The sequence below is a fragment of the Burkholderia sp. BCC0405 genome (assembly GCF_902833075.1).
Lineage (GTDB): Bacteria > Pseudomonadota > Gammaproteobacteria > Burkholderiales > Burkholderiaceae > Burkholderia.
Genome location: NZ_CADFEO010000021.1, coordinates 1 through 112,435, shown reverse-complemented (window position 1 = coordinate 112,435; position 112,435 = coordinate 1). Strand labels below are relative to the sequence as shown.

The following is a 112,435-nucleotide window of genomic DNA, read 5'->3' as shown; positions in this document are numbered from 1 at the left end:
TGGCCGAACGTGGACGCGTTCAACCTCACCACCGGCAACCTCGATACCACGCTGGTCAACGCGAGCCCCGCCACCGTGGACACCAGCAGCGCGATCGATGCGATGTACAGCATCCGCGCGTACCGTCGATCGAACGGCGAGTACGTGGTGATGAAGAACAACGTGAAAGGGAACAGCATCACTGTGTACCGGTGGATGCCCTGACTTTGACGAGGCGCGCGCGGCCGCCTCGACCTCGGTCGGCGGCCGGGCCCGCGAAGCAATGACGGTATTCGTCGCGACTTCGCGGGATTTCCATGCCGTTTCCACCGAATTTCCACATCACGCGTCCGTAATGACCGGCGTGCGCAACGCGCGCCTCACCGGCCGCCGGGCGGCCGCCCCCAACCATACGACGCGGAAAATCGGTTCCGGGCACAATGACAGCGGCACCGGCAGGCACTGCGTGTGCCCGCGACGATGAACCGAATCGACCGACTGGTTGCGCCGGCGCATTGCAGCGCCGGTGAATGTGCGCGGCAACCCCATGCCGTGTTTTTTGAGCCGAAGTGACGAAACGATGAAGATGAAAACCACACCGAACCGCCTGTTGCTGATCGCCATGCTGGCCGGCGCGCTGAGCGGAACTGCCCATGCAGAGACCACGGCGACCGTTGCGACGGTCAACGGCACACCGATCACGCAGGCCGACGTCGATACGTTGCTGCGCGCGTCCGGTCAACCCGATTCGCCGCAGATCCGCCAGGCGATCAAGAACCAGCTGATCACGCGCGTGCTGGTTCAGCAGGCCGCCGAGAAGGCGAACTACGCCGACAAGCCCGAGGTCAAGGCGGCGGTGCAGCAGGCGAAAGCGAATGCCGAAGTGCAGCTTTACCTGCGCGACAACGTGAAGCCCGAGCCGGTGACCGAGGAACAGGTCAAGGCGCGCTACGACGAACTCGTGGCCGCGCTCGGCAAGAACGAGTACAAGCCGCGCCTGATCATCGTCCAGGACCCGGTGACGGCCGCGACGGTGCTGAGCGAGCTGAAGGCGGGCAAGTCGTTCGAAGGGCTGGCGCGTCAGTACAGCATGGCGCCGAGCCGCGATACCGGCGGCGAGCTGCCGTGGGTGAGCTTCCACACGCCGGCGACGGAAGGCAAGACGTCCGGCTTGCCGTTGCCGGTCGCGCAGGCGCTCGAGAAACTGAAGGTCGGGGCCGCGACGAGCGATTCGATCCCGGTCGATGGCGTGCGGGCGATCGTGAAGCTGGATGCGAAGCGGCCGACGCAGGTGCCGAGCTTCGCGACCGCGAAGCCGGCGCTTCAGCAGCAACTGCAGGCGGCCGCCGTGGAGAAGGCGAGTGCGCAGATGATCGGCAACTTGCTGAAGGACGCGAAGATCACGCAGTAATGCGGCGACGTCGGCACGCCGGACGTCACGCGCGCCAGACCATGCTCGCGCTCGTTTCGGTTTCCGATTCGCTGTGGAAGCCGAGCCGTTCGTAGAGCCGCCGCGCCGGGTTGCCATGCAGCACGCTGAGCGACACCGGCACGTGCGCGCGTGCGGCGTCGCTCAGTAGGGCGTTCAGCACCGCTTCGCCGATGCCCCGGCCCTGGCGCGCGGGAAGGATCTGGATCTGGTGAACGTGCCACTCGTCGGGCGCGCGTGTCACCTTCAGCAAGCCGATGGCGTCATCGCCTTCGCAGACGATCATCGCATCGTCGAAATTCGCGCGAATGCGCCGGTCGTGCGCTTCGTCATCGGTCGGCGCGCCAACGCGTTGCAGGTGCTCGGTCATCGTGAGGCGACGCAGGTCCAACAGGAACGGCAGGTCGGCGGCAGACGCCGGGCGCAGGCGGATTGCGTGTGTCATCGTGCGGACTCGTTCGTTCGGGCATTCGGGATCGTCGATGGGAAGGTTACCCCCGCGGCGGATCATTCCCGATGTCGGGCAGCCGGTCAAAGGGCGCGGCGCCGAATCCGGCGCGCATGCGCGGCCGATCATGCGGCGCGCCGGCCGGACGCCTTTTACACATCGCCGAGATTGGCGGTCAGCGTGTCGACCACGACGCGTTTCAGGCTCACGAGCGCGGAAGGCGCGTCGCCTCCCCCCGCGTGGACGCACACGTCGACCGACGGCAGCGGCGGCAGGCCGTCGCGCTCGCCGAGCGGCCGCAGCGTCGGCGGCACCCCCGCCATCGTTCTCGCCGTGATGCCCAGTCCGCCCGCGACGCCGGCCCACAGGCTCTGCAGGCTGCCGGTCGTGTAAGCGAGCCGCCACGGGATGCCGGCCTGGTCGAGCGCATCGGTGCCCGCCTTGCGGAACAGGCATGGCGGCTGGTACAACGCCAGATCCAGCGGCGCGCCGGCGCGCGGACGCACGTCGATGCGTTGCGGCCCGATCCATGCCATCGGCAGCGTGACCAGGTGTTCGGCGTCGGCGCGATGCCCGCGGCCCATCGCGAGCACGATGTCGAGTTCGCCGCCATCGAGCCGGTCGAGCAACGCGCCGTTGCCGTCGACGACGATGTCGACGCGCACGCCCGGGTGCGTGCGCTTGAACTGGCCGAGCGCGACGGGTAGCCACGATTCGGCGAAGTCGCCGGGCAGCCCGAATCGCACGGCCCCCTCGATCGCCGCGCCGCGGATCGCGCCGACCGCCTCGTCGTTCAGTTCGAGAATGCGGCGCGCATAGGACAGCATCAGTTCGCCGGCCTCGGTCGGCACGAGGCCGCGCCCCTGGCGGCGAAACAGCGGCTGGCCGATCTGCGTCTCGAGCTTGCGCATCTGCTGGCTGACCGCCGACTGCGAGCGGCCGATCCGGTCGGCGGCGCGGTTGAGGCTGCCGAGCCGATCCGCGGCGAGCAGCGTGCGCAGCGCATCCATGTCGAGATTCGGAAGCGTCATGATTCGGTTTTGCTTATAGGTCGATTTCGAATTATCGTATTTATTGCACATTCTCGTCGCTACCATCAAGTGAACCGGTCGTTCCGGTTCACGGGGATGCGCGCGATACGCGGCTGCGGATGTCCGTGAGGTGGCTTCCCTTCTTTTTGACGAGGACAGTGAATGAACATCCGCTCGATATTCCGCCAAGGCTTTCCCGGCATGCTGCTGGCCGCATCGATGATTCCGGGCGGCGCATCGGCCGCGCCGTCGCTCGCGGGGGCGTGGACGCTGGTCGCAGCGGACGTGCAACATCCCGACGGTACGATCGGACGCGACTTTGGTGCCGATCCGAAGGGGCTGCTGCTGATCGACGCGCACGGCAACTATTCGCTGCAGATCTTCAGGTCGGAACGCCCGCGCTTTGCGTCGAACGACAAGGCGACCGGCACGCCGGACGAATTCCGGGAAGCCGTGCTCGGCTCGAGCACCCACTACGGCACGCTGACCGTCGATCCCGCGAACCACAAGCTCGCGTTTCACATCAGCAATGCGTCGTACCCGAACTGGGCCGGGCAAACGCAGACGCGACGCTATCAATTGAAGGACGGCGAACTGAGCTACCGCGTGCCGCCGCGTGCCAACGGCGACATACCGATCTCGGTGTGGCGGCGAGTGGATTGACGCGAGAGGGCGTCACAGCCCCGGCAACCGAATCTGCAGGCCGGCCGGGCGATGGTCGAGGCCATCCGTGACTGTGTATTCGGTTCTTGCTCCGTCCGAGGTGTGCCACTGCGGCATGCGGACTTGGCAGACGAGCACGTCGCCCTTCCCGAAGCTGATCTGACTGCTGTTCACGCACGACAGGAAGCCGGCGTACGTGAGCGCCGCGTGAATCGTCGACGTGCCGTCGTACAGCCGCCGCGGATGCCGGGTGCGATCCACCGGCCGCGGGCGATTTTGGCCGTCCGGCCAAAGCGACGTTCCGACGTGCCCCTGACGTACCGGGCACACACCGAACTTTTCCGATATTTTCCCGGTCACAACCGCCGGCGTGCGGGCGCGCCGGCGCCCGCACGCGCGTCCGGCTCCCGGTATTCCCCGGCCTGCCCCGTCCGATATCATTCGCACATCGCGCGCCCGCCGACCGCAGGCGCAGCACACAGGGATTCTCGATGGACACCAAACGATCGCGGCCGGGCCTCGCCGCCGCGCTGCTCTGGGCGGCGCTGTATCTCGCGACCGGCTACATCTCGCACCAGTTCAACGGCCCCGTCCGGCTGACAGGCTATATCTGGCTGCCGGTCGGCGTGACGGTCGGCGCGTTCATGCTGCGGCCGATGCGCGAATGGCTGACCCTGGCCGGCGCATTCCTGGCCGGGCAACTCGCGCTGAGCGTCATCGAACAGGGCAATCTGGTCAACGCGGTGCTGTTCACGGTCGACGAGGTCGGCGCGGCCGCGCTCGCGGTGTGGCTCGTCCAGCGCGTGCGCTTCTCGCTCGAAGGGCTGTACTTCCTGCGCTCGGTGATCCTCGCCGGCCTGATCGCGGGCGTGGTCGGCGCGCTCGGCGGCGCGGCCTGGTACACGGTGGTCAAGGGCGCGCCGTTCTTCGACGTGTGGTCGGTGTGGGGCGCGTCGGATTTCGTCGGCGTGCTGCTGGTCACGCCGGTGCTCGCGTCATGGTCGCGCTTTCGCGCGCACCGCTCGGGCGACCACGAACGCTTCGACCTGGTGCTCGGCATGGTCTCGTTCGTGCTGGTCGTGGCCGTCGCGCTCGTGATCTTCGACGGCGACACGTCGCGGAAATTCGGCACCGGCGCCGGCTTCGCGCTGACGTACATCCCGCTGTTCCTCACCGTCGCGGTGACGCTGCTGCTCGGCGGCCGCGCGGGCTCGTCGTCGGTGCTGGCGCTCGCGCTGATCGTGATCGAGCAGACCGCGCAGGGTGACGGCCCGTTCTCGTCGTTTCACGAGCACTACGGGAGTGCGCTGCTCGAGGCGCAGCTTTATCTGGCGGTCGCGTCGCTGCTGGTGCTGACGGTGAGCACGCTGAAGACGACGCGCGAACGCGTGCACGAGCATGCGGCGGTCCTGCAGAACAACATGGAGCTCGCGCTCGCGAGCGCCGGCCAGATCGCGTACGTGCTCGATCCGGATTCGGGGCGGATCGAGTGGAGCGGTGACGTCGAGCGCGTGTTCGGCGTCGGCGTCGATACGTCGCAGATCGCGAGCGTGCCGCTCGTGCTCGAACGCGTGCAGCCGGGCGACCGCGAGGCGCTGCGCGACTACTGGGATGCGGAGATTGCCGGCGAGGATCGCGCGTCGCTGTCGCTGCGTATCGTGCAGCGCGACGGCGGCACGCAGACGATCACCGATCACGGCGCGCCGCTGCTCGATTCGAATGTCGACGTGACGGTGGTGGCGGGCGTCTGGCAGCTCGAGCGCGTGTGGCCGGCGGCGGACGAATGAGCGGACGCGCGTCATGAGCGGCCGCACGGGCGTCCTGCTGATCCACGGGCTCGGCGGCACGCAATACGATCTCGGTTCGCTGCACAAGGCGATGCGGCGCGCGGGCGGCGATACGCACATGATCACGCTGCCGGGGCACGGCACCCGCCCGGAGGATCTGGTCGGCGTGCGCGCGGAGGCATGGCTCGACGCGGTGACCGAGCAGTATCGCGCGCTGGAAAACGACTACGACACGCTGCATGTCGCGGGCATGTGCATGGGCGCGCTGGTTGCGCTGCTGCTGTGCCACCGCGTGCAGCACGCGCGCGGCCGGCTTGCGCTGCTGGCCACGCCGGTGTTCATCGACGGCTGGTCGACGCCGTGGTACCGGGCGTTGCGGCATGTGCTGTACCGCGTGCCGGGTGTGGCGGAACGGATGCGTGTCGAGGAAGGCGATCCGTTCGGCATCAAGAACGCGACGATCCGCGCGATCGTGAAGAAGAAGTTCGAGCGCGAGGACAGTTTCCACTATGCATGGGTGCCGCTCGCATGCGTGCGGCAGGTCGACCGGATGCGCGACTGGGCGCTCGAGGCCGCGGCCGGCACGCCGTGCCCGACGCTCGTGCTGCATGCGCGCGAGGACGAACTCACGAGCCTGCGCTCGGCCGATTTCCTGCTGGAAAAGATGCCCGATGCGCGCGGGATCGTGCTGGAGAACAGCTATCACATGATCTGCGCGGACAACGATCGCGACGACGTCGCGCGCCACGTGCTCGAATTCTTCGGGTTCGATCCGGTGCACGCGGTGAGTCCGGCGATGGCGCGCAGGATGGGGCGGCTGGAGTCGTGACGGCCTGACGGCGGCTCACGCCGCTTCAGGCCGGCGTGCGATCCGCTCCCGGATTTCAGGCGACGCCAGGCACGTGGCCACGGCTTCGTAGCCGGGCGCACCGGGGTAAGGCGCCACGCGCGAAGGCGGGCTGTGATTGGCCGGGCACAGCAGCAGGGTTTCGTCAGGACCGACCGCCGACAGATCGAGGATCGCCGACGAGCGCGTCAGCAGGAACAGCGGCCGCATGCCGGCGGCGGCATGTTCACGCAGACGGGCAATCAGTGCCTGTTGCGTGGGCCGGTCGAGATCCTGTTCGATCATGTCGACGACCAGCGCGCGCGGGCCTTCGGCTTCGAGACTGGCGAGCAGCGCGGTCAGCGCTGCCGATGGCGTCGCGCCCCTTTCGGCGAGCCACGCCGATGCGTGCTCGACACGCGACTTCAATGAAGGATCGGCGTGCAGCGCGGCAATCGCATCCGCGCCGTCGTTTTCCAGCCGATCGAGGCCGACGAACACGGCGCCGGGCAGTGAGTCGGCGAGCCGGCGCGCCAGCCGCGTCTTGCCGCTGCCGAGCGAACCGATGATGTAGTTCAACGGGCGGATGTCACGACACTCGAACCATTCGCCGCCCCACGGCCACGGCAGGCTGAATGCCACGCCGGCACTGTTGGCGTCGACGATCCGCGTCAGCTCGCCGTCGGCCGGCATCCGGCCGCGTGCGAGGCCGGCGCGGATCGCGCGCACGCGGTCGACCTTGCGCACGAGATCCTGAATGCCGTGATCGAGCGCCGCTTCGTGAGCGGCCAGCGCGTCGTCCAGGCAGCGCGCGTCACCGTCGAGCACGCTTGCCACCTGCGCGAGACCGAGGCCGAGCGCACGCAGCGCCGCGATGTCGGCCGCGCGGGCGAGCGCGTCCGGGCCATACGCGCGGTAGCCGGCCGGCGTGCGCTCCGGCGTGACGAGGCCGTGCCGCTCGTACAGCCGCAGCGCCTTGATCGATACGCCGAGCCGCGCGGCGGCGGCCGATGCGTTCAAACGGGGCGTGGACGTGCTCATCCGTCACCTCTCTCTGCGGTCGATTCGTTGCGCTCAGCATAAAGGCGATCCCAAGGGCCGGGTCAAGCGCGACGGCACGCGAATCGATGAAACGCGGCCGCACCGACGTCGATCCGGTACACCCGTAGCGCGTTGTCATGCCAGATGGCGCGGCGCTCGGCGTCGGCGAGGTGCGTCATCGCCCGAGCGAACGTGCGCAGCAGCGCGGGATACGACACACGCAGCCCGGCCACGGGAAAGTTGCTGGCGAACAGGCAGCGCTGCGCGCCGAATATCGCGATCGTGTCGCGGATGATCCGCGCGTTGTCCGCGTCGTTCCACACGGCGTCGCGCAAGCCGAGTTCGGAAATCTTCACGGTCACGCGCGGCGACGCGGCAAGCGCCTCCATGCCGCGCCGCCAGTGCGCGAGCCCTGCATCCGAGCGATCCCACGGCAGCCCCGCATGTTCGAGCACGACGTCGACCTCAGGTGCATCGGCCAGCAGCGCAGCCGCCTCCTCGAGATGCCAGAACGGCACGCGCAGGTCCCAGCACAGGCGATGCGCGACAAGGCGTTCCAGCGCGGCGGGCCAGCGCGGATCGCGCAGCGTGCCCGACCCATCGACCGATGCATCCGGCGTGGCCGCGGTGCGCGGCTTGAAGCGCACGCCGCGCACGCGCGGCCATGCGGCCTGCTCGGCGAGCCGTTCATCCGCATCGCCAGCGAGCAGGTCGACCCACGCGACGACCGCCGACGGCAGCCCGTGCGACGCCGCGACCTCGTGCAGCCAGCGCGTTTCCGCCAGTGCCTCGTCGCGCGCCCGTTCGGCCTCGACGTGCACGCTGGCGACGATTGGCGCACCCTGCGCCGCGTGCCGCAGATCGTCCACCCCGAAATCGCGGCACAGCGCCGCGTAGTCGCCGAACATGAAGCGCGCCGGATCGTAGTCCTCCTGTAGCCACGGATAGTGCGCGCCCGCATCGAGCCGCCACAGGTGGTGATGCGCATCGACGAGCGCCTCCGGCATGCCGTCGCGCGGCGACGTGTCGCGCATGTCAGCGTGCCCCGGCGAGCACGTACGACGCATCGGGCTCGCGCAGCGTCGCCAGTGCGCCGACGAAACGCCACGTATCGAGATCGAGCTCGCGCACGTAGTCGTCCTGGAACGACACGTACGCGACGCGTCGCGACGGATGGAACGACAGCGCGGTCGGGTTCGCGGGCAGCGCGATGCGCTCGATTTCCTCGAGCTGCCGTGCATCGAACACGGAGATCGACCGCTCGCCCGAGTTGGTGAGCAGCAGGAGGTCGCGGCCGTCCGGCGCGGTCGTGCGGTAGATGCGGTTCGGATCGCTGCGCGTCTTCACGCGGCGGCCGCAGGTCATCGTTTCGGTATCGATCTCGACCAGCGTGTCGTCGCCGCGATTCGCGACGAACAGCGTGCGCTCGTCGCTCGACAGCGCATTGCCTTCGGGGCGCGGGCCGGGCATGACCGCACGCGGCGCGACCGTCGCGTCGCGCGGATGGAACTGCGTGACGGTATTCGACAGCAGGTGCACGCCGTACGCACGGCTCGCATCGCGCGTGAGCGTGACGAGGTGCGTCTTCACGCCGCCGGACGGCACGGCCATGTTCGGCACGGGCTGTTGGGTCGGCTCGTCGAACACGAGCAGCATGTCGTGCGCCTCGCTCATCGCGTACAGCCGGCCGTCGCGGTCGCTCGCCATCCCGTGCGGCCGGTAGTACGGCCACAGGTCGAGCATGCGCGTGTGCGTGCGTGCGGCGAGATCGATCTCGGCGATCCGGTGGTCGCCTTCATGGCCGCGCGACCACGCGGTCTCGATCCCGAAGATGCCGACGTACGCAAAGCGTTCGTTCACGTCGACGGTGAACTCGTGCGGGAAGTTCGGCAGCACGACGTGCTTGAGCGCGGCTTTCGTGTCGAGGTCGTAGAAGCTGAAGGTATGGGCGCATTTCTGCACCAGCAACAGGATGTCGTTCATGGTGAGTCTCCGTAATTTCGTTCGGTATCCCGCGTATCCGGTCTCAGTCCTCGCAGCGTTTCGGCAGCGTCAGCGCGAGCAGGCCGGCCACCGCGAGCGTGATTGCGAGGCTGTACACGCCGGCCGCCGCGCTCACGTGCTGGGTCAGCACGCCGACCGCATACGGGCCGCAGAAGCCGCCGAGATTGCCGAGCGCGTTGATCAGGCCGCGCGCGCTGCCGGCCGTCTCGACGCTGCAGAGCTTCGGCGGAATCGCCCAGAACACGCCGGCGGCCGCCTGCAGGAAGAAGCCGCAGCCGATCAGGAACGCGAACGATACGGCCATCGACGCATGCGTGAGCACCGACAGCGCGAGGCACGCGGCGAAGCCGACGAGCGGCAGCAGCACGAACAGGCGCCGCTTGCCGGTTCGATCAGACAAATACGACGTGACGAACATCCCGATCACCATCGCGACATACGGCAGCATCGCGAGCAGGCCGACCTTGCCCATCCCGGTGTGCGTGAGGTTTTTCAGCAGGGTCGGCAGCCACATCGTATAGCCGTAGATGCCGACCTGATAGCAGAAGTTGATCGCGATCAGCAGCCAGATCGTCGGGTTGCGCAGCATCTCGCCGAATGATGCGGCAGCCGGCGTGCCGGCCGCGCGCTTGCGTTCCTGTTCGTCGCGCAGCGCGTCGAGGATGTAGGCCTTTTCGCGCGGCGACACCCAGCGCGCGGTCTCCGGGCCGTCGTCGGCGAACAGCAGCCACACGACGAGGCACAGCAGCGACAGCGCGCCCGCACTGAAGAACAGGTGATGCCAGTCGTACGCGGCGAGGATGAAGCCGGACAGCGGCGCGGTGATCATGCCGGCGAGCGGCACGAACATGATGACCATCGCATTCGCACGGCCGCGTTCGCGGTCGGGAAACCAGTGGCTGACCATCGTCAGCACGACGGGCAGCATCCCGCCCTCGGCCACGCCGAGCAGGAAGCGCAGCGTCAGCAGCTGCCAGGTATGCGTGACGAGCCCGGTCAGCACCGACAGCACGGCCCAGCTCACGAGCGACCACGCGATGAAGGTCTTGCCGCTGCCGAGCGCCGCGCGCCGGCCGCCGGGAATCTGCAGGAACAGGTAGCCGAAGAAGAAGATGCCGCCGGCAAGGCCGGCCATCGTCGCGTCCATGCCGAGATCGGCGTTCATCCCGCCGGGCATCGCGAACGCGATATTCACGCGGTCCATGTAGGAAATGATGCAGGCGAGTAGCAGCGGCGGAATCACGCGCAGCCAGCGGCGGCGCGGAATCGCTTCGCCGGCTTCGTATGCCGGGGTGGCCGGGTTCAACGAATTCATGATGTCTCCAATATTGTCGATCTGCGGCAGCGATCTTCTGATGGACCGCTGTCACGCCGTGACGAATCCGCACGGGGCTAACCGCCGATGCGCAACGCAGGTACGCATTTCCCATCGGCGCGAACGTCTGTCCGGCTGCGCGGCGTGCGCGTCGGGCCGCAGCCGTGAAGCGCACACCGCAGGCGTCCGGACGTCTAATGCCCCCAGCGCAGCACGAGCGGATCGAGCCGCCGCGCCGTGTCGAGCAAGCCGGCGCGCACCTGGGGATGCAGTTCGGGCCACGGCGCGCGCGGTGCGTCGCACGCGATCACGCCGCCTTCGCGCATCAGCGCCTTCGCGGTCAGGAAGCCGGACTGGCGGTTCTCGTAGTTGATCAGCGGCAGCCAGCGCGCGTACTGCTCGACGGCTTCGTCGCGGCGGCCGGCGAAATACGCGTCGGTGATCCGGCGAATCCCGTCCGGATAGCCGCCGCCCGTCATCGCGCCGGTCGCGCCGGCATCGAGATCGGCCAGCAGCGTGATGCCTTCCTCGCCGTCCCACGGCCCCTCGATCGCATCGCCGGCGAGCGCGATCAGCTCGCGCAGCTTCGATGCGGCGCCGGCCGTCTCGATCTTGAAGTACGACACGGCGTCGATCTCGCGGGCGAGCGACGCGAGCAGCGCTGCCGGCAGCGCGACGCCGCTCGCGGGTGCGTCCTGGATCATCAGCGGAATGTCGAGGCCGTCGGCGGCTTCGCGGAAGAACGCGCGCACCTGCGCCTCCGGCACGCGGAACGTCGCGCCGTGGTACGGCGGCATCACCATCACCATCGCCGCGCCGAGCGCCTGCGCGTGCCGGTTGCGTTGTGCGCAGATCCGCGCGCTGAAGTGCGACGTCGTGACGATCACCGGCACGCGGCCCGCGACGTGCTCGAGCGTGGTGCGCGTGATCAGGTCGCGTTCGTTGTCGCCGAGCGCGAATTGCTCCGAATAATTCGCGTGGATGCAGATGCCTTGCGAGCCGGCATCGATCATGAAGTCGAGGCAGCGGCGCTGGCCGTCGAGATCGAGCGCACCGTGCGCGTCGAAGATCGTCGGCGCGACCGGAAAGACGCCCTGGTAGCGTGCGTGCATGGCGGGCCTCACTCGACGATGTCGAACTGGTCGAGGAACGCGGTCTTCAGCGTGAGGCCCAGGCCCGGCACGTCGTCGCGCAGTTGCACGAAGCCGTTCTCGGCCACCGGCTCGCCGTCGAAGATGTAATAGAACAGCTCGTTGCCGACCTCGACGTCGAACATCGGGAAGTACTCGCTCATCGGCGACGCGAGCGTGCTCATCGTCAGGTGATAGTTGTGCATCTGGCCCGCATGCGGAATCACCGGCACGCTGTACGCCTCGCACAGCGCGTTGATCTTGTGCGCCATCGTGATCCCGCCGACGCGGTTCGTGTCGTACTGGACGACCGACACGGCCTTGCGGTCGAGCAGTTGCTTGAAGCCGTACAGCGAGAACTCGTGCTCGCCGCCGGAGATCGGAATGCGCGTCAACTGGTTCAACTCCGCATAGCCGTCGATGTCGTCGGCGATCACCGGTTCTTCCAGCCAGCGCGGCTGGTATTTCTCGAGCTTCGGCAGGATGCGCTTCGCATACTCGAGGTTCCAGCCCATGTAGCACTCGAGCATCAGGTCGTTGTCGTAGCCGATCACCTCGCGGATCGCCGCAACCGACTTCAGGTTCTCGGTCACGCCTTGCTGCCCGTGCGCGGGCCCGTAGCCGAAGCGCATCTTGAACGCGCGGAAGCCTTCCTTCAGGTAGCGCTGCGCCTCGTCCTGCATCTCTCTCAGGTCGGTGCGGTAGAGCTTCGAGTAGTAGCAGGGGATCTTTTCCTTGGTGCGGCCGCCGAGCAGCTTGAACACGGGCTTGCCGACGCTCTTGCCGAGGATGTCCCAGATCGCGATGTCGACCGCCGAGATTGCCGCCATGCCGATGCCCTTGCGGCCCCACGCGTGGGTCGCGCGATACATCTGCTGGTTCAGGTATTCGTAGTCCCACGGGTCCTGGCCGATCACGAGCGGCGCGAGGTACTGGTCGATGATCACCTTCGCGACCTGCGGCGCGAGCGCGACGTTGCCGAGGCCGACGATGCCGTCGTCGGTCTCGACCTCGACGACCGTCCACGCATGGAAGCGGAACGTGCTCATCGTCTCCTGCGGCGCGTACAGCAGATCCATCGCGTTCGAGCAGAAGTTGCCCTGGGGCGGAACGGTTTTGCCTTTCCACTGGAATACGCGTGCGCGCACGGAACGGATTTTCATGATGGTGTCTCCGGTAATTGGTGTTGTCGGGTGCGGGAGGCGCGCGAACGTCACGCCGAAACGGTGGCAGTGCGGCGCGCGGCGCCCATCCGGCACGCGATCTGCAGCGCCTGCCAGGTTGCGCCGACGTCGGCCGTGCCTCGGCCCGCGATGTCGTACGCGGTGCCGTGCGCGGGCGTCGTGATCGGCACGGGCAGCCCGCCCTGCACGGTGACGCCGCGCGAGAAGCCGAGCAGCTTGATCGCGATCTGCCCCTGGTCGTGGTACATCGTGACGATCGCCTGGTAATCGCCGGCCTGCGCCTTCAGGAAGATCGTGTCGGCGGGGAACGGGCCGTGGAACGGCGCGTCGGTCGGCCAGTCGCGCGACTGCAGCTTGCGCACCGCCGGCTCGATGATGTCGACTTCCTCGCGGCCGCAGCTGCCGCCGTCGCCGCCGTGCGGGTTGAACGCGGCGATCGCCACTTTCGGCGCGGCGACTCCGTTCGCGAGCAGCGACCGGTAGATCAGTTCGGAGGCCTGCTCGATCCGCTCGACGCTCAGGTAGCGCGGCGCATCCTTCAGCGGAATGTGCGACGAGATGCGCGCGGTCCACAGCTCGCCGAGCGTGTTGAATTCGCAAAAGTAGCCGGTCACGCCGAGCGCTTCGGCGAAGTGGTGCAGCTCGTCCTCGTGCTTCAGCCCGCCGAGCTTCATCGCGTACTTGTTCAGCGGCGCGAAGCAGATCGCGTCGATGTGGCCGGCGAGCGCCGCGTCGAGGCACAGGTCGAGCACGGTCAGCGTCGAGCGGCCGCCGGCCGCGCCGGGCTGCCCGAGCGTGACGTCGGCCGGGGCGATCGTGTCGACGGCGACGAACGCGGCGCGCGCGGTCGAGCGCCGGCCGCGCGCGGCGGCGAGCGACGCGACGGGCTCGACGTCGACCGTCACGCCGGCCACGCGCTGGCCGGCTTCCCACAGCCAGCGATCGCCGATCAGCACGAGATTCGCGCGGGTAGTGGCGTCGGGGCGGGCGAGCAGTTTCGCGATCAGTTCGGCGCCGATGCCGGCGGGATCGCCGAGCGTCAGCGCAACGACGGGCAGGGGAGCGGTGGGCGAGGGGGTGGTCATGCGTGTCTCCGGTGGCGGCGCGTGGCCGTTTGTCTATGGGGTTGATGCTAGGTAGACGGAATGAGTCGGTAAATTGAAAACTCTTGATGAATCGATAACCTGGAGTAATCAGAGATGGGCTCGATCGACCGACGGGACTCGACCCCGCAGTTGCTGAACCGGCTGCGCATGCGGCAGATCGTGCTGCTGCTGGCCGTGGACGAGTGCTCGACGCTGCGCGCGGCGGCCGAGCAGATGGGCCTCACGCAGCCGGCTGCGACGAAGATGCTGGCCGAGCTGGAGAGCGCGCTCGGCCAGCGGCTGTTCGACCGTGTCGGGCGCGGGCTCGTGCTGAATCCGGCCGGCGAGCGCGTGCTCGGCTATTTCCGCGGCATCCGCGGCAGCATGGAGGCGCTGAACCGCGAGCTCGGCGAGCTGCAGCTCGGCAGCGCGGGGCGGCTGGCGATCGGCAGCATCATGGCGGCGTCGCCGGGGCGGCTCACCGAGGCGCTGGTGCGGTTGAAGGCGCGTTACCCGCTGCTGGCGATCGACATCGCGGTCGATACGAGCGACAGGCTGATGCCGCAACTGCGCGAAGGCGTGCTCGAAGTGGTGATCGGGCGCCACGTCGGGACCGATTGCGACTTCCGTGTGGTCGACGACGAGGCGCTCGCGATCATCGCGGGTCGCGACCATCCGCTCGCGGGCGCGGGGCCGGTGGCATTCGACGCGCTGCTCGATTACGCGTGGATCCTGCAGCCGGCCGGCAGCCCGGCGCGCGAGGTCGTCGAGCGCGAGTTCAACGCGCGGCATCAGCCGATGCCGCGCGGGCTGGTCGAAACGGGGTCGATCCTGACCACGATGAATCTCGTCGACCGCTCGCCGATGCTCGGCGTGATTCCGCTGACGGTGGCGCGGCGCAACGCGGAGCACGGGCTCGTCGCGATCGTCGATTACACGCTCGAACAGAAACTGCCGTCGTACGGCAGCCTCGTGCGGCGCGACCGGCCGCTGAGCATTCCCGCGCAGCAGTTTCTTGCGCTGTTTCACCGCGAAGGGGGCGGGGATGACGGCGGCGTGTAATGGCGCGGTTTGCCAGCCGAGGCGGCCGAGCCAGCCGCGCCGGCCGAGGTGGCCGAACCAGCCGCGGCAGCCGGGTAGGCCGGACCAGCCGCGGCAGCCACGCCGGCCGAACCAGCCAGGTCAGCCACGCCGGCCGAGTCAGCCGAGTCAGCCGAGTCAGCCGAGTCAGCCGAGTCAGCCGCGCCGGCCGGGTCAGCCGAATCAGCCGAATCAGCCGAATCAGCCGAATCAGCCGAACCAGCCGAACCAGCCGAACCAGCCGAACCAGCCGAACCAGCCGAACCAGCCGAACCAGCCGAACCAGCCGAACCAGCCGAACCAGCCAGGCAAACCGGGTCGCTCGCACGCCGCCGTCGCGGCACACGGTGACGCGAGACGGCGCCGCCGCCCGGACAGCCGACGCAGGCGAACCCGAAGCGACCCGCTTCAGTGTGCCGACGGCGCGGCGGGCGCGTCGGCGAGCGCCGGCATCGACGCCGACAGCGTGCGTTCCGGGCGAATCCGCAGCGCGGCGACGATGCCGATCAACAGCATCGCGACCGAGCCGATGAACGGCACGGTCCAGCTCCCCGTGCGATCGACGAGATAGCCGAACAGGATCGGCGACAGGATCCCCGAGATCGCGGAGCCCGCGTTCATCATCCCGCTCGCGATGCCGGCGTGGGCCGGCGCGATGTCGCTCGGTACGGCCCAGATCGGCCCGATCGTCAGTTCGAGGCACAGGAACGACCCCGACAGGCACAGCGCGACGCCGGCCGTCGAGTGCACGACCGCGAGCGGCAGCAGGCACACGAGCGCGCCGACGAAGCTCGCGACGATCACGCTCTGGCGCGACAGCGCGAGGTTGCCGGTCTTCCGGTAGATCCGGTCGCACAGCCAGCCGCCGAGCGTGTCGCCGGCCACGCCCGCGAAGAACACGCCGGACGCGAACAGCGCGGTCGACTTCAGGTTCAGGCCCTGGCCGTTCAGGAAGAACGTCGGCAGCCACGTGAAGAACAGCCAAGCGGTCCAGCCGTAGCAGAAGTAGACGAAGATGGTCGGCGCCATCCGGCGGAACAGCGGCCCCCACGGCGTCGGGCCGGCGGGCGGCGCGGGGCGCGGGCGGCCATGGCCGGCTTCGTCGCCGAGCGGATATTCGCGGAAGCCGACGATCCACCACGCGAGCCACACCAGCGTCACCGCGCCGATCACGAAGAACGCCGCGCGCCATGACAGCCAGGTCATCAGCGCGGCGACGATCGGCGGCGTGACTGCGTTGCCGAGCCGCGAGAACGAATGCGTGAAGCCCTGCACGACGCCGCGCCGCTCGCGCGGGAACCAGTATGTGATCGCGCGGGCCTGTGCGGGCAGCGTCGCGCCTTCGCCGATGCCGAGCAGCAGACGCGCGGCGAACAGCAGCCCGAGGCTGTGCACGAACCCGGTGGTGACGGTCGACACGACCCAGATCAGCCCGCAGCCGATCAGCGTGATGCGGGCGCCGAACCGGTCGGCGATCCAGCCGCCGCCGATCTGGCAGATGGCATACGAATACGCGAACGCGGAGAATGCGACGCCAAGTTCGGTATTCGACAGGCCGAGTTCGGCCTTGATCGCGCCGGCCGCGGTCGCGAGGTTCACGCGGTCGACGTAGAGGATGAATGACAGCGCGCACAGCAGCCACAGCGTGTGGCGCCGTTGACGGTGATCGTTAGGCATGTGTCTCGCTCCGGTGTCGTGCGCGGCGTTACACGGACCCCGCGTCGATTGGCGTAGCCAGCATCGCGCGCCGGGGAGGGGCCGTCTAATGAATCTTTTGGATAGGTTGATAACCTGAGGCATTCATTTCCGCCCGGGCGCATTGACTCGATCCGTGGCGGCGCGGTTGACTGCAGGTTCCGTGCAGTAGCGCTTTCCTCGCCCTTCGATGCGCTGACGCGGCGCATGCTCCGCGCGGCACACGCGTCATCCCGAACACCCCGTTCCATGCGCGTGGATGCGCTTGCCCGGCACACAAGCCGTCTCGCCGCGCGACAGCCGCTGCCTGCCGCGGCCGGCGTCGTGCCGATCGACGCCTGAGCGCGGCAACCACGCGCGCTCGATCCGCTGCGAAAAGCGTCCTGCTTGCCTCGTCCCGAACAATTCATTAAATCAACGTAACAATATTGGACTTAAGGTGACAGTTTTCTATTTTTTTGGAACTTGAACTAGTCATTTTGTTTCGTCATTAAGAACTTGTCTCATTTCCAGATGGCGGCTATGTCCATAGACTTGCAGCGGTGGGATCTATTTCTCACGAATCGAATTTCCATCGATTATTTATTCAATGCGATTCGATCTAAGAAGCTCATTCTTTAATAGGAATTACTCGATGAAACTCAGCAAACTCGTTCTGGCAATGGGCGTCACCACGGCGCTGTTCGGTATGGCGCATACGGCGCAGGCCGATACGGTGTCGAAGAAGATCACGCTGACCGCCCAGATCAACGACGGCATGTTCGTGTCGAAGCCGGACGGCTCGACCTGGTACGGCACGGAAGCACTGCAGGCCACCGACCACACGCAAGCCAAGTTCGAGAAGACGCTGCCGGTTCGCGTCTGGACGAAGAACGCCGACTTCAATGTGTCGCTCGCGCAGCCGCTGAAGCTGTCGAGCGGCGCGTACGAAATGAAGAACGCGAAGGTGACGCTGTCCGGCAACGGCGGCGATGCCGAAGTGAAGTTTGGCGCGGTCCAGAAGATCACGCAGGTGACGGCCGGCAACGGCGGCTACGACGAAATCCACAACCTGAAGATCAACGTCGACGCGCCGATCCAGGTTGGCACGAACAGCACGAACGGCAGCTACAGCGGCGATCTCGTGATGGTGTTCGAGCCGGTCGCGGCAGCAGCGCCGTAACCGTCCCGGACGGAGCCCCGATTCGATCGGGGCTCTCCCTGAAGAACTCCGATGCCAGCCCGTCCCAACCCTCCCTAGAAGAAATCAGCGTGGTCGCCTATCAAGCTCCTTTCCGTTTCAACAAGCTGTGGTTGGGTACATTTCTTTTTGTTTCGTCGTACTCATTCGCAGAACTAAAGGTCACGTATGGTGTACCTAAAGGATTCAGTGCGGCCGAACTGGACGATAGCGCGAACTATGTTGCGACCTTCAACGGGCGGACGCTGCCGGGATTCATCAGTTATTCGTCAAAGGACGCGTCGCTTGAATTCGACGCGGCCAAGTATGCGGCAAACGGTATCTCGCCCGAGAACGTCGACACGATCCGGGACGTGATCTCGCAGCTCGACTACAAGCGCTGCAGCAAGGGCTGCGACGAATCGATAGCCGGGTACCACGTTACCGTCGACAAGCTGAAGCGGTCGATCTCGATCCGCGATTCGCGCGAGGACTATATCGCGCCGGAAACGGGTTTCGGGCTGGTCAACAACCAGGCGCTCGACTTGCGGGCGGCGTCCGACGGTTACCGCGCGGTCAACGTGAACGGCAACACGTATGTCGGGCTTCCGTTCCAGAGCTTCGGCTACATGAGCTGGTACGCGAACCGTACTGAAACCCGCCATTCCAGCGCCAGCCAGCAGGGGTTGTCTTCGTACTACCTGCAGAAGAATTTCGCCCAAACGTACGTGCGGGCGGGCAAGCAGAACAATATCGATTATGCGGCCGGCACGGTCAACACGCTGCTGTCGCCGAGCTTCGACCAGTTCGTGACGGTTGGCAGCCAGACCCACCTGCAGGTCGACAGCAAGGCCGGTTCGCTGATTCTCTACGCGTCGGCCGAAGGCAACTACGAGTTCTACCGGAACGGCCGACAGATCCTGAAACGGCCGGCCGTGCTCGGCCGCAACGAGATCAGCTTCGCCGATCTGCCGGGCGGTTACTACTCGGTCGAGGTCCGCCTCGTCGACCGCAACGGTAACGTGGTCAACCGCGAAACCCGCGAGGTCAACAACCTCAATTTCGGCGCGAACAGCGGCAACGCATGGCACGTGACGGCCGGCAAGGAAATGGGCACCGGCGGCTATCTGCTCGAAGCCGCGGTCAGCCGGAACTTCAAGCAGTTCTATCTCAACGGGGCGATGCTCGCCGGAAAGGGCGGAAAATGGGCGGCTGAAGTCAACATCACGCGGCCGATGCACCTGGGCGGCGTTGACATCGCACCCACACTCGGTCTGTTGAGCGGAGAGCGCAGCACGGGCGGCTACGTCAACCTGTCGATGGCGAGCGAGGCGCTCGGCAGCCTGATGGTCAGCCGCTACCAGAATACCGCCGTGTCGCGCTTCTACATCGGTCAGCCGAGCACGGCGGTGTCGTATAGCCGCGCGTTCCGCGGCGTGACGTTCGGCTACAACTACCAGCGCTCGACGTTCAGCGAATCGCAGCAGGCCGAGGCGCGCTGGAACTACCGGCCGAACGGCCTGTGGGGCACGTTCGCGCTCGGCGTGCAGAAGGGCGGCTATCAGGGCCGCGGCGGCTACGGCGTGTATTTCAACATGACGATGATGCTGGACAAGGCGCAGGCGAGCTTCAGCGCCGCGCATTCCGGCGGCCAGACGCAGATCAGCGGCGACGTCCGCAAGGATTTCCAGGACGGCTTCGGCACGACAACCGTCGGGCTGTCGGCGAACCGGATCGGCACCCATTACGGCGTGAACGTTTACGGCACGCGCTCCGGCACGCGCGGTGACGCATCGCTGAACCTCGGCCAGAGCAGCGGCGGCGGCAACGTCGATTTCAACTACCGCGGCACGGTCGCGGCCAGCAAGGACGGCGTGGCGTTCGGCCGTTACAGCTCGAGCGGCAGCGCGATGCTGTTGAAAACGCCGGACCTCCAGGGCATGAAGTACGGGTTCAACGTCGAGGGCAGCCCGGTGGCCGGCAACAGCACGTATGCGGTGCCGCTCAATGCATATCGCGACGTGCCGTTCGCACGCGTGATGAGCAACAGTGAGCAGTTCGACATGAACGTCGAGGTGCCGGCGAACATCGTCCGCGCTCACCCGGGCCAGGTCTACGCGGCATTGGCGAAGGTCGACATCAACATGGTGTACAGCGGCTTCCTGAAGGATACGAACGGCAAACCGGTGAGCGGCAAGGTGATCGAAACCGGCGACACGGTGCATCCGAACGGGCTGTTCTCGATCGTCAGCAAAACCTTGTTGTCGCAGATTGCGGTCGATCAAAACGGGCATCGCTATACATGCAGCTTGAAGGACGCCAGCGGAAACGACTTCCGTTGCCAATGACGGCGCATTCAACCATTGACAGGAATTGACGATATGAAACTGAACTTGCGAACCGCACTTCCGCTAGCGTGTGCTCTGCTGTTTGCCGCCGCTCAACCGGCGCATGCCGAAGGTGAGCTGATGGTGATGCCGGCCACGACCAAGGTATTCAACAACCACGACCAGACCGTTACGGTGAAGAACATGGGCGACGCGCCGCTCTACTTGTCGATCTCGGCGCAGAAAGTGATGAATCCGGGCAAGACGCCTGAAGAGAAACAGAACCTCGGCGAGCTGCGGCATCCGGGCATGCTCGCGAGCCCGGACAAGCTGACGCTCGGCCCGAACCAGTCGCGCTTGATCACGCTCAGGTCGCTCGCGGAGCCCGAGAGCGAAGAACTGTACCGGCTGTATATCGTGCCGGTCAGGTCGCTGAAGGTGGACGATGCGCCGCAGGACAAGATCACTGCGCCGATGTCGGTATCCGTCGGCTATGGCGTGCTGGTGCGGCACATGCCCCCACCCGGCAAGCAGCGCGTGAGCTGGGCGCACCGTTGCGAGAGCGGCGGGCTGACGCTTGAGAATACAGGCAACGTGCGCCAGGTCTTCACCGATGTGACGTATGACGGCGCGCCGTCCGCACAGACGATCGCCGTATTTCCGGGCACGCCTCAGCACTTCGCGACGAAGCGAATGACGTTGCGTGTCGACGACAAGCCGAAAACGCTGGCGTGCCCGTGATGATGCGCGCATCGCGCGTCGCAATCGGGATGTTGGCCGCACTGGCATGCACCTGCAGCATGGCCGCCGGCGCGCTGAAGCTGTCGCGCATGGAGCTGACGTTCGAGCCGGAAAAGCCGGCGCCCGAACTGTACGTCGAAAACGCCGGCGATACGCCGCTTTACCTGGACATCGAGCAGTACCTGCTGACCAATCCGGGCGAATCCCCCGAGCATCGGGTGCCGGTAGCCGACGTGCCGCGGCCCACGTTGCTGGTAGGGCCCGGGCGCCTGACGCTGGCGCCGGGACAGAAATACCGAATCGGGCTGAAGCAACTGGCTGTGCCTTCGAAAACGCAGATATGGCGAGTCACGTTCCGGCCGAACGAGCGGATTGCTGTCGATGCCGGGCAGACCGAAGGTGCGCCGGCTCCGCTGTTCGTCAATGTCGGGTATGGCGTGGTGATCTACCAGCGTGCCGCGCCGGCGCAGTGATACGCGCCTGTCGAAGCGATGCGCGTGGGTGCCATCGAGAGGCGAATGGCCGAATGCAATCGTGCGTGCGATGCCGCGTGGATGACGCTGAATCATTACATCGTCGAGCCTGCAACGCAGGCCGCAGGGGGCATTTTCGGCGAGACCGGCTTGATGTATTGACCTAATCGGGATGAAAAAATCGATGAAAAAATTCGGAATGATTCGACGATGGCGGGATTGCGTATTAGGCGCATGTCTGATGGCGATTTCGTTCAGTGTATTTGCCCAGTTCGCTACCCAGTTCTCTATTCAGTACGCTAGTGTAGTTAACAGCTACGGCGGCTGCCTGTGGAGAAACAACGGGGATGGAACCAGTACGATCCAGGTGGTCATTAATTATCGAACCATCACGGATAACCTTGGGAGACGGCCGGACGGGAGCCTCAGACCCGATCATGTCTTTAATTCGAGAGGCATCCTGGTCTACACGTATGACGCCAGAGGGAACATGCGGCCAAGCAGCGATGCGGCGAAGTATGTCGTGATGAATGGCACGAAAAACTCGAATTCCTATTTTGGCAAAGGCTACGTAATGTATTACGGGCTCAACAAGGACAATGCTGGTCTGCCGGGATGGAATAACCGAGGGGCGCACTCGGTCATAGTCGAGATACTGATCGACAATGACGTAATCAGGGATTGGCCCGGCGTTGCCATCCGAGCCGGCAACTTCACGCAGGGCGACGATGTCGGCGAGATCACCGGTGGGGCCTATGTCAGCGGCATGGGTAGCAACAGCGCATGCCGGGTGGTTGACCCGGAGGTCCCGCCGCCGAAGCCGCCACCCGCCATCATGATAGATGTGGCGGCGCCCGACTGGAATCTTGGGGAGTTGGCGCGAGGCGAAGACGAGAAGACGCTCGCCGGTGCGGCACAGCAGCTGTGCTTTACGTACACCGGCGTCGACAGCTATCGCAATTTCGTGATCAATGCGACGAGCGAGAATGGGATTTTGGGTAACCGGTATTTGCTCAGGAATACCAGCAAGCCGTCGCAGACGGTTCCGTACGACATGACGCTGGACAGCGGTAGCGCAACCTTCCGGTTGCCGAATGCGAATGCAAGCCCGGTGACGTTGAACAACGCCAATCGCACCTGCTTCGTTCCGACGTTCAGGACTTCGGTGGACATGACTGTCGATCCCGGCGACTACAACGATGTGCTGTCGTTCACGATCGTCACGAAATCATAGGAGACGAAATGCGCAAAACCATCCTGAACGGATTACTGGTGGTGCTGGCGTTTCTGCCGGCGTTCGTATCGGCGCAAATCCTGTTGGTCAACGGCAAGACGCAGAGCAAGATTACGGCCAAGGTCGTCCGCCCGAACAATCTGATTATCACGAATGATAAAGGCGGCTGGTTCGGTCAGGGCCTGACGATGCAGCAGCTCGGCGGGTGGGAAACCGCGTACGAAGTGGACGCGCGGCTGCGCGTAGTCTCGACGACGGGCAGATTTCAGGTCCGCATGGATCAGCCGCTGGATATCCGGAACCAGGCCAAACCGACGCTCGCGTTCCGCAAGCCGGCGGTCAGCATCGGCGCCGAAGGTGCCGACCCGAAGCCGCTCGTCGTCGGGCAGGTGGTCGAGTTCAACAACCCGGCGCCGCCGTCGCCCAACGTCGATTCCGAAGGCTATTACCGTCTCGCCGTTTCCGCGTACCCGCCGGAAGGCGACTTCAGGAGTACGGTCGGCACCTATACGGGCACGCTGTCGCTTGTGTTCGAGCCGGTCGTCGTGAAACAGCAGTAGCGGGGGGCGTCTCCCCGTCGCGGAGACGTTCCGGCTCCTCACCGCCCGCCGCGTCGCGGGCGGTGTACTTTGGATTTTCCGTTTCCGATTGTCGTCTGCGTCAAAGCTTGCATGCACGCATGCGAATGGCAAATCGGGCCCGTCGGCAGCACCGGCATGCCATCCCGCGGTGCCGATTCAACTGGACCCCAACATGAGATTGCGTTCATTCCTTCTTTCGATTGCGACAACGCTCGCCGGGCTGATTCCGGGCGTCGCGGTTGCGACGATCGACGTGTTTCCGAAGGAAATCTCGGTCGATTCGGGCACGGCAAGCGTGCAGATCGTCAACAACGGCGATCGCCCCGAGTACGTGACCATTTCGTTGTCGCGCCTGCTCAATCCCGGCGTGCCGCTGAAAGACGAGACACTCGAGCCGGTCGGCACCGAAGCGAATCCGGCGCTCTATGCCTTCCCGTTCAAGCTGACGCTCGCACCCGGGCAGACCAAGAACATTGCGTTGAAACCGTTGCGGGCGGTTCAGGACGAGACGGTGTACCGGCTGGACGTCAAACCCGAGATCAAAGTGATGCCGCAGGGGCAGCAGAAGGCGACCGGGAGCATCGTCGTCAATCTGGGATTCAGTGCGCTTGTCCGGCAGATGCCGGAGAGCTGGAAAGAGGCCTTGTCCGTTGCGTGCGACGCGCACGGCGCGCGGCTCTCGGCGACGGGAACCGTACGTTATGCGGTGAAGGACGCCAAGGTGGACGGGCAGGCCGTCGAACCGTTCAATGTGTACCCGGGCGTGCCGCGGCCGCTGCAAGGGCGCGTCGTCGAGATCCCGGGGCAGCCGACGTGTCGCGGTGGGGCCGCTCCGGCAGATGCGAGCGCAAGCGGAGCGGACGCCCTCTGACCGCGTTGACAGGCGAGCCCGGCATCGCCCGTAGGCGACGGGGTGAATGAATCTTCCGGATCATTTGATAACCTGACGCATTCGTTTGCCTGTCGGGCCGCCTCTCGCGCCGGATCGGGCGGGCGACGCAACGCGATGCCCGGACGGAACGGGATCGCACAGGCAGGTGAGAGCGTGAACGATATCGAAGAACTTTCGCTCCACCGGGACAGCCGCTTCTGGGAGCTGCCGCCGGTGAAATGGTGGATCCGCGGGCACGGCCGCGACGGCTATTCGTTTCGTCTGCTGCTGTGGCCGCCGGTGATCGTGTTCGTGCTCGAATTCCTCTGCATGCTGTTCGACGCGCTGTACACCAGCATCGGCATCAGCGCCGTCGCGACGCTGTTCCTCGGCTTCGCCGGTTACCACGGCGCGCAGCGCGAATGGCTGGTGCCCTCCGCGACCACGCGCGCGCTCGTGAAAGCACGCATGAAGAAGGCGGCCGAGCGGTTTTCGTCGCTCGGCGTGGGCGCGACCGTGCTCGCGATCTTCGTCGCGGCGACGTCGCTGTCGCTCATGATGTCGGGGCAGCCGGTGCTGGACAGCGTCTCGAAGGAGGCGGTGTCGATCTTCATCGCGCTGGTGTTCCTGCCGGTGTACGTGTCCGGCGCGGTGCGCAAGCTGGCGATCGCGCGGATCGAGGAGCTGGAGGCGCTGCGCAACGCGACCGTCGGCACGAAGCTGATATTCGACCGGGCCGGCGCCGTGTGCGCGGTCGTCGTGCAGGGCGCGGCCGGGAAAGGGAAAGTGTCCGTGGCCGAGTACACAGTGCTCGGGTTCAATCCGCCGCTCGAACAGGTCGGGCGCGAACCGCGTGCGTGACGGTAAAAGGCGGCGTAAAGGAGGCGCTGAGGCAGCGTCTCAAGCCGGAAAGCGCGCGTGGTCCGGCGCCGCCACGAGGTTGTCGGGCCACTGCACTTCGAACCGCGTACCGCCCGCGCCGGTCGGCAGGCAGACGGCTTCGCCGTGATGCGCATGCGCGATCGCCGCGACGACGGCAAGCCCGAGGCCGCTGCCGCCGGGCTGCGATTCGTCCATACGCCGGAAGGCCTTGAACACGTGCGGCGCGAAATCGGCCGGGATGCCGGGGCCGTCGTCCTCGACGCGCAGCCGGCACATGCCGTGTTCGATCCGCGTCTGGATCCGGATCGTGCCGGGCACCGCGTGGCGGCGCGCATTTTCCAGCAGCGCGAGCAGTGCCTGACGGATGCGCACCGGGTCGCAGCGCATGCGCCGCGTATCGAGATCGAGCACCGGATGCTGGCCGGCGGCCTGCAGCGCATGGGCGAACACGTCGACCACGGCGCGCACGTCGGCGGCGAGATCGGCGTCGCGGATCTCGATGCTCAGGTGGCCGCCATCCGCGAGGCTGACCACGCGCAGATCCTCGATCAGCCGCGTCAGCCCTTCGACTTGCGCGAGCAGGCTGCGGAACTGCGCTTCGTCGGGCTTGAACACGCCTTCGGCGAGCCCTTGCAGGCGCCCGCGCAGCACCGTGACGGGCGTGCGCAGCTCGTGCGCGATCGCGGCGTTCCAGATCGCCTGCTCGTTGGTCACGCGCTGCAGCTCGTCGGCGAGCGCGTTGAAGTTGTCGGCGAGCAGCGCGGCTTCGTGCAGCGAGCGGTCGCCCGCGACGGCGCGCGCGCCGAGATCGCCGCGCGCGACGCGGCGAATGCTGTCCGTGACCGAGTTCAACGGCACGAGGATGCGGCGCGCGAGATTGACGGCCACCGCGACCGACAGCACGAGGCCGACCGACGTGGTCGCGATCAGCCACAGCCATTCCGGCGCGGTCGGCAGCCAGTTCTTCGTGTTGAAGTGCGCGGGCCAGTAATTGAATGCGACGTAGTAGAAAGCGATGGCGGTGAGCACCATCAGCAGCGTCACGCCGAACACCATCCCGGCCATCGTCAGCGCGATCTGCCGGCTCAGACCATCGAGCTTCACGTGTTCAGCTCCAGAGCTTGTAGCCGACGCCGCGCACGCTGACGGGCACGCCCTGCACGCCGAGGTCGTCGAGCTTCTTGCGCAGCTTGCTGACGTGGCTGTCCACCGTGCGCTCCAGCGCGTCGCCTTCCGGCAGGCAGGAGGCCATCAGCTCGGCGCGGCTGAACACGCGCCGCGGCGCACGCGCGAGCTGCGCGAGCAGCTTGAACTCGGTGAGCGTCAGCACGAGCCGGTGCCGCTCGCTGCCCACTTCGAGCGTGGCTTCGTGGTGTTCGAGGTCGATCTCGAACGGCGCGACCCGCAGCACGCGCTGTTCTTCCTGGCGGGAGCCGGCCATCGAACGGCGCAGCACCGCCTGCGCGCGCGCAACGACTTCGGCGGGATTGAACGGCTTCACCACGTAGTCGTCGGCGCCGATGCGCAGGCCGGTGAGCTTGTCGATGTCCTGGTCGAGCGCGGTGAGCATGATCACCGGCGTGTCGCCGCGATGACGGATTTCGGCGAGCACCTTCCAGCCGTCGACGTGCGGCATCTGCACGTCGAGCAGCACGAGGTCGGGCTTGAGCTGCAGGTGCAGCTCCAGTGCGCGGCGGCCGTCGGCCGCGTGCACGGTGCGCAGGCCGCCGCGCGCGAGATAGGCGGTCAGGATCTCGGCGATTTCGGGTTCGTCCTCGGCGATGAGGACGAGCGCCTGGGTGTCCTGGCCGGCGCTGGAAGGGGGCGGGAGATCAGGCAGGGCCATTCGAGTGAGTCCATCGGGTTTCCATCGAGCCGCCATACTACCGTATGGGAAACGCCGTCGAACGGAGGCGGGGCGGCGGTGCGCGGTGGCGCGTGCCGGCGTGTTCACGAACGGCATGACGACGATGGCCGCGCCCGACGAGGCCGGCTCGCGTCAGCGGCCGATTGCCTTCAGCAGCGCAACGGCGGCGAGCGTGCCGATGCCGTTCGACGCGAGCGGGCTGTCGCCTGTGATCAGTTTGCGGTCCTGATGGCAGCGGCCGGTCATGCCCCCGGGGCGACGGCCGGCCATCCCGGCGTCGGGATGGGCGCTTCGGGGATGGCCGGCAGGGCGGCCGCCCTTGTTTCATACGGGACGCGGCCTGCCCGACCGGCGCGCTGCGGCATCAGATGCGATCCAGCAGCACCAGTATGACGACGATGATGACGATCAGCCCGACGGTGCTCGAGGGCCAATAGCCCCAGCTTCGGCTGTGGGGCCATGCAGGAAATGCACCGATGAGTATCAGAATCAGTATGACGATAAGGATCGTACCGAGCATCGCACCCCTCCTGGAACGGATTGGACATCGCGGTTCTCCCGCCGAATGCGACTGGAGCAATGTGTGTGCCGCGATGGCGCCCGCCGGACAACGGCAGGATCCGGAAAGGAGGTGAATTCACGAGATGAATACCCCCGGATTCAGAAAATAAAGTTTAAAAATACGCCCCTGCCCCCTATGCTGAATCCTTCTGATCCGGCGGGCATGCGATGGCTGAACTTTTTCTGGTACGGCACGGGCAGGCGTCCTTCGGCGCGGACGACTACGACCGGTTGTCCGCGGCGGGCGAGCAGCAGGGCGTCTGGCTCGGCGAATACTTCGCGCAGCAAGCGCTCACATTCGACCGCGTGATCTGCGGCACGCTGAACCGCCACGCGCAGACGGTCGACGCGATCCTGCGCGGGATGGGCCGCGAAGGCGCGCCGGTCGAGCGCCACCCGGGCCTGAACGAGTACGACTTCCACGGGCTGTTCGCCGCCGCCGCGCACGACTACCCGGACATCGCCCGCCTTGCGGCCGGCTCGATGAAAGAGCATTTCCGCGCGCTGCGGCAGGTGCTGCAGCTCTGGTCGGAAGACAAGCTCGGCGATTCGGCCCCCGAGACCTGGGCGCACTTCCAGCAGCGCGTGGCCGACGCCCGCGCGGCCATCCGCCAAGGCAGCGGCCAGCGCGTGCTGGCGGTGAGTTCCGGCGGCCCGATCGCGGTCACCGTGCAGCAGGTGCTGGCCGCCCCGCCCGCGAGCGCGATCGCGCTGAACCTGCAGATCCGCAACAGCAGTCTTTCGCAGTTTTTCTTCAACGCCGATGCGTTCCACCTCGCGTCGTTCAACGGCATCCCGCATCTGGAGGATCCCGAACGACACGCGCTGCGAACCTACGGCTGACCCACGAACGATCGCGACGATGACGAACCCTACCCAGCAACTCGACGTAGCCCGCCTCACGCGCTATCTGGAAGCGCACGTGCCGGGCTTCGAAGGCCCGGTCGACACGGAGAAGTTCGCCGGCGGCCAGTCGAATCCGACTTTCCTGCTGCACGCAAAGAGCGGCCGCTACGTGCTGCGCCGCCAGCCGCCCGGCGAACTGCTGAAGTCCGCGCATGCGGTCGACCGCGAATTCCGCGTGCTGAGCGCGCTGTCGGGCACCGCGGTGCCGGTCGCGCGTCCGTATCACCTCTGCGAAGACCGCGACGTGATCGGCAGTATGTTCTACGTGATGAGCTACGAGGACGGCCGGATCTTCTGGGATCCCGCGCTGCCGGAACTGCCGAAGGCCGATCGCGCGGCGTGCTACGACGCCTTGCTGCGGACGATGGCCGCGTTGCACGACGTCGATGTCGATGCGGTGGGCTTGGCCGACTACGGCCGCCCCGGCAACTACTTCGAGCGCCAGATCGGCGTGTGGACGAAGCAGTATCGCGCGGCCGAAACCGAGCGCCTCGACGCGATGGAAACGCTGATCGACTGGCTGCCGAAGGCGTGCCCCGCCGACACGGGCCGGCCGGCGCTGGTGCATGGCGATTTCCGGATCGACAACCTGATGTTCGCGCGCGACAGTTATCGCGTGCAGGCCGTGCTCGACTGGGAACTGTCGACGCTCGGCAACCCGCTCGCCGATCTCGCGTATTTCTGCATGTGCCTGCGGCTGCCGTCCGGCGGGCAGGTGCGCGGGCTCGCGGGCCAGGATCGCGCCGCACTCGGCGTGCCGGACGAAGCGGAGATCGTCGCGCGCTATTGCGAACTGCGCGGCATCGAGCCGATTCGCGACTGGCACTTCTATCTGGCCTTCAGTTTCTTCCGGCTCGCGTCGATCGCGCAGGGCGTGAAGGCGCGCGCGCTGCAGGGCAACGCATCGAGCGAGCAGGCGCTGCGCGTCGGCGCGATGGCCGGGCGGCTCGCCGAACTCGCCGTCGGCGTGATCGACGCGCATCGCTGAAGCCGCCGGGCACGACAACACATCAATGGAGGAGCACAGCAACATGGCAACGAACCTGTTCGACCTGACGGGCAAGATCGCACTGGTGACGGGCGCGAGCCGCGGCATCGGCGAGGAAATCGCGAAACTGCTCGCGGAGCAGGGCGCGCACGTGATCGTGTCGAGCCGCAAGCTCGACGACTGCCAGGCCGTGGCCGACGCGATCGTCGCGGCAGGCGGCCGCGCCGAGGCGCTGGCCTGCCACGTCGGGCGGCTGGAAGATATCGCCGCGACGTTCGAGCACATCCGCGGCAAGCACGGCCGACTCGACATCCTCGTGAACAACGCGGCCGCGAACCCGTATTTCGGGCACATCCTCGATACCGATCTCGCCGCGTACGAGAAGACGGTCGACGTGAACATCCGCGGCTACTTCTTCATGTCGGTCGAGGCCGGCAAGCTGATGAAGACGCACGGCGGCGGCGCGATCGTGAACACGGCGTCGGTGAATGCGCTGCAGCCGGGCGACCGGCAGGGCATCTACTCGATCACGAAGGCCGCGGTCGTCAACATGACGAAGGCGTTCGCGAAGGAATGCGGGCCGCTCGGCATCCGCGTGAACGCGCTGCTGCCGGGTCTCACGAAGACGAAGTTCGCGGGCGCGCTGTTCGCCGACAAGGAGATCTACGAGACCTGGATGGGGAAGATCCCGCTGCGCCGTCATGCGGAGCCGCGCGAAATGGCCGGCACCGTGCTGTATCTCGTGTCGGACGCGGCGAGCTACACGAACGGCGAATGCATCGTCGTCGACGGCGGCCTGACGATCTGAGCGCCCGATGAAGATCGACAGCTACGCAGGGCAAGCCGTGATGATCACCGGCGCCGCGAGCGGCTTCGGCGCGCTGCTCGCGAGCGAGCTGGCCGCGATGGGCGCGCGCGTCGCACTCGGCGACCTGAACGGCGAAGCGCTCGAACGCGTGGCCGCGCCGCTGCGCGCGGCCGGCGCCGACGTGATCGCGCAGCGCTGCGACGTGCGCGTCGAGGCGGAGGTTGCCTCGCTGGTGCACGCGGCGGCCGAGCGTTTCGGCCGGCTCGACGTCGGCATCAACAACGCGGGCATCGCACCGCCGATGAAGGCGCTGATCGACACCGACGAAGCCGATCTCGACCTGAGTTTCGCGGTGAACGCGAAGGGCGTGTTCTTCGGGATGAAGCACCAGATCCGCCAGATGCTCGCGCAGCGCGAAGGCGTGATCCTGAACGTCGCGTCGATGGCCGGGCTCGGCGGCGCGCCGAAGCTGGCGGCCTACGCGGCGTCGAAGCATGCGGTGGTCGGGCTCACGAAGACGGCGGCGATCGAATACGCGCGCCACGGCATTCGCGTGAATGCGGTGTGCCCGTTCTACAGCACGACGCCGATGGTCACCGACAGCGATATCGGCGAGCGCCAGGACTTCCTCGCGCAGGGCTCGCCGATGAAGCGGCTCGGCCGCCCCGAGGAGATCGTCGCGACGATGCTGACGCTGTGCGCGAAGGAAAACACTTATTTGACCGGGCAGGCCGTCGCCGTCGACGGCGGTGTCTCGGCCTTCTGAAGAACGAACGGAACACGGAATCCCGAGGAGTCGATCATGGACTTTGGCTACACCCCGAAAGTGGAAGAACTGCGCAGCCGCGTGCGCGCATTCATGGACGCGCACATCGTGCCGCGCATCCGCCAGTGGAACGAGGAAGTGCACGCGGGCCAGTATCCCGTGTCGTTCATGGAGGAACTGAAGGAGCGCGCGAAGGCGGAAGGGCTGTGGAACCTGTTCCTGCCGCACCTGAAGGACGACGAGCCTGGCACGGGCCTGACGAATCTCGAATACGCACCGCTCGCCGAGATCATGGGGCGGGTGAGCTGGGCGTCGGAAGTGTTCAACTGCAACGCGCCGGACACCGGCAACATGGAATTGCTGCACATGTTCGCGTCGCCGGCGCAGCGCGAACAGTGGCTGAAGCCGCTGCTGCGCGGCGAGATCCGCTCGGCGTTCGCGATGACGGAGCCCGATGTGGCGTCGTCGGATGCGACGAACATCACGACGCGCATCGAGCGCGTCGGCGACGAGTACGTGATCAACGGCCGCAAGTGGTTCATCACGAACGCCGCGCATCCGAACTGCAAGATCTTCATCGTGATGGGCAAGACCGATCCCGAGGCCGAGTCGCACCAGCAGCAGAGCATGATCCTCGTGCCGCGCGACACGCCGGGCGTGACGATCGTGCGCAACATCACGGTGGTCAATCACGTCGCGCCGGAAGGGCACTGCGAAATCACGTTCGACAACGTGCGCGTGCCGGCGAGCAACCTGCTCGGCGAGGAAGGCAGCGGCTTCGCGCTCGCGCAGGCACGCCTCGGGCCGGGCCGCATCCACCACTGCATGCGTTCGATCGGCGCGGCCGAGCTCGCGCTGGAGCTGATGGTCGACCGCGCGCAGTCGCGCGTCGCGTTCGGCAAGCCGCTGAACCGGCACGGCACGGTCGGCGAATGGATCGCGCGTTCGCGCATCGAGATCGAGCAGGCGCGCCTGCTGGTGCTGAAGGCCGCGTGGATGATCGACAAGGTCGGCGCGAAGGCCGCCCGCAAGGAAATCGCGATGATCAAGGCGCTGGTGCCGACCGTGTACACGAACGTGTGCGATCGCGCGATGCAGGTGTTCGGCGCGGCGGGGTTGAGCCCCGATACGCCGCTCGCCGACCTCTGGACCTGGGGCCGCGCGCTGCGCTTTGCCGACGGCCCGGACGAGGTGCACCTGCAGGCGATCGCGCGGATGGAAATCAAGGACGGCGAGCCCGGTTCGACGGCCCCGTACCTGACGCCGCCGCCGCGCGCCTGAGCGTCGCGCCGCGATGCGCAGGGCCGTGGACGAACGGGAGGGGCACGCCGTAAGATGCCGGCAAGGAGATCCGGCGATGCGCCTTTCGAAGATTGACCTGAACCTGTTCGTCGTATTCGATGCGATCTACACCAAGCGCAACCTGACGCGGGCGGCCGAGGTGCTGAACCTCACGCAGCCGGCCGTCAGCAACGCGCTGGCGCGGCTGCGCAAGACCCTGAACGATCCGCTGTTCGTCAGCACGCCGGCCGGGATGATGCCCACGCCGCTGGCCGAGAACATCGTCGGCCGCGTGCGCGAGGCGATGCAACTGCTCGATTCGAGCGCGCACGAAGGCGACGTGTTCGATCCGGCATCGTCGACGCGCGTGTTCCGGATGAGCATGAGCGACCTGACCGAAGCGCTGCTGCTGCCCGCGCTCGGCGAACTGCTGCAGACGCATGCGCCCGGCATGCACGTGCGCAGCTACACGATGGACCGCCGCGAAGTGGCGACCGCGCTCGCGAACGGCTCCGTCGACCTCGCGATCGACGCACCGCTGATCGGCGACCCGCACCTGCACCAGGCGCTGCTCGTGCGCGACCGCTATGCGTGCATGATCCGTGACGGTCACCCGTTCAAGGGCGACACGCTCACCATGGACGACTACCTGTCGATGGGGCACATCCACGTGTCGAGCCGCCGCAAGGGCAGCGGGCACGTCGACGCGGAACTGACGCGCCTCGGCCTGCGCCGCACCATCCAGATGCGCGTGCAGCACTACATGGTCGCGCCGCTGATCGCGATGCGCGGCGATCTCGCATTGACGGCGCCGCTGCGGCTGCTGCAGCGCTATCCGGCGCGCATTCTCGAACTGCCGTTCGAGATGCCGGCTCTCGAATACTTCTGCTACTGGCATCGCAGCGCCGATCAGGATCAGGGCAGCCGGTGGCTGCGCGAGCAACTGATGACGCTGATGGGCGGGAGCGGCGAGGCGGTGTGACGGAGGCGGTTGCGCGTCACGTGCTGCTCGAATGGATCGAGCCGCAGCCGTTGCTCGACGGCACGCGCGTGCTGTATCACACGCTCGTCGCGCTCGATCGTTCGCTCGCGGGCGCGGCGTAACGGCGGCCGGGCCGCTAGACCGCCCGCTGCCCCTCTCTCGGCCCGTGCCCGGTCCACCGCTTGAACGCGCGCCGGAAGTTGTGCGCGTCGCTGAACCCGACTTCGTGCGCGACGTCCTCGATCGACAGCCGCGGGTTGCTCAGCAGCGTGAATGCGCGCTTGCGGCGGATCGTGTCGATCACCGTTTGATACGACACGCCCTGATCGGCAAGCCGTCGCCGGAGGGTGCGCTCGCTCATGCACAGCTGCGCGGCGATCTCGGCGAGCGACGGCGCATGGCGCAGGTCGCGCCGCATGATCCGTTCGATCGATTCGAGAAATTCGGTACCTTCGGGTTCGGGCGGCAGCGCGTCCTGCAGGAATTCGAGCGCCTGGCGATGCGCGAGCGGATCGTGGGTCGCGATCGGGCGGTTGCCGAGTGCGGCGTCGCACGAGAACAGGTTCTGCTCCTGTTCGAACCGCACGGGGCACGGGAACACGTGCGCGTATTGCTCCGCATAGGCCGGCGGCGGGTAGCTGAGATCGACGACCTTCGGCTGGAACGCGGGGCCGACGAGCGAGCGCCCGATCTTCATGAAGCTGCCGAACGCCTCCTCGACGAGGAACGCCTCGATGTCCGGTTCGAGGAAGACGTTGGTCGCGCGGACCGACAGCGTGCGCGCATCCGCGACGACCTCGAAGCGCATCAGCGGCCCCGTGTGGCGCTGCAGCTCGATGCCGACCACGATCGCGTCCTTCAGCGTCGGGCTCGTCAGCATCGCATAGCCGACCAGGCCGATCGACGCGATCGTCTCGCTCGTGCCGAGTTCGAGACCGAGCGCCCGCCCCGGCGCCATGTCGAGCGCGCGGCGGATCATCGTGCTCGCCTGGCGCAAGGAAATCCGGCACGACGGATTCGACAGGTCCGCGACGTCGAAGCCGAGCCCGAGGCACAGCCGCGTGGGGTCGATGCCCAGCTCCTTGCTTGTCTCCGCGAGGCACCGCAACAGATGGACCGGCAGATTCGCCGTCGTATAACGGTCGGGTTCGTCCATGGATGCTCCGTATTTTTTTCCATGGATTGTACGCGTCCCGCCCGGCCGGAGGCCTGGCGCCGCCCCGGCCGCGATTGCCCACATCCCGTGCGGCCCCGCTTCAGAAGTAGTGCCGCAGGCCGACCGTCGCGCCGAGCTGCGTGGTGCTCGTGCTCGGTGCCTGCCCGTTGATGCCGACGAGCTGCGCGCCGATCAGCCCGCCGCGGTAGATCGCGTAGTCGACTTCCGCATAGAGCATGCTGCGCTTCGACAGGCTGTAGCCGGCGATCGCCTGGAACTGGCGCGCGCGGCCGTCGAAGTCCGGCGTGTAGCCCGACTGCGTGGTCCACCATGCGTTGACGGCGGCCGTGAACGCCGACGTGAACCGGTAGGTCAGCCCCGCGAGCGCCATCTTGCGGCGGCGGAACCCGCCGGGCGCCGACGGATCGACCACCTGCGCGGGCGAGATGATGCCGAGCGCCGCGAGATCGGTGGGGCCGAACGGGCCGTTCTCGAACGACGTGAAGTCGTTGTCGCGCGCGTTCTCGATATAGCCGGCGTTGACGGTCGCGTTGCCCAGGGTCACCGAGCCGCCGCCGCCGTAGACGTCGAACTTGCCGTGCGTGACGTCGTCCCAACTGCGCATGAACGATGCGCCGACCGTGAACGGGCCCTTGTCCGGCGCATACGCGATCGCCGCGCCGGTTTGGGCGCCGAGCACGCCGCCGCCCGCATGGCCGCCGGGCGAGTACTGCGCGAGCAGGTACAGGCTGCCGAGCTGCGCGCCGTACTGGATCATGTTGCTGGTGCGCGCGGCCGCGAGCATCGTCTGCTCGGGCTTGAACAGGTTGAAGTACGGATCCTGCGGGCCGGCCCACAGGTTCGAGCCGTAGATCAGCGATACCATCTCGAACGGCACGTTGTACTGGCGGCCGAGCGTGAGCTGGCCGAGCGACGTCGACGTCAGCCCCACGTACGCGACCTGGAAGAAGTTCGGCGAGCCGGCCGGCACGATGCTGCCGCTGTTCGGGCCGAAGTGGCTCTCGACGTTGAACTGCGCGGACAGCCCGCCGCCGAGATCCTCCTGCCCCTTGAGGCCCCAGTAGCTTTCCGTCAGGCCGCCGCCGTCGGCCATCGAGATCCTGCGGCCCGTCGACACCGGCGAGCCGTCGGCGCCGTAGGACACGCCGTGCGTTTCGTAGCGGATGCCCGCATCGATCACGCCGTACAGCGTCACGTTGCCTTGCGCGTGCGCGCCGGTACCGGCCAGGACCATCATCGCGCAGCACGCGGCGCGAACGCTATCGTGACGATTCATTATTCTGGACTCCGCATCGACATGGGGAGACGGCTCGCACCGCCGGAAACGACTGTAGAAAGCCAAATTTGCGCGGGCCAAGGCCGCGGCGGCCAATCTCGTGGTGCGTCGCGGCCACCGCATGACGCAGTGCGCTCAGGGCGATGCGCTCGCCACCGCACCGGGCGCCGCGCGGCGCAGCGCAAGCCGCACGAACGGGGCGGCGGCCAGCACGGCCACGCACAGCACGTGGGCGACGCGCGTGCCGCCGAAGCGGCCGAGCAGCGCGCCCGACAGCGCGGTGCCGATGCCGGCCGCGAAGAACGTGACGACGAGCGTGCGCGCGACCAGCGAGCCGTCCGGGTCGACGTCGGACAGCATCCCCGTGAGGAACGGCACGATCACGAAGAACGCGCTGTTCAGCACGAACTGGCTCAGGAAGTACGCGCTGCCGCCGCGTGCCCTGAAGAACCATTCGATCGACGCGATCATCGCGAGCTGCGCGGCCCAGATCAGCGCGAGCCGGTGCGAGTGGCTGGCCGGATGCGACGGAATCGCCGCGCCGACGAAGCCGAGCAGCGACGATACCGACAGCAGCACGCCGATCGTCGTGGGCGACAGCCCGGCGCGCTCGCCGACGAAGCCGGCGATCGCCCATTGCGACGCCTGCACGCCGTAGACGAGCGCGGTCACGACCCAGATCGCGATCACCGGCCGCCACGGCAGCGTGCCGGCGCGCACGTGGGTTTGCGCGGGCGCGCTCGCGAATGCGTCGATGCCGCGGATCGCGGGCGCCAGCATGGCGACGGCGGCCGCCAGCAGCGTGAACACCCAGTGCCCGAGCCAGCCGGCCAGCAACGCGGAGATCAGCACGAGGATGCCGCCGTTGATGATGCCCGCGAGCAGGTTGATCTGCCCCCACAGGCGGTCGGTCGACGCGCGCTGCGACACGCCGGACGCGACGACGACGAACAGCATCCCTTCGAACAGCCCCGTCATCCCGCGCGCGACTGCCGCGGACACGATCTCGGGCGCGACCGCACTGAGCGCTTGCCCGGCGATCGTGCCGACCAGGCCGGCCAGCGTGAACGGCCGTGCGGCGCGCGCGATCCGGTGCGACAGCAGTGCGCAACTGATCGCGATGCCGAGGATCTCGGCGCTGACGAGCGCGGTCGCGGTGCCTTCGTCGAGCCTGAAGCGCGTCATCACGGCTGCGACGAGGAACGGCGACAGGATCAGGCCGTTGGTGGCCGCCGCGAACGCGAGCGCAAGGCGGACGACGGCGCTGGCCGACGGATCGGGACGCGCCTGCGCGGCCGCGTGCAGCGTGGTTGTGCTCATGAAGCCTCCCGGTTGGATCGCGGCCGATCGTGTGCGACGCCGGCCGTTTCGTGCATCGAGTGTGCCGCTCGGCGGGCCGGTGTGGCGCGAGCGGCTGCGGTCGCGCTTGCGCTTCGCGGCAGCCCGAACAGCGTGCGCAGGTACGGCGTCAGGAAGCGGCCGTGCGGGTCCATCCGTTCGCGCAATGCGAGGAAATCGTCCCAGTGCGGATAGCACGCCGCCAGCTCGGCGGCCTTCATCGCATGCACCTTGCCCCAGTGCGGCCGCCCGCCTTGATTGCGGCAGATCGCCTGCACGCCCGAGAAGTACGCGTCGAACGGCATCCCGCGATACTGGTGCACCGAGATGCGCACGCTGTCGCGCCCGTAGTCGGGGCTCAGCCAGATGTCGTCACCGCGCACCCAGCGGTATTCGATCGGGAACATCAGCGGGAAGCTGCGGCGCGCGATGAACGCGCGGATTTCGCGCAAGGCGTCGGCGCCGCGCTCGGCCGGCACCGACCATTCCATTTCGTTGAAGCGCACGCGGCGCACCGTCGACAGCATCGCGTAGCTCGCATCCACGTGCCGGCCGGCCGACACGGTCGATGCGCACAGCCGGCTCAGCGCCGGGCATAGCGACGGCACGCGTTTGCCGAGCCCGCACAGCGCGCCGAACACCGTGTTCTCGAGGAACGATTCGGATGCGCGGCGCGTCCAGTGCACCGAGTCGGCCGGCTCGTCGGTGATATCCCATGCCTTGGTCAGCACGGTGTCCGTATGCGGGAACCAGTAGAACTCGAACGAGCGATGCTTCGCGATCAGCGCGTCCGCTTGCGCGAGGCAGTCGTCGAGCCGCATGCCGCCGCGCTCGAGGCGCAGCTTGAACGCGGGCACGAGGCGCAGGCCGATCTCGGTCAGCACGCCGAGCGCGCCGAGCCCGATCCGGCCGCCGGCGAACAGGTCGGGATGCGTGTCGGCGCTCGCGCGGATCTCGCTGCCGTCCGCGCACATGAAGGTCAGGCTGTCGATCTGCGTCGACAGGTTGCCGAGCGTGATGCCGGTGCCGTGCGTGCCGGTGCTGGTCGCGCCGGCGATCGACTGCACGTTGATGTCGCCGAGGTTCTCCATCGCGAGGCCGTGCGCGGCGAGCGCCGGGCCCAGCGCCCGCAGCCGCGTGCCGGCATGCACGCGCGCGACGCGCCGGTCGCGGTCGACGTCGATCACGCCCTGCATCGCGTCGAGCGACAGGATCACGTCGTCGGTCTGCACGAGCGGCGAGAACGAATGACCGGCGCCGGCCGCGCGCACGGTGGCGCCGGCGGCCGCCGCGTCGCGCAGCAGCGCCGCGAGCCCGGCGCGCGACGCCGGCGTCGACACGGTTGCATCAGGACTGCAGACATATCCCGACCAGTTGCGCCACATGGCATTGTCTCCGTGGTTGTCGCTTGAATGGGGTGAACGGGTTGACCGGTTGGAACGACGGGCAGCGCGGCCCGCTAGAAAAAGCTCTTGCCTTCGCCGCGATAGGTGGGCGCCTCGCCGACCACGCGGCCGCCGCGGATCAGCAGCAGCGTGTTGAAGCGCTCGCACAGTTCGCCGGCCTTCGCGTGGCGGAACAGGATCGGGTCGCCGATCGCCGGTGCGACGTCGCGCGGCACGCGCACGGGCGTCTGCACCTCGCCCGCGCCTTCATTGTCGATCAGCGTGCAGCCGGCCGGCAGCCACGGCCGCGGCAGGCGGCTCTTGCCGGCCGGGCCCGATGCGATATAGCCGCCGCCCGAACAGGTCACGATGCCCGGCCGCGGAATCCGCACGACCGGCAGCGCGAAGCCGGCGGCCGGCTGCGCATGAAACGCCGCGTAGTGATCGAACAGCGCCGGCGCGTAGAGGCCGGAGCCGGCCGCGAGCTCGGTGACCGATGCGTCGCCGAGCGTGCTTTCGAAGCTGCCGGTGCCGCCGCCGTTCACGAAGCGCAATCGGCGGCCCGCCGCCGCGAGCGCCTGCACGGCCGCCTGGCGGCGCGCGTTGATCTCGCGCGCCGAGCGGCGCTTCAGGTGGCGCACCAGCGCGTTGCGCGCGCCGTTGCCCGGCGCCGTGTCGGCCAGGCCGGCGATCTGTCCTTCGTAGCCCATCAGCCCGTCGAGCCGCACGTGCCGCCGCTCGCCGATGCGGTTCGCGAGCGCGAGTACGCCGGCCACGTCGCGCACCGGCGAGCGGTACATGCCGAAGTACAGGCCCGGATACGCGGACGACATGTCGAGATCGATCGCGAGCGGGATCGTCACGCGCTCCTCTTCTGCGATGCGGTCGATCGCATCGACCTGGGCATCGGCGTCGACCATCAGCGTGATCGAGCGGCCGCGCCTGAGCTGTGTGGCCACCGCGCGCAGGTCGTCGGGCTCGACGGTCGGATACGCGACGACGATGTCATCGAAGCCGCCGTCCGCGAGCCACGCGGCTTCCGCGGCCGAGTAGCACAGCAGCCCCTGCATGAACGGGCCGGCGGCAAGCACCGCGCCGATCAGTTCGCGCGAGCGCACCGATTTCGTCGCGAGCCGGATCGGCAGGCCGCGCGCGCGGCGCTTCAGGTCGGCGAGGTTCGCGTCGAGGCAGTCGAGGTCGACGAATGCGGCAGGCAGCCGGCGGCCCGCGAGCGCGTCGCGATAGGTCGGATAGTCGTGGACGGCGGCGGGCGCGCGATGCGGAAGGTCTGCACGGCTCATGGAACGGGCTCGGCTGGGTGGGGTGTGTGTCGCGCCGACCGTTCGGCGCGTGTCGGAAACCAGCATAGGGCGCGCCAAAATCGCGACCAAGCGCTCAGCGGGTCGTTCGACGGGTCTTTTCCGGCCATTCGTATCGGCCGCGCCGACGCATGGGCCTCGCGCTGCGCGCGGCTGGATCGCCGCTTGCTTGGCGTCGCGACACACATCGCGCGTGTCGGCCCGAACCGCCGCCGGGCGGGCATGGCGCGCGACCTCGGGCGCCTGGCCGTGCGGCAACGAAATGCGTTTCAAACGTCTTGCCGGACGTGTCCAACGCGGGCAGGTTTAGTGCCTGCGTTCTAGCGCCGCTTTTGACTGCATGCCGGATTCGACCTAGAACCTACTCGCGGATGCACCGGCGAAGAACGGCATGACGTGACGAGGAGGCGACGTGAAGAAGAACAGGGCACTCTGGCGGCGCACGGGCGCGATCGCGGCGATCGGTGTGGCGGCCGTTGCAGTCTGGCGATATGAAGCGACGACACCGGCGCAAGCCGCGTCATCCGGCACACCGGCTGCGACGGCGAGCGTGGCGCCAGGCGTGGCCGAATCGTTCGGCACCGGCGCCGCGACGCGCGGCCCCGAGGAACGGCGGCTCGATGTCGATGCCCTGCGTCGCAGCCTGGCAGGGCGGCCCGATGCGGATGCCGAAGTGAAGCGCGTCGTCGCATTCGCACGCTTTCGCGACGAGGTCGCCGCGTACGGCGATCGCCGCAACAGCATGCCGCAAGCGGAGCGCGCCGCACTCGCGCGCCGGATTCTCGACGAACTGCCCGACCATGTCGCGCGCAACGAGATCGTGCCCGTGCAGGCCGAAGCGCTGAGCGCGGCGCTGCTGACCGATACCGAAGCCGACCCCGCGACACGCAGCGCGGCGATCCGGTCGATGCGCGCGCAATGGGACGCCTATGCGCGGCAGACGCTCGGCCCGTCGCCGGCGCAGGACCCGCGCTATCTCTCGTACGAGCAGCAGAGCCGCGACGTCGTCCGGCAGGTTCAGGCGAGCATTCCCGATCCCGACCAGCAGCAAGCCGTCATCGCGCAGCGCCTGCAGGCGTTGCGTGTCCAGCTGTTCGACGGCGCTTCACCGTCCGGCGTGCACTGAGCGCCGAATCCGCGACGCCGGCACGGCGCCCGGCGGTCGCGTCATGTCCATCGACAAGGAGGGGAGATGTCCACAGCACGATGCCTGCTGCGCGCGGCTCTTGCCGCGCTGCTCGGTTGCGCGGCACTGAACGGCCACGCGGCCGATACGACGATGCCGGACTCGTCGATTCCCTATTATTCGTGGTACGAAGTGACGTTGCCCGAGAGCACCGGTGCATCGTGCGGAAACGGCACGCCGATGCGCTTCTACATCAATCGCGCGCAGTCGGACAACCTGCTGTACATGATGGAGCCGGGCGGCGCGTGCTGGGACTACGGCACCTGCACGCAGACATCGACCGGCGCCGAGGCCGGCCTCGGCGGTTTCAACCCGGACGGCATCCCGCACAACTACATGAACGGCACGGCGAACGAGAGCCTGCTGTCGTCGTTCCTGTCGCCGCTGCTCACGCGGATGGATCTCGCGCACATTCTCGTCGGCGAACCGAAGGTCGAGACGCAGCAGTGGACACAGGTTTTCGTGCCCTATTGCACCGGAGATATCCACATGGGCAGCGCCGTGCGCAACTACACGTCGCCGAGCGGCGACTGGCGGCTGCAGCACTACAGCGGGTTGAAGAACATCCAGGCCGTCGCGCAGTGGCTGACGTCGCACGGCTTCGGCAAGCCGAACCGGCTGCTCGTGTACGGGATGAGCGCGGGCGGCTACGGCACGCTCGCGAACTACGCGACGCTGCGCAACACGCTGCAGCCGCAGGCGCATAGTTCGCTGCTCGACGACGCCGGCACGGTGTTCAACACGCCGTTCGATGCGGACGCGGCCACGCATCCGTCGGTCGGCCTGTACGACCGGGTGCGCACCGAGTGGGGGATGACGGGCCCCGACGGGATGATCACCGTGAACAGCCGGCTGACCCGCCATTTCGATCCGGGCAACATGGGGAGCGCGTATGCGGCGCTGTCGGCGACATTCCCGCACGACCGTTTCGGCTTCTCGAGCTACCGGCGCGACAAGATCATCGCCGCGTATCACTATCGCGCGTTCGTGCCGGCCGTGATCGCGGCGCCCGACGACGCGACGAAGGATGCGCTGTCGCTCGCGATGTTCGACCAGGAGCTGGACGGGCTGAAGCAGACGCTGAACCCGCTGCCGAACTTCGGCTACTTCATGCCGTGGGCGCGCAACGACTTCATCGACAACCACCAGGTGACGGCGGTCAGCTTTACCGGGTCGGGGATCCACGAGAACGGCATCGACGCGGATATCGGTACGTTCGTCGACGACCTGCTGAACCAGCAGGACCCGGCCGATGCGCCGGTGATGAAGGCGTTCCGCACGCAGCAGTGGTCGGACTTCACGTTCTCGACGTTTCTTGCGTGGATCGACAGCATCTTCAACCTGACCGGCGAAGCGGGGCCGATCTCGGGGCACCGGGCGTGATGCGGGCGTTTGAGCAAGCGACGGCGGCGCCGCGTGCCGCCGTTCCGTGCGGCCGGATGCGCGTGCGCGCTCAGAACGGCCCGTCGTCGAACCGGGACGAAGCGGGCCGGCGTTTCATGTCCTTCAGCCATTCCTTGACGTTCGCCGGATCGTCGAACTCGCGCAGCGTCAGGTTCAGGTCGTGGATGCCGCGCTGGGTGCCCGCGATGTCGCGCGCGAGCATGCGCATGACGGTATCGGGCGCGACCTTGACCGACGGCGCGATCCCGTAGGTCCGCCGGAAACCGGTCTCGACGTCCTCGATCTCCTGATCCAGCTCGCGAAGCTGATCTTCCAGGATGCCGTTGTAGCGCGCGAGCCGGTCTTCGCCGAGGCCGTTGATCGCGTGCCGGTCGATCTGTTCGATCTCCAGCTGCAGCTCCAGCAGGTGCAGGAGCTTGCCGTTCGCATAAGCGTGGTTGACCCGCTGCATCAGCACGGTCTTGCGTTCCTGTTCCCGGGGATCGGTTTCGCGATCGGGATGCAGCGCGCTCGCCAGCTTCCGGTAGACCTCACGGATCGAGCGGCTCGATTCGGCCTGCTCGGCTTCGCGCTTCGCCAGCGCGGCCGATTGCCGGGGCGCTCTCTTGCGCTTGGCGCGTTGTGCCTCGCGGGCCTCGTGCGCGGCCATGTCCCGCTTGAACTGTTCGTCCAGTTCAGCCTGCATGCGTGCCATGAGTGCTTCGGGCGACAGCGCGTCGAGATCGTCTTCCGCCGTGACGCCGGGCGTCGATTCCGGCTCCGGCTCGGACGCGGTCTGCCGGGGCTCGGCCGCTGTGTAGCCGCCGTGATCGGCCGCGCCGTGCCGGTCATGGATGGCCTTCAGTTGCGCGTCGTCGCTGAAGTCGAGCAAGTCGCGCGCCATGTTGGCGATCATCGCGGAAAGGGTACGCTGCTCGGCCTTGCTCAATCCTTTCTGCAGGTACGCGTCGTCCAGCTGGTTGAGCAACCGGATCCGCAGCGCGGTCGACGTTTGTTCGAGCGGTAACAGCTCGTCGACGAATTTCTTCTGGAATGCCGGCATCACGGCTTCCCACGCGCCGAGACGCTTGCGCCGCTTCTCGATCTGCTGGACGAGCGTATTGAATGCTTTCTGGGCTTTCGACAGGCTGGCTGATTCGTGGCCGGGCGCGATGGCGACCGCTGTTCCGCGACGTGCGGTCATGATGAATGTCCTCCGGCTGCGGCAGAACGCGCAGCAGCGCGGTATTTTAACCGGCCCCGCGCGTCTCCCGTGCTCGACCTGGCGCGGCTACTCCTGAAACAACTGCCCCTGCCCGGAGATCACGCGTTCGAAATCGTCGCGCAGGAACGGCAGGATCGCGTCCGCGACGGGCTGCAGTTGGCGGCTCAGGTAGAACGCGTAGTCGATCGGCGAGCGCATGGTTTCGAGCGGCTCGGGGCCGGCCGTCGTCATCACGTAGCTGATCCAGCCGCCGCGCTGATACTGCAGCGGCCGGCCCTGTGCCTGGTTGAACTCGTCGGCGATCCGCGCCGCGCGCACGTGCGGCGGCACGTTGCGCTCGTATTCGCGCAGCGGCCGGCGCACGCGCTTGCGGTAGACGAGCTGGTCGTCGAATTCGCCGGCCAGCGTGCGCCGCACGGTGTCGCGGATGAAATCCTGGTACGGCTCGCGGTTGAACACGCGCCGGTACAACTCGCGCTGGAACTGCTGCGCGAGCGGCGTCCAGTCGGTGCGCACCGTTTCGAGCCCCTTGAAGACGAGGTCCTCCCCGCCGCCGGCCGCTGCCGCGAGACCTGCGTAGCGCTTCTTGCTGCCTTCCTCCGCGCCGCGCACGGTCGGCATCAGGAAGCGGCGATAGTGCCGCTCGTATTGCAGCTCCAGCGCGCTCTCGAGCCCGAAGTGGTCGCGCAGGTGCGCCTGCCACCAGTGGTTCACGTGCTCGACGAGTGCGCGGCCCTTGGCGCCGGCTGCGTCGTCGTCGTGCGCGCGGCCGAGCCACACGAACGTCGAATCGGTATCGCCATAGATCACTTCGTAGCCCTGCGCTTCGATCAGCTCGCGCGTGCGGTGCATGATCTCGTGCCCGCGCATCGTGATCGACGACGCGAGGCGCGGGTCGAAGAAGCGGCAGCCCGTCGAGCCGAGCACGCCGTAGAACGAGTTCATGATGATCTTCAGCGCCTGCGACAGCGGTGCGTTGCGCTGCCGCTTCGCATCGTCGCGGCCTTCCCACACGCGGCGCACGATATCGGGCAGGCAGTGCGCGGTACGCGAGAAGCGCGCGCCAAGAAAGCCGGGCACCGATGCATCGTCGCCGGGGTTCGCGAGCCCTTCGATCAGCCCGACCGGATCGATCAGGAACGTGCGGATGATCGACGGATAGAGGCTCTTGTAGTCGAACACGAGCACCGAGTCGTACAGCCCGGGGCGCGAATCCATCACGAAGCCGCCGGGGCTGTTCTGCCCCGTCACGTCGCCGAGGTTCGGCGCGACATAGCCGAGCCGGTGCATGCGCGGCAGGTACAGGTGCGTGAAGGCCGCGACCGACCCGCCGGTGCGATCGGCCGCGAGGCCCGTCACGCTTGCGCGTTCGAGCGCGAAGGACAGCAGGTCGGCCTTGTCGAAGATGCGCGTGACGAGCTCGCAGTCCTTCAGGTTGTAGCGCGCGAGCGCCGGCTTGTCGTGATCGAAGCGGCGCTGGATCTCGTCCATCCGCTGGTACGGGTTGTCGATCGACTTGCCTTCGCCGAGCAGGGCCTGCGACACGTATTCGAGGCTGAACGACGGGAACGTCCACGTCGCGGATTTCAGCATGTCGATGCCGTCGAGGATCAGCCGGCCGGCCGCGCCCGCGAAGAAGTGGTCGGGCTGCTGGCCGTGCGCGCGCCAGTCGAGCACGCTGCCGCCGCGCCCGAGCTTCAGCGGCACGCCGTACTGCTCCGCATGGGCGTGCAGGATGCGCAGGTCGAACTGCACGAGGTTCCAGCCGATCACCGCATCGGGATCGTGTTCGTCGAACCATTCGTTGAGCCGCGCGAGCATCGCGGGCCGGCTGTCGCAGTAGTCGAGGCGGAAGTCGATCGCGCCCGCTTCGTCGCTGTCGCCCCCGTTCGGCGGGCCGAGCATGTAGACCTGCCGTTGCCCGCAGCCTTCGAGCGCGATCGAATACAGCTCGCCGTGGACGCTGGTTTCGATGTCGAGCGACACGCAGCGCAGCGCCGGGCGATAGCCGCTCGCGGCTTTCAGTTCGGCGCCGGTCAGCGTGCCGTCGCGGCCGGGCTGGCCGCGAAACTGCACGCATGCCGTGATGAAGCGCTCCATCGCGTAGCGGTCGGGTGGCTGTACATCGGCTTCGTAGACGTCGACGCCGGCTGCCGCGAGGCGCTTCTGCAGCCCGGACAGGTGGCGATAACGCTTGCAATAGAGGCCGACGACCGGGCGCTGCCGGAAGTCGCGCAGCGCGAGCGGGCGCAACTCGGCCTCACGCTCGCCGGCCAGCGCGCGTTCGGCGAGCGTCTGCTGTTCAGCCGGAATGAACGCGACGGCTTCCTGCGGGCGCAACCGCACGCGGCGCGGACCGTGTCCGGTTGCCAGCCAGAACTCGATCTCGATGCCGGACGCGGTGTCCCGCCAGTGGCGGGTGAGGATGAAACCCTGCTCGAACTCCGTCAAAACGCTTGCTCGTCGTGGATGCCCAGGCGGCGGATTTTAGCGCTTGAATGGAGGTCGTGCCGGCGGCGGCGTGCGTGGCAACAGGTGGCAGGAAGCCATCGGGCGACGCACGATCGTGTGCGGGCCGGCCGGCGCCCCGGTTTCTCGAAGCGGCTGGCGGCAGGGGCGGCCGTTCGCGGGCAGGCGAACGAGGATGCCGTTTCGCAACTGACCCGGGCTGGGCCGACGGGAAGATGAATCGACCGCCGGGCGATGTCCACGCAATGCAATGGAAGAAAGGACACGGCAATGACGGTTGAAACGGAAGGTCAGGCGCGCGACGGCAAGAGGGGGACTACTCGCGCCGCAGCGTCTCGAGCAGGGTGGGTGACGGCTGCCGGCAGCCGCCAGGGTCTCTCGACTGTAGCCCGGGCATCATGCCGGCAACAAAGTCGATGAACGCTCTTACCTTGGCCGGAACGTGGTTCCGGCTGGGATAGTAGACGTAAAGGGGGAACGTCTCGTCGCGCCAGTCCGTCAGAACCGGCTCCAGCGTGCCCGCACGCAGGTGCGTGTCGATCCCGAGGTCGATCACCTGAGCGATCCCGTAGCCGGCAACGCAGGCGCCGATTTTGGTGCCCGCGTCCGTGAGCGTCAGGTTCCCGCTGACGGCCACCTTCACTTTCTCGTTGCCACGCCAGAACTCCCATTCGAAGGGCCTGCCGGTAGCCAGGTCGATGGCCAGGATGCATTCATGGCCATCATCGACAAGATCCTGCGGCGACCTCGGCCGACCGCGTTGCTCCAGGTACGACGGCGCGGCTACAGTCAGGACCCGCGGACTGTATAGCCGGCGGCAAACCAGGGTTGAAACGGTTGGCGGTCCGAACCGGATGGCGAGATCGAATCCGTCGCTTACCAGGTCCGAGAGGTCGTTCCGGGTCTCCAGCTTCAGTTGAAGGGCAGGGTGGGCCTTCATGAACTGGGCCAGCTCCGGCGCCAGCACAAGGCGGGCGAACACGGCATCGCACGCCACGCGGAGCGTGCCGTTGACGATCGAGGTCTGGTCCGAGGCGCTGACGGCCGCCTCTTCGATTCCCTGGAGCAACGGCAGCACCTTAGACAGCAGCGCATGGCCGGCGTCCGTCACTTCGACGTGCCGGCTGGTGCGATGCACGAGCTTCGCGCGCAGACGGTCCTCCAGTCGCTGGATAGCGCGACTGACCGCCGGCTGCGTCTTGCCCAGACGAGATGCCGCACGGCCGAAGCTCCCGGATTCGGCCAGGGCTGCGAGGACGAGCAAGCCGCTGACGAGTCCCCCATCGAGGTCTTCCATGATCCATGTGTTCCTGTAATGGCAGCGATAACCGGATCGCCGTAGCCGAGGGTGGGGAGGATCGCTCACTATACGAGCCGTTCACTACCGAGGAAAGCCAGCCATGACCCAGACCCAGGCCGTAGCCGCCTTGATCGAGGACTACTTCAATTTGGCTTATGAGCCGAAGAGCCGTGACTTCGACAAGGTCTTTCACCCGAGTTGCCTGATTCAGTGGCTGGATGAAGGCCAGTTGCGCGTCCTGTCATCGCGGGAGTATGCGGCGCTCATCGACGGGAGGCCGAGTCCGCGATCGACGGGCGCGCCGAGAGATGAAGCGATCCTCTCGATGGAGAATATCTCGGACGGCCTTTCAACGGCGACGGTGCGGGTGCGGATCGGAAACCGGCTGTTCAACGATCACTTCGTCATGCATAAGGTGGAGGGCAACTGGTTGATCGCAACCAAGGCGTCCGCCTTGGTGCGTACGTTCGACTGACGCGCCGCGCGGCGGATGCGGATGACAGTCCGGATGCATGAGCGCGCGACGGCATGCACGTCAACGCCGGCGAACAAACAACCCCGGAAAACGCAGCGATTTCCCGGGGTTTTTTTACGCCATCGAACATCGACTGACTTGAAGCGGGCGCGGGGGGCCGAACTCGGACCGGCGCGCTTCAAACACGCCCCTCGTGCTCGATCGTTCCACGATGCCCCGTCCGTGGCGTCACCCTGACAAAGAGCCGCGTGCGCGTCGATGAGTCGCCGTCGGTACGGATGCGTCGGCGACACCGCCCCTACAGCGGCGCCCACGCGAAATCCCGCTTCAAATGCTCCAGCCGCTGCGGCCGCTGATACAGATAGCCCTGCGCATAGTGAATCCCGACCGCATGCAGCGCGCGATGCTGCACTTCGGTCTCCACCCCCTCCGCGATGATCTTCAGGTCGTAGTGATGCGCAACGGACGCGATCCCTTCGATCAACCTCGCGCTGCCGCCGTTCAGTTGCGAGACGAACTGGCGATCGATCTTCACGTAGTCGAAGGGAAAGCGCGACAGCATGTCGAGATTGCTGTGATGCGTGCCGAAATCGTCGATCGCGAACTTCGCGCCTTTTGCTCTCAGCGCGTGGAAGATCGCGGTGGTCCGTGCGTTCTTCTCGAGCAGGATGCGCTCGGTGACTTCGAGCACCAGCGTAAAGCCGGGCGGCAGCGCGCGAATCGCCTCCTCGACGACGGACACGAACCGCGTGCGCTCGAGATCCTTCGGCGCGATGTTGACGGCGATGCGCAGCGGCACGGGCGGCGTCAGCGCGGACAGTTCCGACACGGCTGTCCGCAGCACGAATTCGGTCACTTTCGGCAGCACCGCGCTCGATTCGACCTGCGGGATGAACAGGGCCGGGCTGATGGCTCCCCACTTGGGATGCTGCCAGCGCAGCAGCGCTTCGACGCCGACGGTCCTGCGCGTCTCGACATCGACGATCGGCTGGTACACGACATGGAGCTCGTTGCGCCTGAGTGCGTTGCGCACGGCCTTCAGCAGCAGCCGGCGCGGCGCCATCGCCAGCAGGTAGGCCGCCATCACGAGGCCATCCGCCAGCAGCACGATCGTGACGCCGATCAGCCGATAGTGTTGCCGCACCTGCGACGTGTAGCGTGCGGATGCGGCAACCTGCACCGTGAACGGCCAGCGGAGCGACGCGATGGTGCTTCCGCCCGCGGGTTCCGCGGCCGATTCCGGCGAAAATTTCCCGTGCTGATCGAGATGGCCCGCACCCGCGATCGACAGCATCGCGGTTTCCGTCCCGTAGCGGGCGCCGTGCGCGAGCGCGTCGGCCACGTAGTCGCCTTCGATCAGGTAGAGCACCCCCGCACCGGGCGCGGTGGCGTAGAACACGGGCAGCACCGGGATGCCCTGCTGGAACGGCGTCTGGCGCAATAACGTGACGCGCGTCGATCCCGGTTCCGGCTCGGGCATGTACGCGTCGAGCGGCAAGTCGATCGCCCCCAGCGCCGATGAGCACATGACGCGACCGTCGTGCACCAGCGCAACGGCACGCAGGTAGCGCAGGCGCGTGCCTATTTCGGCGAGCGTCCGGAATACTGCCGGGCATGGCCGTCCGACGAGCGCGGTCAGCTCGTCCACATGGCGCAGGCGTGCGCCGTCGAGGATGCGGTCCACCGAGGCCACGATGTCGTTTGCGATGAAGCGCTCATGTTCGGTGACGGTATCGCGCGCGTAGCGATCGGCAAGCGCGATCGCGCATGCCGGCGCGAGCACGCAAACGATTACGGCGACGAAAAAGACGATTCGCGGCCACGCACCGCTATGCGGGAAAACTGCCTTCGAGCCTGGCGTGAACGCCAACATTCCCGCAGTCGCCTTTGGTGTTGTGTGTAGGGAGAGGCAAGTCGAGCCGGTCGACACACGAACAGCGCGCACGCGTCATGCCTGGGTCGGGCGATACGTTGTGCGCGCCGGTATCGCGATGCGATCGATTCTACGGGGGCGCGACGGATATGTGCGGCAGCCCCGTCGCAATCGGCCATTCATTTCGGAGGCTTGCCTCTGTGAACATGTGCATCCGGCGCACGTAGATTGACGTAGCACACCGAAAAAAACCCCCGGCCGCATGGTCTTGCGGCCGGGACGAAAAACACCGTCTCTTGGCACGAGGATGGTGCGCGGCAAGTATAAGATGCGATGAACGATTACAAAATATTGTTATTCAGCTATTGGTGTATTTTTGTGATTGTGTCTCGACAAGAAACATTCTTTCGGGATGCTGTCTTTGTCGACCTGCCGGCGGCCTGCGATCGGTCGCCGCACGATACGGCCGCGCGGCTCGCCGGCGCTTCAGGATGGAAGAAGATCCCGTGCCCACGGTCATCGTGACCGATGGGGCAGCCGCAGCCCACGGCGGTTCGATGTGAATCCGGATCGACGTGAACGGGCAGGCCGGCAACCTCCTGCTCGATCGCGCGCTCGCGTCGCGCGGTACGCCGCGCGACGACACCATCAGCGGTAAACATGGGCCGCGTTGGAAAGGTAAACGAAAGGAATTGCTCGCGCTGCTGCGCAGCATTGCCGCCCCGCGATGTGGGCCGGCATCGCCGGCACGTTCATGCAGGGGCTGCAAGCGTCTGAAGGTGAGTGAACGATACGGTACCGGCGCGTCGCGCGAGCCGCGATTCAGAAATCGTTGCGCATCTTGCGGAGCAGATCACCGCCCGACTGATGTGTGTCCACTGCGGTGAGCACATCGGTCAGGAACCACGGCAGGTTCAGTTGCGTATTGGCGTCGCTGACGCATACGCGGATCGGCGGCGCCTCCGACGGCGAGCGGGTGTCGCGCGTGGCGTCGCGGGACGGGACGCAGTTTTTCGCGTGCGCTTGAACGGGAGCCGGCTCGGCGCTGCCGGATGCTGCATCGGCGGCGGCCGGCAAGCTGACGGCGGCCAGCAGGGTCAGGACAGCGGCAGTGGCGACGTGTTTCATGGGATTCTCCGGCGATGCTCGTTCGACCGCGCGGGCGGACGCGAGTTCGTCGGCGGCGCGCTGGCGCGTCGCGCTCAGCCGCGCGCGACGTTCGCTGCCCGCGCAGGTTGCCGGTTGCGCCACTGCCGCGGCGATTCGCTGGTCCAGCGCCGAAAGGCGCGCGTAAATGCGCTGCGGCTTCGCGCACCGACTGTTCGAGATCGTCCGTCTGCCGCAGCTCGGCAAGCAGCGCGCCTGCCTGGCGTTCCATCATCTGCAGCAGCGCGTCGTCCGGTTGGCGCAGTGGCTGCGTGAGCGGTTGCTGCGGGAACGCGAGGCGGTTCGCCGGCTGGCCGAACCGCACCGGGCAGCCGAAATAGTCGACGTACGGCCGTTCGTCGGCGGGTGACGGGTGCACGAAGCAGACTTCGTCGGGCCCGTGACGCGTGCCGGTGATGTTGCGCGCGAACTGGACGATGGCCGTCAGCGCGACTTCGTCAACGGCGTGTCCCCCGTCACCTCACTGATACCCGTAACACTGCTTCAACCCCGCGTAGTCATAGAAGTGGCTACCTGGCGCGATCTTCGCGCCGTCGCACGCGGCCTGGAAATCCGTTTCACGTTCGTTGTACAGCATCTTCACGATGAGACGCGAGCCGTTGCGATAGACGTCCCACTGCATGTTTGCGGCCATCGGCGACACTTGCTCGCCGCGCCACGGGTTGTTCGCGTACGTGTAGGTCTGCGCCTGCGGCGTCGGCACGAACACGTTCTTCAGGTTCATGAACGATGCGAACGGAATCACGACCTCCGCGTGCGTGAAGCGCAGCTTCGCGGCGCGGGTCAGGTCGCCGCGTGCGATCGCATCGACTTCGCCGAAGAAATCGTCCTGCAGCACCTTCGCCATCCGGTACGTGACGGGGTTCGCTTCCTGGATGCCAGGCCCCTTCTGGTAGTAGTCCTCGGCATCCTGCAGATACGCGAGATACTGCGCCTGCGCGGCACCGATGTACTTCTCCATCGTGACGCCGCCGGTTTCCGCCGTCATCGCGGGCGCGACCTGCAGCAGGTTGTACAGCACGTTTACCGCATCGACGGCCGTCGCGATCTTCGTCTTGCCGTCGCCCTTCAGCGTGTTGGTGAACTTGCCGTCCGCCGACGTGAATGCATAGGTGCCCGTGTTCGCGAACGTGTAGCCGTCGGTGCCGAGCTTCGCGATGAATGCCTGCGACACGAGTGCGGACAACACGGTTTGCGCGACGTCGGCTGCCTGCGGCGCGGCCTTGATCGCGTTGAGCTTCGCGGCCACCGTCGCGTCGTTCGCATAGGCCTGGTATGCCTGGCTCGCCTGGTAGGTCGCGTAGTACGGATTGCCTGTATCGGTCACGAGATCGGTGGCCGGCTTCAGCGAGTGGAAATACAGCAGGAAGCGGTTGGTGCCGGCCGGCTGCGCGACCGGCGCGTTCGCGGGATAGCCGGACGGCGCGGCGGGCAGCGTGATCGCCGTGGCCAGCGCAGGCTGTGCCGCCACGAGCGACGCGGAGAAATATGTCGAGCTGTCGACCGCGCGATCCTGGCCCGAGTTGACGACGACGACCTGTCGGTTGCCGGCCGTGAACAAGGCGGGCAGCCGCTGCGCGAGACGTGCGGCGAGCTGCTGGTGCTCGCGGATGCCGGTTTGCGTGAGGTTGCCATACCCGGGCGTCGAGATGCCCGCCACGCCATAGCCGAGCAGCGCATTGGCCTTCATCATCGCGTACGTGTCGGCCTTGAGCTGCGCGCCGAGCGCGGTCAGTGCGCCGTCGGCCTCGGCCTTGACCAGCATCGCGTAGATCGCGCCGTCGTACTTGAAGCCCGACAATCCACGCGAGCCGTGGCGCGCGACGAGTTCCGTATAGACGGGCGCGTAGCCGGCGGGCGGCGCTTCGTACGTTGCGGCGTCCTGCTGCGGACGGTACGGCGTCTTCGTCTGGTAGTAAGTCGCGGGTGTCGGCTTGGGCTGAGGCTGCGGCTGCGGTGCGGGCGTCGAACCGCTGGTGTCGGCGGAGGCCGCGGGGGGTGTCGAATCGTCCCCGCCGCAGGCGGCGAGCAGCAGGCAGGTAAGCGCGAAGGCGGCTGCGGTGCGGATCGGGCGTGTCATCGTGGTGTGCAACGGGCGGGACGATGCAGGTTCGCGTCGTTCCGTCTCCGGGAGAGATTGGTCAAGCCCGGAAGTGTTGCAAGCGACTTTGACAGCAGAATGTCAGAATCCGGTCAGGCAATCGTCGGATTGCCGCCGGATCGCGGCAGGCCGGCCACCGCCGGCCCGTGTGCCGGCGTTCAGTGCAGGCCGGCCGATGCGATCGAGCGCACGGTGTCGGTGATGTGCACGCAGCGCGACAGGCCAAAATGCTCGGCTTCGCGGCGCTCCGGTTCGCTGCTCGCAATCGCCACCGCGCGTTCGGGCGGCACGCCGAGTGCCTGCAGCGCGACGTCGAAAGGATGCTGGTTTGATCCGGAGTCCTGCTGATTGGCGTCCGTGACGACGACCGAGAAGCGGTCGAGGTTCGCGCGGCCGAACTGGCCTTCGAACATGTCGCTGAGCCGCGCGGCCGGCAGCGTCGTGACGAGACCAAGTCGATATCCTTCTTCCGATGCCCGGTCGAGCCACTGGATGATCGCGTCGCGTTGATGGCGCGATTCATGTGAATCCGGCGTTGCTTCGATTTGTGCGAATGCTGCGTCGAGACGGGTGACGATGGCTTCGATAACCACGGTGATTCCTCTTCAGAGACGTGATGATCCGTTCGCCGACGGGAATGCCACACACCTTAGCGTCTATCCCGAAAACGCGACCAATTAATATTTATATCCGACCCATACGATTTGGCTAATGAATGGGGTGGCGAGCCAATGCGGGCGCGGGATGCGTGTCGCACCGCATATTCCGCGCGAAGGGCATCGCATCGATGGCCTTCGATGTGATGCACCCGATTCGCGCACGCGGTGAATGCACCGCACAGGTGCGCATGAAAAAACGGCATATCGAGCGATACACGCCCGATATGCCGTCTTGCGACACCGCGTGTGAACGGGTGCGATCAGTGCAGCTTGATCGACGGCTGGTTGCGGCTTTGCAGCCAGTGGCTCAGCGACTGGAACAGCGCGCGCTTCACGCCGACCACGCTGAACAGGTGCTTGCGATACAGGAACTTGTACAGCCCGATCGCGGCAAGCCCGTCGACGATCAGCGAGCGCGAACGCACGCTGATGTCGGCCTGGTACGCGGCGCCCGCATGCCCGAGCGACACGACGGTGCCTGCATCGCGGAACGTGAAGCCGGCCACCGGCTTGCCGGCGACCCGCCGCGCGAATGCGTTGACCAGGTACACGGCCTGCTGATGGGCGACCTGCGCGCGCGGCGGCAGGAAGCCGTTCGCGCCGGCCGTCGGGCATGCGGCGCAGTCGCCGAACGCATACACGTGCGGGTCGTCCGGCGTCTGCAGCGTATCGGTCACGATCACCTGGTTCGAACGATTGAGCGCGATGTCGCCGATCTGCTGCAGGAATGCGGGGCCTGCCACGCCGGCCGCCCAGATGGTGATGTCGCTCGCGAGCCGTTCGCCGGTCGAGGTCGTCACGGCATTCGCGCCGACTTCCGCCACGCGTGTATCGGTCAGCACGTCGACGTTCAGCGCGCGAAGCTGCGCGTGCATCTTGCCGGACAGCCGCTCGTCGAGCGCCGGCAGGATGCGCGGGCCGCCTTCGATCAGCCGGATGTGCACGTCGCGCGCGGACACCAGCGCCTTGAAGCGGTACGTCGTCAGTTGCTGGATCGCATGCCGCAAGGCCGCTGCCAGCTCGACGCCCGTCGCGCCCGCACCGATCACGTTGATGCAGATCGGCGCCGCACGCCGCGCGGGCTGCTGCTCGGCCAGGTGATTCGCCTTCGTGCAGGCCGCGAGGAACTTCCGGCGGAAATCCTCGGCCTGGTCGAGGTTTTCGAGCGGCAGCGCGTGGCGCGCCGCACCCGGCACATTGAAGAAGTTCGTCACGCTGCCGACGGCGAGCACGAGATCGTCATAGCCGAGCTCGCGCTGCGGCAGGATTTCCGTGCCGTCCGCGTCCTGCACGGCCGCGATCGTCGCGGTGCGGGCCGCGCGGTCGACCCGCTGCAGCGCACCCTGCACGAAGCGGAAACCGTGACGCTTCGCTTGCGCCGCGTATTCGATCGTGTGCGATGCCGGGTCGCGGTGGCCCGACGCGGCTTCGTGCAGCAGCGGCTTCCAGAAGTGCGTCGGATAGCGGTCGACGAGCACGACCTCGGCTTGCCCGCGGCGTCCGACCGTATCGCCGAGACGCGTGGCGAGGTGCAGGCCGCCGGCGCCGCCGCCGACGATCACGATGCGCGGCAGGCGCGGTGCGCGGCCAGTTGCAAGGTTGGGCGTGGTGTTGTCCATGTTGGGCTCCCGCTGAATGACGATTCGGATGACATTGCTCAAGAACCGACGATATAGTTTCGAACCTACGCGAACAATTTAATGTTTATAAGCGACCCATATGTATTCACTTATAGGAAAGACCGCGACGTTCCGGCAGCTGAAGGCGCTGGACATGATTGCGCGGCTCGGCAGCGTGTCGCGGGCGGCCGAGGAGCTGAACCTGACGCAGCCGGCCGTGTCGCTGCAGGTTCGCCTGCTCGAGGAGGCGGTGGGCGCCGCGTTGCTGCAGCGGGTGGGGCGCGGCGTGCAGCTGACCGCGGCCGGCGAGATCGTGTCGCGCTATGCGCGCGAGATCCTGCATCTATGGAGCGAGGCAGGCGACGAAGTGGCCGCGCTGACGGGCGATCTCGGCGGCACGCTGCGGATCGGCGCGATCACGACGGCCGAGTACCTGATTCCGCCGCTGCTCGTGAAATTCACCGCGACGCGTCCGCATGTGAAAACCTATTTCAAGGTTGGAAATCGCGACGACATCATCCGCATGCTCGCGACGCATGAAATCGATCTCGCGGTGATGGGCAGCGCGCCGAAGGAACTGCGCACGCATGCGGTCGAATTCGCGAAGCATCCGATGGTGTTCGTCGCGGCGCCCGGGCACCCGCTGATGCAGCGCAAGCGCGTCGCGCTGAAGGATCTCGAATCCGCGCACCTGCTCGTGCGCGAACGCGGCGCGGGTACGCGCTCGACCGTCGAGAGCCTGTTCAAGAATGCCGGTTACCGGTTCCATGTGGGCTCCGAACTGTCGAGCAACGAGGCCATCAAGCAGATGGCCGAAGCGGGGCTCGGCGTCGCGTTCCTGTCGCTGCACGCGTGTGCACTCGAACTGCGCACCGGGCTGCTCGGGCAACTGCCGTTTCCCGGCAACCCGATCGAGCGCGAATGGTATGTGGTCACGCTCGCCGACCGGCGCATTTCGCAGGTCACGGGGCTGTTCCGCGATTTCCTGATCAAGCAGGGCGCACCGGTGATCGACGGCGCGATGGTGGCGCTGCACGAGCGGCGGCGCAAGTAGGCGGACCACGCCGGCCGGGTGGCCACGCGCAGGTCAGACGAGCCCGAAGTCGTCGTTGCTGTCGGGGATCGACGCGAGCAGCCGTTCGAGCCGGTACCAGCCGACGATGCGCAGGCACCGGGCGGCGAGCGTCGCGCGGACGTCGCGTGAGCGGGAGCCGGATGACGGGCGCGGGGCGGTGGAAGGCGAGCGCACGGTGCACGCTGCGCGTTGTACAAGGCACTGATGGGGCATGACGGTCTCCGTAGGTGTCGGATGGGGCCATCGTAAGCGGCGCGGTGCCCGCCGGCGCGCACGCAAGGATGGCCATGAGCAGGAACGGATGATCTTTTCCTGCTCGACCTGGGCGCGCCGCCGGCGGGCCCGGCAGGCGGCCCGAAAACGCGTCACAATGCGCGTTCGACATCCCCATCCACTGGAGGAAGGCCATGAGCGATGCGATTCTCGCGGCGCCGACGGACAACGGCGTCCCGGTCAGCCTGCGCTCGAGCCGCGGGCTCGGCTGGCAGGGCTTCGGCGCGTCGCTGCTGCAAATCCGCGCGGGCACCTACCGGATTCCGGCGGCCGAGCATCACCGGATCGGCGTGCATGTCGGGTCGCCCGTTCGCGCGGATTGCGTGTGCGACGGCGAGCGCGTGTCGCGCATCCAGGCGCATGGCGACGTCGACGTGATTCCGGCTGGCCTGCCCGGCCAGTGGACCGACAGCGCCGACTGCCAGATCCTCCATATCGCGCTCAGCGACACGTTCGTGCGGCGGACCGTCGAACAGCTCGAGCTGAAGCCGTCGCGGGGGCAGATCCGCCGCAGGCTGCAGGTGCGCGACCCGCGCCTGCAGCACATCGCATGGGCGATGGCCGCCGAACTCGAAGCGGAAGACGCGTCGGATCCGCTCTATGCGGAAAGCCTGTGCACGGCGCTCGTCGCGCGGCTGGTCGACGGCCAGCCGGCGTTCCGCGAGCGCCGCCGCACGCTCGCGCCGAAGGCGGCCGCGCGCGTGATCGACTATGTCGAAGCGAACCTCGAGCGGCGCATGACGCTGGCCGAACTCGCGGCGCTCGTGTCGATCAGCGTGCCGCATTTCAAGGTGCTGTTCCGCGAAACGCTCGGGATGCCGGTGCACCAGTACGTCGTGAGGCGGCGGGTCGAGCGCGCGAAGGCGTTGCTGCTCGAAGGGCGGCTCAGCATCAGCCAGATCGCGCTCGAAGCCGGGTTTGCACACCAGAGCCACATGGCGAACTGGATGAATCGCGTGCTGGGGGCGACGCCGACCGAGATCGCGCGGTCGGGGGCGCGTGGGGGGCTGCGGCTGGCTTACGGTGGTGAGGGTAGTAGGGGCGACGTGTGAGTGTCGATTCACTTGCCGGGATCGAGCTCTGGTGCTCGATCTGCTGAGCGGTTTATATTCGTCTGGAGTAGCAAATCGAAGAGATCAACGTCGCGGGCACGGAATCTTGTGCCTGTCGGATGCGGTCGGCTTGCCGTCGACGCTGAAATCTGTGGCGGCCTTCGTCGATCACGCAAGCGCCGTGCAGCGGTCGTGTGTACCGATCTCCAGCGCGTGCAACGGCATGCTCCAGGACCAACCATGTTGGACGCAACGAGCGTAAGACTGAGAAAACTCGGCAGCCAAGTTGTCCCCTATGGGTTGCGCGGCGATCAACTTGCGCATCGAGCGGGCGAAGCTCGGCAACCTCGGCCAATGGCGGGCAGTCGGCGACGGCGTCAATGAAATGAAGATCGATGTAGGGCCAGGAGATCGAGCCTACTTCGTGCGACGCGGGAAAATCATCGTCGTGGTGTTGTGCGGTGGGGACAAGTCGACCCAGAAGAAGGACATCAGGGTGGCGAAGCAAATCGCCGGCGAACTGGAGGATTGAGTATGAAAATAAGCGAACTGGCCGAATTCGACGGCTCGAAGTACCTGAAGGACGAGGAAACGATTCGTCACTACCTGGCGCAAGCGTTCGAAGATGGGGATCCGCGGCTGATCCAGGCCGCGCTCGGGAATGTTGCGAAGGCACGCGGTATGACGGCGCTGGCGCGCGAATCTGGCGTGAAGCGTGAAGCGCTCTACCGCGCACTGTCGGAAGGTGGAAACGCCGAATTCGCAACGATCATGAAGGTTGTCAGCGCGCTGGGATTGCACCTGACCGTAGCTGCGGCCGCGCCAGCGGCCGAATCGGCGCCGGCTCCTGCACCAACGCGGGCGCGCTCGCGCGCTCGCCCGGCGGCGCACGCATAGCGGTCATTGGCGGCCGGCTGTGCATACCGCACTGTGCCAGCCAATGCGCGTTCATCCTGCTGGCGTTGCCGGCGGGACGGGAGACCGCACAGAATCTGTGCGAGGCGGGTTAAAGCTCTGGCTCCGACTGATGAAGCCCCATAAGGTAAGGAAACGAGGTATCCAACTGTCGGACGCCAACAATGCAACGCTTCATGACCGGAAGTCCAACGACATGTCGAGCGTGCTGTTGTATCAGCGGGTGAAAATCGTCGAAGATTCGGGGGAAGCTTTTCAGTCCGTCGACTGCGGCAGTCGGGATGTCCTGTACGCCGCAACGTCAGGTCGTTCACCCTCAGCCAGAAATCGCCTTACCGTCTCACGTTTCGATGGGCCTGTTGAAGCGTAACGCCCTTGGGCGTGAGCGGTTCGTCTATCGCAGGCGTGTTCGTTCACGGGACCGGCGACGCAGCGGACAACTCGCATAGCAGCCGCCCCCTGATCCGTCATCCTTTTCTGTTCGATTCATCCCTCCCTGCGCGCCGTCCCGCCCGCCCGTGCCGACAATCACCCCACCTTCACCCCCCCAGGAGCGAATCGTGTTCGTGATCTTCGGTGCATCCGGCAACGTTGGCTTGTCGACCGTGACCGCCTTGCGCAAGGCCGGTCATCCCGTGCGCGCGGTGTTGCGCGACCCACGCCATCGTGAACGTTTCGCGCAGCTCGGCTGCGACGTCGTGATGGCCGAGCTGACCGACGCGAACGCGATCGCGTCGGCAATCGACGGCGCACAGGCCGTGCAGATACTGTGCCCGGTGCCCGTCGCCGATCCCGATCCGGCCGCGACGATGACGCGGACGATCGATGTCGCGACCGCCGCGCTCGCCGCCAATCCGCTGCCGGTGCTGCTCGCGCTGTCGGACTACGGCGCGGAACGCGACGGCAATACGGGCATCACCCGCCTGTTTCATGACTTCGAGGCACGGCTGAGGACGATCCCGACGCAACTGACGCTGCTGCGTTCGGCCGAGCATCTGCAGAACTGGACGCGGATCCTGCCGGTCGCGCTCGGCACCGGCGTGCTGCCGAGCTTTCACCACCCGGTCGGCAAGCTGTTCCCGACCGTCTGGGCGCCCGATGTGGGCGTTATTGCGGCGCGGATGCTGCTCGATGCGCCCGAAGGCGGCAACGGGCCGCGCATCGTCAGTGTCGAAGGGCCGCGAAGGGTGAGCGTGACGGCGATCGCCGATACGCTCGGCACGGCGGCCGGCCGGACCATCGTCGCGCATGAACTGCCGCGCGACACCTGGGCCGCGACGCTGCTGCGTGCGGGCCTTAGCGAGCGCCATGCACAGTTGATCGTCGATCTCTACGACGTGCATAACGCCGGGCAGATCGACGTCGAGGCCGGCGTGTCCGAGCGGCTTTACGGCACGACGACGTTGACCGATGCGCTCGCGCAGCTGGTGCGCCAGCACGCGCGGTGACCGAAGCGGCGGCGCGCGATGCGCACCACGTGCATTACGCCTGTCGCCGCACCTTGTTCAGTACCGCATAAGAAAGCGATCCGATCACGATCCCCCAGAACGCGGAGCCGAGCCCGAGCCACGTCATGCCCGACGCGGTCGCGAGGAACGTGATCAGCGACGCCTCGCGGTGATTCTCGTCCTCGAAGATCCCGTGCACGTTCGCGCCGATCGCGCCGATCAGCGCGAGCCCCGCGAGGATCGCGACGAACGCCTTCGGCAGCGCGAAGAACACCGTGACGATCGTGCCCGCGAAAAGCCCGCCGATCAGGTAGATCGCGCCGTTCGCGAGCCCGGCGACGTAGCGCCGGTGCGGATCCTCGTGCGCGTCCTTGCCGGTGCAGAGCGCGGCCGTGATCGCCGCGACGACGATCGTGATCCCGCCGAAGCACGCGACCACGAGTGACATCACGCCGGTCGCCGTGATGATCGGGCGCGCGGGCGTGTGATAGCCGGACACGCGCAGGATCGTCATGCCCGGCAGGAACTGGCCGGTGAGGCTGACGACGACGAGCGGCAGCGCGAGGCTGAGCGTCGTGCCGAGCGTCCATTCGGGCGCGATGAAGATCGGGTGCGCGATGCTCGCCGACACGTTGCCGAGATGCGTCATCCCGAGCAGCGTCGCCAGCGCGGCGCCCGTCAGCAGGACGAGCACGATGCTGTAGCGCGGCAGCGCGCGCTTGAAGATCACGTAGGCCGCGATCATTCCGAACGCGAGCGCGGGCTGCTCCGACGCCGCAGCGAACGCATGCGTGCCGAACGGCAGCAGGATGCCGGCCATCATTCCGCACGCGATGCCGCGCGGAATGTGGCGCACGAGCCGGTCGAAATAGCCGGTGACGCCGATCAGCAGGATGATCAGCGCGGCCGTGATGTACGCGCCGACGGCCTGGTTGAGCGTCAGTTGCGGAAACAGGCCGACGAGCAGCGCGGTGCCCGGCGCCGACCACGCGGTGATGACCGGCACCTTCAGCTTCCAGCTCGCGAACAGGCCCGAGATGCCCGCGCCGATCGAGATCGCCCAGACCCACGACGACACCATCGCGTTCGACGCATGCGCCGCCTGCGCGGCCTGGAAGAAGATCGCGAGCGGGCCCGCGTACGAAATCAGGACTGCGAGAAAGCCCGCGGTAATCGCGGAAACGGACCAGTCGTTGCCGATCGCGCGGATTGCGCCGGGCGGGGTATTCGGTTGCATCGTCGTGGGGGCGTGCGGCGCGCGGCCGGGACAGAGCCGGGGCGAATGATGGTTGGAAGCCCCGGACGAGCCGTCATTCTGGGCATGGCCGACGCAATTGGCAATGCGCGGACGGGAGTGATGTTGTCGGCGTTTCGTAAGAAAGATGCGGCGGGCGGACGAATCGGCGCCGTCGCCGCCCATCACGTACTGATCTGCAACACCTTGTCGACCACCGCCACCTTGATCCCGCTCCCCGTCGACAACGACGCCGTGCCCTGATCGAACGGGTGCACGGGCGTATCGGTCGGCGTCCACGCATGGCGCGCGAGCAGCTCGCGATACCCGCCGCGAATCACGAAGCCGCCGCATTTCTGCGCATACGCGTCGCGGCGCATCCGGTATGCGCGCGGCAGGTCATACCACGGCAGCTTCGGCAGGTCGTGATGGACGAGGTGATAGTTGTTGTTCAGGTACAGCAGCCGCATCGCGAAGCCGGCTTCGTTGATCGCGATGCGCGCCTTCGGATGCAGCGCGGCGCGATGCTCGTACAGCGAGCGGATCATCGCGATCGACAACGCGGGCCATGTGACCGCGAGCAGGTAATACCACCACGGTACGCCGATCGCCCATTGCAGCCACGCGAGCAGCGCCACCACGCAGGCGACGTGCGTCGCCCACATCGGCAGATAGCGGAAGTCGCCGCGGCGGAACGCGGCGAATGCGTCGACGCACATTGCGGCGATGCTCAGCGGCGGCCCGGCGACGAAGCGTCCGATGAACGTCTTGCGGGCGACGGTCAGCACGCGCCGCCAGCGCGGCAGCTGCGCCCAGCGTTCGCGCGTGACGTAGTTCGTTTCGGGATCGACGCCCGGCACCGTCAGGTCTGCGTCGCGATGATGATCGAGATGCGTGTCGCGATACAGCGTGTACGGATACCAGACCGTCAGCGGCGGGTAGCCGAGCAGCTTGTTCACACGCGCGGAGCGCGTCGGATGGCCGTGCAGCAGTTCGTGTTGCAGCGACAGGTGCCACGCGCCGAGCAGGATCAGCGGCGGCGTCGCGGCCGCGAGCGACAGGGTTCCGTCGCGCACGAGCAGCAGCACGGCGAGCCAGCCGCCGTAGATCGCGACGACCAGCAGCCAGGTCGGCCACTCGGTGCGGGCGGTGAAGCGGGTGTCGAGCGCGGCGATCGCACGCGCGTGGTCGACGTCGAAGTATTCGGCCATGGCGTTGAGGCGGGATTGAACGGGCAATGCGGGGAACGAGCGGTTGAACCGGTGCGCTCGGCCCGGGTGCGCAGGTGTCTCGCGGATCACGGTCGGCCTGTCCGGGATCACGCGCGGCGCGCGATGCGCGAGCAGGCATCGCGACGGTACCGGGATCGCGCCGCGCGGCCAACCAATCGATTCGCATTTGCTTATCGTCGCGCGGCCGATAAGCTTCGGGCGCGCGGCGCCCCCGTTCGGCCCCCGTTTTGCCGGGATCGAACCGGATTCCGCTGCGCGAGCGGCGATGCGTAGAATGCCCGCATGAGCCCATGGATCGCCGCCCTGCCGATGTACAACGTGACGCCGCGCCACGACGCGCTGTGGCGCGCGCTGCTGCGCGATGTGCTCGATACGTTCGCGAACGCGGGCGGCGGGCCCGCCGAAGTGGCGCTTCCCGGTGAACCCTTCGACGACCTGCATGCGCTTTGGCGGCGCGACGATCTGCTGCTGTCGCAGACCTGCGGCTATCCGTACCGGATGCTAGGCTTGCGCGATGTCGTGCGACTGATCGCGACCCCCGTGTTCGATGCGTACGGCTGCCACGGCGCGCACTACAGCAGCGTGCTGGCCGTGTCGGCGCGCGCGCATGCGGGCGGCGCGACGACGCTCGCCGCATGCCGGGGGCTGCGGGCCGCCTTCAACGATCGAGATTCGCACAGCGGGATGAACGCGCTCCGGCATGCGGTCGCGCCGCATGCGCGCGACGGACGATTCTTCGGATCGGTGGCCGCGCTCGGCTCGCATCTGAACGTGCTGCGTGCGCTGGCTTCGGCGGAGGCCGATTGCGCGGCGATCGACTGCGTGACGTTCGCGTACGTGCGCGACGCGCTGCCCGGATTGCTGGCGGACATCCGGATCATCGGGATGACGGCATCCGCACCGGGGTTGCCGTTTATCGCATCGCGGGCGCTGGCGGACACGCAGGCCGCCGCATTGCAGGATGCGCTCGACCGCGCGGTGTCGGCCGATGCGGAACGGGCGCGCGTGCTGCGGCTGAAGGGATTCGAACGGTTGTCGCCGGCCGATTACGATGCGATTGCACTGTTCGAGCAGCAGGCGGCCGCGCACGGTTATCCCGCGCTGGCCTGAGTGCGGCGCGCAGCGCGCCCGCGCCGTGCACGTTCCTCAGATCGCCATCGGTTTTCAGCGTGTCGAACGCATGCTCGCTGAGCGAGCGCGCCGCGTGGGCGTCACGGCGCGCGCCGGCATCACTCTTCGTCCATCAACCGGACCTTGACCCGCTTGCCCTTGATCTTCCCTGCATTGAGCTTGCGCAGCGCGTCGCGCGCCACGCCACGCTCGATGGCGACATAGGTCGAGAACTCGGTCACATTGATCTTGCCGATCTGCTTGCCGTCGAACCCGGCGTCGCCGGTCAGCGCGCCGAGCACGTCGCCCGGGCGGATCTTGTCCTTGCGCCCGCCGAGGATCTGCAGCGTTTCCATCGGCGGCGTCAGCACGCCGTCGTCGGCCGGCTTCAGTTCCGCGAGCGGATGCCATTCGACGTCGCGCTTCTGCGCCTGCTCGATCGCGCCCACGCGGCCCATCTCGTCCATGCTCGCGAGGCTCAGCGCCCAGCCGTCCTGATCGGCGCGGCCCGTGCGGCCGATGCGGTGCACGTGCACTTCGGGGTCGGGCGTCACGTCGACGTTGATCACCGCTTCGAGCTGCGCGATGTCGAGCCCGCGCGCGGCGACGTCGGTTGCCACCAGCACCGAGCAGCTGCGGTTCGCGAACTGGATCAGCACCTGGTCGCGTTCGCGCTGGTCGAGCTCGCCGTGCAGCGCGAGCGCGTGGAAGCCCTGCGCGTGCAGCACGTCGAGCAGGTCGCGGCACTGCTGCTTCGTGTTGCAGAACGCGATCGTGCTCACCGGCCGGTAGTGGTTCAGCAGCTGGCCCACCGCATGCAGCCGCTCGTTTTCCGTCACTTCATAGAAGCGCTGGCGGATCTTGCTGTTGTCGTGACGCTCCTCGAGCTTCACTTCCTTCGGGTTGCGCAGGAACTGCTGGCTCAGCTTCACGATGCCGTCCGGATAGGTCGCGGAGAACAGCAGCGTCTGGCGCGTGGCCGGGCACATCCGCGCGACCTTCGCGATGTCGTCGAAGAAGCCCATGTCCAGCATCCGGTCGGCTTCGTCGAGCACCAGCGTGTTCAGCGCGTCGAGCTTCAGGTTGCCGCGATCGAGGTGATCCATGATGCGGCCCGGCGTGCCGACGACGATATGCGCGCCGTGCTCGAGGCTTTGCGCCTGCGGGCGCATCGGCGTGCCGCCGCACAGCGTCAGCACCTTCACGTTCTCTTCGGCGCGCGCGAGGCGGCGCACTTCCTGCGCGACCTGGTCGGCGAGTTCGCGCGTCGGGCACAGGATCATCGCCTGCACGTCGAAGCGGCGCGCATCGAGGCGTGCCAGCAGCGCGAGCGAGAACGCGGCGGTCTTGCCGCTGCCCGTCTTCGCCTGCGCGATCAGGTCCTGGCCGGCCAGCGCGATCGGCAGGCTCGCGGCCTGGATCGGCGTCATGTCGACATAGCCGAGCTGCGCGAGGTTGGCGAGCGCGGCGGGCGTCAACGGCAGTGCGCTGAACGGTGTGGCGGTCGGCTGGGTCATTCGAGGTCTCCGAGGTAAGGCTTGCCTTCCATCTGTTCGTAGACGACGGTGCCGTCGTCGCCCTCGAAGCGTTCGAGATAGTTGCGCGCGCCGCACAGCGGGCAGCGGAACAGCAGCCCCTGGCCTTCGTCCTTGATGACGACGTCGGACTGTTCCCACTGCGTGCCGCAGCTCTGGTTTCGGCAGGTAAACAAGGTCTTTCTCCAGCAGAATTCGGTTGAGGTGGCGCCCGGGCGGGCGCGGCAACGACGGGCGGCGCTCGCGCGGTTCGGGCGCGGGCCGCATCGGGCGTCGCTTGGATTGCGTCGATGCGGATGATGGATCGGGCGGCGACGGGGTCGCGCGTGCCGCAATTCTAGCGGAAGCGAGCAGGCGAATGCGGACGATCGGCTGCGGGGGGCTGGTTGCGGGCGACCGGCTTCGGGCGACCGGCTGCGGGCGCTGCGTGCAAGGACAGCGCGCATTCAGCGCGCGTTGTTTCCGGAAAACAGGCTCCGATCGCCGCCCCAATGAAAAACGGCCGCCCCGGAGGGCGGCCGTGTCGTGCGGCGCAACGTTGCCCCGCGCTGCCGCGCGGCACCCGGACGCGTTACAGCGCCATGTCGGCCGCAGCCTTCGCCGGGCGGGCCGGCGCGTTGCCGCTGACCTGCGACGGCGTGCTGACGTCGATCTTCGGCGGCGGCGAGAGCTGCAGCACGTCGCTGGTGTACGTCCATTCCTCGACGACCTTCGCCGGGCTGTCGTTCAGCTTCGTGCCGTAGCTCGGCACGATCTGGCGGATCTTCTGCTGCCACTCGGGCGTCGCGACCTTGTCCTTGAACACCTTCTTCATCAGGCTCAGCATGATCGGCGCGGCCGTCGACGCGCCCGGCGATGCGCCGAGCAGGCCCGCGATGCTGCCGTCCTGCGACGCGACGATCTCGGTGCCGAGCTTCAGCACGCCGCCCTTCACCGGGTCGCGCTTGATGATCTGCACGCGCTGGCCGGCCTGCCACAGGCGCCAGTCTTCCTTCTTCGCGTTCGGGAAGTATTCCTTCAGTGCGTTGAAGCGGTCGTCGTCGGACAGCATCAGCTGGCCGGCGAGGTACTGGACCAGCGGGAATTCGTCCACGCCCACGCGCATCATCGGTGCGACGTTGTGCGTGTTGGTGCTCTTGAGCAGGTCGAAGTACGAACCGTTCTTCAGGAACTTGGTCGAGAACGTCGCGAACGGCCCGAACAGGATGATCTTCTTGCCGTCGATGATCCGTGTGTCGAGGTGCGGCACCGACATCGGCGGCGAGCCGACCGACGCCTTGCCGTACGCCTTCGCGAGATGCTGCTTCACGACCTCGGGGTTGTCGGTCACGAGGAACGAGCCGCCGACCGGGAACGCGCCGTAGTCCTTCGCCTCGGGGATGCCCGACGCCTGCAGCAGGTGCAGCGCGCCGCCGCCCGCGCCGATGAACACGAATTTCGCGTCGACCGATTGCGCCGGTTCATCCGAGTGCAGCTTGACCCACGTCACGTGCCACGTGCCGTCGGCATTGCGCTTGATCTCGCGCACTTCGCTCGACAGCGACAGCGTGAAGTTCGGCTGCGTCTTCAGGTAGCCGACGAACTGGCGCGTGATCTCGCCGAAGTTCACGTCGGTGCCGATCGGCGTCCACGTCGCCGCGACCTTCTGGTTGCGGTCGCGGCCTTCCATCATCAGCGGCACCCACTGCTTGATCTGGTCGTAGTCTTCCGAATACTGCATCCCGCGGAACAGCGGGCTGGCCTGCAGCGCTTCGTAGCGCTTCTTCAGGAAGCGGACGTTTTCGTCACCCCACACGAAGCTCATGTGCGGCGTCGAGTTGATGAACGAGTGCGGGTTCTTCAGCACGCCCTGCTTGACCTGCCACGCCCAGAACTGGCGCGAGATCTGGAACGACTCGTTGATCTCGATGGCCTTCGAAATGTCGATCTTGCCGTCCGCCTTTTCCGGCGTGTAGTTGAGTTCGGCGAGCGCCGAGTGGCCGGTGCCGGCGTTGTTCCAGCCGTTCGAGCTTTCCAGCGCGACGCCGTCGAGGCGCTCGACCATCGTCATCGACCAGTCAGGTTGAAGCTCGTGCAGCCAGACGCCGAGCGTCGAGCTCATGATGCCGCCGCCCACCAGCAGGACGTCGACCTTCTTCGTATCGGCGGCATGCGCGGACGACGCGGCGACGCACAGCGCGAGCGCCGACAGTATTACCCGTAACGTTTTGATCACAGCAGATCCCTTTTTCAACTTGGATGCATCGGTTTGCCAAGCCGCCCGGCGCGTGTGTCGATCGCGGCGAATCGCGTATCCGGAGATCCGGATCGCGAATCCGGAATTCCGGATCGACGCGGCGCGCCGTTGCATTTGCGCACGCGAAACCGTCGGGAAGGACACCTTCGGATCGGCTTCCTGCGGGCAGGCAAGCGCCTGCGTCACAGTGGCGCACAACGCGCCCGGGCCCTTGCGGCAAGCCTGAGCGAAAGGCGCTTCAGGCTGCGTGGAAAGAGGCTGCGCGCGACGCGTTTTGCGGGGGCGGGGTGGCAAGGGGCGCGTAATGTAACCGAACTCGTTTGCTGTGTCACAAACGAAAAATACCGTTGTTTTCGTGGGGTTTTTTGTGTGTCCGGGTTTCCGGAACAACGGTCGCGGAAAGCGGGAACGAGGGCGATGACCGAGCGGGATCGGGAGGGAATTTCGGGGGCGTCGCGTCGTGTCGCGGCGGCGGGCCGCGACACGATCGCGTGACGTCCCGTCACTTTACTTCGCGGCGCCGTTCCGGCAGAACTGGTCGTACGCTTGCGCCGAATTCGCGAAGCCCTTTTGCTTGGCGAGTTCCCACGGGCGCTCGCATTGTTGCGTTGCTTCGCACCACGAATAGCCGGCCGACGGGATGCAGCCGTGCGCATCGCGATCGCTGCCGACCATCGGCGGTGCGGCCGGCGCCGGCGATTGAGCCGGCGGCGTGGATTGCGCGGCACAGGCGCTCAGTGCCAGCGCGCAGGCCAGCGTGGCGGCCAGCGACACGGAAGGGAGGAATCGCGTCATAAAGTAGTGCTCCATGGGATGAGTTTCGGAGTTTCGGGGGGGCTTCCACGTTCGTCGCGCCGTTCAGTCGCCCGGCACCGGCACGCGCGACGAGCACTTTACCTCGCGCAACGCGACGCTCGACTGAATCGACGAACCCCCGGCCTGCTTGCGCAGCACGCGCTCGACGAATTCCGCGTACGCGTCGAGATCGGCCGCGACGACCTGCATCGCGCTCGAGAAGATGCCGGGCTTCGCGGCCTTCGCCGATTAAAGCGCGCGCGTTTGTGCGCGGTCGGCGCGACGCTCCGTGTCGTGTACGACGTGCAGCTCGCGCGTGCGGATCGGCAGCGCGCAATGCGCGTCGGCGAGCGTCTTGCGCACCTGGCGCGCGATGCGCCAGCGCATCGCCCAGAAGTTTTCGGTATGCGTCCACACACGGATGTTCGCGACGACCGTGCTGTCGTCGAAGCGCATCACCATCACGTCCGGCGCGGGATCCTGCAGCACGTCGGGATCGGCCGCGGCCAGCGCGCGCAGCGCGTCGAGCGCACGATCGATATCGTCATGCACCGACACTTCCACTTCGAGATCGAGGCGGCGGGTCGGGTTGCGCGTGTAGTTGCGGATCGAGCTGCCCCACAGCGCGCTGTTCGGCACGTATTCGCAGATGCCGTCCGGCTTCGTCAGCCGCGTCATGAACAGCCCGACCTCGTCGACGGTGCCCGCGACGCCCGTGCCGCCGTCGATATAGTCGCCGACCTTGAACGGCCGCAGCAGCAGAAGCATGATGCCGGCCGCGATGTTCTGCATCGTGCCCTGCAGCGCGAGCCCGATCGCGAGGCCGGCCGCGCCGAGCACCGCGACGATGCTCGCGGTTTCGATGCCGAGCTGCGACAGCGCGCCGACGATCGCGACGATGCGGATGCCCCAGACGGCGACGTCGCAGAGGATCGGCCGCAGCGTGTCGTCGACGCGCTCCTTGTTGGAGAGCAGACGGTTCAGCCAGTTGCCGATGCGTTTCGACAGCCACCAGCCGGCGACGAGCAGCGCCAGGCCGGCGCATAGCTTGATGGAGAGGGTGGACAGCGCGTTCCACAGGAACGTCCAGCGTTCCGGATGCAGGTGATCGAGCAACATGACGGGATTCCGGTTTGAAGACACAGTGCGCGATGCGTCGCTCGCCCGCCGCGGTCGGGCAGGCTTGCGGCTTACGCGCCGGCAGCGTTCGACTGTACACGGCGCGCAATGGTTCGCGCGAACGGTGGGGTCGAATGCCGCGTAGCCGGGGCGCCGTGCCGCGAAATCGCGATTTCGATTTAGTACTAAGCGGCTTTGCATTTAAATAAGACGTGTCCTATTCAGATGCATCGATCACGCCGATACACTCGTTTTTACGTTGCCGGGTCGCACCGATCGTTCCTCCGCGATACCCGGCTCTTTCCCGATTTTTCACTGACAGACAGCGAGTGACGACGTCATGCGGTTAGACCTGCGTTTCCGTCTCGCACGCGAGCAAGGTCAACCCGCACAGCGCGGCGTTCGCGGTTTCCCGATGCGCCGCACGCTGCTGCGCGGTGTCATCGCGGCGGCCTGCGTGGCCGGCGCACCGGGCGCAGTGGCGCACGCGTCGCACGACGACGCGCCGTTTTCGCCCGTGGTGGCCGACCTTGTCGACGTGCCCTTTTTCAATGCCGCGCGCACGACGTGGGGCGGCTTGCATGCATCGACGGCCGCGCCGCTCGACATTGCCTACGCGTCACATGCGTTGACCGTGCCAACGGCCGGCGAACGCGACGACCCGGTGGTGCGCGTCGGTGCGTGCGTGGCTTACCGCGTGCTGTGCGACGCGGCGCGCGGGGCGGTCGAACGCGCGTATGCGTCGAGGTTCGACTACGGTCTTGCGTCGGCGTTGCCCGTGACGGGCGAACAGGCTGCGTTCGAGCGGCGTCCCGTCGATCTTGCCGCCGCCGAACCGTTCGTGCTCGCGGAAGCCGATCGCGGCGCGCGTGGCGGCGCGATCGTCGGCAGCCTGCAGGCGTCGCTGGCGCACGCCGATCTGCCGGCCGGCGTTGCCGCGCAGATCACCCGCATGCTCGCCGGTCGCGTCGACCTGAAACAGCGCGGTGCGCTCGGCGACACCTTCCGCGTTGCATACGAACCCGACAGCAACGCGGCTCTGCCGGGCGGCGTGCGCGTGACGGCGCTCGAGCTTCGCTTGCGCGGCCAGCACTTCGCGGGCGTATGGTTTGCGCCCGATGCTCGTTCGCCGGGCGCCTATTACGACCTCGACGGCGTGCCGCTCGCCGGCGTGCGGTTTGCGATGCCGGTCAGCGCAAACCGCATCAGCTCGCATTTCGGTGCGCGCGTGCATCCGGTGACCGGCGCGCGTCACGTGCATTCCGGCGTCGATCTCGCCGCGCCGGCCGGGCGTGCGGTTCATGCGTCGGAGCGCGGCGTCGTGACGTTCATCGGCACCGAGCCACGCGGCTACGGCAAGTACGTGGTGATCCGCCATGACGGCGGCTATGCGTCGTACTACGCGCACCTTTCGGCATTCGAGCCGTCGCTGCGAACCGGTGCGCGGGTCGCAAGCGGCCAGCGTATCGGCGCGGTCGGCAGCACGGGTACGGCCACGGGGCCGCATCTGCACTTCGAGGTCCGGCGGCACGATCGCCTCGTCGATCCGGTCGCGCTGGTGCAGGCGGGCAAGACGGCGAAGCTGAGCGGTGAACGGCGCGTGGCGTTCAACCGCGCGGTGCTCGATGTGCGCATGCGCCTGGCGTCGGCTGCGTGGTCGCAACCGGTGGCGATGTCGAATCCTGCCGGATCGCGGGCCGGTTGACGGTTGGCGCGGTGCCACCGCCCGCGGCGGGCGGCATCGTTGCATGCGCACGTCGATGTGCGCGCCGGCAGGGTCGAATTGCCGGTGATCGTGCGAAGCAGCATGGTGGCGCAGCCCCCTGAAATACGGGGCAATGACCCTCACTTCACGCGCAGCGCATCAGCCATGGAAGTCGACGAAAATTTCCATGCTCGTGCAGACGAGCACATCGAGCTATCGAACGAGCAGCTTCAAAAAGCGCCGAGTCGCGGCAAAGTCAGCGCATCGATGATGTATGCGACCGCACGATTCAACGCATGGCTCAGCGCATCCGGCCATGAGTCCGGTGCGGACATGGCCGCGACGCGGGAAGAAACGGTCCGGTATTTCTGCGATGAATACAGGAAGGCACTGGAACTTCACCTCGACGAATACATCGACAATTTCCATCGTTACATGCGGCCGAACTGACGGTGTCGGGGCTGTCGCGCGTGGCGGAGGAGACGGGCACGCGCGTTGAAATGAATCGCCACGCCGGGCGGCGTGGCGAGGGGCGCTGCGTGACGCTGCTTAACCCAGCGGCCAGTTCAGGAACACGATGCCGTCGTTGTAGTCGTCATCGGTGCCGTCTTCCGAGCCGACGATCCCGAAGTACGTCTTCTTGAAGAGATCGACCTGCCGCGAGCCGAGCCGCGACGGCTTGCCGTTCGCCATCACGATCACGCGCACGCGTCCCTTGCCGGAGTCGAGCACCTTGGTGCCGAGGTTCTGGTCCTGCATGCCGGCGCCCTTGAACGTGGCGACCGGTTTCGGGTTGTCGTCGACGTAGATGTCGATCGTCTGGTCGTTCGCCGCGTTGGTGAGCGCGGTGACGCCGAACTTGATGTTCGGCGGCAGGTTGAACGTGCCGTCGCGCTCGCCGCCGCCGCCGATCGTGCCGCTACCCGTGCCACCCGGGTTGCCGCCCGCTCCGGTTTCGCCGCTTCCGCTGCCGGGCGACGACGATTGCGCGGCCGTGTCCCCGATCGCGGACAGGCTCGCGTACGAGTCGATATGCATCGCGCTGCCGCGCACGCTTTTCCACTGGCCCTTCACGAACGTGACGCCGGCGCCGACGTCGATCGTCGCGACGAGCGTGAACGGCATGCGCCCGGTGGATTCGGGCACCTTCGACGAATACGTGAAGCAGCCGTCCGCGACGACGCCCTTGTCGGTCGCGATCGCGAAATAGATGCCGGGGAAGTTGTTGCCGGTCGCGTACGGCGTCGGCACGTTGAGGATGACCTGCAGTTTCCCGTTTCGAATCTCTGCCTTGGCGATGTCGATGTACAGGCCCGGGATGTCGACGTAGGTTTCCGATGTCGCGACCGGTGCACTGATGATCGAAGCCGAAAGGAGGGGCATGGATGTCTCCGTTGGTAGGTCGGGTTTAGACGCAAAAAGGGGGCCGCTGAATGCGGCGCGTCACCGCCGGCCGGCCCGCAGGCGGCCGGTGGTGGTCGGTCGTCACGCGCGTGTCAGGTCAGCCGATCGGCCACTGGAGCACGACGATGCCGTCGTTGTAGTCGCTGTCGTGGCCGTCTTCCGACACGACGATCCCGAAATTGACCGCGTACGGCGAGCCGTCCGATTTCTTGCCGGTGATCGGCGCGAGGCGCGCATCGGTGGCCGACGGCTTGCCGTTCACCGACACTTCGAAGCGGATCTTGCCGTTGCCGGAATTCAGCGTCGCTTCACGCGTGCCGTCGCGCGTGGTCAGCTTGTAATAAGCGGCGGGTTCCTTGCTGTCGCCGATGAACAGCTTGATGTGCTGCTGCTCGGCGGCATTCGCGAAGAAAATCGCGCGGAAATCGGTATTCGGCGGAATCGAAAACTCGCCGGCGCGATTGGATGACGTTTGAAAATCGGCCATGCTTTCCTCCTGAGGAATGATGGGTAAGGCTTCAAACCGTGTCGCGCAAACGTTTGCCGTTTGAAATGCGACATACCGAGCATGCCGAAAAATAAATCAGAAAATATTCGTCGGGGAATGGCTATTGTTCAGTAAATCGAAAATGGAGGTTAATCGATTTATTGAAATGTATTTAATGGGTGGTGTTTCGATATATTCAGGAAATTATATCGGCGGGTGTGTCGATTTTCTGAATGATGCGCGATGGCACAGACGGGGCGGGAGGTGGGAGCAATCGGGCTTGGGCGCGGGCGCTCGGCGTTCGCATATGGCAGCGTTGGTTTCAACATCAGCATCTCGGTCGTGGCCGCGCCCACCGGCCACCACCGAACGCCCGCACCGAAACCCGATCGCGACAGGGAAGGGGGTGCGGCAACCGGCGAAGTACGTTGACCAACTCACTCCGAACGTGAACAGGGGCCTCACCGGCGCCGCACCCATGAAGCATATCGACGCGGCGCCGCGTCGCCTATCGGACTGGACTGATTCTGAGCGATCAAATTCGACGCCATTGGCGCTCGGCCAGTTGACAGCCCCCATTCCCCTGTGATCTGATTTCGGCCATGCAAGCCGCCCAGCCCCTCTTCTCGCTACGACTACCAGCCCGTTTCTCCGGGCTGGGTCTGCGGCTGCGCGCTTTCCATCTGCTTCTTTCCTGAAGCGCCAGATTTCCCCCGCATCACCGACCTGGCCCCGGTTGTCGACCGGCGCCTGAGTTCGTCCTTCTTCCGAATCGTTCCGCTCCGTCCCGGTCGCTCAACCGCCAAGGCTGTCGTTCGCCGTACCGCTTTGCCGTTGTGCCGTTTTCTACCGTTTTCATCGCTGCGCGCGCAGCCTGCCCTCACGACCGATGGCCAGCGCGCGGCGCTTTCCCGACAAACCGACCGAGGACCGAACATCATGATGCTGAAGAACCCCGCGACGAAGTACCGACCGTTCACGCCCGTCAACCTGCCGAACCGCACGTGGCCGACGCGCACGATCACGCAAGCGCCGATCTGGATGAGCACCGACCTGCGCGACGGCAACCAGTCGTTGTTCGAGCCGATGGACGCGGCGCGCAAGATGCGGATGTTCAAGATGCTGGTCGCGATCGGCTTCAAGGAGATCGAGGTCGCATTCCCGTCGGCGTCGGAGACCGACTTCAACTTCGTGCGCGAGCTGATCGAAGGCGGCCACATTCCCGACGACGTGACGATCGAGGTGCTCACGCAGGCGCGCGACGACCTGATCGAGCGCACCTTCGACTCGCTGCGCGGCGCGAAGCGCGCGATCGTGCACCTGTACAACGCGACCGCGCCGGAATTCCGCAAGATCGTGTTCGGCCTCGACCGCGATGGCGTGAAGGCGCTCGCGGTGAACGCCGCGCGCACGATCAAGCGCTTCGCCGATGCCGCGACCGACACGCATTTCACGCTGCAATACAGCCCCGAAACCTTCACGGCGACCGAGCTCGATTTCGCGAAGGAAGTCTGCGACGCCGTGTTCGACGTCTGGCAGCCGACGCCGGAGCACAAGGCGATCGTGAACCTGCCGGCCACCGTGGAAGTCGGCACGCCGAACTTCTACGCGGACCAGATCGAATGGATGCACCGCAACCTCGCGCGCCGCGATGCGCTGATCGTGTCCGTGCATCCGCACAACGACCGCGGCACTGCCGTTGCAGCGGCCGAGCTCGCGGTGATGGCGGGCGCCGACCGGATCGAGGGCTGCCTGTTCGGCAACGGCGAACGCACCGGTAACGTCGACCTCGTTACGCTCGCGCTGAACCTCTATTCGCAGGGTGTCGATCCGGGCCTCGATTTCTCGCAGATCAACGAAGTCGCGCGCATGGCCGAGGAATGCACGCAGTTGCCGATCCATCCGCGCCATCCGTATGTCGGCGACCTGGTGTTCACCGCGTTCTCCGGCTCGCACCAGGATGCGATCAAGAAGGGCTTCGCGGTGCAGCGTCCCGATGCCGTGTGGGAAATGCCGTACCTGCCGATCGATCCGAGCGATGTCGGCCGCACGTACGACTCGATCATTCGCGTGAACAGCCAGTCGGGCAAGGGCGGTATCGCGTACCTGCTCGAGCAGAGCTATGGCGTCGTGCTGCCGCGCCGCCTGCAGGTCGACTTCAGCGCGGCCGTGCAGCGCCTGACCGACGACAGCGGGCTCGAAGTGACGAGCGCGCAGATCTGGTCGCTGTTCCAGCAGGAATACGTGGAAGGCGATGCGCCGCTGCGTTATGTCGGCCACGAGCTGACCGAGCGCGACGGCCGCGAGACGATCGTGCTGACCGCCGATGTGCACGGCGAGCGCCGCGTGCTGCGCGGCGAAGGCAATGGCCCGCTCGACGCGCTGATGCACGCGTTGCGTACGCCGCTGCGGATCCAGCACTACGAGGAGCGCGCGTTGTCGCAAGGCGCGGATGCGAAGGCGATCGCGATCGCGGAACTGTCCGGCGCGGGCGTGCGCGGCAGCGCGTTCGGCGTCGGCATCGATGCGAACCTGACGACCGCGTCGATTCGCGCGGTGATCAGCGGCATCAACCGCGCGTATGCGCGCGCGGACGAAGCGGCGCAGGCGACGTTTTTTGGTGTTCAGCCGGCGGTGAAGGCGGTCGCGTAACGGGCGGCCTGGCGGCCGCGCCGGCCAGGTCCGGCGCGGCCGTGTCGTCGTCCGTGCGGTGGCTGCCGCACGAGCCCGCGCGCGACGATCGTGCTCGGTTTCGCGCTCGTCGCGGCAGGCTGCCTGATGAACATCCACCTGAGCGCCGACGCCGCATCGAATGTGATCGTGCCGTCGCTCGTCGTGCGGGGGATCGGGCAGTCGCTGGTCGTGATCGCGCTGTCGGTGATGGCCGTCGGCGGAATCGAGAAGGCGCAGCTCGATTCGGCATCAGGCGTGTTCAACATGGTGCGCAACGTTGGCGGCGCGATCGGCATCGCGGTGGCGAGCCAGATCGTCGTCGAGCGGCAGAAGCTGCACGCGATGCGGATCGGCGAGGTCGTTTCGCCGTTATCGGCAGCCTTTCAGGAACGCATGACGATGCTGGCGCGGCTGCTGTCGCGCGTGCACGTGCCGCGTGCCGATGCGTTGCCGGGTTCGTCGACGGGCGGCGCGCACGAGCTGGCCCTCGCGCTCGTGAACCAGCGTGTGATGCGCGAGGCGCTGCTGATGGCGTACAGCGTTACGTTCCTGATCGCGGGTGTCGCCATGGCGGGGTGTACGGCGGCTGCGTTCGTATTGAAGGGGAAGAAGAAAGCGTGATGGGGACGGACGCCCGACAGTGAAGCCTGACATAGCTGACAGGCGATGACTTCCCGCAATGGGCGTATCGTGCATGCGTCGCGCGCGAGGTCGTTCTCCCGCGCCCATCACGATGAGGAGTGTGGCATGACGAAGGATGATTCTCTGAGGGGACAGATCAAGGAGCAGGCCCAGGCCGCGGATCGTCACAACCTGGCGCGGCCGGCCGCGAACGGCGCGCTGTGGGCGCGCGGCCTCACGACGCAACGGGTTGCCGACCTGTTCAAGACCCTGCAAGGGTTGCCGGGGCACTGGATGCAGTTGCAGAACGAGGTCAACGCCGGGAACCGCTATTTTTATGGCGTGCAGAACGGCAGCGTGACGACCGACGAAGGGAAGGCGCTGATCCGCTGGATCGCCAATGCGGTCGTGAGCGCCGCCGGGAATGCGCAGTTCGACTTCCCGCTGCAGCAACTGCGTTTCACCGCCGACATGGGCTGGCTGAAGCTCCAGCGTGTGCAAGGGCGCGTGATGGTGTTTTCGCAGCCCTGACCGTCAGTTCCGGGGCGGTGCCGGAACCCGGGGCGGTCGGTACGTTGCCGGTGTATCGAGGGTGATCGCGGAGAGCCGGTACGTTGCTCCCGCTCGCCTGTGACGGGCCTTCGGCGGCGGCCGGGCCCGGCCGTCACACACACTCCGTTTCGTTCATTCCGCCGGCCGTCAGACCGACACCGTGATGCCGGCCGCACGCGGTGGCCCCGCAGGCCGCACCACGATTTCCACATGCTGGCCCAACGACGCCAGCGTCTGCATCAGCCGTTCCAGCGAAACGTTCCGGAGCCTTTCGCGTTGCTCGGGCGTGACGGCGCGGCGCCGCTGTCCTTCGGACGGCGCGCGTTACTGGCCGAAGCGGTCCGCCACGGCATCCTTCAGCCGCGCGGCGGTGATCTCGCCCATGTGCGATTCGACGAGATTGCCGTTTGCGTCGAAGAAGAGCGTCGTCGGCAGCCCGCGCGAACCGTAGGTCTGCATCGCGTGCAGCGTGCGATCGAGCAGCACGTGATCGAACCGCAGTCCCTTCTGTTCGAGGAACGCGCGTACCGCTTGTGCGTCTTCGCCCTGGTTGACCATCAGCACCGTCATCCCGGGATGATCCTGCTGCGCTTGCGCGAGGATCGGCATTTCGCGTTGGCACGGCGGGCACCATGTCGCCCACAGGTTCACGACGACGGGCTTGCCCGCGAAGCGCTGCACCGGTACCGGCGTGGCGTCGAGCGCTTCGAGCCGCAACGCGGCAAGCGGCGGCGCGCTGTGCTGCAACGTGGCGAGCGTGCCTTGTGCGATACCCCATGCGGCAACGCCCGCGAGCATGCCGGCCATCACCGGGCGACGCAGCGCGCGCAGGCGGCGCAGGCGCCAGCCCGCGAACACGATCGCGGCCGCGAGGCCGATGCGCCAGTCGAAGCCGCCGTCGCCGAGCGCGATGATCGAGCGCGGTGCGGCCGCGTACTCGTGCCACCACTGCGCGACGTAGCCGATACGCGCGGCGAGCAGGCCGAGCAGCAGCGTGTCGAGGATCAGGCTCGATGCGGTCTTGTGGTGTCCATCGGGCGGGCGGCGCTGGATGAGGCGCGCGACGAGCCACGCGAGCAGCGCGGCGACGGCTACCGCGACGACGCGGATCGAGAAGGGACCAATGCTCAGCATGAAGAAGGATGGGGTGCGAACGAGCGGGGCTGGAGACGGGATTGTCCGCCACGGCGACGAAGCCGTCGACGGTCGTGTCGGCGATTCGACAGGTCGCCGCGGATGGGGGTTCCCGCCGAGAACGTAACGGCTCGTTGCGAATTCGACGGAAGGGGCAGGTTCAGGACGCCTTGATTTTCAGGCGCGCAGGCGGCACATCAGACCGGCCCGATGGTCAGCGGAGTTCAGCGGCGGTCAGCGGAATCGCGTTCATCGACACGACACGGGCCGGATATGCGCTTTGTCTTCGCAGCGGCGAGCGCGGAGATTGACGCCCGACGGGCCTTGCATGCGGGGCCCGCCGGGCGTCGGCGATTACAGATTGCCCGACGGGGCTTGTGCTGCGTTCGCTTGCTGCGCGTCGGCCGCCGGTTCGAGCGTCGTCAGCGTCTTCTCGGTGAACTTCTCGTACAGCCAGTTCAGGCGCGTATCGTCCATGCCGCCGGCGAGGCCGCCGAGCGCATACGAAGCCGATACCTTGAAGCGGTCGATCTGATGATTGTCGGCGTCGGTGAGCGTCACGGTGCCGTCGACGTGATCGTTGCCGGCCATGAAGCCGAACATCACTGCCGAGAAGCTCGAGCGCACGCGGATGCCGTTGACTTCGATGTTCAGGTGCATCGCATCGGTCGAACCGGCCGTTGCCAGCAACTTGCGTGCGGCCAGTGCGCTTTCGATTTTCCCTTTCAGGTTCTCGGGGCTGAATTTCAGATTGTCTTTCAGCGCTTCTTGCGCGGCTTTGTCGAGCGTGACCTGAACGATCACGGGTTTCGAGCCGAATTTGGGCGTCGATGCAGTTGCGATGGCCCCCGGCTGATCGCTGGCGTCGCGTGTCACGCTGCTCGCGCAGCCCGACAGGAAGCCGATCGTCACCAATGCCAGAGCGGCATGACGGAATACAGATTTCATGATTTGGTCTTTTGGGTTTGGGTTATTTGAGATGGCTCTGAGGCCGGGCGGAAATCTAACACCGGGCGAATCAATTCAAAAGGTCGAATAGATCGACAATCGATTCGGGATTTATTGATCGCGATGTCGTACGCGAATGGAATGCCGGTTGACCGCGTTGCGAGCGCGTGGGGGGACTGGCGATCGGGCGTGACTGCCGTGGGGCTGATTATTGCGGACGATCACTGTCCGTTGCCGGACCCCGCATCGCCGAGCCGATACGCGGTGAAGAACTCGTACCAAGGCGACCCTTCCCCAACCGGCACGTTGAGCGCGGCCGTCCGCCGCTTCAACACGCCGAACACGTCGTTGATCCGCGCTGTCTGCCCCGCATCGTTGAACGGATAGGGCCGCGCCCGGCCGGCCGCGAATGCGCCATACGCAATCGCAAGCAGGCGCGCGCTGTCGTCAGTCGACGCGATCGAGCCGTTGATCATTTCGGCGAAGCGCGGCCGGTCTTCGGCGCGCGATCCGGACAGGCACAGGAACACGATCGCCGATAGTTCGTGCAGATCCTTCACCCGCAGCAGCTCCGGCAGCCGCGCGACGATCCGCTCGACCGGTTCATCGCGCAGTGCGTCGCCGAAGTCGAGCACGGCGGTCATCGGATTCGTGTCCGCCTTCAGGCGATCGAGCGCCGACGATGTGGCCGACGCGCTCGCTCCGCCGGGCGACGCTGCCGGAGCAGCCCGCAACGCATCGGCCACCTGCTGCGTCCATTCCGGAAAGATCATCCGCACGTTGCCGAACTGTTCGCCGCCTTCCGCCGCCGGATTCCAGCGATACACGATCGTGCCGCCGCGAATGAACGGCGAATACAGGTGCTCGGGCGTTTGGGGCAGCGGCCGCCGGTTGATCGGCAGCCAGGCGAGCGTCAGCCAGTCGTAGCGGCCGGTGGCGGGCACGGCAGGGCTCGAGCTCGCGACGACCTGCCACGTGCCGCGATTCGCATAGCGGCGCCGCGCGTCGGGTACCGGGACGGTCTGGCCTTTCGCGGTGTCGAAGTATGTCGTGCCGGTCACGTTCGCGCCGCTGTCCGCGGCCGGCGTGATGATGGAGATGACCCACGACGCGCCGTCCGCCGAACGATAGTCGGACGGCTTCAGCGTGGCGACGTCGTGCACCATGCGCGTTTCCGCCGCGACGGGGCTGGGCGGGAGATTGGCGGGCGCGGCCAGGATGCTCGGCATGGGATTTCCTCGGAATCGGGGGCGCATCGCCGCGCGGGGACGACGCGCGGTGGCGCGGATTGTTTTATGTCACTGTAGAACGTCGCCGCCGGAAACGGAAACCGGCTGCGCGATGCTCCCGCTCACGCGTGCCGCTGTTTTTGTGGATCGAGGCGCGGGCGGCGGGTTGAGCGGGTCGCCGGGGGACACAAAAATCGACCGAAAGGAGGATCGTGTATCCCCGGGGTGACAAGGTTTGCCGAAGCGGCTGTTCCGGAAGCGATCATGGCCTTCAATCGGGCCGGGCAATCCACGAGATGGCACTTGCCCGCGCGTCGCCGTTCAGCTCAGCGCGACAACTCTTTCCGGTAGAGCACGGCTCCCGGCTTTTCCGCGACGGTGTCGTAGAGCCGCATCGCCGTGTGATTCGTTTCGTGCGTCTGCCAGTACACGCGTTCGGCGCGATGCGCACGCGCGGTGTCGTACACGGCTTCGATCAGCGCGCGGCCGACGCCCTTGCCGCGCTCGCTGCCGAGCGTGAACAGGTCCTGCAGGTAACAGGTCGGCCCGGCGAGCGTCGTGCTGCGGTGATACAGGAAATGCACGAGCCCGACGAGCCGGCCGGCGCGTTCGGCGACGAGCGCATGCACGGGTTCGTAGACGTCGAAGAAGCGCGACCACGTGAGCTGCGTGATGCGCAGCGGCAGAGCGGTATCGTCGAAGCGGCCGTAGAACCGGTTATAGCCGTCCCATAGCGGCAGCCACTGGTCGTAGTCGTCTTCCGTGACCGCGCGTACGGTCAGTCCGGTGTCGTTGGCGTTCATGTTGGCGGACCTGTCGAGGAGAAGTGCGCGCGCCGCCGGTCCGGCAGGCGCGTCGCAGGTCTCTACGATAGGAAGTCCGCGGCCCCATGGGTAGGCCCATGACGACGGCTTTTCTTGGTGCCACGATTCGCACGATTCTTGTGGGGTTGGCTGACCGTCAGCCGGCCTAAGGCGACCCGGCCGCCTTCGCCGGCCGTCGGCGCTTACCCGCGCAGCGGCGGATTGAGTTGCGCGAACGCCTGCTGGCGGCGATACGGGAAGTACGGATACGGTGCTTCCACCGCGCTCGCCGCGTCGAGTTTCGCGACCTGCGCATCGGTCAGTGCCCAGCCGGCCGCGCCGAGGTTCTGCCGCAGCTGTTCCTCGTTGCGCGCGCCGATGATCACCGACGACACGGTCGGGCGCTGCAGCAGCCAGTTCAGCGCGATCTGCGGTACGGTCTTGCCGGTTTCCTCGGCGATCGCGTCGAGCGCATCGACCACGTCGTACAGGTGTGCGTCGTCGACCGGCGGCCCGAAGCGGGCCGTTTCATGCAGGCGGCTGCCTTCGGGCAGCGGCGCGTTGCGCCGGATCTTGCCGGTGAGCCGGCCCCAGCCGAGCGGGCTCCAGACGAGCGCGCCGAGCCCCTGGTCGGCGCCGAGCGGCATCAGGTCCCATTCGTAATCGCGGCCGACGAGCGAGTAGTAGACCTGGTTCGCCACGTAACGCGACCAGCCGTGCCGATCCGCCACCGCCAGCGATTTCATGATCTGCCACCCCGCGAAGTTCGACACGCCGATGTAGCGCAGCTTGCCCGCGCGCACGAGATCGTCGAGCGTCGACATCACTTCCTCGACCGGCGTGCTTGCGTCGAACGCGTGGAGTTGCAGCAGGTCGATGTAGTCGGTGCCGAGGCGGCGCAGCGCGTGGTCGACGGCGCGCACCAGCCGCGCGCGCGATGTGCCCGCGTCGTTCGGGCCGGCGCCGGTCGGCAGGCCCGTCTTCGTCGAGATCAGCACCTGGTCGCGACGCCCCTTGATAGCGGCGCCGAGCACGCGCTCGGATTCGCCGTCCGAATACACGTCGGCCGTGTCGAACAGGTTGACGCCGGCTTCGAGGCAGATGTCGATCAGGCGGCGCGCTTCGTCGACGCCCGTGTTGCCCCATGCGCCGAACAGCGGGCCGGTGCCGCCGAACGTGCCGGCGCCGAAGCTCAGGGCGGGAACCTTGAGGCCGGAGCGGCCGAGGGTGCGGTATTCCATGGCGGGTTTCCTTTGGGTAATCGAAGTGTCGAGGGGTGCCGCGTGGCCAGGGGTCGCCACACTGTATCGCTTGTGGATATTCCGGATAATTGGGCAGACTTCGAAAATATCGTTCGGAGGAGGCGAATAATGCTGCTCGATAATCTCGCGCTGTTCCTGCGCATCGTGGAGAAAGGCGGGCTGGCCGCGGCGGGCCGAGAGTTCGGGCTGTCGCCGGCCACGGTGTCCGAGCGGCTGACCGCGCTCGAGCGCCACTACGGCGCGGCGTTGCTCACGCGCACGACGCGCGCGATCAGCCTGACCGACGAAGGCCGCATGCTCGTCGACGGCGCGCGGCGCCTGCTGGCGGAGGCCGATGAACTCGAAAGCCGCGTGCGGCTGGGGGTGCAGTCGCTGTCGGGGCCCGTGCGCCTGAGCGCGCCGGCCGATCTCGGGCGCGAGCGCGTGGTGCCGGTCGTCGACGCGTTCCTCGCCGAGCATCCGGGCGTCACGGTCGACCTGCATCTCGGCGACGGTTACGTCGATGTCGTCGGGCAGGGGCTCGATTTCGCGATCCGGCGCGGCACACTCGCCGACAGTTCGCTGCGCATCCGTTCGCTCGGCCGGGCGCGGCGCGTGGTGTGCGCGTCGCCCGCGTATCTCGCGGCGCACGGCACGCCGCAGCATCCGGACGAACTTGCCGCGCACGACTGCATCGTGATGCGCTTCGGGCCGGACCTGTATGCCGAATGGCCGTTCAGCATCGATGGCGAACCCCGGCGCGTGACGGTGCGCGGCCGGCGTGTGGCCAACGATGGCGCACTCGTGCGCGCATGGTGCGTCGCGGGGCACGGCGTCGCGCTGAAGTCGCTGGTCGACGTCGAGCAGGATCTGGCGTCCGGCGCGCTCGTCGAAGTCCTGCGCGCGTTCTCGCCGGGCGACGTCGATTTGCAGATCGTCTACCCGGGCAACGCCGTGCAACCGCGGCGCGTGCGTGCGCTGATCGACAGGTTGACGCAGGCGCTGGGCGAGGGGTAACGGGCAGGTTCATGCGGTCTGCCGGGCGTGGCGGCGCGTGTCTCGCCACGATCGTATCGGAGGCCGGCGTGACGATCCGGGGGCGCGATGCCGCCAGTTGAAACCGGCGTTCGCTCGATTGCACACATTTCGTCATTTAGCTAATATGCGAAACGTTAAGTGAAACCGAACCCATGGACGACGTCACCCGCATCAGCGCACTGGCCAACGAAAGCCGCCTGGCCGTGATGCGCTGGCTCAAGCAGCCACACGAGCATTTCCCGCCGCAGCCGCACGGCGATTTCGACGAGCTCGGCGTGTGCTGCACGTACATCACCGAGAAGCTCGGCATCGCGCCGGCCACGACCACGCGCCACATGCGCATCCTCGCGGATGCCGGGCTCGTGCAGGCGACCCGCGCCGGCAAGTTCACGTACTACAAGCGAATCGACGGCGCGCTGCAGCAACTCGGCCGCGATCTTTTGCAACTCTGACTCCCACGAAGGCAACCGACATGGACGAACTTGCATTGCTGGCCGACGCCGACCGGCGCGCGCACGCGTATCTGGCCGCGACGAACGAGCGGCGCGCGTTTCCCGACGAGGCTGCATTGGCCGGCCTTGCGGCGTTCGACGAGCCGCTGCCCGATACGGGCCGCGCGGCCGACGACGTCCTGCGTCTGCTCGACGAGCGCGGCACGCCCGCGACCGTCGCGTCGAACGGACCGAACTACTTCGGCTTCGTGATCGGCGCCGCGCTGCCGGCCGCGGCGGCGGCCGAGCGCTTGATGCTCGCGTGGGACCAGTGCGCGTCGTCGTATGCGAATTCACCGGTGGCCGCGACGATCGAGCGCCAGGCCGCGCGCTGGGTGGTCGACGTGCTCGGGTTGCCCGAGGGGAGCGCGGTCGGCTTCGGCACCAGCGCGACGGCCTGCACGCTCGTCGCGCTGGTGGCCGCGCGGCGCGCGCTGCTCGCGCGCAAGGGCTGGGACGTCGACGAGGACGGCCTGACCGGCGCGCCCGAGGTGAAGGTCGTGATCTCCGAACTCGCGCACATCACGGTGAAGAAGGCGCTGCGCGTGCTCGGTTTCGGGATGAAGCGCCTCGTCGTCGCGCCGGTCGACCTGCACGGCCGCATCGACCCGGCGCAGATGCCGCCGCTCGACGACATGACGATCCTCTGCGTACAGGCCGGCGAAGTGAACACCGGCGAGTTCGACCCGTTCGCGGCGCTGATTCCGCCTGCGAAGGCGGCCGGCGCATGGGTGCACGTCGACGGCGCGTTCGGCCTGTGGGCGCGTGCGTCGTCGAAGCGCGCGCTGACGGAAGGCATCGACGGCGCGGACAGCTGGACCACCGACGGCCACAAGTGGCTCAACACGCCGTACGATGGCGCGATGGTGATCTGCCGCGACGCGGCCGCGCTTGCGACCGCGATGAACAGCGACGCCGTCTACCTGAGCGGCGCGCAGGACGCGCAGAAGAACCTGAACCTCGAATTCTCGCGACGCGCGCGCGGCATCCCCGTGTGGGCCGCACTGCGTTCACTCGGCCGCGCCGGCGTGGCCACGATGGTCGAGCAGCATTGCGCGCAGGCGGCGCGGGTCGCGGACGGGCTGCGCGCCGCCGGCTACGACGTGCTGAACCGCGTCGTGCTGAACCAGGTGCTGGTGCGCGCCGGCACCGACGATGAAACGGCTGCGATCCTCAAGGCTGCGCAGGCATCGGGCGACGTGTGGTTCGGCGCGACGGTGTGGCAAGGGCGGCCGGCGTTCCGGATCAGCGTGTCGTCGTGGCGTACCGAAGACGCGCATATCGATCGTCTCGTGGCATTGCTGACGGCGTTGCGCGGCGTGCACGTGCGTTGAGCGGCGACAACGCGGCGGCGCGCGCGGAGGTTCACTCCGTCACGCGCGGCGCGTTTCGCGTATGCGCCGGATAGGCCGCATCGTCAGCGCACCGAGTCGGGAAACGCGTGCATCGAGAACGCGAACGCGGCTTCCGCCGGCGCCTCGATCTCCGCTTCCCCGCCCTCCAGATGACCGTCGAGATCGCCGCGATCGTCGAGCACGGTCATGCGTTCGACGCCGATGCGCGCCTGCCGCGATGGTGTTCGTGCCGTGCAAGGCCGGCTTGAGCCACAACGAAGCGGAAAATATCGATCCGGTGCCCCTCGCGCAAGGCGCGTCGGTGCCGGCGAACCTGCTGGCCGATTGCGCGCGTTAGCCGCGCGCGATGGCGGGGCTCGCAATGCCTCTGCAAGCGTGAAATAACGGACAATGGCCGCTGCGCGCGCCACGCCGGCGCAGCGTTCAACCGAAGCATTCACGCTTGCGAGAACCCCATGTCGACTCCCTTTCCCCGGGAACTGCTGAAGGCCGCCGATATCGCGAAGATGGAGCCGGTGCGCGCGGTGCATTCGCTGAATCCCAATGCCGTTCGCCTCAAGCGACAACTCAGCGACCTGACCGGCCTGACGCAATTCGGCGTTCACCTGCTCACGCTGATGCCCGGACACGAATCGGCCGAGTATCACCGCCACCTGTACGAAGAAGAGTTCGTGTACGTGCTGTCCGGCACCGGCGTGGTCACGATCGGCGAGCGCACCGAGGCAATCGGGCCCGGCGATTTCCTGGGCTTTCCGCGCGGCGGTGAAGCGCATACGGTGCAGAACACCGGCGATACGCCGCTGGAGCTGCTCGTCGGCGGGCAGCGGCTCGAACACGATGTCTGCGAATATCCGCGAATCGGCAAGCGGCTCCATGTCGCGGGCGAACTCGAAGACTATGTCGATCTGCCGAAGCGGCCTTGATCGCCAAAGTAGTCGCCCATCACCTTGTTGATCTCGGCGACGTTGCGCTCGCCCGCGCGGCCAAGCGCCTTCATCGGCAAGACGACCTCGCTGTCGCCGGCGAGGCGATACACGATGTGCGTGCCGCGCCGCTCGGTATCGACGAGGCGCGCGCGCCGCAGGATCGGCAGGTGCCGCGACGTGTTCGCGAACGTCATCCCCGGCAGCGCTGTCGGTTCCTCGACCGAACGCTCACGCTGTGCGGGGTGCTCCAGCAATTCGCGCCGGTTCGGACGGCCGGGCGCCTGCGCGAGCTCGGCCATGCGATTGGCGCGTTGTCGGCCGGCCTGATGGCCGACCGCTTCGGCTTCGCCGCCGCGACGTTCGCGTCAGGGGGCGTTGTCGCGATTATGATGCGGGAACGCTACTGACAGGGTTCCCCGATATGGACGCGCCGCTTCCGCCGATCTCCGTTCCGATTCCCGAAACGGAACCTGAAGCCGAGACCGAAACCGTTGCCGAGCCGCGCGCGTCGCGGCTGCATCGGCCGGTCGCGCTCGTCACCGGTTCGACGTCGGGGATCGGCGCGGCGGTTGCGCGCCGGCTGGCGGCGGACGGCCATGCGGTCATCCTGCATTCGCGCCGCTCGGCCGACGTGGGGCGCGCGATGGCGCGCGAACTCGGCGCGGCCTATGTGCAGGCCGATCTCGCCGACGACGCCGAGCGCGTGCGTTTGATCCGCGAAGCCGTTGCCGTGCACGGGCGGCTCGACGTGCTCGTCAACAACGCGGGCGTCAGCCGTGTGATTCCGCATGACGACCTCGCCGCGGCGACCCCCGACGTGTGGCGCGAGATGCACGAGATCAACGTGATCGCACCGTTTCGGCTCGTCGCCGAGGCGGAGGCCGCGCTGCGCGAGGCGGCGTCGCACGGGCGGGCCGGGTGCGTGGTGAACATCAGCTCGCATGCGGGCGTGCGGCCGAAAGGCGCGTCGATTCCGTATGCGGCGGCGAAGGCCGCGCTGAATCACACGACGCGGCTGCTCGCGCGCACGCTTGCACCGGCGATTCGCGTCAATGCGGTCGCGCCGGGGCTCGTCGATACGCCGCTTACGGCCGACTGGACGGACGCGCAGCAGCTCTGGCGCGAGCGCGCGCCGATGCGCCGCGCGGCGACGCCGGACGACATCGCGCAGACGGTTGCGATGCTTGTTGCGTCCGACTACGTGACGGGCGAGATCGTGATGCTCGACGGGGGAATGAATCTGACGTGATGCGGTGAAGCAGCCGCGCATCCGCGCGCAGGGGGCACGCACGCGATTACCGCGGCCGCTTGCTTGCCGGATCAAGCGATCAACCGAGGCGTGATCGCAGTTGCGCGAGCGCCTGGTCGTGCGTGCGCTCGAACTTCAGCGGCGTGACGGCGACATACCCTTCACCCAGCGCGACCGTCTCCGAATCCGCATCGTCGTCGCGCGGCGCGCGTGCGAGCTTCAGCCAGTGATACTCGAAGTCGCGCGGGTCGCGCCTCGACACGATCTCGACGCCCTGCAGCGTGCCGGCGCCCTGGTTCGTCACCTTGAGGCCACGCACGTCCTGCGCGGGCCGCGGCGGGAAGTTCACGTTCAGGCACGCATCGCTGTCCCAGCCGGCGGCAACGAGCCGGCGAATGACGTCCGGCGCAAGCGCGAGCGCGGTGTCCCACGGCACCGCGTTGCGATCGGTGAAGGCCTGGCTCAGCGCGATGGCCGGCACGCCGACCAGCATGCTCGTCATCGCGGCGCCGACCGTGCCGGAAAACACCGTTTCGGTACCGAGGTTCCCGCCGCGATTCACGCCGGACAGCACGATGTCGGGCCGCGCGTCCGTCATCAGGTGGCCGATCGCGATCGCGACGCAATCGCCGGGCGTGCCGCGCACCGCGAAACGGCGTTCGCCCTTGCGATGTACGCGCAGCGGGTCATGCAGGCTCAGCGAATGCGACGTGCCGCTCTGGTCTTCAGCCGGTGCAACGATCCACACTTCGCGCGCCAGTTGCGTGGCAACCTGTTCGAGCACGTCAAGGCCGGGGGCATCGAATCCGTCGTCGTTGGTGAGCAGGACGCGATCGAACAGCGGGCGGGTTTCTGGCATCGGGACGATCCTCGTGGAGATGGGCAATGAGAGGGGGCGTGCAGTGTGGCGCCAGCCACAAGGCTAGCATTCCCGCGTGAGAATCGTCGCGTCGCGCGGTGGGCGCGGATGCGAAAACGGGCGCATCGCGCGCCCGTTGGCCGGTGTGCAGGCCGCGAGGGCGCGGCGGGTCGGAACCGTTCAGCCGAGCAGGTGCCGCAGCAGGCCGGCCGACACGACGCCGACGATGACGGTCGGCAGGATCGACAGGCGCGTCGCCGCAATCAGCGTCACGGCCAGCGCGAGCAGGTCGGCCGGGCGCGTCGACACGAAGGCCGGCGCGATCACCGAGATCAGCACGCAGCCGGGCACGTTCTCCATCACCGACGCCATCCGGGGGCTCAGCGTGCGGTTGCGCAGCAGCACGTAGCCAAGGATGCGCGACAGATACGTCGTCGACGCCATCAGCACGATCGTCGCGACCGTGCTGAAATCCGGGAAATCAGGCATCGCGCGGCTCCCACAGCAGCGCGGCGACCAGCCCCGCGCAGGCGCCGGCCGCGACGTACCACGCGCCGGGCACGGCCAGGTGCGTGGCTGCGGCGACGACGAGGCTCACGAACCACGGGCGGCTCGCGCGCATCCCTTTCCACATCCCGCGCAGCAGCACCAGGAATACCGCCGTGAACGCCATGTCGAAGCCGTACTGCTCGACGTTGCCGATCGTCGGGCCGACCGCCGCGCCGAGCGTGGTCATCGAGATCCACGTCAGGTAGAGCCCCACGCAGATGCCCGCGTAATAGGGCACGCTGATGTGCGTGGCGGAGCGCGCCCGGGCGTCGGCGAGCGACATCGCCCAGCTTTCGTCGCACATGAAGAACAGTGCGAAGAGCGCGCGGCGGCGCGGCAGGCGGCGGATATACGGCTCGAATGCGGCGCCCATCAGGATGTGGCGCGAATTCACGAGGAACGACATCGCGACGATCAGCGCGATATGCGGCGGCGATGTCCACAGATGGATCGCCGCGAATTCGGAGCCGCCGCCGAAGTTCATGCCGGTCATCATCGGCACTTCGAACAGGCTCAGCCCCTTCTGCGCGGCCTGCGCGCCCAGCACGAGCGCGAACGGCACGAAACCCAGCATGACGGGCAGCGCCGCGCGCAAACCGCGACCCATCTCGGCGACATAGGCGGGCTTCTCGCGAAGCCCTGACGACGTTGAAACGCTACTGCTCATTACTCCTCCTTCGGGGGAGGAATTGTCTGCTTTTTTGACTCGAATCGGGTTGCGTTGTGGCCAGATTTTTCTCAGAATTTGGCATTGAACGCGTGATACGAAAATTTTTTGGAATTGGATGCCAATGAAACTTGACGCCATCGACCGCCGGATCCTGAACGCGCTCCAGCGCGACGGCCGCATGCAGAACGTGGAGCTCGCACACGAGGTCGGGCTGTCGCCGTCGCCGTGCCTGCGGCGCGTCCGGCTCCTCGAGGAAGCCGGCGTGATCGAGAAATACGTGGCCGTGCTGAATCCCGCGAAAGTCGGCAAGGGGCTGACGATCTTCACGCGCGTGTGGCTGAAGGGGCAGGACGCGGAATCGGTGAACCGCTTCGCCGAGGCCGTCCAGCAGATGCCGGAAGTCGTCGAGTGCCACCTGATGGCGGGCGATTGCGATTTTCTGCTGCGCGTCGTCGCGGCCGACATCGACGACTACCGGCGCTTCCAGATGGAAACCCTCACGCGCATTCCAGGCGTGCTGAGCGTGAAGACCGACATTCCGATGCAGAAGGTCAAGCTCACGTCGGCGCTACCGACCTAGCTCGATGCCGGTGCGTGTCATGCGACGGACGGGTCGACGAACGGTCACGGCTCGGTGACAATCGCTCGGTAGACTGACGAATCGCAGCGCTTCGACCCGGTTGCCTGAGTGGTCGCGCGACGTTCGATGCGCAAGCAACTAACGGTCAATGCCGACGCGATCGGGCAGGCGCTGCTGCGCGCCGGTTCATGCGCCGGCGCGGGCGTTTCTTCTTGTCGGGCCATTCATGCAGCCAATCAACACGCCGTGGAATTCGCTGGAAATCGTCAAGCTCGTGCTGGGCGTGCTGACGCCGTTGTCGGTTGCGTGTCTCGGCTGGCTCGTCGCGCGCCGGCTGAAGCGGCTCGAACTGGTGCAGTGGACCAACCAGCGGTTGATCGAGAAGCGTCTCGCGCTATACGACGCGGTCGCGCCGCAGCTCAATGCGTTGCTGTGTTTCTACACGTGGATCGGCTACTGGAAGGACATCTCGCCGGACGACGTGATCCGCGCGAAGCGCGACCTCGACCGCACGTTCCACATCTACCGCTACCTGTTCGACGACGACGTGTACGACGCGTATCACACGTACATCCACGCGCTGTTCGACATGCATACGGGCCCGGGCCGCGACGCGCGGATCCGCTCGCTGATCCAGGCGCCCGACGGTGATCGGAGCGTGCACGGCTCGTACGAATGGAAGCCCGCGTGGTCCGAACGCTTCTCGACCGCGAATGTCGTGCCGAAGGACGACGTGTTGCGCCACTACACGCAGTTGATGGAGCGGCTGCGCGTGGCGCTGGGCGCGACGCGCTGAAGGCCGGCATCGCGCGTCGCGACGATGTCGCTTGCGACTGACGGCTCACCTGCTTCGCCTCCCGGCTGATCCCCGCCCGCGCACCGACGGCCGATTCATGCATGGCCGGGCGTGGGTGCGATTCAGGCAAACGAGATCACGAGTTTCTTGCCGCACGCGGCGGCATACTTGCGCAGCGTCTCGATCGATGGAGAGTGCTGGCCTGTCGCGAGCGCGCGTTCAAGCCGCGTGACGGCAGGCGCCTTCGTGCCCATGCGCTCCGCCACTTCGGCTTGCGAAAGACCGGCGGCTCGCCGGGCGGCCAGCATTGCGTCGAGCAGCGCGAATTCCTCGCGGTTCAGCCGGTCGTATTCGGCGCGTACCTTCGGATCGGACAACGCGAGCTCGCGCAGTGCCTTATAGGTTGCCATAACGAATCTCCTTCAATCGGCGGCGCGCAGTTTCCAGCTCTTTCTGCGGCGTTTTCTGCGTCTTCTTCACGAAGCAGTGAAGTATGACGATCCGCCGGTTGACGACCGCTCAGTAAAACACACGGGCGATACCTTCCAGGCCCTTCAAGCGCATTTCATACAACCCGTCGCCCATCGGCCTGATGTGAGGTTCGCCCAGATTCGGGCCGTACTGCTCCATACGGTCAGCGAGTGCGAAGAACCTGGCGGTCAGCGTCTTCGGCAACGCAAGCACGCCTGCCTGCCTCGACTTGCTCGCTGAAGAAATGGATTTCATACGCGACGGTTTGCACAGTAACAAAGTTGTTATTTCCTTGCAAGAAGGAGCGCCGTCGCGTCTGTCATGAGGGCGGCTCGTCGAATGCACGGAAGCACCGGAGAAACGTCTGGACGTTTCTCCGGTGCTTCGTTGCCGATGTGTGAGCCAGATTGTTTGCTGGCGGGCTGAATTCGACTAGTTGTCCGAATGGATATCAGGTCTGCCGGTTTGCTTCGGGAGGCGGAGAGATCAGTTCCGCCCCGCCACCGCGAGTCGCGCGGCCAACCCCACGAACACCGACCCGAGCAGATACTGCGGGAGCTTCGACGGGCGGCGGCGCGCGCCGATCCGCTGGCTCAGCCGGCTCGCGGACAGGATGACCGCGCCGTTCACGACGATGCCGATCAGGTTCAGCACCGTCGCGAGCACGAGAATCTGCACGGCGATCGAACCGTGCCCAGGGCGCACGAACTGCGGAAACAGCGCGAGCACGAACAGCGCCATCTTCGGGTTCAGCAGGTTCGTCGTCAGCCCCTGGCGGAAGATCGCCGCGGTCGAGTGGCGGCGCTGCGACGCGACGGGTGACAGCGCGCTTGCATCCGAACGGAACGTCTTCCACGCGAGATACAGCAGATAGGCGGCGCCCGCGAAGCGCACGACGTCATAGGCGAGCGGCACCGCGACGAAGAGCTGCGACAGCCCGAGCGCGGCCGCCAGCGCGTGGCAGTAAGTGCCGGCCTGGATGCCCGCGAGTGTCGCGAAGCCTGCGCGCCGGCCCTGGCTCACGCTGCGGGACGCGATCAGCAGCATGTCGGGGCCCGGCGTGGCCGTCAGCGCGAGACACGCGCCGGAGAACAACGCGAGCGTGGAAAAGTCGACCATGGGAATCCTTTTTGAGTGAGCGGCGTAAAAAGGAATGCCACTTTAGGCGTGCCGCTGCGGGTGGTCAACCGTGCTCGCGCCATGCTTGGGGGCAACGGCTGGCTTCCATCCTTTCGATCAATCGGAAGTCGTGTTTGCCATTCGCACGCCTTGCGCGGCTGCACCAGCACTTAACAATTCAGTCACGAATTTTCGTACCTGATCTAAATACATGCGAAATGTCTGTCTGTAGCATTCGGCGCTTGAGTTACAGCTGGCAAGTGCCTTGTCGGCAAGGTCCGAATGTGTTCCATGTGGGTAGATCATATGCAAGTCGTCGACCGCCGTCGGGCCGACATCGGTCGCGTCGAAGCGACACGGTCACGCGAGGCCGGTTCGCGTTCGGTGTCGCACGACGTCGGCGTGGTCCCGCGGGTTCGCCACGCATTGTGCGTGGCGCTGATCTGCGGCGGTGCCGCGAGCCTGTTCGAGCCGGTCCATGCACAAGTGCCGGATGCGGGGCGAGCGATGCGCGATATCGAGGCGCCGCGGCCGGATCTGCCGCCGGAAGCCGCGCCCGAACTGACGGTGGCGCCGTCGGAAGAGGCTGCCGAGCGCGCGCCCGAGTCGGGCCCTCGCGTGCTCGTTCGCGCATTCGCGCTCGACGGTAATACCGTGTTCGGCAACGACGAGTTGCAGCCGCTCGTCGCCGATCTTGCGGGCAGCACGCTGGGTTTCGCCGATCTGCAGCGCGCCGCCGCGCGCATCACTGCCTACTATCGCCGCCATGGCTACGTGCTGGCGCGTGCCTACCTGCCTCGCCAGGACATCGACGACGGCGTCGTGCGGATCGACATCGCCGAAGGGCGCTACGGCGCAATCACGATCCAGAATCATTCGCGCGTGTTCGATGCCGCGCTGCGCCAGCCGCTCGCGGCGCTGCATCCGGGCGATGTCGTACGCGGGTCCGCTCTCGAGCGCAGCCTGTTGCTGCTCGACGACCTGGCCGGCGTCGCCGCGCGCGGCACGCTGCGTCCGGGCGATACGCCCGGCACCACCGATCTCGTCGTCGACGCCGACAAAGGGCCGCTCGCGTCCGGCTCGCTCGAATTCGACAACTTCGGTGACGTCGCGCTCGGGCGCTACCGTGTCGGCGGCAGTGTCGACGTCAATTCGCCGCTGCGGCTCGGCGATCGCCTGAGCCTGCGCGGGCTTCTCAGCAACGAACTGCAGCGCTACTACCGTGCCGCGTACCAGCTGCCTGTCGGCCCCGCGTCCACGCGAGTCGGCGTCGCGTATTCGTCGCTGCGCTACCGGCTCGGCGGAGCATTCTCGGATCTCGATTCCAGCGGCCGGGCGAGCGTGCAGACCGCGTACGTGACCCAGCCGCTCGTGCGCGCACGCAACCTGAGCGTCACCGCACAGGCCCAGTACGAAAACAAGAACCTGCGCGACGACTACGGGATATTCGATATCCGGCGCGACAAGAACATCGGCCTGTGGACCTTCGGCGTCAGCGGCAACAGTCAGGATGGCTGGCTGGGCGGCGGCCGCAACGGGTTCTCGGTGATGTTCGGTGTCGGGCGGCTGCGCAGCAACGATCCGTTCGAAGCGGATGCGCTGAAAAAATCGATCGGCAGCTTCACGAAGCTGAACGTGAGCGCGCTGCGGGTGCAGGCGCTGGGGCGTCGGTTCGAGCTGTACGCGCAATTCAGCGCGCAACTCGCGTCGCGCAATCTCGACGAATCGGAGAAATTCAGTCTCGGCGGCCCATACGGCGTGCGCGCGTACGCGCTCGGCGCCGGCAGCGGCGACCAGGGCTGGCAGGCCAGCGCGGAGTTGCGGTATCTCGTCGCGCCGGGCTGGCAGGTCAGCACGTTCGTCGACGCCGGGCGTGTGCAGGCCGACAAGTTCCCGTGGTCGCGTGAGCGAAACATGCAGCACATGCAGGCCGGCGGTGTTGGTGCGAGCTGGTTCGGCGCGAAGCGCCAGGTGACGCTGACGGCCGCGTGGCCGCTCGGCGCGGCGTTCGGCTCGCCGACCCGCGCGCCGAGCGTATGGGTTCAGGCTGCTCAGTATTTCTGAGCGTGCGTGATCGGTCCGTCCGGCAGGACGGGTTATATAAAAAATATTGAAGAGGATACCAAAATGAACAAGGCCTATTCATTGGTGTGGAACGAAGCACAAGGCGGCTGGTGCGCGGTCGGGGAAACGGCGCGCCGTCGCGGCAAGTCGGGCGGCGGCAAGCGCCTAGTTGCGGCGGGCGTGTCGCTGCTGGGGCTGGCTGCTGCGTCGGGCGCATACGCGCTGCCGACGGGCGGCGAGATCATGTCGGGGCAGGCCGACATCGCGAAGTCGGCGGACAACAAGACGATGTCGATCAACCAGCACACGGACAAGCTGATCACGAACTGGCAGGACTTCAGCGTGGGTAGCGGCGAACGGGTGTCGTTCAAGCAGCCGACGAACCAGTCGATCGCGCTGAACCGGGTGGTCGGCGCGAACGGCAGCCAGATTCACGGCCAGCTGGACGCGAACGGGCGGGTGTTCCTGGTGAACCCGAACGGCGTGATGTTCGGCGCGGGGGCGCAGGTGAACGTGGGCGGTCTGGTGGCGTCGACGCAGAACCTGTCGGACGCGGATTTCCTGGCGGGCCGCTACCGGTTCGCCGGAGCCTCGGGCCAGTCGGTGGAGAACGCCGGGACGATCGCGGCGGCGGACGGCGGCAGCGTGGCGCTGCTGGGCGCGCGGGTGTCGAACACGGGCGTGATCCGTGCGCAGATGGGCCGCGTGGCGCTGGGCGCGGGCAATGCGTTCAACGTGAACTTCGACGGCAACGGGCTGCTGAACCTGCAGGTGGAAAGCGGGGCGGTGGACGCGCAGGCGCACAACGGCGGGCTGCTGAAGGCGGATGGCGGGGAGGTGCTGATGACGGCGCGCGCGGCAGGCGATCTGCTGGGTTCGGTGGTCCGGAACAGCGGCACGATCGAGGCGAAGGGCCTGAGCAGCCGTGCGGGGAAGATCACGCTCGACGGCGGCGAGGTTCAAGTCGGCGGGAAGCTGGACGCGAGCGCGCAGGACGCAGCGACGGCAGGCGGCACGGTAACGACGCGCGGCGAGCGGGTGGCGGTGTCGCGCGACGCGCAGGTGGATACGCGCGCGGTGTCGGGCCGCACGGGCCTGTGGACGATCGAGGCGGCCAACGCCGGAGTCGGTACGGCTGCGCGGGCCGGCAAGCGCGGTCTCGTTATCGAAGGCGGGCTCAACGGCAATACCGGCAACGGTGGGACAGGCGGGATAGTCGGTAGCGCCGACGCAGCAATCGACGGCGAGACGCTGTCGCACAACCTGGGCACGACGAACGTGGCGCTGACCAAAACGTCGGGCGACCTGACGGTGGGTGACGCGGTGAACTGGACAAGCGACAACGCGCTGGCGCTGACGTCGAAAAAGGGCAGCGTCGACCTGAAGCAGTCGCTGACGGCGAGCGGCGCGAACGCGGGCGTGACGATGAACGCGGCACGACAGATCCGCATCGGCAACAACGTGGCGCTGACGGGCGAAAACGCGAGCCTCGCGCTGAACTCGGGCAGCGGCCATACGCTGACGAACGACGATGCGGTAGTCACGCTGTCGGGTCGCAATGCGTCGTTCTCGGCGAACGGCGAAGCGTATCGCGTGATTCACGATCTCGCGGGGCTGCGCGGCGTCGATGCCAACATGAACGGCCGCTACGTGCTGGGTAACGCGATCGACGGCAAGGGGGCGCAATTCCGCAGCCTCGGCGGCGACAGTGCGTCGTTCAGCGGCGTGTTCGACGGTCTGGGCAATACCATCGGCAATCTGTCGGTCTCGAATCCCGGCAGTGCGGTCGTCGGGTTGTTTGCGGTCAACACCGGCCGCATCGCCAACCTCGGGCTCGACAAGATCACGGCGCGGGCGCCGGCCGGGTACACGGCGTCGCCGGTCAGCGTCGGCGCATTGGCCGGCTACAACCAGGGCGACATCACCAACGTAAAGGCGAAAGACGTCCTGGTGAGCGGCAACGGTCGCGCGATCCTCGGTGGCCTGGTCGGCAGCAATATCAGCGGACGGATCGATCGCGCATCGGTTTCGGGCCGCGTCGAAGGCGGCAGGGACGCACTGTACGTCGGCGGTCTGGTCGGAGAAAACCGCACGGCCCTTTGGCCGGATCTGGGCAACGCGACCATCAGCAACAGCCGCGCCGACGTCAAGGTCAGCAGCGAGTCGGCCGGCGATACAGGCGGCCTGGTCGGTGTCAACCGCGGCGTCATCACGGCGTCGACGGTCGCGGGCAGCGTCACGGCCCTGGCTCGCGGTGCGCGTGTCGGCGGCCTCGTCGGTTACAACGAAGGCGGGGCGATCAAGGCCGCTTCTTCGTCTGCGAGCGTGCGGGCCGGCCACGACGCGACGGCGGGCGGCCTCGTCGGCTACAACGCCGCGTTGATCGACGCATCCGACGCGACGGGCGACGTGACCGTAGGCGACAGCGGGAAGGCAGGCGGCCTCGTCGGGGAAAATCGCGACAAGATCGCCGCGTCGACGGCGGGCGGCAAGGTCGTTGCGGGTGCGTCGGGTTCGGTCGGCGGGCTCGTCGGCGTCAACCGTGCGACGATCCTGGCGTCGACGGCGAGCGGCAGCGTCCAGGCCGGCAACGCCGCGACGGCGGGCGGCCTCGTGGGGTTGAACGAAGGCACGATCAGCGCGTCCACTGCGCTCGGCAACGTGTCGGCTGGCGCCGGCAGCCAGCTGGGCGGTCTCGTCGGCCGTAACGTGGACAAGGCCGAGATCCTCGCATCGGACGCACATGGCAAGGTGGAAGGGCGCAACAACGTGAAGGCGGGCGGGCTCGTGGGCTCGAACATCGGCAAGGTGGACGGTTCGTCGGCCAGCGGCGCGGTCAAGGTCGGTACGCAGAGCCAGGCAGGCGGTCTCGTCGGCGACAACAACGGCCTCGTGGCCGCTTCGTCGGCAGGCGGCACCGTATCGGCCGGCGACGACAGCATCGCAGGGGGGGGCGTCGGCTGGAACGGCGCCGTCGGCAAGGTGGTGAGCGCCTACGCAAGCGGGGCCGTGAATGTCGCCGGCAGGGGCAGGGCAGGCGGCCTGGTCGGCCTCAACTGGGGCAGCGTGTCTTCGTCGGGCGCGTCGGGCGACGTCGTTGCCGGCGCCGGTAGCTACGTCGGCGGCCTGGTGGGCCACAACCACATGGATGCTTCGATCGATGCGTCCGACGCCATCGGTTCGGCGAAGGGCGGCGATGGCAGTTCGGTTGGCGGCCTGGTCGGCAAGAACGACGGCAAGATCGCGTCGTCGTCGTCGTCAGGCTCGGTGTCCGGCGGGCGCAATGCACGGCTGGGCGGCGTCGCAGGCGAAAACTTCGGCAACGTCGATCGTTCGAGCTCGCGCAGCCGTATTGCCTATACGGCCGGCTACGACCAGTTGTACGGTGGGCTGGTCGGCCTCAACTTCGGCTGGATGAGCGGCAATGGCGTGAGCGGAAACGCGGCGGCGGTGCCGCTCGCGGGCCTCGATTTCGGCGAAATCCGGAACTGATCGGTCCCGTTCGGGGAGGCGTGGCGGGTTGCAGTGACGCCCGCCTCCCCGGCGCATCGCGCTGTCGCGACTTTGGTCCGACGCCCGTTCGGCACGGGTGCCGTGCGGGTCGGCGGGCCGTCGTCTGGTCGGCCTTCGTCGCAACGATGCTTTGCAAGGGTTCTTCACGTCGATCCGCGAAGAACCCTTTCTTTTTGGTGGCGAGCCGGGCGCGGCCGGAAAGTCGCGGGACAGTCGGTATGCGGCGCCGTCGTTACGCATCAAGGTAGCCGCGCGACCGTGCTATCCCTGAAAAACGCCCACTCATCGTGTTGCCTGAGCGGCTCACCCGCCGAACGCGCTGTCAGCGCAATGCGAAACAAACGGCTCATATTTCCTGCATCAAATATCGTTCAAGTCCGAAATTGCGAGGCCGTTCGATTTGACGTGTACGAAATGGTTCGTACGAGGCGGACACCCCCGCAGGCCTTTGGCATGATCGGAATCCCCCTTCTTTCCAGGTGTTTTCCGAGGCGGTCACGGATGTCGGAACGATGTCGTTCCGGTCGCGTTCGCGATCGCCGCCGCGCGCCATGTCGCAGAGCCCGCTTCAATCCCTTCGTCGTTACCAGAGCATTTCGGTGTTCGGCGGCGGCATCGTCGTCACCATCCTTGTCCTGATCGCTTGCGGTCTCGGGATGGCGTCGATCGTCTCGGGGTATGTCGAAGGGGAGCGGCGCAACTACCTGAACGGCCTGGAGCAGACGCTGAACGAAATCCAGGTGAGCGAAACCTCGTTCCGCAACGGCGTCGCGAACGCGCAACTGATCTGGCAGGAGGCCAGCGCCGCGCCGGCGGCGGTCGTCGACACATTCTTCCTCGACGACCAGCGCGTTGCGACCCGTCCGCATCCGTCGCTCGTCATCGGGGTGCCCGCGCAAACCGGCGATCGGGCCGAAGTCGCGCGCTATCTGTCGCTGTCGATGCTGTTGGCACGCATCTGCGCGGCCAGTTCGATCAATCGCGGGCGCACGCTCGAGGGCTACCACTACAGCACGCGCACCGGTTTGTTCGCGCTGGTACCCCATCGAAACCGAGACGATCCGGCGCTGGTGTCGCCCGAAAGCCGCGCACGCGTGCTGGACGCGCTGCGCGTCGATTTCGAACGCCCGTATCCGGGCATCACCGACTCGCGCCCGCACGTGCGCTGGCTGGCGCCGTTCACCGATCCCGTGTCGGGGCAGCCGCGCATCCGGCTCGCGGCCGAGGCGCGCGACAACGGCAAGCCGTTCGCGGTGCTCGTCACCGAATATCCGCCGGATTACCTGCTGTCCTGGCTCGCCGACTATCGTCCCGAAGGCATGTTCTACATCACGACGGCCGACGGCCGGCTCGTCACGATGGATCCCGCGGCGCGCGAAACCGGTCGCGTGGAAAGCCTGTTGAAGCTGAAGCCGTCGCGGGGCGGCGCGTCGTTGTCGAGCGCGCCGGTGTTCCGGGACGGCTTCCTGCTGTTTCACGGCAAGCTCGAATCGACGGGCTGGACGCTCGCCTATGCGCTGTCGTGGACCGACATCGCGGCCGGCGTCGCGCGCTCGGCCGGTACGCTCGGCGCCGCGACGCTACTCGCGCTCATGGTCATGTGGGGGTTGCTGCTGCGTTTTCATCGGCGGGAGTTCGTGCCGCTCTACGCGCACTCGCAACGCGTGTTCGACAGCGAAGCGCTATGCCGCAGCGTGATCGAGATGGCGCCGATCGGGCTCGGGCTGATCGCGCGCGACGACGGGCGTTGCATGCTCGTGAGCCCCGCGCTGACGGACATGATCGGGCGGATCGGCGGCGACTATCACGCGCTGTCGAGCCAGGTGGTCGACGCCTGGCAGGCGCGCGGCGATGCAGGCGGCGAGCAGCACGGCGGCCTGCTGCTGGGCGACGTGCAAGCTGCGCCGCTGCACCTCGAATTCATTGCGTGCGGCGCACGCTATCAGGGCACGGACGTCCTGATCGTCGCGGTTGCCGACGTGACCGCCAAGCGGCAGCTCGTGCAGCAGCTGGAAGAGGCCGTGCGCGCGGCCGATTCGGCCAATGCGGCAAAATCGTCGTTCCTCGCGGCGATGAGCCATGAGATCCGTACGCCGCTGAACGTGATTCTCGGCAACCTCGAACTGCTCGAGCGCTCGGCGCTCGACGCGACCCAGCATGGCCGCGTTCACACGCTGCGCACGTCGGCGACGAGCCTGCTCGCGCTCGTCAGCGACATTCTCGATTTCTCGAAGATCGAGGCCGGCGCGATGTCGGTCGAATCGATCGCGTTCGACGTGAGCGCGGTGGTCGAGCGCGAGCTGAACGCGTTCGCGACGATCGCGAAGACGAAGGGGGTGCAGCTGTTCTGCGAGATCCATGCGAGCAGTACGCAACAGATGCGCGGCGATCCGACCCGGTTCGCGCAAGTGCTCCGCAACCTGCTGGGCAACGCGCTCAAGTTTACCGACGTCGGCCGCGTGACCGTGCGCGTCGCGGTCGTTGCCGACAGGCACGACGCACCGGAGCTGTCGGTCGAGGTCGAGGACACCGGCATCGGCATCGCCGACGAACATCGACGCAAGCTGTTCAATGCATTTTCGCAGGTCGATACATCGATCACACGACGTTACGGCGGCACGGGGCTCGGGCTTGCGCTGTGCGACCGGCTCGTCGCGGCGATGGGCGGCCGCATCGCGGTGGAGAGCAAGCCGGGCGTCGGCAGCCGGTTCAGCGTGCTTCTGCCGCTCGGCATGGACGTCGTCGCGCTCGACCGGCCGCGCGCGGCACACGCCCACGCGCTGGCGCTGATCGCCGCGCATCCCGGGTGGCGCGATTTTGCGTTGCCGCATCTACAGGCATGGGGATTCGACGTCAGCGTGTACGACAGCCCGTCGAGTCTGCCGGCCGGCATGGCACGACGCGGCGCGGTCGTGCTGTTCGGCGATTCCGACACGTGGTCGCGAGCGGATCTGAACAGCCTGAGCGATTGCGCGCCGCTGATACTCGCGACACCCGATGGCCCGCTCGAACCGTATCGCGCGGGCGACACGGTACGCGTATCGAGTTATTCGCTCGGCGGCTTGCGCGCCGCGCTGGCGCTCGGCGGCCAGATGGGCGATGAAAGCGGGATCGATGCCGTATCGGGCGACGACCCGCGGCGTGGCGATTCGCATGCTCGCGATTCGGCAACGGTCACCGCATCGCGCGACACGGCCGCGCACGGCAGTCGCACATTGCGCGTGCTCGTCGCAGACGACGAAACCATCAACGACTCGATTTTCAGCGAGCAACTGTACGCGCTCGGCTGCGCGGCAACCGAGGTCGGATCGGGGCGCGCGGCACTCGAATCGCTGGCCAGCGACGACTGGGACGTGCTGCTGATCGGCGACGACCTGCCCGACATGCGCGCGCAGCAACTGGCGGAAGCGGCACGTGGCGTCGATCCCGCGTGCGACGTGCTGGTCGTGACGTCGCATTTGACGCCCGAGGGCATGCACCGCTGCACGACAGCCGGTGTCCGGCGCGTATTGACGAAACCCGTGACGCTCGGCCACCTGCGCGGCGCGCTTGCGCATGCGTGGCAGCGCCGTAACGCGACTTCGGCGAAGGAGCCGTGCGCGGCCATGTGCACATCGAGACCAACCAATCATGAAACAGCTTTGCATGACAAGTAACCGACAGCATCGTACGCGTCAACGCGTATCCAACATAACAAAGGCAGGGTGCCGACGCACGTTCACGTTGCGCGGCAGATTTCAAATCAATACTGGAGGGGAACATCGTGCGTCATGTAGGGAAGATATTCGCACTGTTGCTCGATTTCGCCGCACTTTCTGAGAAGTCTCGTCGGGAATTCCTGACGATGATGAACGAGTTTCTGCTCATGTCGCCGGTTCAGCGGCGCCGCACCCTGACCGAGTGGAAAAACAGGGTGGATGACAATACGCATGACCTGCCCGGCGATTCGAGCCACCGATAGCGCGCCGTGTAACGGCCCAGCCGAGCTGCGTGAGAGCGCGACCGGCATCCCGTAACGGCTCCGAGCCGTCGTGATCTTCGGACAATCTGCACGGTGCGGCCGTGCGGACGCGTCGTGCGCACGGCGAGCGCCGGCGCATCGTCCGCCGTACGGCCACGCGTCGATCGAAGGGCAAACCGGGATTTATCTTAAAATTGAGGCACTATTTGTCCGGTGCGCCGAATATGGCCAGCCATCGACACGATGGCGCGAGCATGCTCCCCGTCGCGGCGGGGACCGGATGCGTGACTGAAAGCCTCGGGGAAACAGGAACATGGACGAATTCTTTGTACGCGTGATGGTAGCCGACGATCATCCGGCGTCCGCGCTCGGTATCTCGCAGGCATTGCAGGGCAACAGCACGATCAAGCTCGTGGGCACCGTTTCGAACTCGACGGACCTGGTCGCGGCGCTCGACGCGCAGCAGAGCGACGTGCTCGTGCTCGACTACGTGATGCCGGGCGGCAAGTACGGCGACGGGCTCGTGCTGCTGTCGTTCCTGCAGCGCCGCTATCCCGCGCTGCATATCGTGACGATCACGATGATCGACAATCCGAGCGTGCTGCGCGCGATCCACAAGCAGGGCGTGAGTTGCATCCTCAGCAAGTCCGATGCGATCTCGCACCTGATCGGCGCCGTGCATGCCGCATACGTCGGTGCGAACTACATGTCGCCGTATATCAAGCAACTCCTGCATGACATCGAATCCGAGCCCGCCACTCGTGCACTGACCACGCGCGAGATCGAGGTCGTCCGCTTGTTCGGCGCGGGCTACACGGTGGGGGAGATCGCCGCGCAGCTCCATCGCAGCAAGCAAACCATCAGTTCGCAGAAGTCGAGCGCGATGAAGAAACTCGGGATCGTCCGCGATGCGGATCTGATCCGCTATAACGACGAGCAGAACCTCTCCGGCGCGCCTGACGGCGATGCGTCGTCGTCGACGTGACGCGCGCGCGAGCCGGTTGCCGCTCTGGATCGGCTTCAGCGCGGAAGCCGTCGAAGTGAGGCCCTACGTGTGGGTGGCGGCACGCCACGCCACGTGACTGCCCTGTCTTACAGGGAGGCGATGCGCCGGCATCGGCAAATGACGCGGCATGCCCGGCCACGAGCAACGAGATCGATACGACATGCCCGCAAAGCTCAAGAGACTTGTTTCGTACCCCGCCGTTGCCAGTCGCAAGCCATTCGAGCCGGGGCGCGTCCGGCGGCAGCAGCAGTTCCTGCTGTATGCCAGCGGCGCGGCGATCTCGGCGTTCATTCTGGCGTGCGCGACGCTCGTGCTGCTGCTCGACGTGCAGGAGTCCCTCGAGCGCTTCCGGGTCGAGTTCACGGGGCGCCGGGCCGAACTCGTTGCCGAGGTGGAGATCATGAGGGCGCTGCGCAATCGCTATGTCGAGGACATGGAGCTGCAATGGGCCAGCGTCGTTGAAAATCCGCGAAGCCTGCCCGGGGTGCTCGCCGGCAAGCACGGCAAGCAGACGTTCGTCGGGCGGAACGGGCGGTTCGCGATCGCGGCATTCGCCGACATCCCGCCGGTCGCATCAGCGAACAGTCACTTGCCTTATCTCGCGCGCTATCTCGAGCCGGTCGAGATCACGGGCGTCCTGCCGCCGGCACAACCGGCCGATCCGGGCGGTTCTTCCTATCTGATCGATCCGAATGGCGAGTTCATCGTGACGGCAGGGCATCCGTTGGTGAAACGAGCGCTTGCGTTGCCAGGCGGTTTCGATGTCAAGGCACTCGTCGCGCAATTACGGCCGATGACGAACGATACATCCGTGTCGATGGCGCCCGTCGCTCGTCAAAACACGATCACGCTCGAGCGGCGATTCGATCCGGTGCTCGGACGCTTCGTGCTGCGGATGGTGCAATGGGTGCTTGGGGCGAACGGCAGGCCGGTCGTCTGGTTCGTCATCAACAGCCCGCCGCTGATCGAGGGGATACTGCGCTCGCCGGGCGCCGGCACGGAATATGCACTCGTCGACTCCGGCGGACATCTCCTGCTCGGCCGGCAACCCGACAGCACGATGGTGGCGCGCGCGCTCGAGCATGCGCGCCACGACGATGGCGAGCGGGCGGCCGCACATCGCGTCGGCATGAACTTCGTCGTCAGCGACAGGGTGCCGAGATCGGACGACGTGGTGATGGCGACCATCTCGTGGCGTGCCGTTTTGAATGATGTAGCGTTGCGCGCGAGCCTGACCGTCGCACCCGCGCTCTTCGCGATCGCGCTGCTGTGGATCGCAATCGTGACGTTCGACCGGCGCGCACTGCGTCCGGCGAATCGGCGGGCGATTCGCCTGATCGAAAGCGAGGCGCTCAACCGGACGCTGATCCGCACGGCGCCGGCCGGGCTTGTGTTGCTGTCGTTCGCCGACGGCGAAACGATCATGCGCAACGACGCGCTGATTGCTTACGAGCAGGACGTGTCGGGCGAGCCGCTCGGCAAGCGCTTGTGGCGCGCGTACCGGGACGGCGCGCTTGCCGGCCATGCGCGTACGCGCGTGACGCGGGAGCTGGCCGTCGAGCGCGCGGGGCACGGCACCGTCTATCTCGACGCGCACATCGTGCGCACCCGGTACCGCGGGATCGACGTGCTGCTGTGCACGCTGCTCGACATCACGGCCCGCAAGCAGGCGGAGGAGAAGCTGCGCGAGGCGCGCGAGGCCGCCGAGTTCGCGAACAAGGCGAAGTCGACCTTCCTCGCGACGATGAGCCACGAGATCCGCACGCCGCTCAACGCGATCATCGGCAACCTGGAACTGATGGAGCGCGCGCAGATGGCGGCGCCGCTGCGGCGCCGGCTGGGGACGATCATGTCGTCGTCCGATGCGCTGCTGCGCGTGATCAACGACGTGCTCGACCTGTCGAAGGCCGAGTCGAACCAGATGGCGCTGGAAAGCATCCCGTTCGACCTGCGTCGAGTCGTGAACGACGTGGCTGCGATCTTCCGCCCGCTCGCCGATGCGAAAAACCTTGCGCTGACGTGCCGTATTGCCCCGGATCTTGCCGACGGATACGTGGGCGATTCGACCCGGCTGCGGCAACTGGTCTCGAACCTCGTCAGCAATGCGATCAAGTTTACGAAGCGCGGCGGCGTGACGATCGATGTGCGGCTTGCAAAGGCGAGCCCGGCCGGCCGTGGCGTCGAAATCGCGATCGGCGATACGGGCATCGGCATTCCCGAAGACAGCCTGCCGACGCTGTTCGACGTCTATGTCCAGGCCGATGCGTCGATCTACCGGCGCTTCGGCGGCACGGGGCTCGGGCTGCCGCTGTGCAAGCGCATCGTGACGCTGATGGGCGGCGCGTTGAAGGTCGACAGCCGTCTTGGCGAAGGCACGGTTTTCGTGGCGGCGTTGCCGTTGCCCGAAGCGCCGTCCGGCTGGCGAGACGATGCGCCGGAACCCGGGACGTTCGCGGATGCCGCGCGCGGATACGACGTGGAGGCGGACGCCGAAGCAGGCGCGGAGGCTTTCGCCGAGGCCGACGACGAAGAACCGCTGAAAGTGCTCGTCGCCGAGGATCATCCGGCAAGCCGGGCATTGCTGCGGGACCAACTCGACGCGTTGGGCTACGACGCGACGATCGTCTCCAACGGCATCGAGGCGATGCGCGCCTTCTTCGAGCGACCGTACGATGTCGTGCTGACCGACCTCGGCATGCCGGAACTTGACGGCTTCGCGCTCGCGAACTTCCTGCGCGAGCAGGGCGCGCGGGTGCCCGTGATCGCGATGACGGCACACGCGACCGACGAGGATCGACGGCGCTGCGAACAGGCCGGCGCGGTGGAAGTCGTGCTCAAGCCGCTGTCGATCGAGACACTCGACGCTGCGTTGCGGCGGCATGCGGGACGCGATGCGACGTCGCCCACGGCGGCGCGCGAGCGAATGCCTGTCGCGCCTGCGATGACCGAAGAGGTGCGGCATCGGCTGCACGAGGCAACGCTGCATTCACTCGCGGCGATCGGCGACGCGCTTGCGAGCGGCGACGCCGATACGCTGCGTATCGAACTGCATTCGATGCGCGGCGGTTTTGCGCTGGCGGGCGATGTCGATGCGCGCGACGCGTGCGCGCGCGCCGAACACGCGATGCAGGAAGGCGGCCCGGCAGCGTTGACGCGCATCTGGCATTCGGTCGAGGATGCTGTTCGGCTGGCACTCGGACGGCTGTCGACCGATGACGGGCCGGGTTCGGGCGAGGCGGAAAAATAATCCGGAGCATTGATCGTTGCTTCGGGGCTGGCGGCCGCCGTACCGGGCATTGCTGTCTGAGCAGCGCGATGCTCGCCGCGCAGAGGTAGACGTGTTCCTACCCGTTCAAGCACGGCGGAATTCCCGCGATAGGCGCGAGAAATGCTGAGGTGTGTGGCAGTGTTCGACGGAAAGGCTTGTCGTCCTGATCGATCATCGACGCATTGGAAACACGCATCGTTTCTCCCCCGGGATAACGGGCAATCGCCGTCTTGTTCCGGCGGGGCGTACTCCGAGTGCGCGGGCTGCGGCGAACCCGCGTATCGGCGATATCCCAGCACGCAGGGCGCGCCGGGGTATCGCCGACGCCTGAGCCGGCGCGGAGTGGTCGATGAACGACAAGGGGCGACGTCAAGCGTGTCCGGTCCGGCGTTCAAGCTATCATCGCGCAAGCAATCGACCGCTTGCACCGGCCCGGCCCGAATGAAGGCACGACTACTGATACGAAAACGTGATCGTGCTGAGCGCACTCACGGAGCCTGCCTTGATCTTTTCCGCGACCTTGACGTATCTGGCCTCGAACGGCACCGAAATCTTGGTGTTGGCGGCAGAGGACTTGCCGACCAACCACTGATTCGTATTTCCCTTGCCGGACGAATCCGGCCCGAAGCTCAACGGGGTGCTCTCACCCTTTTTGAGGATTTGAATCCCGACGCCCGCCGCCGTCGAACTGGGAGCAAGGCTCAGGGCGTTGCCCGTATTGGCGGGATTCGTCGCATCGGTCAATGTTGCGTGAACATTGACGTTCGCATCGCAGTTCAGGCCGATCGAGAACGGCGCCGATCGGGCAGACGCGACGTCGCCGGGCGCCTTGAGACTTGCGGCGACCAGGGTTGGCAACGTGACCGAATTGGTCGCGCCCGATGTGACTTTGCATGCCCGTGCCGTCACCTGTATGCTCGTCGGGAGCAATGGTGCCGATCGAGCATTTCCCGGAAGAAATGCGCCTCGATACTTCAGCCTGAAGTTGAAAAGCGGCACCGACTTGACTGTCCAGGTTCCCGTCGTGAGCCCGCCGGCCGAGACGAGCGTCACCGTTGCCGTAATCGAGCCTTTTTCCCTTACGGCACCAAGTGGCATCGAGAGTTCGCCGTCTATAATCGGCATTGGGGCGGGGCTGCCGGCCAGGCTATCCTGTACTTCGACGACAAAGCCGATCCCGGGTATGCCGGTCTCGAAAACGGTAGCGACCTTTCCGCTACTCGTTTTGTACGTCACATTCGGAATAACCTGTGCGACCGGCGTGAAGACATATTCGTCATACTGACATTCCAAAGTATTACCGCTGATAGATGCAACCCATCCGCCCGCGACGGTCGAGTTCGGGAATTGGTGACTCAAGGCAATTTCGTCCTGGGTCACGCTGACAGTGGCGGGGAGCCTAGGGCGAAGCCCCAAGTCATAGCTATTCAATCCACAAGCAGAAAACGCGAATTCAGAAAATGCAATCGTGCACAGCGCCAGGCATTGCATCGCCGTTCGTATCGCGGCGCGATTCGACGCGCGCAGGTTTGCATTTCTCGCCGTATTCATCCATTTCATAAATTTGTCCCGTTAAACCCAAAACAATCTCGAAACTTTCGCGGGCTTTGCCGACTGCGACGTTCGACCGTTTCCTTAGTGAATATTGCGCAACATCACCGATGCGCCGACGCAACGCGATTCGACACGGCCGGCGCGTAGCTGGCGGCCTCGCTTGCCACGCACGGCAGTTCGAGGATCTGGGGCGACTGGTAGGTCGCGGCGCGCTTGCGCACCGGCAGCGAATACGACAGCGCACACACCGACTTGCCGCGATCCGCTTCCCACCGCACCTTCAGTTCACCCTGATCCACGAGCCCGCGTGCGAGCAACTTGCCGCCCTGGCCGACCGTGCCGACGTCCTTGCCGCTCGCATCGGTCACGGTCGCGCCGAACGGCACCGACGAACCGTCGGCCTGCCGCGCGCGGATGACCGCGGAGCGTCCGTATGCCGTCTTGAACGTCAGCATCGGCACCGCACCCGCCAACGGTGCGATGCGTTGGCTCGTTTCCTTCAATTCGACATCGGTCGACAGCCCCTTGGGATCGATGCCGATGTCGTTCATCGAAAACGGCGTCAGGTACGGCACGACCGCATAGCCGCGCCGGTCGATTCGCACGCCCGACGTGTTGGTCACGCGCGCGCCTTCGGCATTCGGCACCTCGATGATCGCGAAGGTTTCCGATAGCGGTTGCGACAGCGTGACGCCGCCGCGATGCGCGACGATCGCGCCGCGCGCGCCAGCCGAAAACTGCTGATAGTCGGCCGCCGCGCTGACGCTGCCGCTCAATTCGGCGATGGGGCCGCGGTACTGGATGCTCGCGCCGCCGTTGGTCTGCGACGTGCCCAACGAATTGCCGTGGTTCACGTTCACGCCGTACGACAGGTTGTTGTCGACGCCGAGCGCGCCCGACAGGCTCGTTTGCGCTTGCGTCGAGCCGCGCGTGTCCCGGCTGAGGCTGGTCGCGAGCGTCATCGGCCGTGCCTTGCCGAGCGGAATCGACAGGTTGGCGTAATACATCGTGCTCGACTGGCCCCATGCGTCGCGCTGGCGTGTCGCCGACACGCTGTACGCGACGTTGCGGAACGTGTTGCTGTAGCCGATCGTGAAGTTGACGTCCGACCCGCTACGGTTCCAGTAGGTCGACGCCGACGCGGTTGCGTTCAGGCTGCCGCCGCGGGCGCCGAGCGACTGGCTCACCGTCAGCGACGCGCGGTTGCGCTGCCGCGACACGCTGGTCGATCCGGCGCCGAGTTTCGTCTGGTCGCGCGCGAGCATCGCATCGTTCAGCGCGAAGAAGCCGTTCGTCGAATAGCGATACGCGGCGATCGCGATGTTCGTGCCGGTCGCGGCGACGGCCTTGGCGTAGCTGATCCGGAAGCTCTGCCCCGAATAGCGGCGCTCGCCCGGGATCGACGTCGTCGCATGCGTGACGTCCACGCCGACCGCGCCCAACGACGTGTTCAGCACCGCGCCGGCCATCGCGGACAGGTAGCCTTGCGCGAACGTCACGCCGCCGTAGCCGGTCAACAGGTTCGTGACGCCACGCTGCCAGGTCGCCTGCGCGAAGTACGGCGTGGTGTTCGGCAGGTTGCGCACGACGCCCGTCGTGAAGCTGTAACGATTCTGGCCCGGACGCAGCGACAGCGGCACCGCCGCGTACGGCACGGTAAACGAATGCACGGAGCCGTCGGCCTCCGTCACGCTGACTTTCAGGTCGCCGCCGTAACCCGTCGGATACAGATCGTCGATCACGAACGCGCCAGGCGCAACGGTTGTCTCGTACAGCGTCGCGCCGTTCTGCGTGACCGTGACCTTCGCGTGGGTGTTCGCGACGCCGCGCACGACCGGCGCATAGCCGCGCTGCGACTCAGGCAGCATGCGGTCGTCGGTATACAGACGCACGCCGCGGAACGACGTCGAGTCGAACAGATCGCCGGACGTGTACGCGTCGCCGACGATCATCTGCGACGACCACGCGGTCAGATCGCGCTGCAGGTAAGTCGCCACGCTCTCGTACTTCCTGCGGCCGCGATCGTCCCAGTTGAACGAGCCGTTATGACGGAAGTGCCAGCGTCCGACGTTGATGCCGCCGTCGATGCCGACGTAGCCCTGAGTGCTCTCTCCCTGGCCACTGGTACGCGAGTGATACACGCTCGCGTTGTAGCCGAGCATGCCGACCGGGACGCCTTCGCTCCACTGGTCGGGGCTCACGTAGCCGCGTGCCTGCCGCCGCATCGAGATCTGCGGGATGCTCAGGTCCAGCCGCTGCTCGTTGAAGTCGTAGCTGACCGACGCTTCCGGAATGGCCTGACCGATACGCAGGCATGCGCCGTCCGCGTCAAGCGTCGCGCGTACGTCCTGCGACAGCTTCGACAGATCGACGCCGATCTGCTCGAACTGCGCCTTGTCGAAACATGGCTGCGCATCGGCCGTGTTCGGCGCGCTCTTGAATTGCAATTCGATGCGGCCGACCCAGTCGCCGCCGACGTAGACGTCGGGTTTGTACATGCCGGCCCGCACGACGTTGCGACGCTCATAGCGCGACACGTCGATCGCGCCGCCACCGTTGTTCAGGAAGCCGCCCTCGAACTCGACCTGTGCGAACTCCGTTTGCGCGACCTGCAGCACCCCGGAGTCGGCATCCGCCGCATGGGCCTGCGCCTGCCAACCCGCTATGATCGTGAGAAGCAGCGCGCAGACCGGCTTTAGCTTCGGTTCTGTCTCCGCCTGTATGCTCGGTTGCCGCTTCTCCATCATTTGATCTTTCCCGTCAGTGTTTGGTTGAGTGTTCCCCTCGGATCGAGCGGCGTGGCCGAATCGGCAGCGCGCGCGTTACCTCATCGGGACACGGCGGCCTGGTTGGATCGGTTGCCGCCCCAATCGTCGAAGCTGCTGTACACGACCGTGCCGCCCGTTGCGTCCGCATTCGTCAGCCCCTTGACCGGGAACGAGGCGGTTTCGCCGGGACGCACATAGCCCACGCCGGCGTCCAGCGTCTTGCCGTTCGCATGCAGTGCGATGCCGCCGAGGTTGACGACGTATGGCGTCGGATTGGTTGCCTTCAGAACCAGCCGGTTATCGGAATCGGCCGCGATCTTCCAGGTGAGCTGACGCGGTGCGTCGGTCGCATTTCCCGGCAGCCCTTGCGGCCGGTACATCAGCTTTACGCGCGTGCGAAACGCGATCATCAGGCGATTTCTGTCATCGTCGGTCGACGCTTTCGGCGGCACGTCGAGCACGTTCAACCAGAACAGCGACTCCTTGTCGGCCGGCAGCGCTTCGCCCGAATGAATGATCCGGATGGTCTGACCTTTGCCGGCCTCGAGACGGAAGATCGTCGGTGTCATCACGAACGGCACGTCGATCTGGTCCGGTGCGGCACGCTCGTCACCCGTGTCGATCCACGCCTGGACGAGGGCCGGCGACTTGCCGTCATTCGACAGTTGAACCGTGACTTCCTTGTCGGCGCCCGGAAATACGACGCGTGTGCCGGAAAGCGTCACGCTCGCCTGCGCGCTCATGCAGGACAGGGCGGTCAGCAGCAGCGCCAGCATGCGATAGGGAGTCGAAAGTTTCATCGTCATCCTCCTAATGTTCTGTAGTACGAATAAATGCCGGAGAAAATCTTGATATTCGCTCCGGCGAGCCGACCTCGCCTGGAGGCCGGCTCTCTCACTCAATCAACCGAGCGCTCAGGGATAGATCAGCGAGTAGGTGACGAACGAGTTCGCCGAACCGCCAGTTGCTTCGCCGGTTGCCACGTACTGGGCCGAATACTGCAGCGTCGCGGTGCCGGCCGTCGTGTCGATATCGACGATCTGCGAGTTCTGCGCCGAGCTTTCGGCACCGACCTTGATCGGCTCGTACTTGTCGTTCAGGATGCCGATCTCGACGTTCTTCGCCGCATCATCGCCAGTCAGCTTCAGACGGCCAGTCGCGAGGTTCACGTTCGGGCCCGGCTCGAATGCCACCGACACCTTGTTGACCGGCGCCGGAATCGTCGTACCGCCCTCTTCCTTGTCCGTCGTGCAGCCCGTCAGCGTGAGCTTGAACGGGGTACGGCCCGCGGTCGAGCCTTCCGCGGTGAGCTGGTTGGTCGCTGCTCGCGGCAGCGTGACAGTCAGATCGTTGACACCCTGGTTGATCTTGCAGGTCGAAGCGACGACCGAGCCAGTGAAATTGATCTGGCCGTCCGACGCATGCGCTGCCGAAGCTGCTGCGAGGCCGGCCGCGACCACGAACAGGGAAAGTGCGGAGGTGCTTTTCGCGATTTTCATTGATTGAGTTCCAAACAGTGGATTGAGAAGGTGATGGAAACGCACACGAGATCCTTTCCGGGGAGGGGGACATGAGATGAATCTCGATGTATGCATTTCGATACGTATTTTCCTGATATCAGGTGCGGCGAGAAATGAGACGACGACTAAAGCGGAGTCCATTTATCTAGTACAAGTACTAAAAAGACGTTTTGGGCGAAAATTGTTAGGTGGTCTGCATAAAATGTTAAATTTCGAGGATGCGCCGGGTCGGAGGATCGGAAGACGTGACGACGGGTATTCGACGAATGCCGATCCGGAGGCCGTTCCGCGCGCGCCGCGCATCGGCGCCCGCTGACGGGGCGCATCGTGGGGATTCCCGGTACAGCCCGCGTGCAGCGACCCGGGGGATTCGCCGGCGGCGGCCGCCGATCGATCGTTCGAGTATCGCCCGATCCGGTGCCGCGACAGCGGGCGCGGCCAGTGGCTGCGCGGCCTGTGCCTTCAGTCGGCGAATCAGGTCGGGGCCGATTTTCCGGATCGCGTGATGCGGCGCTTCACCGTCAGGCCGGGCAACGCGCCGCGCCTCGCGAACATGACGATCGCCGAGCCCGCGAGCGCGAGCAGCCATGCGGAGACGGTGAGGAATGCGATGCGATAGGTGGAGCAATGGCACGGCGCGCGCGCCACGCCGAATGCAGGGAACAGGACTAGTCCATTGAACCAATGAAATTGCACTGATCTAATGGTGCATGGGCAAAATGAATCTGAGCGAAGCCGAGCGGGAAGAACTGCTGTCGATGCAGCGCAGCCGAACGATGGC

101 protein-coding genes and 10 pseudogenes (1 of these 111 cut by a window edge) are annotated in these 112,435 nt (G+C 66.7%); 51 read left to right on the top strand and 60 right to left on the bottom strand.

The genetic code is table 11. From position 1 onward, the window contains the following. Positions 1–204, top strand: the end of a protein-coding gene (locus HWX36_RS28880; RefSeq protein WP_175956933.1) for an SMP-30/gluconolactonase/LRE family protein. The gene continues 1,731 nt to the left of window position 1, outside the view; the window shows 204 of its 1,935 coding nt (coding positions 1,732–1,935); its start codon lies beyond the left edge, outside the window; it ends in the stop codon at positions 202–204. A 117-nt stretch (positions 205–321) separates the two neighbouring features. On the opposite strand, the gene HWX36_RS28875 is transcribed toward HWX36_RS28880, so the two are convergent. Beyond that, entirely contained in the window at positions 322–576 is a 255-nt protein-coding gene (locus HWX36_RS28875; protein ID WP_175956932.1) for a hypothetical protein, read from the bottom strand. Here HWX36_RS28875 and HWX36_RS28870 point away from each other — a divergent pair. Beyond that, positions 560–1,390 carry a peptidyl-prolyl cis-trans isomerase gene (locus HWX36_RS28870; protein WP_175956931.1) on the top strand — a complete coding sequence of 277 codons (831 nt, stop codon included), beginning with the start codon at positions 560–562 and terminating at the stop codon, positions 1,388–1,390. The genes HWX36_RS28875 and HWX36_RS28870 overlap by 17 nt on opposite strands. A 25-nt stretch (positions 1,391–1,415) precedes the next feature. Here the strand turns inward: HWX36_RS28870 and HWX36_RS28865 are convergent, their stop codons facing one another. Continuing rightward, positions 1,416–1,853: a GNAT family N-acetyltransferase gene (locus HWX36_RS28865; protein WP_175956930.1), complete on the bottom strand. Its 438-nt coding sequence runs from the start codon at positions 1,851–1,853 to the stop codon at positions 1,416–1,418. 155 nt (positions 1,854–2,008) lie between these two features. Then, positions 2,009–2,887, bottom strand: a complete 879-nt coding sequence (locus tag HWX36_RS28860; protein WP_175956923.1) for a LysR substrate-binding domain-containing protein — start codon at positions 2,885–2,887, stop codon at positions 2,009–2,011. A 162-nt stretch (positions 2,888–3,049) separates the two neighbouring features. Between HWX36_RS28860 and HWX36_RS28855 the strand changes: the two genes are divergently transcribed. Beyond that, the gene (locus tag HWX36_RS28855) at positions 3,050–3,550 is read left to right on the top strand and encodes a lipocalin-like domain-containing protein (protein WP_175956922.1); all 501 of its coding nucleotides are present in this window, start codon (positions 3,050–3,052) and stop codon (positions 3,548–3,550) included. A 12-nt stretch (positions 3,551–3,562) separates the two neighbouring features. On the opposite strand, the pseudogene HWX36_RS28850 reads toward HWX36_RS28855, so the two are convergent. Then, a pseudogene (locus HWX36_RS28850) lies at positions 3,563–3,787 on the bottom strand (hypothetical protein); the annotation flags it as partial. A 254-nt stretch (positions 3,788–4,041) separates the two neighbouring features. On the opposite strand from HWX36_RS28850, the gene HWX36_RS28845 reads away from it, so the two are divergent. Both HWX36_RS28845 and HWX36_RS28840 read left to right on the top strand, forming a co-directional pair. Further along, positions 4,042–5,337: an MASE1 domain-containing protein gene (locus tag HWX36_RS28845; protein WP_175956916.1), complete on the top strand. Its 1,296-nt coding sequence runs from the start codon at positions 4,042–4,044 to the stop codon at positions 5,335–5,337. A gap of 13 nt (positions 5,338–5,350) precedes the next feature. Further along, complete coding sequence (locus HWX36_RS28840) at positions 5,351–6,166, top strand: alpha/beta fold hydrolase (protein ID WP_175956914.1); 816 nt, start codon at positions 5,351–5,353, stop codon at positions 6,164–6,166. A gap of 15 nt (positions 6,167–6,181) precedes the next feature. On the opposite strand, the gene HWX36_RS28835 is transcribed toward HWX36_RS28840, so the two are convergent. From HWX36_RS28835 to HWX36_RS28805, 7 genes are all read right to left on the bottom strand, one after another. Beyond that, positions 6,182–7,204 carry a MerR family transcriptional regulator gene (locus tag HWX36_RS28835; protein ID WP_175956912.1) on the bottom strand — a complete coding sequence of 341 codons (1,023 nt, stop codon included), beginning with the start codon at positions 7,202–7,204 and terminating at the stop codon, positions 6,182–6,184. A 62-nt stretch (positions 7,205–7,266) separates the two neighbouring features. Continuing rightward, positions 7,267–8,238, bottom strand: coding sequence for an amidohydrolase family protein (locus tag HWX36_RS28830; protein WP_175956910.1), 972 nt, complete (start codon positions 8,236–8,238; stop codon positions 7,267–7,269). A gap of 1 nt (position 8,239) precedes the next feature. Continuing rightward, a complete protein-coding gene (locus HWX36_RS28825) occupies positions 8,240–9,187 on the bottom strand; it encodes a YncE family protein (RefSeq protein WP_175956907.1) in 948 nt (315 codons plus the stop codon). A 43-nt stretch (positions 9,188–9,230) separates the two neighbouring features. After that, entirely contained in the window at positions 9,231–10,523 is a 1,293-nt protein-coding gene (locus HWX36_RS28820) for an MFS transporter (protein WP_175956905.1), read from the bottom strand. A 194-nt stretch (positions 10,524–10,717) separates the two neighbouring features. Continuing rightward, positions 10,718–11,635, bottom strand: coding sequence for a dihydrodipicolinate synthase family protein (locus HWX36_RS28815; RefSeq protein ID WP_175956904.1), 918 nt, complete (start codon positions 11,633–11,635; stop codon positions 10,718–10,720). Between the two features lie 8 nt (positions 11,636–11,643). Next, a complete protein-coding gene (locus HWX36_RS28810; RefSeq protein WP_175956902.1) occupies positions 11,644–12,816 on the bottom strand; it encodes an L-rhamnonate dehydratase in 1,173 nt (390 codons plus the stop codon). Between the two features lie 50 nt (positions 12,817–12,866). Then, positions 12,867–13,922: a 4-hydroxythreonine-4-phosphate dehydrogenase PdxA gene (locus tag HWX36_RS28805; RefSeq protein ID WP_175956900.1), complete on the bottom strand. Its 1,056-nt coding sequence runs from the start codon at positions 13,920–13,922 to the stop codon at positions 12,867–12,869. A gap of 114 nt (positions 13,923–14,036) precedes the next feature. Between HWX36_RS28805 and HWX36_RS28800 the strand changes: the two genes are divergently transcribed. Beyond that, positions 14,037–14,984: a LysR family transcriptional regulator gene (locus HWX36_RS28800; RefSeq protein ID WP_175956898.1), complete on the top strand. Its 948-nt coding sequence runs from the start codon at positions 14,037–14,039 to the stop codon at positions 14,982–14,984. A gap of 426 nt (positions 14,985–15,410) precedes the next feature. Here the strand turns inward: HWX36_RS28800 and HWX36_RS28795 are convergent, their stop codons facing one another. Continuing rightward, entirely contained in the window at positions 15,411–16,679 is a 1,269-nt protein-coding gene (locus HWX36_RS28795) for an MFS transporter (RefSeq protein WP_175956896.1), read from the bottom strand. Positions 16,680–17,331: 652 nt separating this feature from the next. On the opposite strand from HWX36_RS28795, the gene HWX36_RS28790 reads away from it, so the two are divergent. The 8 genes from HWX36_RS28790 (at position 17,332) to HWX36_RS28755 (ending at position 24,944) form a co-directional block, all read left to right on the top strand. Further along, positions 17,332–17,859 carry a CS1 type fimbrial major subunit gene (locus tag HWX36_RS28790; RefSeq protein WP_175956894.1) on the top strand — a complete coding sequence of 176 codons (528 nt, stop codon included), beginning with the start codon at positions 17,332–17,334 and terminating at the stop codon, positions 17,857–17,859. Between the two features lie 89 nt (positions 17,860–17,948). After that, entirely contained in the window at positions 17,949–20,204 is a 2,256-nt protein-coding gene (locus tag HWX36_RS28785) for a TcfC E-set like domain-containing protein (RefSeq protein WP_175956892.1), read from the top strand. Positions 20,205–20,237: 33 nt separating this feature from the next. Beyond that, positions 20,238–20,924 carry a pilus assembly protein gene (locus HWX36_RS28780; protein WP_175956890.1) on the top strand — a complete coding sequence of 229 codons (687 nt, stop codon included), beginning with the start codon at positions 20,238–20,240 and terminating at the stop codon, positions 20,922–20,924. Continuing rightward, on the top strand, positions 20,924–21,397 hold the full coding sequence (locus HWX36_RS28775; protein WP_175956887.1) for a hypothetical protein: 474 nt from the start codon (positions 20,924–20,926) through the stop codon (positions 21,395–21,397). The genes HWX36_RS28780 and HWX36_RS28775 overlap by 1 nt, the downstream gene beginning before the upstream one ends. A gap of 241 nt (positions 21,398–21,638) precedes the next feature. Then, a complete protein-coding gene (locus tag HWX36_RS28770) occupies positions 21,639–22,631 on the top strand; it encodes a hypothetical protein (protein ID WP_175956884.1) in 993 nt (330 codons plus the stop codon). An 8-nt stretch (positions 22,632–22,639) separates the two neighbouring features. After that, entirely contained in the window at positions 22,640–23,191 is a 552-nt protein-coding gene (locus HWX36_RS28765; RefSeq protein ID WP_175956882.1) for a hypothetical protein, read from the top strand. Positions 23,192–23,360: 169 nt separating this feature from the next. Further along, positions 23,361–24,083, top strand: a complete 723-nt coding sequence (locus tag HWX36_RS28760) for a hypothetical protein (RefSeq protein WP_347879234.1) — start codon at positions 23,361–23,363, stop codon at positions 24,081–24,083. Between the two features lie 174 nt (positions 24,084–24,257). Further along, on the top strand, positions 24,258–24,944 hold the full coding sequence (locus tag HWX36_RS28755) for a hypothetical protein (RefSeq protein WP_175956880.1): 687 nt from the start codon (positions 24,258–24,260) through the stop codon (positions 24,942–24,944). A 39-nt stretch (positions 24,945–24,983) separates the two neighbouring features. Here HWX36_RS28755 and HWX36_RS28750 read toward each other — a convergent pair whose 3' ends face one another. The 4 genes and pseudogenes from HWX36_RS28750 to HWX36_RS28735 all read right to left on the bottom strand — a co-directional run bounded on the left by HWX36_RS28750 (position 24,984) and on the right by HWX36_RS28735 (position 27,352). Continuing rightward, a complete protein-coding gene (locus tag HWX36_RS28750) occupies positions 24,984–26,069 on the bottom strand; it encodes an ATP-binding protein (protein WP_175956878.1) in 1,086 nt (361 codons plus the stop codon). A 4-nt stretch (positions 26,070–26,073) separates the two neighbouring features. After that, on the bottom strand, positions 26,074–26,811 hold the full coding sequence (locus HWX36_RS28745; RefSeq protein ID WP_175956876.1) for a response regulator: 738 nt from the start codon (positions 26,809–26,811) through the stop codon (positions 26,074–26,076). Between the two features lie 153 nt (positions 26,812–26,964). After that, positions 26,965–27,078 (bottom strand): annotated as a pseudogene (locus HWX36_RS37860) (protein deglycase HchA); the annotation flags it as partial. 118 nt (positions 27,079–27,196) lie between these two features. Continuing rightward, on the bottom strand, positions 27,197–27,352 hold the full coding sequence (locus HWX36_RS28735) for a DUF3309 family protein (RefSeq protein ID WP_175956874.1): 156 nt from the start codon (positions 27,350–27,352) through the stop codon (positions 27,197–27,199). A gap of 209 nt (positions 27,353–27,561) precedes the next feature. Here HWX36_RS28735 and HWX36_RS28730 point away from each other — a divergent pair, with 209 nt between their 5' ends. The 7 genes and pseudogenes from HWX36_RS28730 to HWX36_RS28700 form a co-directional block, all read left to right on the top strand. Next, positions 27,562–28,236, top strand: a complete 675-nt coding sequence (locus HWX36_RS28730) for a histidine phosphatase family protein (protein ID WP_175956873.1) — start codon at positions 27,562–27,564, stop codon at positions 28,234–28,236. Positions 28,237–28,255: 19 nt separating this feature from the next. Beyond that, the gene (locus HWX36_RS28725) at positions 28,256–29,287 is read left to right on the top strand and encodes a phosphotransferase (protein WP_175956871.1); all 1,032 of its coding nucleotides are present in this window, start codon (positions 28,256–28,258) and stop codon (positions 29,285–29,287) included. A 43-nt stretch (positions 29,288–29,330) separates the two neighbouring features. Then, the gene (locus HWX36_RS28720) at positions 29,331–30,095 is read left to right on the top strand and encodes an SDR family oxidoreductase (protein ID WP_175956870.1); all 765 of its coding nucleotides are present in this window, start codon (positions 29,331–29,333) and stop codon (positions 30,093–30,095) included. A 7-nt stretch (positions 30,096–30,102) separates the two neighbouring features. Further along, positions 30,103–30,861: a glucose 1-dehydrogenase gene (locus HWX36_RS28715; protein ID WP_175956868.1), complete on the top strand. Its 759-nt coding sequence runs from the start codon at positions 30,103–30,105 to the stop codon at positions 30,859–30,861. Between the two features lie 36 nt (positions 30,862–30,897). Then, a complete protein-coding gene (locus tag HWX36_RS28710; RefSeq protein ID WP_175956866.1) occupies positions 30,898–32,142 on the top strand; it encodes an acyl-CoA dehydrogenase family protein in 1,245 nt (414 codons plus the stop codon). 76 nt (positions 32,143–32,218) lie between these two features. Beyond that, entirely contained in the window at positions 32,219–33,124 is a 906-nt protein-coding gene (locus HWX36_RS28705; protein ID WP_175956864.1) for a LysR family transcriptional regulator, read from the top strand. Positions 33,125–33,153: 29 nt separating this feature from the next. Beyond that, positions 33,154–33,246, top strand: a pseudogene (locus HWX36_RS28700) (allantoate amidohydrolase); the annotation flags it as partial. A gap of 14 nt (positions 33,247–33,260) precedes the next feature. On the opposite strand, the gene HWX36_RS28695 reads toward HWX36_RS28700, so the two are convergent. The 5 genes from HWX36_RS28695 to HWX36_RS28675 all read right to left on the bottom strand — a co-directional run bounded on the left by HWX36_RS28695 (position 33,261) and on the right by HWX36_RS28675 (position 39,601). Then, positions 33,261–34,280: an AraC family transcriptional regulator gene (locus HWX36_RS28695; protein ID WP_175956863.1), complete on the bottom strand. Its 1,020-nt coding sequence runs from the start codon at positions 34,278–34,280 to the stop codon at positions 33,261–33,263. A gap of 100 nt (positions 34,281–34,380) precedes the next feature. Further along, positions 34,381–35,577 (bottom strand): porin, encoded by a 1,197-nt coding sequence (locus tag HWX36_RS28690; RefSeq protein ID WP_175956861.1) that lies wholly within the window; start codon positions 35,575–35,577, stop codon positions 34,381–34,383. A 135-nt stretch (positions 35,578–35,712) separates the two neighbouring features. Then, positions 35,713–36,897: an MFS transporter gene (locus HWX36_RS28685; RefSeq protein WP_175956860.1), complete on the bottom strand. Its 1,185-nt coding sequence runs from the start codon at positions 36,895–36,897 to the stop codon at positions 35,713–35,715. Next, positions 36,894–38,300, bottom strand: coding sequence for a D-arabinono-1,4-lactone oxidase (locus HWX36_RS28680; protein ID WP_175956858.1), 1,407 nt, complete (start codon positions 38,298–38,300; stop codon positions 36,894–36,896). The genes HWX36_RS28685 and HWX36_RS28680 overlap by 4 nt, the downstream gene beginning before the upstream one ends. 74 nt (positions 38,301–38,374) lie before the next feature. Continuing rightward, positions 38,375–39,601, bottom strand: a complete 1,227-nt coding sequence (locus tag HWX36_RS28675) for an amino acid deaminase/aldolase (RefSeq protein ID WP_175956857.1) — start codon at positions 39,599–39,601, stop codon at positions 38,375–38,377. 430 nt (positions 39,602–40,031) lie between these two features. Between HWX36_RS28675 and plcR the strand changes: the two genes are divergently transcribed. Together plcR and HWX36_RS28665 are read left to right on the top strand one after the other, a co-directional pair. Continuing rightward, the gene (gene plcR / locus HWX36_RS28670) at positions 40,032–40,745 is read left to right on the top strand and encodes a phospholipase C accessory protein PlcR (protein WP_175956856.1); all 714 of its coding nucleotides are present in this window, start codon (positions 40,032–40,034) and stop codon (positions 40,743–40,745) included. Positions 40,746–40,811: 66 nt separating this feature from the next. After that, positions 40,812–42,188: a pectin acetylesterase-family hydrolase gene (locus HWX36_RS28665; protein ID WP_175956854.1), complete on the top strand. Its 1,377-nt coding sequence runs from the start codon at positions 40,812–40,814 to the stop codon at positions 42,186–42,188. 70 nt (positions 42,189–42,258) lie between these two features. Here the strand turns inward: HWX36_RS28665 and HWX36_RS28660 are convergent, their stop codons facing one another. The 3 genes from HWX36_RS28660 to HWX36_RS28650 all read right to left on the bottom strand — a co-directional run bounded on the left by HWX36_RS28660 (position 42,259) and on the right by HWX36_RS28650 (position 47,179). Beyond that, entirely contained in the window at positions 42,259–43,392 is a 1,134-nt protein-coding gene (locus HWX36_RS28660) for a J domain-containing protein (RefSeq protein WP_175956852.1), read from the bottom strand. 87 nt (positions 43,393–43,479) lie between these two features. Beyond that, the gene (locus tag HWX36_RS28655) at positions 43,480–45,864 is read right to left on the bottom strand and encodes a DNA polymerase II (protein ID WP_175956851.1); all 2,385 of its coding nucleotides are present in this window, start codon (positions 45,862–45,864) and stop codon (positions 43,480–43,482) included. A gap of 334 nt (positions 45,865–46,198) precedes the next feature. Then, positions 46,199–47,179 carry a LysR family transcriptional regulator gene (locus tag HWX36_RS28650; protein ID WP_175956849.1) on the bottom strand — a complete coding sequence of 327 codons (981 nt, stop codon included), beginning with the start codon at positions 47,177–47,179 and terminating at the stop codon, positions 46,199–46,201. A gap of 103 nt (positions 47,180–47,282) precedes the next feature. On the opposite strand from HWX36_RS28650, the gene HWX36_RS28645 reads away from it, so the two are divergent. Next, the gene (locus HWX36_RS28645; protein WP_175956847.1) at positions 47,283–47,657 is read left to right on the top strand and encodes a nuclear transport factor 2 family protein; all 375 of its coding nucleotides are present in this window, start codon (positions 47,283–47,285) and stop codon (positions 47,655–47,657) included. 298 nt (positions 47,658–47,955) lie between these two features. Here HWX36_RS28645 and HWX36_RS28640 read toward each other — a convergent pair whose 3' ends face one another. Together HWX36_RS28640 and HWX36_RS28635 are read right to left on the bottom strand one after the other, a co-directional pair. Further along, positions 47,956–49,530 carry an EAL domain-containing protein gene (locus HWX36_RS28640; protein ID WP_175956845.1) on the bottom strand — a complete coding sequence of 525 codons (1,575 nt, stop codon included), beginning with the start codon at positions 49,528–49,530 and terminating at the stop codon, positions 47,956–47,958. 822 nt (positions 49,531–50,352) lie between these two features. After that, positions 50,353–50,658, bottom strand: coding sequence for a hypothetical protein (locus HWX36_RS28635; RefSeq protein ID WP_175956843.1), 306 nt, complete (start codon positions 50,656–50,658; stop codon positions 50,353–50,355). Between the two features lie 166 nt (positions 50,659–50,824). Here HWX36_RS28635 and HWX36_RS37385 point away from each other — a divergent pair, with 166 nt between their 5' ends. Beyond that, the gene (locus tag HWX36_RS37385) at positions 50,825–51,046 is read left to right on the top strand and encodes a hypothetical protein (RefSeq protein WP_244136538.1); all 222 of its coding nucleotides are present in this window, start codon (positions 50,825–50,827) and stop codon (positions 51,044–51,046) included. Here the strand turns inward: HWX36_RS37385 and HWX36_RS37380 are convergent. From HWX36_RS37380 to HWX36_RS28615, 4 genes and pseudogenes are all read right to left on the bottom strand, one after another. Continuing rightward, positions 50,999–51,094 (bottom strand): annotated as a pseudogene (locus HWX36_RS37380) (AraC family transcriptional regulator ligand-binding domain-containing protein); the annotation flags it as partial. The gene HWX36_RS37385 and the pseudogene HWX36_RS37380 overlap by 48 nt on opposite strands. Before the next feature lie 63 nt (positions 51,095–51,157). Beyond that, complete coding sequence (locus HWX36_RS28625) at positions 51,158–52,777, bottom strand: histidine-type phosphatase (protein ID WP_175956842.1); 1,620 nt, start codon at positions 52,775–52,777, stop codon at positions 51,158–51,160. 179 nt (positions 52,778–52,956) lie between these two features. Further along, on the bottom strand, positions 52,957–53,391 hold the full coding sequence (locus HWX36_RS28620) for a phosphatase (protein WP_175956840.1): 435 nt from the start codon (positions 53,389–53,391) through the stop codon (positions 52,957–52,959). Between the two features lie 326 nt (positions 53,392–53,717). Then, positions 53,718–55,076: an NAD(P)/FAD-dependent oxidoreductase gene (locus tag HWX36_RS28615; protein WP_175956838.1), complete on the bottom strand. Its 1,359-nt coding sequence runs from the start codon at positions 55,074–55,076 to the stop codon at positions 53,718–53,720. 100 nt (positions 55,077–55,176) lie between these two features. Between HWX36_RS28615 and HWX36_RS28610 the strand changes: the two genes are divergently transcribed. Then, positions 55,177–56,130 carry a LysR family transcriptional regulator gene (locus HWX36_RS28610; protein WP_175956836.1) on the top strand — a complete coding sequence of 318 codons (954 nt, stop codon included), beginning with the start codon at positions 55,177–55,179 and terminating at the stop codon, positions 56,128–56,130. A 33-nt stretch (positions 56,131–56,163) separates the two neighbouring features. Here the strand turns inward: HWX36_RS28610 and HWX36_RS28605 are convergent, their stop codons facing one another. After that, positions 56,164–56,364: a hypothetical protein gene (locus tag HWX36_RS28605; RefSeq protein ID WP_175956834.1), complete on the bottom strand. Its 201-nt coding sequence runs from the start codon at positions 56,362–56,364 to the stop codon at positions 56,164–56,166. Between the two features lie 194 nt (positions 56,365–56,558). Here HWX36_RS28605 and HWX36_RS28600 point away from each other — a divergent pair, with 194 nt between their 5' ends. The 4 genes from HWX36_RS28600 to HWX36_RS28585 all read left to right on the top strand — a co-directional run bounded on the left by HWX36_RS28600 (position 56,559) and on the right by HWX36_RS28585 (position 59,839). Then, the gene (locus HWX36_RS28600) at positions 56,559–57,476 is read left to right on the top strand and encodes an AraC family transcriptional regulator (protein WP_175956832.1); all 918 of its coding nucleotides are present in this window, start codon (positions 56,559–56,561) and stop codon (positions 57,474–57,476) included. 295 nt (positions 57,477–57,771) lie between these two features. Next, positions 57,772–58,008, top strand: a complete 237-nt coding sequence (locus tag HWX36_RS28595; RefSeq protein WP_175956830.1) for a type II toxin-antitoxin system RelE/ParE family toxin — start codon at positions 57,772–57,774, stop codon at positions 58,006–58,008. Positions 58,009–58,010: 2 nt separating this feature from the next. Beyond that, the gene (locus HWX36_RS28590; RefSeq protein WP_175956829.1) at positions 58,011–58,373 is read left to right on the top strand and encodes an addiction module antidote protein; all 363 of its coding nucleotides are present in this window, start codon (positions 58,011–58,013) and stop codon (positions 58,371–58,373) included. Positions 58,374–58,951: 578 nt separating this feature from the next. Further along, positions 58,952–59,839 (top strand): NAD(P)H-binding protein, encoded by an 888-nt coding sequence (locus HWX36_RS28585; protein WP_175956827.1) that lies wholly within the window; start codon positions 58,952–58,954, stop codon positions 59,837–59,839. 34 nt (positions 59,840–59,873) lie between these two features. On the opposite strand, the gene HWX36_RS28580 is transcribed toward HWX36_RS28585, so the two are convergent. After that, positions 59,874–61,076, bottom strand: a complete 1,203-nt coding sequence (locus tag HWX36_RS28580; RefSeq protein ID WP_175956825.1) for a benzoate/H(+) symporter BenE family transporter — start codon at positions 61,074–61,076, stop codon at positions 59,874–59,876. A gap of 182 nt (positions 61,077–61,258) precedes the next feature. Continuing rightward, positions 61,259–62,284 carry a fatty acid desaturase gene (locus HWX36_RS28575; RefSeq protein ID WP_175956823.1) on the bottom strand — a complete coding sequence of 342 codons (1,026 nt, stop codon included), beginning with the start codon at positions 62,282–62,284 and terminating at the stop codon, positions 61,259–61,261. Positions 62,285–62,587: 303 nt separating this feature from the next. Between HWX36_RS28575 and HWX36_RS28570 the strand changes: the two genes are divergently transcribed. Next, positions 62,588–63,415 (top strand): PhnD/SsuA/transferrin family substrate-binding protein, encoded by an 828-nt coding sequence (locus tag HWX36_RS28570; protein WP_175956821.1) that lies wholly within the window; start codon positions 62,588–62,590, stop codon positions 63,413–63,415. 119 nt (positions 63,416–63,534) lie between these two features. Here HWX36_RS28570 and dbpA read toward each other — a convergent pair whose 3' ends face one another. The 6 genes and pseudogenes from dbpA to HWX36_RS28540 form a co-directional block, all read right to left on the bottom strand. Continuing rightward, positions 63,535–64,932, bottom strand: a complete 1,398-nt coding sequence (gene dbpA, locus HWX36_RS28565) for an ATP-dependent RNA helicase DbpA (RefSeq protein ID WP_175956819.1) — start codon at positions 64,930–64,932, stop codon at positions 63,535–63,537. Further along, positions 64,929–65,126: a hypothetical protein gene (locus HWX36_RS28560; RefSeq protein WP_059237929.1), complete on the bottom strand. Its 198-nt coding sequence runs from the start codon at positions 65,124–65,126 to the stop codon at positions 64,929–64,931. Before HWX36_RS28560 ends, dbpA begins: the two co-directional genes overlap by 4 nt. A 395-nt stretch (positions 65,127–65,521) precedes the next feature. Beyond that, positions 65,522–67,183, bottom strand: a complete 1,662-nt coding sequence (gene mqo, locus HWX36_RS28555) for a malate dehydrogenase (quinone) (RefSeq protein WP_175956817.1) — start codon at positions 67,181–67,183, stop codon at positions 65,522–65,524. 510 nt (positions 67,184–67,693) lie between these two features. Then, positions 67,694–67,981 (bottom strand): hypothetical protein, encoded by a 288-nt coding sequence (locus tag HWX36_RS28550; protein ID WP_175956815.1) that lies wholly within the window; start codon positions 67,979–67,981, stop codon positions 67,694–67,696. Positions 67,982–68,044: 63 nt separating this feature from the next. Continuing rightward, positions 68,045–68,191 (bottom strand): annotated as a pseudogene (locus HWX36_RS28545) (Lrp/AsnC ligand binding domain-containing protein); the annotation flags it as partial. Between the two features lie 39 nt (positions 68,192–68,230). After that, positions 68,231–69,100, bottom strand: coding sequence for a mechanosensitive ion channel family protein (locus HWX36_RS28540; protein ID WP_175956813.1), 870 nt, complete (start codon positions 69,098–69,100; stop codon positions 68,231–68,233). Between the two features lie 340 nt (positions 69,101–69,440). Here HWX36_RS28540 and HWX36_RS28535 point away from each other — a divergent pair, with 340 nt between their 5' ends. Together HWX36_RS28535 and HWX36_RS28530 are read left to right on the top strand one after the other, a co-directional pair. After that, positions 69,441–70,805, top strand: coding sequence for a M23 family metallopeptidase (locus HWX36_RS28535; protein ID WP_175956811.1), 1,365 nt, complete (start codon positions 69,441–69,443; stop codon positions 70,803–70,805). A 39-nt stretch (positions 70,806–70,844) separates the two neighbouring features. Next, positions 70,845–71,255: a DUF3144 domain-containing protein gene (locus tag HWX36_RS28530; RefSeq protein ID WP_208457825.1), complete on the top strand. Its 411-nt coding sequence runs from the start codon at positions 70,845–70,847 to the stop codon at positions 71,253–71,255. A 99-nt stretch (positions 71,256–71,354) separates the two neighbouring features. Here the strand turns inward: HWX36_RS28530 and HWX36_RS28525 are convergent, their stop codons facing one another. Together HWX36_RS28525 and HWX36_RS28520 are read right to left on the bottom strand one after the other, a co-directional pair. Further along, entirely contained in the window at positions 71,355–72,188 is an 834-nt protein-coding gene (locus tag HWX36_RS28525) for a fucose-binding lectin II (protein WP_175956810.1), read from the bottom strand. Between the two features lie 118 nt (positions 72,189–72,306). Next, positions 72,307–72,696, bottom strand: a complete 390-nt coding sequence (locus HWX36_RS28520) for a fucose-binding lectin II (protein ID WP_175956808.1) — start codon at positions 72,694–72,696, stop codon at positions 72,307–72,309. Between the two features lie 942 nt (positions 72,697–73,638). Here HWX36_RS28520 and leuA point away from each other — a divergent pair. The 3 genes and pseudogenes from leuA to HWX36_RS28505 all read left to right on the top strand — a co-directional run bounded on the left by leuA (position 73,639) and on the right by HWX36_RS28505 (position 76,521). Further along, positions 73,639–75,348 carry a 2-isopropylmalate synthase gene (leuA, locus tag HWX36_RS28515; RefSeq protein ID WP_175957008.1) on the top strand — a complete coding sequence of 570 codons (1,710 nt, stop codon included), beginning with the start codon at positions 73,639–73,641 and terminating at the stop codon, positions 75,346–75,348. 66 nt (positions 75,349–75,414) lie between these two features. Continuing rightward, positions 75,415–75,990 (top strand): annotated as a pseudogene (locus HWX36_RS28510) (EmrB/QacA family drug resistance transporter); the annotation flags it as partial. Between the two features lie 126 nt (positions 75,991–76,116). Next, positions 76,117–76,521, top strand: a complete 405-nt coding sequence (locus HWX36_RS28505) for a peptide ABC transporter ATPase (RefSeq protein WP_175956806.1) — start codon at positions 76,117–76,119, stop codon at positions 76,519–76,521. 168 nt (positions 76,522–76,689) lie between these two features. Here HWX36_RS28505 and HWX36_RS28500 read toward each other — a convergent pair. From HWX36_RS28500 to HWX36_RS28475, 6 genes and pseudogenes are all read right to left on the bottom strand, one after another. Beyond that, positions 76,690–76,833: pseudogene (locus tag HWX36_RS28500) on the bottom strand (XRE family transcriptional regulator); the annotation flags it as partial. Between the two features lie 33 nt (positions 76,834–76,866). After that, positions 76,867–77,676: a TlpA disulfide reductase family protein gene (locus tag HWX36_RS28495; protein ID WP_175956804.1), complete on the bottom strand. Its 810-nt coding sequence runs from the start codon at positions 77,674–77,676 to the stop codon at positions 76,867–76,869. 354 nt (positions 77,677–78,030) lie between these two features. After that, positions 78,031–78,624 (bottom strand): DUF4410 domain-containing protein, encoded by a 594-nt coding sequence (locus HWX36_RS28490; protein WP_175956802.1) that lies wholly within the window; start codon positions 78,622–78,624, stop codon positions 78,031–78,033. Positions 78,625–78,845: 221 nt separating this feature from the next. Further along, positions 78,846–79,853, bottom strand: coding sequence for a hypothetical protein (locus HWX36_RS28485; RefSeq protein ID WP_175956800.1), 1,008 nt, complete (start codon positions 79,851–79,853; stop codon positions 78,846–78,848). A 326-nt stretch (positions 79,854–80,179) separates the two neighbouring features. Beyond that, a complete protein-coding gene (locus HWX36_RS28480; RefSeq protein ID WP_175956798.1) occupies positions 80,180–80,656 on the bottom strand; it encodes a GNAT family N-acetyltransferase in 477 nt (158 codons plus the stop codon). A 203-nt stretch (positions 80,657–80,859) separates the two neighbouring features. Beyond that, complete coding sequence (locus HWX36_RS28475) at positions 80,860–81,897, bottom strand: aldo/keto reductase (RefSeq protein WP_175956796.1); 1,038 nt, start codon at positions 81,895–81,897, stop codon at positions 80,860–80,862. 129 nt (positions 81,898–82,026) lie between these two features. On the opposite strand from HWX36_RS28475, the gene HWX36_RS28470 reads away from it, so the two are divergent. The 3 genes from HWX36_RS28470 to HWX36_RS28460 all read left to right on the top strand — a co-directional run bounded on the left by HWX36_RS28470 (position 82,027) and on the right by HWX36_RS28460 (position 84,760). Then, positions 82,027–82,914, top strand: coding sequence for a LysR family transcriptional regulator (locus HWX36_RS28470; RefSeq protein WP_175956794.1), 888 nt, complete (start codon positions 82,027–82,029; stop codon positions 82,912–82,914). Positions 82,915–83,087: 173 nt separating this feature from the next. After that, a complete protein-coding gene (locus HWX36_RS28465) occupies positions 83,088–83,387 on the top strand; it encodes a helix-turn-helix domain-containing protein (protein ID WP_175956792.1) in 300 nt (99 codons plus the stop codon). A gap of 20 nt (positions 83,388–83,407) precedes the next feature. Beyond that, entirely contained in the window at positions 83,408–84,760 is a 1,353-nt protein-coding gene (locus tag HWX36_RS28460) for a pyridoxal-dependent decarboxylase (protein WP_175956790.1), read from the top strand. A gap of 83 nt (positions 84,761–84,843) precedes the next feature. Here the strand turns inward: HWX36_RS28460 and HWX36_RS37695 are convergent, their stop codons facing one another. Continuing rightward, entirely contained in the window at positions 84,844–84,969 is a 126-nt protein-coding gene (locus tag HWX36_RS37695; RefSeq protein ID WP_279613404.1) for a hypothetical protein, read from the bottom strand. Between the two features lie 17 nt (positions 84,970–84,986). On the opposite strand from HWX36_RS37695, the pseudogene HWX36_RS37855 reads away from it, so the two are divergent. Both HWX36_RS37855 and HWX36_RS28455 read left to right on the top strand, forming a co-directional pair. After that, positions 84,987–85,118, top strand: a pseudogene (locus HWX36_RS37855) (Zn-dependent hydrolase); the annotation flags it as partial. Positions 85,119–85,236: 118 nt separating this feature from the next. Continuing rightward, complete coding sequence (locus HWX36_RS28455) at positions 85,237–85,704, top strand: cupin domain-containing protein (protein WP_175956788.1); 468 nt, start codon at positions 85,237–85,239, stop codon at positions 85,702–85,704. A 5-nt stretch (positions 85,705–85,709) separates the two neighbouring features. Here HWX36_RS28455 and HWX36_RS28450 read toward each other — a convergent pair. Beyond that, positions 85,710–86,006: pseudogene (locus HWX36_RS28450) on the bottom strand (metalloregulator ArsR/SmtB family transcription factor); the annotation flags it as partial. Positions 86,007–86,128: 122 nt separating this feature from the next. Between HWX36_RS28450 and HWX36_RS28445 the strand changes: the two are divergent. Then, positions 86,129–86,956, top strand: coding sequence for an SDR family oxidoreductase (locus HWX36_RS28445; RefSeq protein ID WP_175956786.1), 828 nt, complete (start codon positions 86,129–86,131; stop codon positions 86,954–86,956). A 79-nt stretch (positions 86,957–87,035) separates the two neighbouring features. Here HWX36_RS28445 and surE read toward each other — a convergent pair whose 3' ends face one another. The 3 genes from surE to HWX36_RS28430 form a co-directional block, all read right to left on the bottom strand. Then, entirely contained in the window at positions 87,036–87,815 is a 780-nt protein-coding gene (surE, locus tag HWX36_RS28440) for a 5'/3'-nucleotidase SurE (protein WP_175956784.1), read from the bottom strand. 180 nt (positions 87,816–87,995) lie between these two features. Continuing rightward, a complete protein-coding gene (locus HWX36_RS28435) occupies positions 87,996–88,304 on the bottom strand; it encodes an AzlD family protein (RefSeq protein ID WP_069250570.1) in 309 nt (102 codons plus the stop codon). Then, complete coding sequence (locus HWX36_RS28430; protein WP_175956782.1) at positions 88,297–89,031, bottom strand: AzlC family ABC transporter permease; 735 nt, start codon at positions 89,029–89,031, stop codon at positions 88,297–88,299. The genes HWX36_RS28435 and HWX36_RS28430 overlap by 8 nt, the downstream gene beginning before the upstream one ends. A 124-nt stretch (positions 89,032–89,155) precedes the next feature. Between HWX36_RS28430 and HWX36_RS28425 the strand changes: the two genes are divergently transcribed. Then, the gene (locus HWX36_RS28425) at positions 89,156–89,614 is read left to right on the top strand and encodes an Lrp/AsnC family transcriptional regulator (RefSeq protein ID WP_175956780.1); all 459 of its coding nucleotides are present in this window, start codon (positions 89,156–89,158) and stop codon (positions 89,612–89,614) included. A 226-nt stretch (positions 89,615–89,840) separates the two neighbouring features. Next, the gene (locus HWX36_RS28420) at positions 89,841–90,410 is read left to right on the top strand and encodes a hypothetical protein (protein WP_175956779.1); all 570 of its coding nucleotides are present in this window, start codon (positions 89,841–89,843) and stop codon (positions 90,408–90,410) included. Positions 90,411–90,532: 122 nt separating this feature from the next. On the opposite strand, the gene HWX36_RS28415 is transcribed toward HWX36_RS28420, so the two are convergent. The 3 genes and pseudogenes from HWX36_RS28415 to HWX36_RS28405 all read right to left on the bottom strand — a co-directional run bounded on the left by HWX36_RS28415 (position 90,533) and on the right by HWX36_RS28405 (position 92,000). Continuing rightward, complete coding sequence (locus HWX36_RS28415; RefSeq protein ID WP_175956778.1) at positions 90,533–90,820, bottom strand: helix-turn-helix transcriptional regulator; 288 nt, start codon at positions 90,818–90,820, stop codon at positions 90,533–90,535. Continuing rightward, positions 90,807–91,136: pseudogene (locus tag HWX36_RS28410) on the bottom strand (type II toxin-antitoxin system RelE/ParE family toxin). The gene HWX36_RS28415 and the pseudogene HWX36_RS28410 overlap by 14 nt, the downstream one beginning before the upstream one ends. Positions 91,137–91,367: 231 nt before the next feature. Next, positions 91,368–92,000, bottom strand: a complete 633-nt coding sequence (locus tag HWX36_RS28405) for a LysE family translocator (protein ID WP_175956777.1) — start codon at positions 91,998–92,000, stop codon at positions 91,368–91,370. Positions 92,001–92,291: 291 nt separating this feature from the next. Here HWX36_RS28405 and HWX36_RS28400 point away from each other — a divergent pair, with 291 nt between their 5' ends. The 6 genes from HWX36_RS28400 to HWX36_RS28375 all read left to right on the top strand — a co-directional run bounded on the left by HWX36_RS28400 (position 92,292) and on the right by HWX36_RS28375 (position 105,791). Then, the gene (locus HWX36_RS28400; RefSeq protein WP_244136535.1) at positions 92,292–94,064 is read left to right on the top strand and encodes a ShlB/FhaC/HecB family hemolysin secretion/activation protein; all 1,773 of its coding nucleotides are present in this window, start codon (positions 92,292–92,294) and stop codon (positions 94,062–94,064) included. 63 nt (positions 94,065–94,127) lie between these two features. Beyond that, positions 94,128–97,556 (top strand): filamentous hemagglutinin N-terminal domain-containing protein, encoded by a 3,429-nt coding sequence (locus HWX36_RS28395; RefSeq protein WP_175956776.1) that lies wholly within the window; start codon positions 94,128–94,130, stop codon positions 97,554–97,556. 572 nt (positions 97,557–98,128) lie between these two features. Then, on the top strand, positions 98,129–101,233 hold the full coding sequence (locus HWX36_RS28390; protein ID WP_175956775.1) for an ATP-binding protein: 3,105 nt from the start codon (positions 98,129–98,131) through the stop codon (positions 101,231–101,233). 107 nt (positions 101,234–101,340) lie between these two features. Beyond that, positions 101,341–101,538, top strand: a complete 198-nt coding sequence (locus HWX36_RS37370; protein WP_226243189.1) for a hypothetical protein — start codon at positions 101,341–101,343, stop codon at positions 101,536–101,538. Between the two features lie 313 nt (positions 101,539–101,851). Continuing rightward, the gene (locus HWX36_RS28380) at positions 101,852–102,523 is read left to right on the top strand and encodes a response regulator (protein WP_175956773.1); all 672 of its coding nucleotides are present in this window, start codon (positions 101,852–101,854) and stop codon (positions 102,521–102,523) included. 181 nt (positions 102,524–102,704) lie between these two features. Then, positions 102,705–105,791 (top strand): hybrid sensor histidine kinase/response regulator, encoded by a 3,087-nt coding sequence (locus tag HWX36_RS28375; RefSeq protein WP_175956771.1) that lies wholly within the window; start codon positions 102,705–102,707, stop codon positions 105,789–105,791. Between the two features lie 474 nt (positions 105,792–106,265). On the opposite strand, the gene HWX36_RS28370 is transcribed toward HWX36_RS28375, so the two are convergent. From HWX36_RS28370 to HWX36_RS28355, 4 genes are all read right to left on the bottom strand, one after another. Then, positions 106,266–107,372 carry a fimbrial protein gene (locus tag HWX36_RS28370; RefSeq protein WP_175956769.1) on the bottom strand — a complete coding sequence of 369 codons (1,107 nt, stop codon included), beginning with the start codon at positions 107,370–107,372 and terminating at the stop codon, positions 106,266–106,268. 95 nt (positions 107,373–107,467) lie between these two features. Next, positions 107,468–110,110, bottom strand: a complete 2,643-nt coding sequence (locus HWX36_RS28365) for a fimbria/pilus outer membrane usher protein (RefSeq protein WP_175957004.1) — start codon at positions 110,108–110,110, stop codon at positions 107,468–107,470. Between the two features lie 83 nt (positions 110,111–110,193). Then, positions 110,194–110,934: a fimbria/pilus periplasmic chaperone gene (locus HWX36_RS28360; RefSeq protein WP_175956767.1), complete on the bottom strand. Its 741-nt coding sequence runs from the start codon at positions 110,932–110,934 to the stop codon at positions 110,194–110,196. Between the two features lie 114 nt (positions 110,935–111,048). Next, positions 111,049–111,633, bottom strand: coding sequence for a fimbrial protein (locus HWX36_RS28355; protein ID WP_175956765.1), 585 nt, complete (start codon positions 111,631–111,633; stop codon positions 111,049–111,051). Between the two features lie 76 nt (positions 111,634–111,709). On the opposite strand from HWX36_RS28355, the gene HWX36_RS28350 reads away from it, so the two are divergent. Continuing rightward, complete coding sequence (locus tag HWX36_RS28350; RefSeq protein ID WP_175956763.1) at positions 111,710–111,970, top strand: hypothetical protein; 261 nt, start codon at positions 111,710–111,712, stop codon at positions 111,968–111,970. 158 nt (positions 111,971–112,128) lie between these two features. Here HWX36_RS28350 and HWX36_RS28345 read toward each other — a convergent pair whose 3' ends face one another. Beyond that, entirely contained in the window at positions 112,129–112,350 is a 222-nt protein-coding gene (locus HWX36_RS28345) for a hypothetical protein (protein WP_175956761.1), read from the bottom strand. Between the last annotated feature and the right edge of the window lie 85 nt (positions 112,351–112,435).

What these genes read in the sequence shown, in the direction of transcription:
- HWX36_RS28870 (WP_175956931.1), top strand. Translation starts at nt 560, where the DNA reads ATGAAGATGAAAACCACACCGAACCGCCTGTTGCTGATCGCCATGCTG.
- HWX36_RS28865 (WP_175956930.1), bottom strand. Translation starts at nt 1,853, where the DNA reads ATGACACACGCAATCCGCCTGCGCCCGGCGTCTGCCGCCGACCTGCCG.
- HWX36_RS28860 (WP_175956923.1), bottom strand. Translation starts at nt 2,887, where the DNA reads ATGACGCTTCCGAATCTCGACATGGATGCGCTGCGCACGCTGCTCGCC.
- HWX36_RS28855 (WP_175956922.1), top strand. Translation starts at nt 3,050, where the DNA reads ATGAACATCCGCTCGATATTCCGCCAAGGCTTTCCCGGCATGCTGCTG.
- HWX36_RS28845 (WP_175956916.1), top strand. Translation starts at nt 4,042, where the DNA reads ATGGACACCAAACGATCGCGGCCGGGCCTCGCCGCCGCGCTGCTCTGG.
- HWX36_RS28840 (WP_175956914.1), top strand. Translation starts at nt 5,351, where the DNA reads ATGAGCGGCCGCACGGGCGTCCTGCTGATCCACGGGCTCGGCGGCACG.
- HWX36_RS28835 (WP_175956912.1), bottom strand. Translation starts at nt 7,204, where the DNA reads ATGAGCACGTCCACGCCCCGTTTGAACGCATCGGCCGCCGCCGCGCGG.
- HWX36_RS28830 (WP_175956910.1), bottom strand. Translation starts at nt 8,238, where the DNA reads ATGCGCGACACGTCGCCGCGCGACGGCATGCCGGAGGCGCTCGTCGAT.
- HWX36_RS28825 (WP_175956907.1), bottom strand. Translation starts at nt 9,187, where the DNA reads ATGAACGACATCCTGTTGCTGGTGCAGAAATGCGCCCATACCTTCAGC.
- HWX36_RS28820 (WP_175956905.1), bottom strand. Translation starts at nt 10,523, where the DNA reads ATGAATTCGTTGAACCCGGCCACCCCGGCATACGAAGCCGGCGAAGCG.
- HWX36_RS28815 (WP_175956904.1), bottom strand. Translation starts at nt 11,635, where the DNA reads ATGCACGCACGCTACCAGGGCGTCTTTCCGGTCGCGCCGACGATCTTC.
- HWX36_RS28810 (WP_175956902.1), bottom strand. Translation starts at nt 12,816, where the DNA reads ATGAAAATCCGTTCCGTGCGCGCACGCGTATTCCAGTGGAAAGGCAAA.
- HWX36_RS28805 (WP_175956900.1), bottom strand. Translation starts at nt 13,922, where the DNA reads ATGACCACCCCCTCGCCCACCGCTCCCCTGCCCGTCGTTGCGCTGACG.
- HWX36_RS28800 (WP_175956898.1), top strand. Translation starts at nt 14,037, where the DNA reads ATGGGCTCGATCGACCGACGGGACTCGACCCCGCAGTTGCTGAACCGG.
- HWX36_RS28795 (WP_175956896.1), bottom strand. Translation starts at nt 16,679, where the DNA reads ATGCCTAACGATCACCGTCAACGGCGCCACACGCTGTGGCTGCTGTGC.
- HWX36_RS28790 (WP_175956894.1), top strand. Translation starts at nt 17,332, where the DNA reads ATGAAACTCAGCAAACTCGTTCTGGCAATGGGCGTCACCACGGCGCTG.
- HWX36_RS28780 (WP_175956890.1), top strand. Translation starts at nt 20,238, where the DNA reads ATGAAACTGAACTTGCGAACCGCACTTCCGCTAGCGTGTGCTCTGCTG.
- HWX36_RS28775 (WP_175956887.1), top strand. Translation starts at nt 20,924, where the DNA reads ATGATGCGCGCATCGCGCGTCGCAATCGGGATGTTGGCCGCACTGGCA.
- HWX36_RS28770 (WP_175956884.1), top strand. Translation starts at nt 21,639, where the DNA reads ATGGCGATTTCGTTCAGTGTATTTGCCCAGTTCGCTACCCAGTTCTCT.
- HWX36_RS28765 (WP_175956882.1), top strand. Translation starts at nt 22,640, where the DNA reads ATGCGCAAAACCATCCTGAACGGATTACTGGTGGTGCTGGCGTTTCTG.
- HWX36_RS28745 (WP_175956876.1), bottom strand. Translation starts at nt 26,811, where the DNA reads ATGGCCCTGCCTGATCTCCCGCCCCCTTCCAGCGCCGGCCAGGACACC.
- HWX36_RS28735 (WP_175956874.1), bottom strand. Translation starts at nt 27,352, where the DNA reads ATGCTCGGTACGATCCTTATCGTCATACTGATTCTGATACTCATCGGT.
- HWX36_RS28730 (WP_175956873.1), top strand. Translation starts at nt 27,562, where the DNA reads ATGGCTGAACTTTTTCTGGTACGGCACGGGCAGGCGTCCTTCGGCGCG.
- HWX36_RS28725 (WP_175956871.1), top strand. Translation starts at nt 28,256, where the DNA reads ATGACGAACCCTACCCAGCAACTCGACGTAGCCCGCCTCACGCGCTAT.
- HWX36_RS28720 (WP_175956870.1), top strand. Translation starts at nt 29,331, where the DNA reads ATGGCAACGAACCTGTTCGACCTGACGGGCAAGATCGCACTGGTGACG.
- HWX36_RS28715 (WP_175956868.1), top strand. Translation starts at nt 30,103, where the DNA reads ATGAAGATCGACAGCTACGCAGGGCAAGCCGTGATGATCACCGGCGCC.
- HWX36_RS28710 (WP_175956866.1), top strand. Translation starts at nt 30,898, where the DNA reads ATGGACTTTGGCTACACCCCGAAAGTGGAAGAACTGCGCAGCCGCGTG.
- HWX36_RS28705 (WP_175956864.1), top strand. Translation starts at nt 32,219, where the DNA reads ATGCGCCTTTCGAAGATTGACCTGAACCTGTTCGTCGTATTCGATGCG.
- HWX36_RS28695 (WP_175956863.1), bottom strand. Translation starts at nt 34,280, where the DNA reads ATGGACGAACCCGACCGTTATACGACGGCGAATCTGCCGGTCCATCTG.
- HWX36_RS28690 (WP_175956861.1), bottom strand. Translation starts at nt 35,577, where the DNA reads ATGAATCGTCACGATAGCGTTCGCGCCGCGTGCTGCGCGATGATGGTC.
- HWX36_RS28685 (WP_175956860.1), bottom strand. Translation starts at nt 36,897, where the DNA reads ATGAGCACAACCACGCTGCACGCGGCCGCGCAGGCGCGTCCCGATCCG.
- HWX36_RS28680 (WP_175956858.1), bottom strand. Translation starts at nt 38,300, where the DNA reads ATGTGGCGCAACTGGTCGGGATATGTCTGCAGTCCTGATGCAACCGTG.
- HWX36_RS28675 (WP_175956857.1), bottom strand. Translation starts at nt 39,601, where the DNA reads ATGAGCCGTGCAGACCTTCCGCATCGCGCGCCCGCCGCCGTCCACGAC.
- HWX36_RS28665 (WP_175956854.1), top strand. Translation starts at nt 40,812, where the DNA reads ATGTCCACAGCACGATGCCTGCTGCGCGCGGCTCTTGCCGCGCTGCTC.
- HWX36_RS28660 (WP_175956852.1), bottom strand. Translation starts at nt 43,392, where the DNA reads ATGACCGCACGTCGCGGAACAGCGGTCGCCATCGCGCCCGGCCACGAA.
- HWX36_RS28650 (WP_175956849.1), bottom strand. Translation starts at nt 47,179, where the DNA reads ATGGAAGACCTCGATGGGGGACTCGTCAGCGGCTTGCTCGTCCTCGCA.
- HWX36_RS28645 (WP_175956847.1), top strand. Translation starts at nt 47,283, where the DNA reads ATGACCCAGACCCAGGCCGTAGCCGCCTTGATCGAGGACTACTTCAAT.
- HWX36_RS28640 (WP_175956845.1), bottom strand. Translation starts at nt 49,530, where the DNA reads ATGTTGGCGTTCACGCCAGGCTCGAAGGCAGTTTTCCCGCATAGCGGT.
- HWX36_RS28635 (WP_175956843.1), bottom strand. Translation starts at nt 50,658, where the DNA reads ATGAAACACGTCGCCACTGCCGCTGTCCTGACCCTGCTGGCCGCCGTC.
- HWX36_RS37385 (WP_244136538.1), top strand. Translation starts at nt 50,825, where the DNA reads ATGCGCTGCGGCTTCGCGCACCGACTGTTCGAGATCGTCCGTCTGCCG.
- HWX36_RS28625 (WP_175956842.1), bottom strand. Translation starts at nt 52,777, where the DNA reads ATGACACGCCCGATCCGCACCGCAGCCGCCTTCGCGCTTACCTGCCTG.
- HWX36_RS28615 (WP_175956838.1), bottom strand. Translation starts at nt 55,076, where the DNA reads ATGGACAACACCACGCCCAACCTTGCAACTGGCCGCGCACCGCGCCTG.
- HWX36_RS28610 (WP_175956836.1), top strand. Translation starts at nt 55,177, where the DNA reads ATGTATTCACTTATAGGAAAGACCGCGACGTTCCGGCAGCTGAAGGCG.
- HWX36_RS28605 (WP_175956834.1), bottom strand. Translation starts at nt 56,364, where the DNA reads ATGCCCCATCAGTGCCTTGTACAACGCGCAGCGTGCACCGTGCGCTCG.
- HWX36_RS28600 (WP_175956832.1), top strand. Translation starts at nt 56,559, where the DNA reads ATGAGCGATGCGATTCTCGCGGCGCCGACGGACAACGGCGTCCCGGTC.
- HWX36_RS28595 (WP_175956830.1), top strand. Translation starts at nt 57,772, where the DNA reads ATGGGTTGCGCGGCGATCAACTTGCGCATCGAGCGGGCGAAGCTCGGC.
- HWX36_RS28590 (WP_175956829.1), top strand. Translation starts at nt 58,011, where the DNA reads ATGAAAATAAGCGAACTGGCCGAATTCGACGGCTCGAAGTACCTGAAG.
- HWX36_RS28580 (WP_175956825.1), bottom strand. Translation starts at nt 61,076, where the DNA reads ATGCAACCGAATACCCCGCCCGGCGCAATCCGCGCGATCGGCAACGAC.
- HWX36_RS28575 (WP_175956823.1), bottom strand. Translation starts at nt 62,284, where the DNA reads ATGGCCGAATACTTCGACGTCGACCACGCGCGTGCGATCGCCGCGCTC.
- HWX36_RS28570 (WP_175956821.1), top strand. Translation starts at nt 62,588, where the DNA reads ATGAGCCCATGGATCGCCGCCCTGCCGATGTACAACGTGACGCCGCGC.
- dbpA (WP_175956819.1), bottom strand. Translation starts at nt 64,932, where the DNA reads ATGACCCAGCCGACCGCCACACCGTTCAGCGCACTGCCGTTGACGCCC.
- HWX36_RS28550 (WP_175956815.1), bottom strand. Translation starts at nt 67,981, where the DNA reads ATGACGCGATTCCTCCCTTCCGTGTCGCTGGCCGCCACGCTGGCCTGC.
- HWX36_RS28540 (WP_175956813.1), bottom strand. Translation starts at nt 69,100, where the DNA reads ATGTTGCTCGATCACCTGCATCCGGAACGCTGGACGTTCCTGTGGAAC.
- HWX36_RS28535 (WP_175956811.1), top strand. Translation starts at nt 69,441, where the DNA reads ATGCGGTTAGACCTGCGTTTCCGTCTCGCACGCGAGCAAGGTCAACCC.
- HWX36_RS28525 (WP_175956810.1), bottom strand. Translation starts at nt 72,188, where the DNA reads ATGCCCCTCCTTTCGGCTTCGATCATCAGTGCACCGGTCGCGACATCG.
- HWX36_RS28520 (WP_175956808.1), bottom strand. Translation starts at nt 72,696, where the DNA reads ATGGCCGATTTTCAAACGTCATCCAATCGCGCCGGCGAGTTTTCGATT.
- leuA (WP_175957008.1), top strand. Translation starts at nt 73,639, where the DNA reads ATGCTGAAGAACCCCGCGACGAAGTACCGACCGTTCACGCCCGTCAAC.
- HWX36_RS28505 (WP_175956806.1), top strand. Translation starts at nt 76,117, where the DNA reads ATGACGAAGGATGATTCTCTGAGGGGACAGATCAAGGAGCAGGCCCAG.
- HWX36_RS28495 (WP_175956804.1), bottom strand. Translation starts at nt 77,676, where the DNA reads ATGCTGAGCATTGGTCCCTTCTCGATCCGCGTCGTCGCGGTAGCCGTC.
- HWX36_RS28490 (WP_175956802.1), bottom strand. Translation starts at nt 78,624, where the DNA reads ATGAAATCTGTATTCCGTCATGCCGCTCTGGCATTGGTGACGATCGGC.
- HWX36_RS28485 (WP_175956800.1), bottom strand. Translation starts at nt 79,853, where the DNA reads ATGCCGAGCATCCTGGCCGCGCCCGCCAATCTCCCGCCCAGCCCCGTC.
- HWX36_RS28480 (WP_175956798.1), bottom strand. Translation starts at nt 80,656, where the DNA reads ATGAACGCCAACGACACCGGACTGACCGTACGCGCGGTCACGGAAGAC.
- HWX36_RS28475 (WP_175956796.1), bottom strand. Translation starts at nt 81,897, where the DNA reads ATGGAATACCGCACCCTCGGCCGCTCCGGCCTCAAGGTTCCCGCCCTG.
- HWX36_RS28470 (WP_175956794.1), top strand. Translation starts at nt 82,027, where the DNA reads ATGCTGCTCGATAATCTCGCGCTGTTCCTGCGCATCGTGGAGAAAGGC.
- HWX36_RS28465 (WP_175956792.1), top strand. Translation starts at nt 83,088, where the DNA reads ATGGACGACGTCACCCGCATCAGCGCACTGGCCAACGAAAGCCGCCTG.
- HWX36_RS28460 (WP_175956790.1), top strand. Translation starts at nt 83,408, where the DNA reads ATGGACGAACTTGCATTGCTGGCCGACGCCGACCGGCGCGCGCACGCG.
- HWX36_RS37695 (WP_279613404.1), bottom strand. Translation starts at nt 84,969, where the DNA reads ATGACCGTGCTCGACGATCGCGGCGATCTCGACGGTCATCTGGAGGGC.
- HWX36_RS28455 (WP_175956788.1), top strand. Translation starts at nt 85,237, where the DNA reads ATGTCGACTCCCTTTCCCCGGGAACTGCTGAAGGCCGCCGATATCGCG.
- HWX36_RS28445 (WP_175956786.1), top strand. Translation starts at nt 86,129, where the DNA reads ATGGACGCGCCGCTTCCGCCGATCTCCGTTCCGATTCCCGAAACGGAA.
- surE (WP_175956784.1), bottom strand. Translation starts at nt 87,815, where the DNA reads ATGCCAGAAACCCGCCCGCTGTTCGATCGCGTCCTGCTCACCAACGAC.
- HWX36_RS28435 (WP_069250570.1), bottom strand. Translation starts at nt 88,304, where the DNA reads ATGCCTGATTTCCCGGATTTCAGCACGGTCGCGACGATCGTGCTGATG.
- HWX36_RS28430 (WP_175956782.1), bottom strand. Translation starts at nt 89,031, where the DNA reads ATGAGCAGTAGCGTTTCAACGTCGTCAGGGCTTCGCGAGAAGCCCGCC.
- HWX36_RS28425 (WP_175956780.1), top strand. Translation starts at nt 89,156, where the DNA reads ATGAAACTTGACGCCATCGACCGCCGGATCCTGAACGCGCTCCAGCGC.
- HWX36_RS28420 (WP_175956779.1), top strand. Translation starts at nt 89,841, where the DNA reads ATGCAGCCAATCAACACGCCGTGGAATTCGCTGGAAATCGTCAAGCTC.
- HWX36_RS28415 (WP_175956778.1), bottom strand. Translation starts at nt 90,820, where the DNA reads ATGGCAACCTATAAGGCACTGCGCGAGCTCGCGTTGTCCGATCCGAAG.
- HWX36_RS28405 (WP_175956777.1), bottom strand. Translation starts at nt 92,000, where the DNA reads ATGGTCGACTTTTCCACGCTCGCGTTGTTCTCCGGCGCGTGTCTCGCG.
- HWX36_RS28400 (WP_244136535.1), top strand. Translation starts at nt 92,292, where the DNA reads ATGTGGGTAGATCATATGCAAGTCGTCGACCGCCGTCGGGCCGACATC.
- HWX36_RS28395 (WP_175956776.1), top strand. Translation starts at nt 94,128, where the DNA reads ATGAACAAGGCCTATTCATTGGTGTGGAACGAAGCACAAGGCGGCTGG.
- HWX36_RS28390 (WP_175956775.1), top strand. Translation starts at nt 98,129, where the DNA reads ATGTCGCAGAGCCCGCTTCAATCCCTTCGTCGTTACCAGAGCATTTCG.
- HWX36_RS28380 (WP_175956773.1), top strand. Translation starts at nt 101,852, where the DNA reads ATGGACGAATTCTTTGTACGCGTGATGGTAGCCGACGATCATCCGGCG.
- HWX36_RS28375 (WP_175956771.1), top strand. Translation starts at nt 102,705, where the DNA reads ATGCCCGCAAAGCTCAAGAGACTTGTTTCGTACCCCGCCGTTGCCAGT.
- HWX36_RS28370 (WP_175956769.1), bottom strand. Translation starts at nt 107,372, where the DNA reads ATGAAATGGATGAATACGGCGAGAAATGCAAACCTGCGCGCGTCGAAT.
- HWX36_RS28365 (WP_175957004.1), bottom strand. Translation starts at nt 110,110, where the DNA reads ATGGAGAAGCGGCAACCGAGCATACAGGCGGAGACAGAACCGAAGCTA.
- HWX36_RS28360 (WP_175956767.1), bottom strand. Translation starts at nt 110,934, where the DNA reads ATGAAACTTTCGACTCCCTATCGCATGCTGGCGCTGCTGCTGACCGCC.
- HWX36_RS28355 (WP_175956765.1), bottom strand. Translation starts at nt 111,633, where the DNA reads ATGAAAATCGCGAAAAGCACCTCCGCACTTTCCCTGTTCGTGGTCGCG.
- HWX36_RS28350 (WP_175956763.1), top strand. Translation starts at nt 111,710, where the DNA reads ATGAATCTCGATGTATGCATTTCGATACGTATTTTCCTGATATCAGGT.